Raw genomic sequence first — 112,335 nt, forward strand, 5'->3', positions numbered from 1 at the left:
GCGCGGCGGTCTTCGTCGGCTGAGCGGGCGTACGCCGTGACGCGGCGAGTCGGCCGGTGTGCGCGGGTGCGCCGGCCGGCCCGCCGCCGTGCGGTGGTGCGTTCCGTTCCGCGGGGGGCGAAGACCGGTCGCCGACCCGTGAGTTATCGTGTACTGGGGGTTAAGGCAGACGGCATGACCCGTCGAGTTCCAGCCCAGGAGAGTTCAGCCGATGGCGAGGCAGCTACGCGCCGAGCAGACCCGCGCGACCATCCTCCAGGCCGCCGCCGACCTGTTCGACCGTCACGGTTACGAAGCGACCAGCCTGGCCGAGATCGTCGAGCGCGCCGGCGTCACCAAAGGTGCCCTGTACTTCCACTTCGCGGCGAAGGAAGACCTGGCCCACGCCATCATGGAGCTCCAGTCCAGAACGTGGCGCCGGCTCGCGACGGAGCTGGAGGGCCGGGGCCACACCGCCCTGGAAGCCCTGATGCGCCTGACGTTCGTCATGGCCCGGCTGTCCGCCGAGGGGCCGGTCCTGCGGGCCGGACTGCGGCTGGCCACCGCGGGAGCGCCGGTACGGCCGCCGCTGCCGCACCCCTTCACCGAGTGGGTGGACATCGCCTCCTCCCGGCTCCTCGACGCGGTCGGGCAGGGAGACCTCCATCCGGAGATAGACGTCGAGTCGGTCGCCCACACCATCGTCTGCTCCTTCGTGGGGTCCCGTGTCGTGGGACTCACCCTCGAACCGGCCGCCCGGCAGCCCCGCCGGATGGCGGAGATGTGGCACGTCCTGATCCGCGGCATGGTGCCGGTGACCCGCCGCGCCCGCTACCTCAGCCTCGCCGCCCGCCTGGAACGCGAGGCGAGCGCGGCGTGACCCCACCGGGCGCCCGGCGTGTACGGCGCGGATCCGCCGGGCGGCCGGGGCGCCGGTGAGGGGCGAGGGGGGAGGGGGAGGCCGGGCGCCCGCGGCGCGACACCCCCGCGAGCCCGGTCCGCGTCCCGGTGGAGTCCTCCGGTCCGGGCGCTACGGTGAGGCGCATGCCCGACACCCCCTCCGAGTCCGCCCCCGTCATCGTCGGTGACGAGCCGGGGTCCTTCCCCCACGGAGTGCTGGCCGACCGGCACCCCGCCATCGTCCGGCAGGTCCGGGAGGCGTTCCCCTACGGCCCCGGCCGGCGCCGTGCCCTGGACGCGCTGCTGGCGAACTGCGCCGACGGCGTGATCGGACCCCTGCCCGCCGACGCCCACGACCGGGACCGCTGGGCGGCCTGGGGACTGGACGAGTACGTCGGCCGCTCCTGGTTCGACGTGCCCTGGCTGTGGGCCGAGAGCCACTTCTACCGCCGGCTCCTCGACGCCGTCGGCTACTTCGCCCCCGGGGCCTGGCAGGGCATCGACCCCTTCCGGCCCGCCAAGCTCGCCGAGCTCGACGCGCCGGAGACGGCCGAGGAACTCGCCGCGCTCGACGGCCTCGCCGCCCGGCCCGCCGACGAACAGCTCCGGGCCCTGCTGCACGGCTCCCTCTGGGGCAACCGCGCCGACCTAGGCTTCCGCCTCTCCACGGCCGGCGCCGGCGCCGGAGACGCCGTGCGGGCGCTGGTCGCCGACGACGGCGACGCGCTCCTGTCGCTGCTGCCGCCCACCGAAGGGAGCGCGGCCACCCTCTGCCTCGTCGCCGACAACGCCGGCCGCGAGCTCGTCCCCGACCTGCTCCTCGTCTCCCACCTCCTCGGACACGGCCGCATCGGCCGAGCCGTCCTGCACGTCAAGCCGTACCCGTACTACGTCTCCGACGCCACGACCGCCGACGTGCTCGACGCCCTGCGGCGGCTGATCGCGGCGGGCGGGGCGGCGGGGGAGTACGGCCGCACTCTGTGGTCCGCGCTGACCGACGGCCGTGTCACCGTCCGCGCCCACCCGTTCTCCAGCGCCCCGCTGCCCTACGCGGACATGCCCGACGACCTGCGCGCGGACTTCGCCGCGGCCACGGTCACCGTCCTCAAGGGCGACCTGAACTACCGCCGCCTGGTGGGCGACCGGTGGTGGCCCCCGACGACGCCCTTCGCGGACGTCACCGCGTACTTCCCCGGCCCGGTCGCCGCGCTGCGCACCCTGAAGTCCGACGTGGTCACCGGGCTGGACGCGGACACGGAGGCCGCCCTGGTGGCGAGCGAGGGGCAACGGTGGCGGACCGGCGGGACGCACGCGCTGATCCAGGTCAGCGGCTGAGCCGCCGGAAGGCGCCGGCGGGACACGCCGGCCACGGGAGGGGGCATCGGCGAAAGGTCCCCCGTTCCGTCCCGATTCACGCGATGGTGTGATCATGTCCCGGCCCGTGGATGCCTCCGAAGGCCCCTGGGTAGGGCCCGGCCATGACGCGACAGCCCTTCGAACTCCCGCACTTCTACATGCCGCATCCCGCGCGGCTCAATCCGCATCTCGACGAGGCCCGCGCCCACTCGACGGCGTGGGCGCGCGAGATGGGCATGCTGGAGGGCTCCGGGGTCTGGGAGCGGTCCGACCTCGACGCGCACGACTACGGCCTGCTCTGCGCCTACACCCACCCCGACTGCGACGGCCCCGCGCTCTCCCTCATCACCGACTGGTACGTGTGGGTCTTCTTCTTCGACGACCACTTCCTGGAGAAGTTCAAGCGCAGCCAGGACCGCGTCGCCGGCAAGGCCCATCTGGACCGGCTGCCCCTGTTCATGCCGCTCGACCCGGCCACCGGGACGCCCGAGCCGGAGAATCCGGTCGAGGCCGGTCTCGCCGACCTGTGGAGGCGCACGGTGCCCGCCATGTCGGCCGGCTGGCGCCGCCGCTTCGCCGTCGCCACCGAGCACCTCCTCAACGAGTCCCTGTGGGAGCTGTCCAACATCAACGAGGGGCGGATCGCCAACCCCGTCGAGTACATCGAGATGCGCCGCAAGGTGGGCGGCGCCCCCTGGTCCGCCGGGCTGGTGGAGTACGCGACCGCCGAGGTGCCCGCCGCCGTCGCCGGGACCAGGCCGCTGCGGGTCCTGATGGAGACGTTCTCCGACGCCGTGCACCTGCGCAACGACCTGTTCTCGTACCAGCGGGAGGTCGAGGACGAGGGCGAGCTCAGCAACGGCGTGCTCGTCCTGGAGACGTTCTTCGGCTGCACCACCCAGCAGGCCGCCGACATGGTCAACGACGTCCTCACCTCCCGGCTCCACCAGTTCGAGCACACCGCCTTCACCGAGGTGCCCGCGGTGGCCCTGGAGAACGGGCTCACCCCGGCCGAGGTCGCGGCCGTCGGGGCGTACGCGAAGGGCCTCCAGGACTGGCAGTCCGGCGGCCACGAGTGGCACCTGCGCTCCAGCCGCTACATGAACGAGGGCGCCCGGTCCACCGGCCCCTGGCAGACCCTCACCGGACCCGGCACCTCCGCCGCCGACGTCGGCGCGCTGCTGGCCGCGGCCGGCGCCGAGAGACTGCGCTCCTATACGCACGTGCCGTTCCGGAAGGTCGGTCCGTCGGTCATCCCCGACATCCGGATGCCGTTCCCGCTGGAGCTCAGCCCCCACCTCGACGCCGCGCGGCGGCACCTGTCCGAGTGGTCGCGGGCGATCGGCTTCCTCGGCGAGGGGGTCTGGGACGAGGACAAGCTCGCGAGCTGCGACCTGCCCCTGTGCGCCGCGGGACTCGACCCGGACGCCACCCCGGAGCAGCTCGACCTCGCCTCCGACTGGCTGGCCTTCGGCACCTACGGCGACGACTACTACCCGCTCGTCCACGGCCACCGGCGCGACCTGGCCGCAGCCCGGCTGACCACGGCGCGGCTGTCGGCCTGCATGCCGCTGGACGGCGAGCCGGTCCCCCCGCCGGCCAACGCCATGGAACGCGCCCTGATCGACCTGTGGGCGCGCACCACGGTCCACATGACGCCCCAGGAGCGCCTCCCCCTCAAGACGGCCGTCGACACGATGACCGAGGCCTGGGTCTGGGAGCTGTCCAACCAGATCCAGAACCGCGTCCCCGACCCGGTCGACTACCTGGAGATGCGCCGCGCCACCTTCGGCTCCGACCTCACCCTGGGACTGTGCCGCGCCGGACACGGCCCGGCCGTGCCGCCCGAGGTCTACCGCAGCGGCCCCGTCCGCTCCCTGGAGAACGCGGCGATCGACTACGCCTGCCTCCTCAACGACGTCTTCTCGTACCAGAAGGAGATCGAGTACGAGGGCGAGATCCACAACGCGGTCCTCGTCGTGCAGAACTTCTTCGGCATCGACTATCCGACCGCGCTCCCCGTCGTGCAGGACCTGATGAACCAGCGCATGCGCCAGTTCGAGCACGTCGTCGCGCACGAACTCCCCGTCGTCTACGACGACTTCCAGCTGTCGGACGAGGCACGGGCCGTCATGCGGGGTTACGTGAAGGACCTGCAGAACTGGATGGCCGGCATCCTCAACTGGCACCGGAACGTTCCGCGCTACAAGGCGGAGTACCTGGGCCGACGCACCCACGGCTTCCTCCCGGACCGGCCCCCGGCCGTACCCGTCCCGAGGGGAGCCGCGCTGCCCGCGCTCGGCTGACCCCGGCCGCAGGCGCCCCCGGGGCGGGCGGCTGCCGGCCGGCCTCACCCGTTCGTGACTCGTCACGGGCCGGGGCGCCGGGTAGAGCACTGCCGGAGGTGGACCATGGAACAGAGTGCGCTGCGACCCAAGCCGATGCCCGGCCGGGAACCCGGGGCCGGCACCGCACCCGACCCGGCCCGGTGCCCGCACGCCGCGCGCGGGCACCGGCGGCGGCTCACCACCCTGCTGTGCGCGCTGCTCGCCGCGACCGTCCTGCTCCTGGCGGGGGTCGGGCTCGGCACGGTGGGCGCCACCGTGATCGGCATGAGCAGACTCGCCGACCTGCAACGTCAGACCGGCGCGCCGGGCGCGGGAACACCGCCCGGCGGCCGGGCCGCCCCCGCGCACCCGGCGGCCACCCCCGGCCCGGCCCCGGCACGGGCGGGCGCGACCCTGGGCGTGGAGGCCGTGGACCACGAGAAGCCGGGCGCCCTGGTCGTCGGCGTCCACGTGCCCGGCCCCGGCCACACGGCGGGCCTGGTCAGGGGCGACGTGCTCCTGGCGTTCGACACCACCCGCGTCGACTCGGCCGCCGACCTCGCGCACGCCGTCGCCCGCGCCCGGCCCGGCAAGGAGGTCGAGCTGACCGTGCGCCACGAGAGCGGGAGCCACCAGCGGCTGACGGCCGTTCCGGGGGTCCTCACGTGACCGTCCGGAAGCGGCCGGAGCGGCGGCCGGCCGGCGCGCGGCGACCAGGGGGGTGCCGTTCGGACCGGGCCGGCTCCGGGCGACGGTGCGCAGCCCCGGCGACCGACGGCAGCGCCGCGGACGCGCGTGCCGGCCCCCGCGGCCCCGGCACGGTCCGAACGGCACCCCCTAGGATCGATGCCGGCGGGGGCGAGCCCGCCGGCCGGCTCGCGTCGCCCCCGTGCCCCGGGCAGGATGCTGCCCGTACCCTTCGTCCGTCCAGGAGGCCCGGATGACCGGCAGTACGCCCGCTGCTTCCTTCACCGCCGACGACTACAGGGCCCGCATGGAGCGCGCCGCGCGGACGGCCGCCGACGCCGGCCTGGCCGGGCTGCTGGTGGCGCCGGGTCCCGACCTCGTGTGGCTCACCGGCTACGCGCCCACCGCGGCCACCGAACGCCTCACCCTGCTCGTCCTCGCCGCGGGCCGGGACCCCGTCCTCGTCGTGCCGACGCTGGAGGCCCCCGACGCGGAGAAGGCCGTCGGCGCGCCCGCCCTGACCCTGCGCGACTGGACCGACGGCAAGGACCCCTACGCCGTCACCGCCGCACTCCTCGACGGCTCGGGGAGGTTCGGCGTCAGCGACAACGCCTGGGCGATGCACCTGCTCGGCCTCCAGCGGACGCTGCCCGGCACCTCGTACGCCTCCCTCACCGAGGCGCTGCCGATGCTGCGCGCCGTGAAGGACGCGGCGGAGCTGGAGCTGCTCGCGGCGGCCGGCGCGGCGGCGGACGCGGCGTTCGAGGAGATCCGGACGGCGCGCTTCGGCGGACGCCGGGAGTCCGACGTCGCCGCCGACCTCGCAGACCTGCTGCGGCGTTCCGGCCACTCCCAGGTCGACTTCACGATCGTCGCCTCCGGCCCGAACGGCGCCAACCCGCACCACGAGGTCGGCGACCGCGTCATCGAGGACGGCGACATGGTCGTCCTCGACTTCGGCGGGCTGAAGGACGGCTACGGGTCCGACACCTCCCGCACCGTCCACGTCGGCGAGCCCACCGACGAGGAGCGCCGGGTGCACGACCTGGTGCGCGAGGCGCAGGAGGCCGGTTTCCGGGCGGTGCGGCCCGGCGTGGCCTGCCAGGAGGTCGACCGGGCCGCGCGCTCCGTCATCGCCGACGCCGGGTACGGGGAGCACTTCATCCACCGCACCGGGCACGGCATCGGCGTCACCACGCACGAGCCGCCCTACATGATCGAGGGCGAGGAACAGCCCCTCGTGCCCGGCATGTGCTTCTCCGTCGAGCCCGGCGTCTACCTGCCCGGCCGGTTCGGGGTGCGCATCGAGGACATCGTCACGGTCACCGAGGACGGCGGCCGGCGCCTCAACGACACCACCAGGGAGATGGTCGTGGTGGAGTGAGCCGCCCCGCACGGCCCCGGACCCGCTGGAAGACCTGGAAAACCCGGAAGACGAAGACCCGGAAGACGACGGCGCGACCATGGCCCAGGCACCGACACCCACCGCGGACACGGTCCGCCGACTGGTCCGTACCCTGCTCAGCGAGGGCGCGGCGCCGGACGTCCGGCCCGTCGAGGAGAGCGCCGAGCCCGCCACCTGGTGGGTCGGCGCCCGCCACGTGCTGCGGCTGGCCCCCGACCGTGAGACCGCCGTGCGCCAGCGCCGCGAGCTGCGCCTGCGCGACCTGGTCCGTCCGTACCTCCCCGTCGCGGTGCCCACGAGCGTGGCGCACGGCGAGTGGGCGCCGGGACTGACCTACACGCTGGACGCCAAGGTGCCCGGCGGGTCGGGCGAGCGGCACGCCGTGTCCGCCGTCGGCGAGGCCGACCTGGCGGCGCTGCTCGCCGGGCTGCGCGAGGTGCCCCTCCGCCAGGCCGAGACCCTCGGCGTGCCGCGGACCGCCCCGCGGTCCCTGGAGACGCTGCGCCGGGCCGCCGAGCGCGCAGCCCGGCGTCTCGCCGAGGCCGACGAGTTCGACCCGGCCCGGCCGGAGCGGCTCACGGCGGCGGCGACGGCCCAGCTCGGCGCCCAGCCCGGTGCCGCCGTCCTCGTCCACCACGGCCTGGCGGGCGAGCACCTCGTGGTCGGCGCCGACGGACGGGTGCGCGGGGTGCTCGGCTGGGCCGACGCGGTCCTCGGCGACCCGGCCGAGGACATCGCCGGACTCGCGCTCTCCGTCGGCTCTCCCGCCGCCGTGCGCGCCGCCACCCTCGCCGGCTACGGCGCCCGGCCCTGCCTGCGCGGCCTGTGGCTGGCCCGCTGCGACACGGTCGTCCAGCTCACCGACGCCCTCGCCGGCCGGTCGGACACGTCCCTGCCGCTGCTGCGGACCCGGCTGCGCCGCGCCTGGGAGCCGATCCTGCTGGAACGGGTGACGGAGCTCCGCGAGGACGGCCCGGGCGGCACGGGCGACGCCACCTGAGGGCACCCGCCGGCGCGTCACTCCTGGACGAGCACCACACTCGACTCGCCCGGCACGCGCAGCACCCCGTCCTCGCCCGGCCCGCGGACGGGCTCCCACGCCGCGAGCACGCGCGCGGGGCGGGACCCCAGCGGGATCGCCGCCTCTTCGGAGCCCAGGTTGACGGCCACCCGGATGTCGCCGCGCCGGAAGGCCAGCCACCGCGCCTCGCGGTCGTAGGCCACCCTGGTGTCGCCGAGGTCGGGGTCGGTCAGGTCCGGCTGCTCGTGCCGCAGGGCGATCAGCCGGCGGTACCAGGCCAGCACGCGCGCGTGCGGCTCGCGCCCGGGCTCCGACCAGTCGAGGCAGGAACGGTCCCGCGTCGCCGGGTCCTGCGGATCGGGCACGTCCTCCTCCTTCCAGCCGTGCGCGGCGAACTCCCGACGCCTGCCGCGCCGTACGGCCTCGGCGAGCTCCGGGTCGGTGTGGTCGGTGAAGAACTGCCACGGCGTTCCCGCCGCCCACTCCTCGCCCATGAACAGCATCGGCGTGAACGGCGCCGTCAGCGTCAGCGTGGCCGCGCAGGCCGCGAGGCCCGGGGAGACCAGGGACGACAGCCGGTCCCCCCGGGCGCGGTTGCCGATCTGGTCGTGGGTCTGGCTGTAGCCGGTCAGCCGGTGCGCCGCCGTGCGCTGCCGGTCCAGGGGCCGGCCGTGGCCGCGGCCACGGAAGCTGGAGTAGGTGCCGTCGTGGAACCAGCCCCGCGTGAGCGTCTTGGCGAGCGCCGCCAGCGGGTCGCGCGCGAAGTCGGCGTAGTAGCCCTGCGACTCCCCGGTCAGCGCGGTGTGCACGGCGTGGTGGAAGTCGTCGTTCCACTGCGCGTGCACGCCGAGGCCGCCCTCCGCGCGCGGGGTGATGATCCGCGGGTCGTTCAGGTCGGACTCGGCGATCAGGAACAGCGGCCGGTCCAGGTCGGCGGCCAGGCCGTCCACGGCCGTCGACAACTGCTCCAGGAAGTGGCACGCGCGCGTGTCGGCCAGGGCGTGCACCGCGTCCAGGCGCAGGCCGTCGAGCCGGTAGTCGCGCAGCCACGCCAGCGCGCTGTCCACGAGGTACGCCCGCACCTCGTCGGAGCCGGGCGCGTCCAGGTTGACCGCGGCGCCCCAGGGCGTGTGGTGGGTGTCCGTGAAGTACGGGCCGAAGACGGGAAGGAAGTTGCCGGACGGGCCCAGGTGGTTGTGCACCACGTCCAGGACGACGCCCAGGCCGAGTTCGTGGGCCCGGTCGACGAACCGCTTCAGTGCGTCCGGCCCGCCGTACGGCTCGTGCACCGCCCACAGCGACACGCCCTCGTACCCCCAGCCGTGCCGGCCCGGGAAGGGGCACAACGGCATCAACTCGACGTGGGTGACGCCCAGTTCCGCCAAGTGGTCGAGCCGTTCGGCGGCGGCGTCGAGCGTGCCCTCGCGCGTGTACGTGCCCACGTGCAGCTCGTACAGCACCGCGCCGGGCAGCGGGCGTCCGGCCCACTCGGTGCGCCACGCGTGGCGCCCGTGGTCGACGACCGCGCTCAGCCCGTCCGGGCCGTCCGGCTGGCGCCGCGAGCGCGGATCCGGCCGCACCGGCCCGTCGTCCACCGCGAAGCCGTAGCGCGAGCCGTCCCGCGCCTCGGCCCGGCCGCACCACCACCCCCGCCGCTCCGGATCGCGCTCCATCGCGTGCGTGACGCCGTCGCACGTCAGCGTCACGCGGTCGGCCTGCGGTGCCCACACCTCGAACTGCACGGACGGTTCCCCTTCGTCTGCTCACCGTGACGTAGCCCGTCCATGGTCCTGCAAAAGCGATCAATCCGCTGGTGAACGCCGCCGTTCGCGGCGGGTGTCGTGCGACCCGCGCCCGCGCGGCGGCCGTTTCCCGGTTTTCTGGACACTCCGTCCCGGCTGACCGACAATCACCTGCGTGACGTCGTCCTTCGAGTTCCCCACACACCCCGCGCGGCTGTCCGACGCGGAGCGCGACAAGGCGCTGAAGGCGCTCCGGGACGGCGTCGCCCTGGGCCGTCTGTCGCACGACACCTTCGTGCGCCGCATGGAACTGGCGCTGACCGCCCACCATTCCCACGAACTCGCCGCGCTCACCGCCGATCTGCCTACCGAGGGCAGGGTCTCGCGCCTGGTGTTCGGCACCGTCGAGGCGGTGTCCGGTTTCGGCGTCCGGCTGCGTCGGGCCTGGCAGGCCGAGCGGCTGCCCAAGCTGCTGCTGCCGCACCCCGGCACCGGCCATCCGCTGCGCATAGGGCGCGACCCGGCGTGCGGGCTGCGGCTGTCCCACGAGACGGTCTCCCGCGTGCACGCCGAACTCGTCCGCCAGGGCGGCACGTGGGTGCTGCGCGACCTCGGCTCGACCAACGGCACCACGGTCAACGGACGTCGGGTCATCGGCGCGGCCCTGGTCCGCGAGGGCGACCAGATCGGCTTCGGGCAGATGTCGTTCCGCCTCGCCGCCCACTGAACCCCCGCACAGTCCTGGCCTGGGTTTCACACCGCGTGGCCTGCCATGATGCGGGTCAAACTCCTTTGCTCCTGCTGGTGTTGACGTACCCCTGAAGTCGTGACTGACTGTGCGTACACCGCGCACGCCAGGTGAACCGAGCCCCACCGAGGAGGTGTGCCCTGCCGCCCCTCCTGCGCTACCCGACCGTGGACGAACTGGGCGTCCGGGCCGCCGCGCTCGTCACCCGCCACCCCCGCAGCGCCCGGCTGCGCCGCGTCGGCACCTCCCGCGCGGGCGCCCCCCTGCTGCTGCTCTCCGTCGGCCACGGCACCCGGCAGGCCCTGGTCGTCGCCGGACCGCACGCCAACGAGCCCGTGGGCGGCGCCACCGTCCTGCGGCTGGCCGAGCGGGCCCTGGCCGACCCCCGGCTCACCGAGGGCGCCGACGCCACCTGGAACCTGCTGCTGTGCGCCGACCCCGACGGCCTGCGCCGCAACGAGGGCTGGCTGTCCGGCCCGTACACCCTCGGCCGCTACGCCCGGAACTTCTTCCGGCCCGGCTTCCTGGAACAGCCCGAGTGGCTCCCCGACGGCCCCGACCGCGCCGCACTGCCGGAGACCCGGGCCCTGCTCGCCCTCCAGGACGAGCTGCGGCCCTTCCTGCACTGCTCCCTGCACGGCGTCGACGTCGGCGGCGGCTTCGCCGAACTCACCCACGACCTGCCGGGCCTCGCCCAGCGCATGGCCCACGCCGCGGCCCGCCTCGGCATCCCCCGTGAACTCGGCTCCTACGACACCCTGTACTGGCCCGGCCTCGGCCCCGCCCTCTACCGGATACCGCCGCCCCACCACGGCGACCTCACCCAGGCCATCACCGAGGCCGCCGTCGACTCGACCTGGTGCCACCCGCGGCGGTACGGCACGGTCACCGCGGTCGTCGAGGCGCCCATGTGGGGCGTGGCGGCCGTCGCGGACGACTCGCCCCCGGCCGACCGGGACGCCGTGCTGCGCTCCGTGAGCCGGACCCTGCGCCACGACACCCGCCGGCTGCACCGCCTCCTCGCCCGGCTCCGGCCGCACGCGGCGGGCGGCCCGGACGCGGCCCGCCTGCTCGCGCCGGTCGACGACTACCTGCTGGTCTGCCCCAGACTCGCCGACGCGTGGGACCCCGACGCCGACGACGGAACGGGCCGTCCCCTGCCGCCCATGAGCACCGCCCACCTGGTCGCCCTGCGCATCGCCGGCCGGCGCCTCGCCCTGCGCACGGCGGGTCTGCTGCACCAGCTGGTGACCCGCGGCGGAAACGATCCGGCAGACGTGCTGCCGGAGCTGGACCGGCTCGTCGACGAGTGGTGCGCCGACTACCGCGACGGCTGCGGGGCCCGCTGGATACCGGTCGCACGCCAGGTGGAGTACCAGAGCCGCGTCGTGCTCGCCGCGTTCGAACTGGCCGGGCGGCGCACGAGCGCGGTCTCCCGTTCGGGTGAGCCGGGCTGGGGCACCGAGCCCGCCGTGCCGATGCACCGGGAATGACCCACATCATCACCGCCGCGGCGGCCCGGACGGGCCTCCTCCTGACCGCCGCCCTCCTCGCCGTCGGCACGGCCCCCGCACGGGCGGCCGCACAGCCGGAGCCCGCGGACGACTGGCTCCAGGTCACACTCACCCAGGGCGACGCCACCTCCGGCACCACCCGCCGCGCCATGCTCCGGTGCGACCCGCCCCGGGGCCATGCCCGCGCGGCCGAGGCGTGCGCGGAGCTGGCCGCGGCGGACGGGGACCCCGGCCGCGTCCCGTCGCGGGAGACGTACTGCCCGATGGTCCACGCACCGGTGACCGCGCAGGCCCACGGGCAGTGGCGGGGACGGGCCGTGGAGTACGCGCAGACCTTCCCCAACACCTGCGTCATGGCGGCGCGGACGGGGGCGGTGTTCGCCCTGGACGAGGCGCGGGGGTGAGCCCGGCGGGCCGGTGACCGGGCGCACCCGCCGTCACTGCTGGTGCAGCCCGCGGCCCGCCAGGGTCAAGAACGCCTCGCCGACCGCCTCCGACAGGGTGGGGTGGGCGTGGACGTGCCGGGCCACGTCGGCGGGTTCGGCGTCCCAGCCGACGATCAGCTGGCTCTCGGCGATCATCTCCGACACGTGCGGGCCCACCAGATGCACCCCGAGCACCCGGCCGCCCCCGGGCTCGGCGACGACCTTCACCATCCCGCCCTGTCCGTGCACCATCCCCTTGGCCACGGCCGTCAGCGGCATCACGTCGACGGCCGGCTCGTACCCGCGCGCACGCGCCTCCGCCTCGCTCAGTCCCACGGCGGCGGTCTGCGGCGCCGAGTACGTCACCCGGGGCACGGCCGCGTAGTCGACGGGCGCGGACGGCACGCCCGCCAGCGTCTCGGCCACCAGCAGGCCCTCCGCGAAGGACGCGTGGGCCAGTCCGAGCGACGGCGGCGGCAGCAGGTCGCCCACGACGTGGACGCCGGGCACGGCCGTCTCCAGCCGGTCCCAGTCCGCCGGTACGACGAAGCCGCGCCCGTCGGTGCCGAGGCCCGCCGCCTCCAGGCCGAGCCCGTCGGTGACCGGCGTCCGGCCGACGGCCACCAGCAGCCGCTCGGCCTCCACCACGAGGGTCTCGCCCCGCGCGGTGCGCACCCGCGCGCGGACGCCGTCGTCCAGCACCTCGGCGTCCAGCAGCCGCGCACCCGTCCGCACGTCGACGCCGCGCTTCTTCAGACCCCGCGTCAGATGGCGGCTCACGTCCGCGTCCTCCAGCGGCACGATCCGCTCCGCGGCCTCCACCAGGGTGACCTCGGCGCCCATCGAACGGTGGAACGAGGCGTACTCGACGCCGATCGCGCCGCCGCCCAGCACCAGGACGGCCGCCGGCAGTCCGGGCGCGAAGAGCGCGTCGTCGCTCGTCACCACGCGCCGTCCGTCCGGGTCGAGCCCCGGAAGCGTGCGCGGGCGCGAACCGGTGGCCAGCACGATCCCCCGGCGTGCGGTGAGGCCGGAGCCGTCGTCCACGTGCACGGAGCGCGGTCCCGTGAGCCGCGCGCTGCCCCGCACCACCGTCACGCCCGCGTGCGCGAGATGCGCCTGGACGCCCCGGTGGTTGCGCGCCACGATGTCGTCGCGGGTGGCGACCAGCGCGGGCCAGTCGACACCGTCCAGGCTCGCCTTCACCCCCCAGCGCTCACGCGCCTCGGCGACGCCGTCCACCAGTTCGGCGGCGTGCAGCATCGCCTTGCTCGGGATGCAGCCGCGGTGCAGACACGTCCCGCCGACCTTGTCGCGTTCGACCAGGGCGACGTCGAGACCCAGGGCCGCGGCGCGCAGCGCGGTGCTGTAGCCGCCGGTGCCACCGCCGATGACGATCACGTCGTGTGTGTTCATGGCCCCAGCCTCCGTCCGGCCCTTGCCATGAGTCCAAGGCAATGTTCTTGTGGGTTCGATGCAGGACGTTCATGGCGGCGTGGCGTGGGGACCGCGGCCGGGCCGGGGGAGGAGCGGGGATGAGTCTGCGCCAGATGGAGTACTTCATGGCCGTCGTCGACGAGGCGTCGTTCACCCGGGCGGCCGAGACCCTGCACGTCACGCAGTCCGCGCTCTCGCACCAGATCAAGGCCCTGGAGAGGTCGGTCGGCGGCGCCCTGCTGGAGCGCATGCCGCGCGGGGTGCGCCTGACGCCGATGGGCCGCGCCTTCCGTCCGCACGCCGAACTCGCCGTCCGCAGCGCCGCCCAGGCCCGCCGCGCGGCCCGCGCCGCCGCCGGGGCCGAGGGCGGGGAACTGCACGTCGCGGCCGTGCACTCGGTCGCCGTCGGGATCCTGCCCGACGTCTTCGCCCGCTGGCGGGCCGCGCACCCCGGGGTCCTGCTGCACCTGCACGAGTACGCGACGACCGAGGCGCTGGAGGAGGAGGTCGAGCGCGGCACCGCGGACCTCGCCGTCGGTCCGGCGCCCGGCGCCTGGCCCGGCACGGTCGTCCCGGTCGGCGAGGAGGAGATCGTCCTGGTGGTGCCCTTCGACGACCGGTTCGCGGGCCGTACGACGGTGACGCTGCCGGAGCTCGCGGACCGGCCCTGGGTGCGGTGCGCCATGGAACCCCTCGTCGAGGGCGAGCGCTTCCTCGACCGGGTGTGCGGACGGGCCGGCTTCCGGCCGCGCACCGCCGTCTTCACCGAGCACACGTCGACGGCCGTGCGGATGGCCGCCGCCGGCGTCGGGGTGTGCACGGCGCCCTCGTACATCGTGGGCGGGGCGGTCGGCGAGGACTGCGTGGTCCTGACGCCCGACCCGCCGTGGCGGCGCCCGCTGACGGTCTTCTCCCGCGTCCCCCCGACCGGCGCCGCCGAGGCCTTCGTCGACCTGCTCCGCACGGCGTGGCCGGTTCCGGGCGCCCCCGCACACCCGGCCGGCGCCCGCGCACCGGTGGGTGCGGCGACGGGCTGAGCCCCGGGCCACGCCGCCCCGCGGACCGGCCACGCCGGGCGCGGCCGCACCTGACGTCGCGCGGCCGGGGCCCCGGGCCGACGGCGCCGCCCCGCGGCGGGCGTGCGCCTCACCGGGCGCGGTACACCACGCCGCCGTGTCCGGCACCGGCACCGGCACCACAGGGCCGTGGCCCGGGCCGGGGGCGGCGCGGGCCGGTGGGGGTGCCCGCGGCGGCGCCGGGGCCGGCCGTCGTGAGCGGCGGCGTCCGGCACGTGGGCGGTGGCGTCCACGTGCCGGACGCCGGGCGCCGCGTCCGGGCCCCGTCAGCCGGTCTCCGCCGGTGTCCCCGTCCGCTCCAGCAGTGCCACCGGCAGGTCCGCGAACAGGTCCTCCACGCGCACGTGGCCCTCGAACTCCCGGCCGGCACCCAGCGCGTCGGTCCAGCGGCCCGGCGGCAGCGCGAGCGTCGTCCCGCGCCAGCCGCCCGACTCGGCCAGCCGCAGGGACAGCCGGGTCACGGCCGTCAGGACCTGGCCGGAGCGGACGAACGCCACGCAGTGCGCCGCCGCGGGGCCCTCGGCCCGCAGCGCCTCGTACGTCGCCGTGCCGCCGAACGCGCCGGGCCGCCGTGCCCGCAGCGCCAGCGCCGCCCGGGTCACCGCGTCCTTGTCCCCGGCGTCCCCGGCGCCGGCGGGCGGGAAGTCCACGGGACGCCGGTTGTCGGGGTCCACCAGCGCCCGGTACTCGCCCTCGGTGCCCTGGTAGAGGTCCGGCACGCCCGGCATCGTGAGGTGGGTCAGGGCCGTGCCGAGGACGTTGGCCCGGACATGGGGCTCCACAGAGGCCCGGAAGGCGGCCACCCGCTCGCCGGGCGGACCGCACGGCCCCTTCGCCACGAACCGGGCCACCGCCTCCTCGTACTCCGGCTCCTGCTCGGTCCAGCTGGTGCGCGTCTTCGCCTCGCGCACGTGCTTCAGCAGCGCCTGCCCCACGCGCTCCCCGTCCGCCGGTCCCAGCCCGAACACCGTCTGCCAGGCCGCCCACGCAAGCTGCGCGTCCGGCGCTTGCTCACCGGCGCCCGTGACCTCCGTCAGGACGTCCGCCCAGCGTTCCGGGCACTCGGTGAGCACCGCCAGCGCGGCGCGCACGTCGGCGCTGCGCTTGGTGTCGTGGGTCGACACGACCGTGCCGGTCACGGGCCAGTCGCGCTGCACGCGCGCGCAGTACGCGTGGAACAGCTCCGGCGACACCGCCGGAGCGCCCGGGTTCCCGCCCACCTCGGTCGCCGACAGCAGCGGCACGTAGCGGTAGAACGCCGTGTCCTCCACCGACTTGGCGCGCAGCGCCGACGCCGTCTGGGCGAACCGCGTCCGGAACTCCACGTGGTCCGGCCCGTCACCGAACCGCCCCAGCACCAGGTCCCGCACCACGTCCACCGCTCCGGCCTCCTCCGGCACCGTGAACGCGCGCCGCGCCTCGGCCGCCGCCTCCTCGGTGACGACCGACTCCGCGTCCACCGACGCGTAGGGCCGGTACACCTCCAGCCGGACCAGCAGCTCCCGCAGCGCGGTGCGCAGCGCCCACGGCGCCCGGTCGCGCAGCACGGCGTCCGGAGAGGCGACGCACAGCCGGTGGGCCACCCGGGTCAGCCGGTCCGTCTCGGTCGCCAGCTCGTGCGTGAGCACCTCGTACGCCGCCCGCCGCGCCGTGGCCGCCCAGTCCCCGCCCCGGTCCGGCCGCGGTCCGGCGAACGCGCGGTACCGCTCGAGGAGTTCCCCGTGCCCCACCGGGTCGGTGAAGAGCCCGTCGACGTGCCGCAGGGCGTCGTAGCCGGTCGTGCCCGCGACGGGCCAGGCCGCGGGCAGCCGCTCCCCGTCCGCCAGGATCTTCTCCACGACCGTCCACCGGCCGCCGCCGGCCTCGTGCAGGCGCGCCAGGTAGGTGTCGGGGTCGGCGAGGCCGTCGGGGTGGTCGACGCGCAGCCCGTCGACCACGCCCTCGCGCAGCAGCCGCAGGATCGTGGCGTGTGTCGCCTCGAACACCTCCGGGTCCTCCACCCGCACCCCGATCAGCTCGGAGATGCTGAAGAAGCGCCGGTAGTTCAGCTCGGTGCGGGCCAGCCGCCACCACACCGGCCGGTACCACTGCGCGTCCAGCAGCTGCGGCAGCGGCAGGTCCCCGGTGCCCTCCCGGAGGGGGAAGACGTGGTCGTGGTAGCGCAGCACGTCGCCGTCGGCCCGCAGGTCGTCCAGCACCTCGCCGACGGGTGCGCCGAGCACGGGCAGCAGCACCTGGCCGCCCTGCGCCTCCCAGTCGATGTCGAACCACCGCGCGTACGGTGACCTCGGCCCCTCCCGCAGCACCTCCCACAGGGCGCGGTTGTGACGGGGGGACATCGCCATGTGGTTCGGCACGATGTCCACCACCAGCCCGAGGCCGTGCTCCCGCGCGGTGCGCGCCAGGGCCCGCAGCCCCTCCTCGCCGCCCAGCTCCTCGCGCACCCGCTCGGGGTCGACCACGTCGTAGCCGTGCAGCGAGCCCGGGACCGCCTCCAGCACGGGGGACAGGTGCAGATGGGTCACACCGAGCGAGGACAGGTACGGCACGGCCGCCGCGGCGGCCGCGAACGGGAACCCGGGCTGCAGCTGCAGCCGGTACGTGGCGAGGGGAGCCGGGGGCGCGGACGGGGCCGGGGGGGACGGGGGCACCGGGTCGGGTCGCTCAGGTGTCATGGAAACCTACGTACCCGCCCCGCCGCCTTTCGTGTCATCGGCCCATCCCCGGGCGTACGCGCGCGTGGCTAGCTTCGAGCGATGGGCAGCACACGGAGCACGGCGGGCACGGAGCGGCGGAACCGCACGCTGCGGACGTACCGGGAGGTCATCGGGCTGTCCGGACCGCTGCTGCCCGTGGTGTCCTTCCTGGGGCGGCTGCCGACGGCCACCATCCAGTTCGGCAGTGTGCTGCTCGTCGCCCGCACCAGCGGCTCCCTGGCCGCCGCCGGGCTGACCGGCGGCGCGCTCGCCGTCGGCCAGGTGGCGTGCGGCCCGCTGGTGGGCCGGCTCGCGGACCGGCACGGCCAGCGCACGGTCGTCCTCGTCCTCAGCCTGGTCAACGCCGTGGCGATCGCCGCGCTCGTGGCCGGTGCGCTCGCCCGGCTGCCGACGCCCGCGCTGGCCGTCCTCGGCGCGGCGGCGGGCGCCACCGTGCCGCTGATCGGCCCGCTGGCCCGGGTCCGGCTGGTCGCCCTCGCCCGGGGCGCGGGCGCTTCCGAGCCGACCGTGGGCGCCGCCCTGTCCTTCGAGAGCACCCTCGACGAGATCTCCTTCGTGCTCGGCCCGGCCCTGGTGGGCCTGGCGGCGGTGCTGGCCCACCCCGCCCACGCCCTGGGCGCCGCGGCCCTGCTGGTGGTCCTGTGCGGCTCGGGCTTCGCGCTGCACCCGACCGCCCGGGCGCCGGGCACCGCCGTGCCGGCCGCGCCCGGCGCCCCACCCGCCGGCGCCCGCGTCCGCATGCCCCGTCCCGTGTACGCCCTCTACGCCGCCCTCGCCCTCCAGGGCGCGATGTTCGGGGCCTGCCAGGCGGGGATCACCGCGTTCACCGAACGGCTCGGCGAGGGCGAGCAGGCCGGGCTGGTGTACGCCGCCATGGGGGTGATGAGCGCGGGCGCGGGGCTCGCCATGGCCGCCGTACCCGCCCGGGTCGGCCTGCGGGCCCGCCGGCGGGCGGCCACCGCGGCGGCGTGCGTGCTCTCGCTGCCGCTGCTGTGGACGGACACCCTGCCCGCCCTGTACGCGGTCGTCACCGTCCTCGGCATCGCCTACGCCCCCCACCTGATCACCGTGCTGGCGCTCACCGAGCGGACGGTGCCGCGCGTCCGGCTCGCCGAGGCGATGGCCTACGCGACCAGCGCGATCGTCGGCGGTCAGGCCGTGGCGGTGGCCGTCACCGGCCGGCTCGCCGAGTCCCACGGCCCCGTGGCGGCCTTCGCGGTGGCGACCGCGGCCGCGGCCTTCGCGATCGCCGTGGCCGCACGCCCCGGGCCGTACGCCGCGGGCAGCCGGGCGGTCCTCCACGCGCGCGTGGAGGACCGCTTTGGCGACACGGCGTCCTAGACGGGCCGCTGCAGCACCGTCAGGCTCCGGTCCACCAGCGTCAGCCGGTCCCCGGCCTGGACCTTCGTCCCCGTCCGGGCCGGTACACCCTCGGTGCGGGCGGTGTCGACCACCACCTCCCACTGCCGGCCGTGGTCGAGCGGCACCACGAAGTCCAGCGTCTTCGGGGAGGCGTTGAACATCAGCAGGAACGAGTCGTCGGCGATGCGCTCCCCGCGCGGGCCCGGCTCGGAGATCGCGTTGCCGTTGAGGAACACCGTCAGGGCCGACGCCCGCGCCGAGTTCCAGTCCTGCTGGGTCATCTCCGTGCCCTCCGGGGTGAACCAGGCGATGTCCGACAGCTCGTCGTGGGTGCCCTCCACGGGCCGGCCGTGGAAGAAGCGCCGCCTGCGGAAGACCGGGTGGTCCCTGCGGAGCCACACCATCGCGCGCGTGAAGTCCAGCAGCCCGGTGTCGGCGTCCTCGCCCTCGGGCCAGGCCACCCACGCCAGTTCGTTGTCCTGGCAGTAGGCGTTGTTGTTGCCCCGCTGGGTGCGGGCGAACTCGTCGCCGTGGCTGATCATCGGCACGCCCTGGGAGAGCAGCAGCGTGGCGATGAAGTTCCGCATCTGCCGCGCCCGCAGCTCCCGCACCGCGGGGTCGTCGGTGTCCCCCTCGGCGCCGCAGTTCCAGGACCGGTTGTGGCTCTCGCCGTCCCGGTTGTCCTCGCCGTTGGCCTCGTTGTGCTTGTCGTTGTAGGAGACCAGGTCGTGCAGGGTGAAGCCGTCGTGGCAGGTGACGAAGTTGATGGAGGCCAGCGGGCGGCGGCCGTCGTCCTGGTAGAGGTCGGACGAACCGGTCAGCCGGGACGCGAACTCCGCCAGGGTGCGCTGCTCGCCGCGCCACAGGTCCCGCACCGTGTCCCGGTACTTGCCGTTCCACTCGGTCCACAGCGGCGGGAAGTTGCCCACCTGGTAGCCGCCCTCGCCCACGTCCCACGGCTCGGCGATCAGCTTCACCTGCGAGACCACCGGGTCCTGCTGCACCAGGTCGAAGAACGACGACAGCCGGTCCACCTCGTGGAACTGCCGCGCCAGGGTCGCCGCGAGGTCGAAGCGGAACCCGTCGACGTGCATCTCGGTGACCCAGTACCGCAGCGAGTCCATGATCATCTGCAGGACGTGCGGGGACCGCATGAGCAGCGAGTTCCCCGTGCCCGTGGTGTCCATGTAGTACCGGGGGTCGTCGGTCAGCCGGTAGTACGACGGGTTGTCGATGCCCTTGAAGGACAACGTCGGGCCCAGGTGGTTGCCCTCGGCGGTGTGGTTGTAGACCACGTCGAGGATGACCTCGATGCCCGCCTCGTGCAGCGCCTTCACCGCCGACTTGAACTCCAGCACCTGCTGGCCGCGGTCGCCCCAGGAGGCGTACGCGTTGTGCGGGGCGAAGAAGCCGATCGTGTTGTAGCCCCAGTAGTTGTTCAGCCCCATGTCGACCAGGCGGTGGTCGTTGACGAACTGGTGGACGGGCATCAGCTCCAGCGCCGTCACCCCCAGTTCGGTCAGGTGCTCGATGACCGCCGGGTGCGCGAGCCCCGCGTAGGTGCCGCGCAGCTCCTCGGGGAGGCCGGGGTGACGCATGGTGAGGCCCTTCACGTGGGCCTCGTAGATCACCGTGTGGTGGTACTCCGTCCGGGGGCGCCGGTCGTCGCCCCAGTCGAAGTACGGGTTGACCACGACCGACGACATCGTGTGCGGCGCCGAGTCCAGGTCGTTGCGCCGGCCGGGGTCGTCGAAGTGGTAGCCGTACACCTCCTCCCCCCACTGGACCGAGCCGCTGATCGCACGCGCGTACGGGTCGAGGAGCAGCTTCGCGGAGTTGCAGCGCAGCCCGCGCTCCGGCGCGTAGGGGCCGTGGACGCGGTAGCCGTACCGCTGCCCCGGCATCACGCCCGGCACGTACGCGTGCCGGACGAACGCGTCGCTCTCCCGCAGTTCCACCGCCGTCTCCGAGCCGTCGTCGTGCAGCAGACACAGCTCTACTCGGTCCGCGGCCTCCGTGAAGACCGCGAAGTTGGTGCCGGCGCCGTCGTACGTGGCGCCGAGCGGATACGCCTCTCCAGGCCAGACCTGCATGGACACGACTCTCTCAGGTGTGCGGCGCCGGTGCGGACGCCTGGGCTCCGAGTCTCCCCGAAAGTGAGGCGACCACCTAGCACTCACGTGCCTCTTACCCACCGCGCGCCGATCCGTTCCCGCCGGGTTCTCGGCCGTCGGCTTCGCGCCGTACCGCGTCACCGCTATGAAACGGCTCACTCGCCGGAGGGGGGAGGGGCGGAACGGCCCCGTGGCCCAAGGGTGTTGGCGGAACCAGCCTGCCCATCGGGCTGCACCGCGCACCACTCGCGGAGTACCCTTCCTTGATCGTTGGGACGGGGTCTCCCCGGTGATGCTCCGGGGGAGCGGAAGGCGGTGCGCGGGTGGGCTCGGGAGGGCTGGAGCTGCCCCCTGGTGACGAGGGTCACGAGGGGACCTCCACGGACGTCCCGCCCGGTGCGGTGTCCCTGGCGCGGCCCGTGAACGCGGGCGCGATCGGTCCGGAACTGGACTGGGACGCCGACGCCTGGCACGAGGTGCGCACGCGCGCGCAGCGGGCCGGCCGGGCCTACATCTGGCTGAACCTCGTCGAGCAGCGGCTGCGCGCCGTCGTCGCCGCCGTGCTGCGGCCGGTCTACGAGCCCGTCCACGGCGACGACTGGGTGGTCGCCGCGGCCGGCCCCGCCGGACAGGAGTGGGTGCAGCGCGCCGTCGCGGTCCGCGAGGTCAGCCGCCGCAAGGGCTACCTCCTCGACCCGGCCGACGACAACGTCCTCAGCTTCCTCACTCTGCCGCAGCTGCGCGAGCTCATGGTCCAGCACTGGCCCTGCTTCGAGCCCTACGTCGACGACCGCCGCGACGTGGAACTGGCCCTGGACGAGCTGGAGGTCACCCGCAACGTCGTCTCCCGCAACCGGGCGCTGTCCGAGGCGGTCCTGAACCAGGCCGAGCGTGCCTCGGCGCGGCTGCTGGAGGTCCTCGGCGCGGGCAGCGACCTGCCCTCCACGCGCCGGCTCCCGGTCGACGCGGTGGAGGACCTGGTCGGCGACCGGTACGCCGACGTGGTCGCCGTGCACCCGGACCGGGTCCGGCTGCTGCGCCAGTTCCCCGCGGAGGACATCTTCGGCAGCGCCCGCCGCGTGGACGCCCTCGGCATCGGCCTCAACCTGCTCGTGCAGAACTTCTCCGGCCGCCGCCTGCTGCGGCTGGCCGACTCCGGCAGCCGGGTGCGGCTGCTGTTCCTGAACCCCGCCTCCAGCGCGATCAAACGCCGCGAGCGCGAACTGGGCATCAAGCGCGGCGAGCTGAGCCGTGCCGTCGAGACGAACATCCTGCACATGCGCCGGGTGCGCTCCCGGCTGCGGGACCCGGGCGCCTTCGAGATCCAGGTCTTCGACGAGACCCCCCGCTTCACGGCCTACCTCGTGGACGGCGACGGCGCCGACGGCATCGCGGTCGTGCAGTCCTACCTGCGCCGGACGCGGGGGATGGAGGCGCCGGTGCTCGTCCTGCGCAACGGGCGCAACGGCGGCAAGGTCGTGAAGCCGGGCCAGTCGGACCAGGCGGAGGAAGGCGGACTCTTCCCCACCTATCGTGAGGAGTTCGAGCTGATGTGGGCGGATTCGCGGCCGGTGTCCTGAGCACCGCCGGGGGCCGGCACCGGCGCGGACGGAACGCGATCCCCTGATTGTCAGTGGCCCGTGCGAAGGTGGAGAGCACTGGGGGAACGCACCACCGAGGAGGGGACCGCCCATGGGCTGGCACCGGGAGCTGCTGATCGGCTTCGACCTGGAGACGACGGGCACCGATCCGCGCGAGGCGCGCATCGTCACCGGCGCCGTGATCGAGGTCAGGGGCGGGGTGCCGCTCGGCCGCCGCGAATGGCTGGCCGACCCCGGCGTGGAGATCCCGGCGGACGCGGTCGCGGTGCACGGCATCAGCAACGAGCGCGCGGCCGGCGAGGGCCGCCCCGCCGACCAGGTCGCCGACGCCATCGCCGACGTCCTCGCCGGCCACTGGAAGGCGGGTGTCCCCGTCGTCGCCTACAACGCGGCCTTCGACCTCACCCTGCTCAGTGCCGAACTGCGGCGCCACGGGCTGCCGTCCCTGCGGGAGCGCCTGGGCGGCCTGGACCCCGCGCCCGTCATAGACCCGTACACCATCGACCGCTCCGTGGAGCGCTACCGGCGCGGCAAGCGCAACCTGGAAGCGGTCTGCCGGGAGTACGGCGTCCCGCTCGACGCCGCCCACGACGCCTCGGCCGACGCCCTCGCCGCGGCCCGGCTGGCCTCCGCGATAGCCGGCCGCCACCCCGCGGTCGCCGCCCTCGGCCCGGCGGAGCTGCACCGCCGCCAGATCGAGTGGTACGCCGAGTGGGCGGCCGACTTCCAGAGCTTCCTGCGCCGCAAGGGCGACGCCACGGCGGTCGTCGACGGGACGTGGCCGGTCCGCGAACCGGCCGGCGAGCCGGTCTGACCCGGCCCCGCCGGGCCGGCCGTCAGAACGGATACCAGCGCACCGTCGGGTCCCCGTCCCGCAGCGACGCCACCCGGCGTCCGAACTCGGCCAGCGCCTTCGGGTTGCTCGGCGCGTGCTGGGCCACCCAGGCGCAGCTCGCCGTCTCACGGGCCCCGCGCAGCACCGCGCAGCCCTCCCACTCGCGCACGTCCCAGCCGTAGGTCGCGGTGAAGGCGTCGTACGCCTCGGCGGGCAGTCCGTAGCGGTCCCGGCTGAGCGCCATCACCACCAGGTCGTGCTCGCGCAGGTCGGCCGAGAAGGTCTCCAGGTCGACCAGGACCGGCCCGTCGGGGCCGACGTGCACATTGCGGGGGAGCGCGTCGCCGTGGATCGGGCCCGGCGGCAGATGGGGGGTGAGCGCGGCGGCGGCCGTCGCGAAGCCGTCCCGGCGCTCGCGCAGGTACGCCGCGTCCGCGGGGTCGATCGCGTCGCCGGCGAGCCGCAGCCAGCGTTCCACCCCGCCCAGCAGTTCGCGGGGCGGCAGCTCGAAGGAGGGGGAGGGCAGCGCGTGGACGAGCCGCAGCAGTGCGGCCACGTCCCGCGGCTCGGTGGGCCGCACCGCGTCGGGCAGCCGGTGCCACACGGTCACGGGATGCCCGTCGACCGTCAGCGCGTCCGGCCGGGCCGCCCGCACCGCCGGCACACCGGCCTCCTCCAGCCACACCGCGACGGCCAGTTCCCGGTCCGCCCGCCCGAGGAGCCCGGCGTCGCGGCCCACCTTGACCACCAGGTCGCCGGCGGCGAAGACCGCGTTCTCGCCGAGGGCGAGCAGCCGCGCCTCCCGCGCCGGGCCGGGCAGCACCTTTGCCGCGGCCAGCACCTCCCGCGCCCGTGCCTCGTCCATCGTCCGCCCTCCGTGTCCGTTCCGGTCCGTCGTCGCCGTCCCGCCGCCGCCCGGGCAGGTCCGATGCGCCTGAGCCGGTGCGTTCGCCGGGGACGGCCCGGGACCTCGCCGGGGGGCGCGGCACGCGTCAACCGCGCGCGCCCACCGCCGGGATCCCGCCATCCGTCGGCCAGTGTCGCATTCGCACAGGTGGGAGCGTGTGCGCGGCCCCTTGACGGGGCACAGCGCCTTCACGACCATGACCGGGCCCGTCCGATCCGCGCGAAGGGGCTGACCACGTGACACCGGTGACCGAGGCGAGGAGACCGGCGCGCCGCGCGCCCGGCGGGGACCGGCCCCGGCGCGGCCCCGACCACGGCGCCTGGTTCCTGGTGCTGCCCGCGCTGCTCCCCATCCTGGTGTTCAGCGTCGGGCCGCTGCTCCACGGCATCCTGCTGGCCTTCACCGACGCCCAGTCGGGCCGCACCGAACCCACCCGGTGGATCGGCACCCTGAACTTCCAGGACCTGCTGCACGACACGCTGTTCTGGGAGTCGTTCCGCATCGGGCTGGTGTGGGCGGTCGGCGTGACCGTGCCGCAGTTCCTGCTCGCGCTCGGCCTCGCCCTGCTGCTCGACCAGGACCTGCGGCTGCGCTGGCTGGCCCGCGCCCTGGCGATCATCCCCTGGGCGATGCCCGAGGTCGTCGTCGGCATCATGTGGCGGCTCGTCTACAACCCGGACGCCGGCATCCTCAACGAGACCCTGCGCGACCTCGGTCTCGGCGGCGGCCGCGACTGGCTCAGCGGCCTCGCCACCGCCCTGCCCGCCGTGATCGTCGTCGGCGTCTGGGCCGGCATGCCGCAGACCACGGTCGCCCTGCTCGCCGGGCTCCAGAACACCCCGCGCGAGCTGCACGAGGCCGCCGCGGTCGACGGCGCCGGAGCCTGGCGCCGCTTCCGCGCGGTCACCTGGCCCGCCCTGAAGCCGGTCGCGCTCGCCGTCACCGCGCTCAACCTCATCTGGAACCTCAACTCCTTCGCCCTGGTCTACGTGCTGACCAACGGCGGCCCCGGCGGCCGGACCCGGCTGCCCATGCTCTTCGCCTACGAGGAGGCCTTTCGCTACGGGCAGTTCGGCTACGCGGCGGCGATGGGCTGTGTCCTGGTCGCCGTGGTCTCGGTCCTGCTGGCCGTCTTCCTCGTCGGCCGGCTCAGGGGAGGTGACGAGGCGTGAGGACCTCGACCGGAGCCCGCGTCGGCCAGTACGCCGCGCTGCTCGCGTATCTCGCCTTCCTGGCCTTCCCGCTCCTGTGGCTGCTCTCCACCGCGTTCAAACCGCCGCGCGAGCTGGCGAGTCTCCACCCCACCTGGATCCCGGAGGATCCCACCCTCGACAACTTCCGGCAGGCCTTCGACGAGCAGCCGCTGCTGCACGCCGCGCTCAACTCCCTGCTGGCCGCCCTCGGCGCCGCGGTGATCGCGGTGCTGATCGCGACCCCGACGGCGTACGTCATGGCCCGGCGCCGCGGCCGGCTCGCCAAGGCGGTCACCGGGTGGGTCGTGGTCAGCCAGGCCTTCCCCTTCGTCCTGCTGATCATCCCGCTCTTCCTGGTCCTGAAGAACCTGCGGCTGATCAACTCCGTGCCCGGACTGGTGATGGTGTACGTCGTGTGGTCGCTGCCGTTCGCGCTGTGGATGCTCGCCGGGTACGTCCGGGCCGTGCCGGCCGAGCTGGAGGAGGCCGCGGCGGTCGACGGGGCCGGGCGGCTGCGCACCCTGGTCTCGGTGACCGCGCCGCTGCTCGCGCCGGGGATCGTGGCGACGGCGCTGTTCGCGTTCGTCACCGCCTGGAACGAGTTCTTCTTCGCGCTGGTGCTGCTGAAGACCCCGGAGAAACAGACCCTGCCGGTCGTGCTCACCCACTTCATCGGCGCCGAGGGCGTCGCGGACCTCGGCCCCCTGGCGGCGGCGGCCTTCCTCGCGACGCTGCCCTCGCTGGTCGTGTTCGCGCTCGTCCAGCGGCGGATCACGGGCGGCATGCTCGCCGGGGCGGTGAAGAGCTGATGCGCGCGAGAACCCCCGCCCCCCTGCTCGTCGCGCTCGTCCTGCTGCTCACGGCCTGCGCCGGCACGGGCGGCGACGCCGACGACGGCCGGATCACCCTGCGCTTCCAGTCCCTGGCCTGGCAGGAGGAGTCCGTGCAGGTCAACGAGGAACTGGTGGAGGAGTGGAACAAGGCCCATCCCGACGTGCGGGTCGAGTACGTCCAGGGCAGCTGGGACAGTGTCCACGACCAGCTCCTCACCTCCTTCGAGGGCGGTGAGGCGCCGGACGTCATCCACGACGCCTCCGACGACCTCGCGGACTTCGCCCACGGCGGCCACCTCGCCGACCTCACCGGCCTGCTGCCGCAGCGGCTGAAGGACGACATCCCGCGGCACGCCTGGGAGACGGTCACCTTCGGCGACCGCGTCTACGGCGTGCCGTTCCTCCAGGAACCCCGCGTGCTGATCGCCAACACGGCCCTGCTCGAGAAGTCCGGTGTCCGGATCCCGACGCCGGAACACCCCTGGACCTGGCCGGAGTTCCGGCAGGTGACCAAGCGGCTGAGCGGCGACGGCACGTACGGCGTGGCCTGGCCGCTCAAGGAACCCGTGTCCGCCACGCTCAACCTGTCGCTGTCCACCGGCGGCCGGCTGTTCCACCGCGACGGGGACGGCAGGGTGACCGTCCGGTTCGAGGACGCCGACCAGGTGGTGCCGCGCACCATCCGCGACCAGGTCGGCCGCGACCGCAGCGCCTCCGCGTCCACCCTGGGCAGCGGCGGTTCCGACACCCTGCCCGGCTTCTTCGCGGGCAGGTACGCGATGGTGCCGCTCGGGTTCTCCTACCGCCAGCAGATCGAGCAGCAGGCGCCCGAGGGCTTCGACTGGCAGGTCCTGCCCGCCCCGGCCGGCGCCGACGGGCTCGCCCAGGGCGTCAGCCCGCAGACGCTGTCCGTCGCCGAGGACAGCCCGCACAAGAAGGAGGCCGCAGCGTTCGTCGACTTCCTCCTCCAGCCGGACAACATGGTCCGCCTCGCCCTCGGCGACTGGATGCTGCCCACCGGCACCCGGGCCCTCGAGGACCCCGCCCTGCGCACCCCCGAGAACGGCTGGGCCACCGGCACCGCCCTCGCCGCCCATCTGCGCCCGGCGCCCGCGCAGTCCGTGCGCGGCTACGCCGAGTGGAAGGACAAGGTGGCCACCCCCGCGCTCCAGGAGTACTACAGCGGGGCGATCGGCACGGCCGAGCTCCGCGAGAGGCTGGAGGAGGACGGCAACCTCGTACTCGCCCGCTACCAGCGCTGATGCGGCGGACCGGTAAAAACTTGCACGAGACGTATCGTCTCGCGTACGGTCCTCGCATGACCAGTCGCGCCCACATCGCCATGTTCTCCATCGCCGCGCACGGCCACGTGAACCCCAGCCTGGAGGTGATCCGCGAACTCGTCGCACGGGGACACCGGGTGACCTACGCGATCCCGCCGCTCCTCGCGGAGAAGGTCGCCGGGACGGGCGCCGAACCCAAGCTGTGGAACAGCACGCTGCCCGGCCCCGACGCCGACCCGGAGGCGTGGGGCACCACCCTGCTCGACAACGTCGAGCCGTTCCTGGACGACGCGATCCAGGCGCTGCCCCAGCTCGTCGAGGCCTACGAGGGGGACGAGCCGGACCTGGTCCTGCACGACATCGCCTCCTACCCGGCCCGCGTCCTCGGCCACCGCTGGGGCGTGCCGGTGATCTCCCTGTCCCCGTGCATGGTCGCCTGGGAGGGGTACGAGCAGGAGGTCGCCGAGCCGATGTGGGAGGAGCCCCGGAAGACCGAGCGCGGTCAGGCGTACTACGCCCGTTTCCAGGCCTGGCTGGAGGAGAACGGGATCACGACGCACCCCGATCCGTTCACCGGCCGCCCCGGCCGCTCCCTGGTGCTGATCCCCAAGGCGCTCCAGCCCAACGCCGACCGGGTCGACGAGACGACGTACACCTTCGTCGGCGCCTGCCAGGGCGACCGCACCGCCGAAGGCGACTGGCAGCGTCCCCAGGGGGCCGAGAAGGTCGTCCTCGTCTCCCTCGGCTCCTCCTTCACCAAGCAGCCCGCGTTCTACCGGGAATGCGTCAGGGCCTTCGGCGACCTGCCCGGCTGGCACACGGTGCTCCAGATCGGTCGGCACGTCGATCCCGCCGAGCTGGGCGACGTGCCGGACAACGTCGAAGTACGCTCCTGGGTGCCGCAGTTGTCGGTCCTCCAGCAGGCCGACCTGTTCGTCACCCACGCGGGCGCCGGCGGCAGCCAGGAGGGCCTGGCCACCGCCACGCCGATGATCACCGTTCCGCAGGCCGCGGACCAGTTCGGCAACGCGGACATGCTCCAGGGGCTCGGCGTCGCCCGCCGCCTGCCCACCGAGGAGGCCACCGCCGAGGCGCTGCGCACCGCCGCCCTCGCCCTGGTCGACGACCCGGAGGTGGCCGCGCGCCTGAAGGAGATCCAGGCGCAGATGGCCCGGGAGGGCGGCACCCGGCGGGCCGCCGACCTGATCGAGGCGGAGCTGGCGGCGGCGCGGTCCTGACCGCGCGCCGGTGACGGCAGAGGGCCCGTCGGTTCCCCGGAACCGACGGGCCCCGCCCTCGTGGGGCCGCTCAGACCCCGACCCGCTCGCCCTCGTCGTCCCGGACCGGCGGAGCGACCGCCCCGGGCGTCTCGTCGTGGGTGAGATCGGGCAGCCGGTGCATCCACTTCGGCAGGTACCAGTTCCGCTCGCCGAGCAGGGCCATCACGGCCGGCAGCAGCACGCCCCGGATGATCGTCGCGTCGATCAGCACCGCCGCCGCCAGACCCACGCCCATCTGCTTCATGGACTGCATGGACAGGGTGCCGAAGATGGCGAACACGGCGACCATGATGACCGCGGCGCTGGTGACGACCCCGGCCGTGGTGACCACGCCGTGCTGGATCGCCTCCCTGGTCGTCCGGCCGCGCAGCCGCGCCTCACGGATCCGCGAGACCACGAACACGTGGTAGTCCATCGACAGGCCGAAGAGGATCACGAAGAGGAACAGCGGCAGCCAGGTGACGATGGCGCCGACCCCCTCCGCGCCCACCAGCGAGGCGCCCCAGCCGTGCTGGAAGACGGCGACGAGGATGCCGTACGCCGCACCCACCGACAGCAGGTTCAGCACGATCGAGGTGATCGCGACCGTCAGGGAGCGGAACGACAGCAGCATCAGCAGGAAGGCGAAGACCACGACGAACGCGAAGACCGGCACGACCGAGCCGACGAGCTGGTCGTTGAAGTCCTTGTTGCCGGCCACCTGACCGGTGATCGGGGCCTCGACGCCCTCGACCTTGCCGAGCGTGGCGGGCCGCACCTCGTCGCGCAGCTTGTCCAGGCTCTCGCCCGCCTCGTCCTGGTCGGAGCCGCCGACCAGCGGGACGTGGATCAGGGCGACGTTCTGCTCGTCGTGCACGGTGATGTCGACCGGACCGCGCGAGGCACCCGAACCGACCGCCCGCTCCCGGAAGTCGGCGAGCGCGGCCCGTACCTCGGGCGCGTTGATGTCGTCGGCCCTGACGACGACCTCGGCCGGGTCGGAGCCGCCGGGGAAGGCCTCGTTGACCCGGTTGTACGTCTGCACGACGGGCAGCGAGTCGCCGAACTCCTGGTCCAGGGTGAGGTTCTGCGTCTTCATGCCGACGGCGGGAGCGGCGACGGCCAGCAGGGCGCCGACCGCCACGGCCGCGGCGAGCACCGGCCTGGCGAGCACGCGCCGCAGCACCGCCGTCCAGAACCGGCTGCCCTCCTCGGTGCCCCGGCGCGGACGCCGGCGCAGGAACGGGACGCGCCCCTTCTCCACCCGCTCGCCCAGCAGTGACAGCAGCGCCGGCAGCACCGTCACGGAGCCGACCATGGCGACCGCGACCACCATCAGCGAGGCCAGGCCCATCGCCTCGAACTCGGCGATGCCGGTGAACAGCATGCCCGCCATCGCCACGCACACCGTCACGCCGGAGACGACGATCGCCCGGCCACTGGTGGCGGCGGCGATCCGCAGCGCGGTCTGCGCGTCCCGGCCCGCGGCGCGCTCCTCGCGCTCGCGGCGCAGGTAGAACAGGCAGTAGTCGACGCCGACGGCCAGACCGACCAGCAGCATCACGGAGTTGGCGGTGTCGCTCATCGGCTGGAAGTGGCTGACGAGGCCCATCAGGCCCATCGTCGCCATGATCGCGGTGATCGCCAGTGCCACCGGCACCAGCGCCGCCACCAGCGCCCCGAACGCGACGAGCAGGATGCCGAGGGCCACCGGCACCGCGGAGTACTCGGCCTTCTGGAAGTCGTCGCCGAACGCGTCGTCGAACGTCTTCATCATGCTGGCGCCGCCGATCTCCTCGATCCGCAGCGACCCGTGGTCCTTCTGGACGCCCTCGACGGCCTTCAGCACCGGCTCGATCCGCTCGCCCGCGGTCTCCGCCTCGCCGCGCATGTCGAACTGCACCAGCGCGCTGCGGCCGTCCCGCGAGATGGTCTTCGTCTCGTACGGCGAGGTCACGCCCGTGACCTCGCCGGTGCCCTCCACCGCCTCGACGACCGCGGTGACGGCGGCGCGGAACTCGGCGTCCGTGGCCGTCAGCTTCCCGTCCTTCGCCTGGACCAGGACGGTCTCGGCGGCCGGTTCGTCGATCCCGGCGTCCTCGACGATCCTGGCGGCGGTGCGCGTCTCGCCCCCCATCTGCTCGCTGTCCTTGACGTCGACCCGGCCGGCCGCCGAACCGAGCCCCATCGCCAGGACGACGAACAGTACCCAGATCCCGACGGCAGCCCATCGGTGCCGGGCGCTCCAGCCGCCAGCCCGGGCGGCGATGCCCCGCACCCGTGTGTCTCCGTTCCCCATGACGGGCTTGCCCCCTCGTCCGCGGTGGAGGCCCCCTGCCACCACCTTCCGTCCCGACGGTATGGCCCGGACGAGCCGGTCACGTCGTGCTGACCGGTGAAGCGGGACGGGTCCGGCTCATCCCCTCGGACGCCCGGTCTCACCGCTGGGGAGGACCGCGGTCCCTTACATCTACCCGGGCCTCTCGGGGACGGAGATCGGGGTGCGGTTGGAGGGCGGGATTCCGCCAGGTTTCCCCCGGGGGGCCGTCGAACGCGTCACAGGTGTGCGCAGCGGTTGAATCCCGTCCGTCGGATCGGCGAGAGTGGCGCGCACGTCCGCCCGGCGGACGCGGCCGTCGCGCCCGCCCCCACGGGGCGCGACGGCCGTCCTAGGGTGTGCGCATGACGACGACGTACGCGGCGCTGCTGCGCGGGATCAACGTGGGCGGCGCCAAGAAGGTCCCGATGGCCGAGCTGCGCAGCCTCCTGGAGGGTCTCGGTCACGACGCCGTGCGCACCCATCTCCGCAGCGGGCAGGCGGTGTTCACCTCCGGCCACGGCGACGAGGAGTCCCTGGCCGCCGAGTTGTCGCGGGCGATCGAGAAGCACTTCGGCTTCCCGGTGGACGTGATCGTGCGCGACCACGCCTACCTGCGGGCCGTCGCCGAGGCGTGCCCCTTCCCCGCCGCCGGCCTGGAGGCCAGACAGCTCCACGTCACCTACTTCTCCGCGCCCGTCGACGAGGAGCGCTTCGCACCGGTCGACCGGACGGCCTTCCTCCCCGAGGAGTTCCGCCTCGGCGACCGCGCCCTGTACCTGTACGCGCCGGACGGCCTCGGCCGCTCCAAGCTCGCCGAACGGCTGGCCGGGCCGCGCCTCACCCGGGGCCTGACCGCCACCACCCGCAACTGGAACACCGTCGTCAAGCTCGTCGAGCTGACCGCACCGGCGGACTGAGGGGACCCCGCGGCGCCCGCAGTCGTCACGACGGACAGGACCGAAGCACCGGACGGCGCGACGGAGGCGAGTGGTCATGCGGACGAGCGACTCGACGAAGGTACGGGCGACATGGGCCGACGGGCGGCGGATCACCCTGTCGCTCCCGTCCACGGACGTGCCCTGGGCCGCCGACGGCATCGGCGCCCTGCGCCCCGTCCCGCCCACCCACACCGGCCGCGGCGAGGAACCCCGCCCCCTCCCGTCCCGGCGCCCGCTGCCCCCGGACGTGGCCCTGCCCGGCCTGGGCGCCCAGCCGTACCGGCCCGGGGGGTCGTTCACGCGGCTGAGCGGCGGGCGGCGGTCCGGGCGTCAGGCCGCCCCGGCCGCCACCGGCACCGGTGTCCGCGCCGCGTCGTACCGCTCCAGCAGCAGCCGCGCCACCTCGGGCGCCGGGCCCAGCACCTCGGCCAGGAGGTCCGCCCCGGCCGCGCCCCGCGCGATGCGGTCCGGCAGGAAGCCGGGGGCCAGCACGTACGGGGCGACGGCGACGCGTGCGCAGCCGGCGGCGCGCAGGTCGCGGACCGCGTCCTCGGTGCGGGGAAGGGATGCGGAGGCGAACGCAGGCCGCACGGCGCACCAACCGGTGTGCCGCCACTCCCGCGCGATTTCTGCGATCACTGCGATCGCCTCCGGGTCGGAGGACCCCGCCGAGGCCAGCACGACCCCGGTCGAGGGCTTGTCGGCGGGCGTGAGGCCCGCCTCGTACAGGCGCCGTTCCAGCGCCGACAGCAGCAGCGGGGAGGGGCCGAGCACCTCCGCCTGCCGGATCCGCAGCCGGGCCGGCGCGTCCGCGAGGACGGCCGGGATGTCGGCCTTGGCGTGGAAGGCGCGGGTCAGCAGCAGCGGCAGCGCCACCACGTCCCGGATCCCCTCCGTCGCCAGCGACTCCAGCACGCCCTGCACGGAGGGCACGTTGAAGTCCAGGAAGCCGGTCTCCACCCGTACCTCCGGACGCAGCGCTCCGACCCGGCGGACCAGGGCGTGCACGGTCGCGGCGTGCCGCGGATCGCGGCTGCCGTGGGCGACGACCAGGAGGACGGGACGGGCGGGAGGGACCGGACGGTGCATGGTGTGCCTCAGCTCCTCACCAGCAGACCGCGGCTGCGCAGCACCCACCGCTCCAGCGGGCTGAAGATCAGCAGGTCGATGGCGATGCCGACGATCAGGATCAGCAGGATGGCCTCGAAGACCATGGCCATGTCGCTGGCGTTGCGGCCGTTCTCCAGCAACTGGCCGAGGCCCACGCCGAGGTCGGGGAAGGACGCGATGATCTCGGCGGCCATCAGCGACCGCCAGGAGAACGCCCAGCCCTGCTTCAGCCCCGCCACGTAGCCGGGCAGCGCGGCCGGCAGCACGATGTGCCAGGTGCCCTTCAGCCCCGTCGCGCCCAGCGTGCGGCCCGCGCGCAGGAACAGCGGGGGGACCTGGTCCACGCCCGAGACCAGACCGTTGGCGATGGACGGCACCGCGCCCAGCAGGATGACGGCGTACATCATCGAGTTGTTCAGGCCCAGCCAGATCACGGCCGGCGGCACCCAGGCCACCGACGGCAGCGACTGGAGGCCGGACAGGATCGGGCCGATCGCCGCCCGCACGAACTTCACCCGCGCCACCAGCAGCCCCAGCGGGGTGCCGATCAGCAGGGCGAGGCAGAAGCCGAGCAGGCCGCGCGAGACGCTGGTCCAGATGTAGCCGAGCAGTTCGCCCCGGAGCCACGCCTGGTGGACGACGTCCCACACGTCCGACGGGGCGGGCAGCTTGGTCGGGTCGTCGACGACGTCGAACGAGACCAGCCCCTGCCAGAGCGCCAGCACCAGGAGCACCGCGACGGTGGGCGGCAGGATCTTCTCGACGAAGGTCTGCCGGAAGGGCTTGCGGCCCTGCTGCACCGTCTCCAGTGCGTCGAGGCCCGCCTCCAGACCGGCGAGGTCGCCGGCGTCCTTCGCCGGGCTGGTCGTCTCAGTGCTGGCCATGGCGGCGGATCTCCCCACGCAGTTCTTCGGTGATCTCGACGGACAGTTCCGCCACGGCGGTGTCCTCGATGCGGCGCGGGTGCGGGATGCCCACCGTCCACTCGCGCGCGACGCGCCCGGGGCGGGAGGACAGCAGCACCACGCGCTCGGCGAGCCGCACGGCCTCGCGCACGTTGTGCGTGACGAACAGGACGGACAGCTTCGTCTCCCGCCAGATCCGGGTCAGCTCGTCGTGCAGCACGTCCCGCGTGATCGCGTCCAGCGCCGCGAACGGCTCGTCCATCAGCAGCAGCCTGCTCTCCTGCGCGAGGGCGCGCGCCAGCGCGACGCGCTGGCGCATGCCGCCCGACAGCTCGTGCACCCGCTTGCCGTACGCGCCCTTCAGCCGGACGAGTTCGAGCAGTTCCTCGGCCTTGTCACGGCGTTCGGACTTGGGCACGCCGCGCAGCTTGAGGGCGAGTTCGATGTTCTTGCCCGCGGTCAGCCACGGGAACAGGGCGTGCTCCTGGAACATCAGGGCCGGGCGCCCGTCCGTGGTGATGGCGCCGGCGCTGGGCCCGTCCAGGCCCGCCACCAGGTTCAGCAGCGTGGACTTGCCGCAGCCGGAGGCCCCCAGGAGGGTGACGAACTCGCCGGGCGCGACATCGAGGGTGATGTCGTCCAGCACGAGCTGCTGTCCGGCGGGGCCCGCGAACGACTTCGAGACGTGCTCGATCCGGGCGGCGTGCGTGGCCGCCTCGGTGCCGTCGGCGGCCTTGGCGAGTGTCGTGGCCATGGTCGTCACCTCCTGGGAATGGTCGGATCCGGGCTTACTTGACGCCGAGACCGGCGTCGTCGACCGCGGGCTCGCCCTTGGCCGCGAGGACCTTGTTGAGCAGCGTGAGGTCGTAGATGCCGTCGAGGTCGGGCTTCTTCAGCAGACCGGCCTTCACGGCGTGCTCCGCCTGGGCGTCGAGGGTGGCGGCCAGCGGGTCGTCGGTCACCTCGATCGACTTCCACGCCGGGTCCAGGACCTCGGCCGGCAGCGCCTTGCCGGTGTCCTTCTCCAGCTGCTTGTTGGCCGCGGCCTTCGCCTCGTCCGGGTGGGCCTCGATCCACGCGTTGGTGTCGACCGAGGCCTTCAGGACGGCCTCGACGGCCTTCGGGTGCTCCGCGAGGAACTTCTGCGACACGATGATGTTCGTGATCACGAACTTCTTGTCGGGCCACAGCGTCGACTCGTCCAGCAGCACCTTGCCGCCCTCGGCGACCAGCTTGGACGCGGTCGGCTCGGGCACCCACGCGCCGTCCAGGGAACCGGCCTTGTAGGCGTCCGGGGTGACCTTGTTGTCGCTGCGGACGACCGTGACGTCGCCCTTGCCGCTCTGGGCGTCGACCTTCCAGCCCTGGTCGGCGATCCAGTTGAGGAACGCCACGTCCTGCGTGTTGCCGAGCTGCGGGGTCGCGATGCGCTTGCCCTTGACGTCCTTCAGGGACTTGATCCTGTCCGGGTTCACCACCAGCTTCACGCCCCCGGAGGCCGAACCGCCGATGATGCGCAGGTTCTTGCCGTTCGACTTGGTGTAGCCGTTGATCGAGGGGGAGGGGCCGATCCAGCCGATGTCGATGGAGCCGGAGTTCAGCGCCTCGATCTCGGACGGGCCGGCGTTGAAGGTCGCGTACTTGGCCTCGGTGGCGCCCAGCGCCTTCTGGAAGAAGCCCTTCTGGTTCCCGACCAGGGCGGTGGCGTGGGTGACGTTGCCGAAGTAGCCGATGCGGACGGAGTCGAGACCGTCGGTCTTCTCGGCGCCCGCGGCGACCTCGGCGGTGTCGTCGTCCTTCGCCTCGGAGCCGTACCCGCAGGCGGCGAGGGTGAGGAGCGGCAGGGCGGCTGTGACCGCGAGGATGCGGCGCAGGGCGGTGGTGGCAGGCACGGGAGGCGTTCCTCTCGTTGGCCCGGCGGTCACGCCTGTCGGTTCGTCCGATGGGTCAGGTCGTGGCCGGGAGGTCGGCAGGTCTTCGGCTGTGCGGGTGGGGGGTCAGGGGGTGTCGTTCGGACCTTGCCGGGGTCGCGGGGTCCGGCACGAAGGCGCCGTCGCCCGGCGCCGGCCGGGTCCGAACCACACTCCTTCGGGCGCGCATGCGGTGCGCGTACGTCAGCGCGCACATCGCGCCACTCCGCCCTGCCCGCTGCCGAGAGCACCGCTGCCGACGCGGCCGCCCTCCTTGGCGAACGTGGAGTAGAAGTCGGATGAGTTCATGCTCAGAAGTCCCAGCCGCCCTCGTCGTCGGCGTCCTTGACCGGCTCCGGGGCGGCGAAGGACTCGCCCACCATCCCGGCGGTGAGCGTGGTGCCGTCGCTCGGGTCGATCAGGATGAACGAACCGGTGCGGCGGGAGTCCGCGTAGGAGTCGGCGGGCAGCGGCTCGGCGGTACGGATCTTCACGCGGCCGATGTCGTTGGCGACGAGCCGCCCGGGGTGCGGGTGCAGGGACAGGTCGTCCAGCGTGAGCCGGGCCGGGATGTCCTTGACGATCGCCTTGACCGTGCGGGTGCCGTGCTTGAGCAGCACGCGGTGGCCGACGGTGAGCGGCGCGTCGGCGACGTGGCAGACGGTGGCCTCGACGTCCTGGGTGGTGGCCGGCGCGTCCTTGCTGGGCACGATCAGGTCGCCGCGGGAGACGTCGATGTCGTCCTCCAGCAGCAGCGTCACCGACTGCGGCGTCCAGGCCGCGTCGACCGGCTCGCCGAGCAGGTCGATGCCGGACACCTTCGAGGTGCGGCCCGACGGCAGCACGGTGACCTCGTCGCCGACGCGGAAGGTGCCGGCGGCGATCTGGCCCGCGTAGCCCCGGTAGTCGGGGTGCTCGGCGGTCTGCGGCCGGATCACGTACTGCACGGGCAGCCGGGCGTGGCAGTGCGCCAGGTCGTGGCTGACCGGGACGGTCTCCAGGTGCTCCAGGACGGTCGGGCCGCCGTACCAGTCCATGACCGCCGACGGCTCCACCACGTTGTCGCCCGCGAGCGCCGAGATCGGGATCGCGGTGACCTCGGGGACGCCCAGCTCGGTCGCGTACGCCGTGAACTCCCCGGCGATGGCGGCGAACACGGACTCCTCGTACTCGACCAGGTCCATCTTGTTGACGGCGAGCACGACGTGCGGCACCCGCAGCAGCGCGGCGATCGCGGCGTGCCGGCGGGTCTGCTCGACGACCCCGTTGCGGGCGTCGACCAGGATCACCGTCAGCTCGGCCGTGGAGGCGCCGGTGACCATGTTCCGGGTGTACTGCACGTGCCCGGGGGTGTCGGCCAGGATGAACCGGCGCCGGGGGGTCGCGAAGTAGCGGTAGGCCACGTCGATGGTGATGCCCTGCTCGCGCTCGGCCCGCAGCCCGTCGGTGAGCAGCGCGAGGTCCGGGGCCTCCTGGCCGCGGCTCGCGGAGGCGCGCTCCACGGCCTCCAGCTGGTCCACCAGGACCGACTTGGAGTCGTGCAGCAGGCGGCCGACCAGGGTGGACTTGCCGTCGTCGACGGACCCCGCGGTGGCGAACCGCAGCAGGGTGGTCTCCGACAGCTGCGCGGCCGACAGCGGCTCGGTGGGCTCGGTGGTGCTGGTCATGTCTAGAAGTACCCCTCGCGCTTGCGGTCTTCCATCGCGGCCTCGGAGAGCTTGTCGTCGGCACGCGTCGCGCCGCGCTCGGTGAGCCGGGAGGCGGCGATCTCGGCGATCACCTTCTCGATGGTGTCGGCGTCGGAGTCGACCGCGCCGGTGCAGGACATGTCGCCGACGGTGCGGTAGCGGACCCGCCGCTTCTCCACCGTCTCGCCGTCCTTGGGACCGCCCCACTCGCCGGCGGTCAGCCACATGCCGGCGCGCGCGAAGACCTCGCGCTCGTGGGCGTAGTAGATCTCGGGCAGCTCGATGCCCTCGCGGGCGATGTACTGCCACACGTCCAGCTCGGTCCAGTTGGACAGCGGGAAGACCCGGACGTGCTCGCCGGGGGCGTGCCGGCCGTTGTACAGGTTCCACAGCTCGGGGCGCTGGCGGCGCGGGTCCCACTGGGAGAACTCGTCGCGCAGCGAGAACACCCGCTCCTTGGCGCGGGCCTTCTCCTCGTCGCGGCGCCCGCCGCCGAAGACGGCGTCGAACCTCTCCGCCTGGATCTTCTCGGTCAGCGGCAGCGTCTGCAGCGGGTTGCGCGTGCCGTCCGGGCGCTCCTTGAGCACCCCCCGGTCGATGTAGTCCTGCACGGAGGCGACGTGCAGGCGCAGCCCGTGCTTCTCCACCGTGCGGTCGCGGTAGTCCAGGACCTCGGGGAAGTTGTGCCCGGTGTCGACGTGCAGCAGGGAGAACGGCACGGCCGCGGGGGCGAACGCCTTCAGCGCCAGGTGCAGCATGAGGATGGAGTCCTTGCCGCCGGAGAACAGGATCACCGGCCGCTCGAACTCGCCCGCCACCTCGCGGAAGATGTGCACCGCCTCGGACTCGAGGGAGTCGAGGTGGGAGAGGGCGTACGGGCTGCTCGCGGCGCCCTCGCCCCCCTTGACCGTGGCGACGGTCGTCGTCATGCCAGTCCCCTTTCGCTGAGCAGGGCGTACACCGCCGCGGCGGACTCCTGGACGGTCTGGTCCTGCGACTCGATGCGCAGGTCGGGCGAGACGGGCTCCTCGTAGGGGTCGTCGACCCCGGTGAGCCCCGTCAGCTCGCCCGCGGCCTGCTTGGCGTACAGGCCCTTCACGTCGCGTACGGAGCACACCTCCACCGGGGTGGCCACGTGCACCTCCACGTACGCGGTGCCGTTCGCCTCGTGCCGCTTGCGCACGGCGTCCCGGCTGTCCGCGTACGGCGCGATCACCGGGACCAGCGCCGTGACGCCGTTGCGGGCGAGCAGTTCGGCGACGAAGCCGATGCGCTGCACGTTGGTGTGCCGGTCCTCGCGGCCGAAGCCGAGGCCCGCCGAGAGGAACTCGCGGATCTCGTCGCCGTCGAGCACCTCGACACGCCGGCCCTCCTGGCGCAGCCGGCCGGCCAGCTCGTGCGCGATGGTGGTCTTGCCGGCGCTCGGCAGACCCGTGAGCCAGACGGTGGCTCCGGTCGTCACGTGGTTCTCCTGGGTCTCGGTGGTCGTCGTCATGTCAGCCGTGCAGTCCGCACTCGGTCTTGGAGCGGCCCGCCCAGCGGCCGGCCCGCGCGTCCTCGCCCTCCAGCACGCGGCGGGTGCAGGGCGCGCAGCCCACGGAGGCGTAGCCGTCCGTCAGCAGCGGGTTGGTGAGGACCCCGTGCTCGGCGACGTACGTCTGCACGTCTTCCTGGGACCACTTCGCGATGGGGGAGATCTTCACCTTGCGGCGCTTCTCGTCCCAGCCGACCACGGGGGTGTTCGCCCGGGTCTCGGACTCGTCGCGGCGCAGGCCGGTCGCCCAGGCCTGGTAGCCCTTGAGGCCCTCCTCGAGCGGCTTCACCTTGCGCAGCGCGCAGCACAGGTCGGGATCGCGGTCGTGCAGCCTCGGGCCGTACTCGGCGTCCTGCTCGGCCACCGTCTGGCGCGGGGTGAGCGTGATGACGTTCACGTCCATCACGGCCTCCACCGCGTCCCGGGTGCCGATGGTCTCCGGGAAGTGGTAGCCGGTGTCGAGGAACACCACGTCCACGCCGGGCAGGGCGCGGGAGGCGAGGTGGGCGACGACCGCGTCCTCCATGGACGAGGTCACGCAGAAGCGGTCGCCGAAGGTCTCCGCGGCCCACCGGAGGATCTCCAGTGCCGAGGCGTCCTCCAGCTCGCGGCCCGCCCGCTCGGCCAGCGCCTTCAGCTCGTCGGTCGTCCGCTCTTCCTGAGTGGTCGTCATATCGCTTCCCCTCCCGTGGAGTTGGGTCGAAGTCCCCGGGCCATCAGCCCGAGGAACCTCAACTGGAATGCGCGGTTGCACCCCGCGCATTCCCAGGCGCCGTGACTCTCCTCGCCGGGGCGCAGGTCCTCGTCGCCGCAGTAGGGGCAGTAGAAGGGCGCGGCGCGCTCGCTCACGACAGTGCCTCCTCCGAGGCGCGGGCCGCCCAGGTGGCGAAGCGCTCGCCGTCCTCGCGCTCGGCCTGGTAGCGCTTCAGCACGCGCTCCACGTAGTCCGGCAGCTCGGCCGCCGTCACCTTCAGGCCGCGCACCTTGCGGCCGAAGCCGGCCTCCAGCCCCAGGGCCCCGCCGAGGTGCACCTGGTAGCCCTCGACCTGCTCGCCCCGGTCGTCCAGGACCAGCTGGCCCTTGAGACCGATGTCCGCGGTCTGGATGCGGGCGCAGGCGTTCGGGCAGCCGTTGAGGTTGATGCTGATCGGCTCGTCGAAGTCCGGGAGGCGGCGCTCCAGTTCGTCGATGAGCGAGGCGCCGCGCGCCTTGGTCTCGACGATGGCGAGCTTGCAGAACTCGATGCCGGTGCACGCCATGGTGCCGCGCCGGAACGAGGAGGGCCTGGCGCTGAGGTCCAGCGCCTCCAGGGACTCCACCAGGGAGTCGACCTGCCCCTCCTCGACGTCGAGGATGATCATCTTCTGCTCGACGGTGGTGCGGACCCGGCCCGAGCCGTGCGCCTCCGCGAGATCGGCGACCTTCGTCAGGGTGGTGCCGTCGACGCGGCCGACGCGCGGGGCGAAGCCGACGTAGTAGCGGCCGTCCTTCTGCCGGTGCACGCCGACGTGGTCGCGCCAGCGGCTCGCCGGCTCGGCGGGCGCCGGTCCGTCGGTCAGCTCGCGCTTCAGGTACTCGTCCTCCAGCACCTGGCGGAACTTCTCCGCGCCCCAGTCGGCGACCAGGAACTTCAGGCGGGCGCGGTTGCGCAGGCGCCGGTAGCCGTAGTCGCGGAAGATCGAGATGACGCCCTCGTAGACGTCCGGCACGTCCTCGATCGGCACCCAGGCGCCCAGGCGCACACCGAGCTTGGGGTTGGTGGACAGGCCGCCGCCGACCCACAGGTCGAAGCCCGGCCCGTGCTCGGGGTGTTCGACGCCGACGAACGCCACGTCGTTGATCTCGTGCACGACGTCCTGCACCGGCGAGCCGGAGATCGCGGTCTTGAACTTGCGCGGCAGGTTCGAGTACGCCGGGTTGTTCAGGACCCGGCGCTTCATCTCCTCCAGCGCCGGCGTGCCGTCGATGATCTCGTCCTCGGCGATGCCCGCGACCGGGGAGCCGATCATCACGCGGGGCGTGTCGCCGCAGGCGGTGACGGTGGACAGGCCGACGGCCTCCAGGCGGTTCCAGATCTCGGGCACGTCCTCGATCCGGATCCAGTGGTACTGGACGTTCTGCCGGTCGGTGATGTCGGCCGTGCCGCGCGCGAACTCCTGGGAGATCTCACCGATGACACGGAGCTGAGCGGTGGTCAGGGCGCCGCCGTCGATGCGCACGCGCAGCATGAAGTAGCTGTCGTCCAGCTCCTCGGGCTCGAGGATCGCGGTCTTGCCGCCGTCGATGCCCTGCCTGCGCTGGGTGTACAGGCCCCACCAGCGCATCCGTCCGCGCAGGTCGCCGGGGTCGATGGAGTCGAACCCCCGCTTGGAGTAGATCGTCTCAATACGTGTCCGTACGTTGAGACCGTCGTCATCCTTCTTGGTCTGCTCGTTGCCGTTGAGCGGGGTGAAGTGACCCATAGCCCACTGACCCTCGCCACGGTGACGGCCCGCCTTGCGGCGGGGAGTCGTGGCGGCAGGCTTCGGCGGGGTGGCGGCCATGGTGGACACGTCCTTCAATACAGGCGGAATGCGGCTCTGACCTGCGCTTACGGCGCATGGGCATGCGTGCGCTTCGTTGCGCGGGAGGAGGGAAACGCAGAAATCCGGTGGTGCTGGAGGGGACTCTCAGCGCGCCGGACAGATGGCGCTGGACATGCGGCCGAGGTCGACGTGCCGCCGACTCACCAAGGCAATTCCAGTTCCGGACATGACGGAAGCGTGGCATGGCGATCTGGACACAGTCCAGCTTCGTCCAAGATGCGGACGCCCCTGTCCCGTAGCGCGAGACAGGGGTGTCGTGGATCACACGGGCCGAAAACGGACGCTTCGGAGCAGGTCAGGACGGGAAGGCGCCGGGCCAGGGTCCCGGAGTGTCAACCTCCGGTTCTTCCTCGACCTTGGTGTCGAAGAGGCGGAAGCCGCGGCGCCGGTAGTTGTCCATGGCGAACTCGCCGTCCTTGCTGCACGTGTGCAGCCACACCCGCTTGGTCGTGGCCAGCCCCGGCCAGCGGTCCGCGAGGTCCCAGGCGCGTGCGGTCCCGTACGACAGCAGGTGACCGCCGATGCGCCGGCCGCGGAAGGTCGGGATCAGGCCGAAGTACTCGATCTCCACGACGCCGTCGTCCCCGGGCGTCAGCTCCACGTACCCGGCGGGCGTGCCGCGGTCGTAGGCCACCCAGGTCTCCACACCGGGCCGCCGGAGGTGCTCCTGCCACCGCGCGTAGGTCCAGCCCAGCCGGTCCGTCCAGCGGATGTCGCCGCCGACGGAGGCGTACAGGAAGCGGCTGAACTCGGGCGAGGGCACCTCGGCGCGGACGATCCGCACGTCCCCCTCCGGGGCGGCGGCCGGCAGCAGATCGGTCGGCGCGGTCTGCTCCAGGGACCAGGTGGTCACGACGATGTTGGTCATGCCGGTCAGGGAATCATCCGGCCGCGAGATCTGTCGATCCCGGCCCCGCGCCCACACGGCCCCGGCCGCGAAGCCGCCGCCGCGGGGCGCGGCCGTCAGCCGAGCGCCTCGTCCATCGAGGTCAGCGGCAGCGCGAAGAGCATGCGGCCCGACTGGGACCAGACCTCACCGGTCCCCGCCCAGTACGACAGGGAACCCGGCGGTCCGCTCCAGCACTGGCGCGACCCGTCGGCACCGCACTCCGCGGCCCGCGCGCCCTCCGCGTCCTGCCGCCACAGCGTCCCGTGCCCGCCCCCGTCGCCGGCCGGCCGGCCCAGGTACCAGTCGGCGTGTCCGGCGCCGGCCGGGCGGTGCGACAGCACGCCCGCGACCTCGGCCGCCTCGGTCTCGTACGCCTCCCGCGCCTCCACGTGCCCGGCGGAGTCGGTGACCGGCAGCCCGGTGCGGGCCGGGTCCGTGCCGAGCGCGTAGCGCCACAGGCGGGTGGGCCGGTCGGCGCCGGCGGGCACGTACTCGCTCGCCACCAGACCGGCGGGGACCGTGCCGCGGTCCAGGGAGAGCGCGGCGGGGCGCGCGGCGTCCGGCGTGTCGGCGAGGCGGTAGGAGGCGACGGCGGGCAGCACGTACCGGTGGCCGTGCGCCGCCCAGCCGCCGGGCACCCGGCCGACCGCGTCGGTGTCGGCGGTGGCGCGCTGGATGCGGTCCACGTCGTACACGTACAACGCGTTGCGGTCCCCGGCGCCCGTGGTGACCAGCAGCTTGTCCTGGTACCAGACCATGCCGGAGACAGGGGAGGCGAGCGCCCGGTAGTCGCGTCCGCCGTCCACCGGGACGGCGAGGAGCGCCGAGGCGTAGCCGAGACGGCCGGGATCGCCGGCGTCGACGAAGGAGACCCGGGCGAGCCCGTCCCCGGCCGCGCCGTCGTCGCGGCTCCAGGCGGACAGGACGACCCGGTGGGCGCCCCAGCGGCCGCCCGCGCCGGCGTCCCCCGAGGTGGTGACCGCCCCCGGCCGCCAGCCCCGCGTGTCCTCGGCGTCCCAGCAGTAGGCGCGCGTGGCCGCGGGGGAGACCGGCAGCGCCTCGCGCTCCTCGGCCGTGCAGTCGGCGGCGTCGCGCAGGGTGCGGTCGGCGGAGGCGAGGACGGTGTCGATGCCCACCCGGCCGCCCATCGCGGCGGAGAGCCGGTCGAGCCAGGGCTGTGGCACCCGGTGTTCCGTCAGCCGCAGCGCGTCGGTCGCGGCGAGCGGTTTCAGGGCGCCGGGGTCGCCGGCGACCGTGGCCTGCGAGGCGCTGATCATCGTGGCGGCGCCGGTCAGCGCGAGGGCCGCCCCGGTCAGGGCCGCGCGCAACGCCCTGCCCCGACTGCGCCGGCGGTGTCTGCCGCGCTGCTTCATAGCACCTCCACGGGCCCCGGTCCGACTGCGCCCGTCGTTCCGTGCGTCGACCGAGGAGCGGAGGGGGCGGTCCGGGGAGGATGCTACGACAGGCGGAGGGGCCCGTGGAGCCGGACCTTGCAAATATGCGGACACGGCCCCCCTTTCGGGGGGAGAAGCCGTGGGGCCGTCCGCCGCTCAGGGAGACGGTGCCGGGGCCTGTGCCGGCGGCCGGGCGGGGGCCCCGGCCCGGCGTTCGGCCACCGCCGGCGCGGTCGAGTGGGGCAGCAGGTCGCGGGGGTCGTCCGGGAGGACCACCTCGACCTCGGCGTCGTCACGGAAACGGTACGGCCGGTGTCGCAGGTAGGCCCCGAGGTACCGCCGGACCCGGGACATCTCGGCCCGCACCGTCACCGTGCGCGCCGGGTCGCCGAACAGGTCCTCCGCCAGCCCCGCGGCGCCGCGGCCGGCGCGCCGGACGGCCAGCAGGTACAGCAACTCGGCGTGCCGCGGGCTCAGCTCCCGCTCCCAGGAGCCCGCGCCGTCCAGCACCCGGACCGACCAGCGGCGCGGCTGCCCGAGGTCGAGCACGATCCGCGGGACGCCGTGGGGCACCGGCTCCGCGGCGACCCGCACCAGCCAGCCCTCGTCCAGCGGTTCCACCACGCACGCCCCGAACGCCGGGAGCCACCTCGGACCCGTCACCGGGGCCCCGGGCAGCACCACCCGCTCCAGGTACGGCATCCCCGTCACCGCGGCCGTCCAGCCGTCCCGGTCCACCACCAGCGCGCGCCCGTCGAGCCGGGCCAGCACCGGCGCCGCCACCGCCCGCAGCCGCTCCAGCGACCGGGCGTGCAGCTCGCGCAGCCGGGCCTCGGCGAGCTTGGCCACCGAGTCGACCCAGGCGAGCGTGGCCGGATGCATCGTCTCCAGCGGTCCGCTCACGTCGACCACGCCGAGCAGGCGGCCGCTGCGCGGATCGGTGATGGGCGCCCCGGCGCAGGTCCAGGTCGCCTGGGACCGCACGAAGTGCTCGGAGGCGAAGACCTGCACCGGCCGCCGGGTGACCGCCGGTGTGCCCACGCCGTTGGTGCCGACCACGTCCTCCCGCCAGTCCGCGCCGAGTTCGAAACCGAGCCCGTCGGCCCTGCGCAGCACCGGCGTGCTGCCCTCCCGCCACAGCACACGGCCCTCGTCGTCGGCGACCACCATGATGTGGTGGGCGACGTCCGCGACCGACAGCAGCCCCTCCCGCAGCACCGGCAGCACGTGCCGCAGCGGCGAGGCCGCCCGCCGGCGGCGCACCTCCTCCAAGGACAGCAGTCCGGAGCGGACGTCGCGGTCCGGGTCGACGCCGCTGCGCAGCATCCGCTCCCAGGACTGCTCGATCACCGGGCGCGGCGCCGCCGGAGCGCGCCCGCCCGAGAGCCTGGCGGAGCGGACCTCGCTGAGCAGCCGCGCCGCACGCGCCGTGTCGGCGGCGGCGAACCGCGTCACGTCCATCGGCGAGAGCGCCACTGGTCCTCGTCCTCCCGCAAGCAGGAACCGGGACGAGCGCCCGGCCGGCCGCCGGCGAGTCCGTGATCGTCCCGGATGTTCTGTCCCATCCTGGCTCCCTTCCCCTGGCGGACGGACACAGTCCGCACACAGACGGCAGCGAGTTGCAACCCCTTGCAACTCTGGTGGACGGCCGTGCCGGTGTCCGAAAATCGAAGCCACGCCGTCCCGAGCGGCGTACGCGGCCCGAACAGGCCCGTGTGGCGGGGGTGGTGCCGTGTCGGCGCAGCATCACCCCCGTGCCGCGCGGCCGTGTCCCGCGATGAGGCGGGACCACCGGGACCGGATCAGGCCACCGGACGGGCCCGCTCCACGACCGACGCCAGATCCAGGGTCGGCGGCAGCGTGCCGAAGGCCGCGCCCCCGTCGCCGCCCAGCCGCGAGGCGCAGAACGCGTCGGCGACCTCCGGCGGCGCGTACCGCACCAGCAGCGACCCCTGGAGCACCAGCGCCAGCCGCTCCACCAGCCGTCGTGCCCGCCCCTCGGCGGCCTCCAGGTCGGCGAGTTCCGTCAGCAGGCCCCTGATCGCCGCGTCCAGGCGGTGGTCGGCGCCCCGGGCGAGGCCCACCTCCGTCAGATACGCCTCCAGGGCCGACGGCTCCCGTCCGAGCGCGCGCAGCACGTCCAGCGCCTGCACGTTGCCGGCGCCCTCCCAGACGGAGTTCAGCGGCGACTCGCGCACCAGCCGCGGCAGCCCGGACTCCTCGACGTACCCGTCGCCGCCCAGGCACTCGGCGGCCTCCAACGCCACCGGCGCGCAGCGCTTGGTCACCCAGTACTTCGCCGCCGGCACCGCCAGCCCCAGCAGCGCCCGCTCCCGCTCGCCCCCGTCGTCGTACGCCGCCGCCAGCCGCAGCGCGAGCGTGGTCGCCGCCTCGGACTCGATCGCGAGATCGGCCAGGACGTTGCGCATCAACGGCTTGTCGACCAGCTTCCCGCCGGACGCCTCCCGGTGCGCGCAGTGGTGCACCGCCTGCGCCACGGCCTGCCGCATCAGCCCCGCCGACCCCAGTACGCGGTCCAGCCGGGCCGCCGCCACCGTGCCGACGACGGTGCGCACCCCGCGCCCCTCCTCGCCGACCCGGCGCGCCCAGGTCCCGGCGAACTCGACCTCGGCGGAGGCGTTGGACCGGTTGCCCAGCTTGTCCTTGAGCCGCTGGATCAGGAACACGTTGCGGGAGCCGTCCGCCAGCACGCGCGGCACCAGGAAGCAGGTCGGTCCTCCCGGGGCCCGCGCCAGCACCAGGAAGGCGTCGGACATGGGCGCCGAGCAGAACCACGTGTGCCCGGTCAGCTCGTACGTCCCGTCCTGAGCCAGCGGCCGCGCGGAGGTCGTGCCCGCCCGGACGCCGCTGCCGCCCTGCCTCTCCGTCATGCCCGTCCCGAACAGCACGCCCGCCTTGAGGTGCGCCGGCCGCAGCCCACGGTCGTACACCCGCGAGGTCAGCCGCGGCTCCCACTCGGCGGCGAGGTCCGGGTCGGCGCGCAGGGCGGGCACCGCGGCGTGGGTCGTCGACAGCGGACCGCCGATGCCCGCCTCGGCCTGCGTCCACAGCAGGAAGGCGGCGGCGCGCCGCACGTGCCCGCCCGGCCGGGTCCAGGCCGCGGTGAGGCCGGCCGAGACGCCCTTGCCCAGCAGCCGGTGCCAGGCCGGGTGGAAGTCGACCTCGTCGACGCGGTGGCCGTGGCGGTCGTGCGTGCGCAGGACCGGCGGGTTCGCCTCGGCCTGCGCGCCCCACTCCAGCACCTGGGCGGAACCGCAGCTGTTCCCGAGGCCGGACAGTTCGGCCAGCGCCTCCTCGCGCAGCTCCGGCGCCAGGTGACGTCCGACCGCCGCCACGAGGGCCCGGTCGGTGGTGAAGGCGTCGTAGCCGGCCAGCGGCGGGGGCTGGTTCGTCACGGTGTGGGTGCTGCCTGCCATGACGGCGAACCTACCGCGCCCGGGAACCGGACAGGGCCCCGTCCGCCTCCACGGCCGTCCGCGGATGAGTGCGGGTGCCCGCGACGGATACCTTTAGGTCGTGCAGCCAGCAAGTGAATCCTCCGAACGGCCCTCGGGCCGGCTCCACCGTGCCCGGGTCCTCTACCGGAACGTCTCCAAACGCAGGACCGCCTGGCTGCTGCTCAAGGACACCGTCAACTCGTGCATGGAGTACCGCATCCTCGGCCTCGCCGCCGAGGCCGCGTTCTTCACCCTGCTGTCGGTGCCGCCGCTGCTGCTGAGCGTCCTCGGACTGCTCGGCTACGTCGACCTGTGGATCGGCGCCGACACCACCGAGAGCCTGCGCACCAACATCCTGGACGCCTCCCGCACGGTGCTCTCGGAGCGGGGCGTCAAGCAGATCACCGAGCCGATCCTGGACGACGTGATGAAGGGCGGACGGCCCGACGTCATCTCCATCGGCTTCCTGTTCGCCCTGTGGTCGGGCTCCCGCGCGGTCAACGTCTTCATCGACACCATCACCGTGATGTACGGCCTCGACGGCGTCCGGGGGATCGTCAAGACCCGTCTGATGGCCTTCCTGCTGTTCATCGTGGCCCTGCTGATCGGATCGGTGGCGCTGCCGCTGATGGTGGCCGGGCCGGACGCCGTGGTGCGGGTCGTGCCGTGGTCGACGACCGTCGTGCAGGTCCTGTACTGGCCGGTCGTGATCATCCTGTCCATCGCCTTCCTGACCACGCTGTACCACGTGTCGGTGCCCGTGCGCTCGCCGTGGATCGAGGACGTGCCCGGCGCGCTGGTCGCCCTCGCCATGTGGGTGCTGGGCAGCTTCCTGCTGCGGATCTACCTCACCAGCACCGTCGAGGGCCCGACCATCTACGGCTCGCTCGCCGCGCCCGTGGCCGTGCTGCTGTGGATCGGTGTGTCCGCTTTCGCCGTGCTCGTCGGGGCCGCGGTCAACGCGGCCATCGACCGGGTCTGGCCGGCCGCCGCCACCGCCGCGGCCCGCGAGGCCAACGAGCGGCTGCGGCAGGCGCAGGTCGCCGAGTACGTCGCCCGGGCCGCCGCGAGCGGCGAGGCGGACCCCGACATGCCGTCCGAGTTCCCGGAACGCTGGTCCCGGTTCCTGCCCCCGGAGGACGTCACGGCCCGCCTCCGCTCCCACCCGAAGCACACGCCCCCCACGGACCACGACAAGCCGGAGGCCTCGTAGCCCCGGTCGGGTCTCCCGGGACGCCGCGCGCACCGTGAGACCTGGTGCGCGGCGAGATCGGCGGCCGGCTGCCGGACGTCCTGCCGCCGCTGCTCTCCCTCACCTCCGGGGAAGGGGAGTGCCCGCTGACGCCCGTGCTCGTGAACGGGGTCGCGCGGGACGGGCCCGGCCGGGAGGCCGTCCTCGGCCGTCTCCTCGGCCTGCTGGTCATCGCCGCGCCGCGGGCCTGGTCCGCCGGGCCGCGGGCCGAGGCGCCCGCCTGGTACCGGGCGCCGGGCGACCCGGTCGCGGGCCGGGCGCCGCGGCTGCTCCAGGACGACCCGGCCCGCCCCTGGACGGTCGCGTCCCCGCCGCCGGGGCCGGCGTCTCCCGCGCCGCGCTCGCCCGGCGCTTCACCGAACCGGAGGGCGGACCACCGATGACGTACCTCACCGGACGGCGCCCCGCCCTCGCCGCCGACCGGCCGCGCGACACCGGCGACACCCCGGCGCCGCAGCGCGCCAGGCCGGCCACGGCACCGCGTTCGCGCTGTCCACCGCCTTCGAGCGGGCGTACGGCGTCAGCCCGCGGGAGTCCCGGGCCCCGGCGGGGTAGCGTGGCCGGTGTGTACGCCGAACGCGCCTCCCGGCTGCCCGGCGCGGTGGTGTGGACCAGCACGCCCACCGGGGCCGGCCCGGGACGTGTCCTGCCCGACGGCTGCATGGACCTGCTGTGGCACGAGGGCCGGCTGCTGGTCGCGGGCCCCGACACCCGCGCGTACCTCACCGACGGCTCGCCCGGCCGCTGGGCGGGCGTCCGCCTCTTCCCCGGCACCGCGCCCGCCCTCCTCGGCGTCCCCGCGCACGAACTGCGCGACCGGCGCGTCGACCTGGCCGACCTCTGGCCGGCCGCCGAGGCGCGGCGCCTGACCGCGCGGGTGAACGCGGCCTCCGGCCCGGTGCGGGGCCTGGAGGAGGCGGTGCTGTCCCGGGCGGCCAGCGCCGAGGCCCCCGACCCGCTGCTGCGCCGGATCGTGGCCGCCCTCGACGCGGGCCGCCCGGTCGCCGCCACCGCCGACGAACTCGGCGTCGGGGCGCGCCGGCTGCACCGTCTCTCACTGGCCGCCTTCGGCTACGGCCCCAAGACGCTGGCCCGCGTACTGCGGCTGCAACGCGCCCTGGCCCTCGCCCGGGCCGGCACGCCCCTCGCGGAGACGGCCGCCCGGGCCGGGTACGCGGACCAGCCGCATCTGACGCGGGACGTACGGGAGCTGACCGGCCTGTCCCCGGCCGCGCTACTGGGACGCCAGCGGGGCGAACAGGTCGACGCCGTTGCCGTCCGGGTCGTGCACGACGGCGTACCGCTGCCCCCAGAAGGCGTCCCAGGGCCGCAGCTCACCGTGGTGTCCGGCGGCGGTCAGCTCCCCGTACAGCGCGTCCACCTCCTCGGGCGCGTCGCACAGCAGCGCGAGCGAGGCCCGTCCGCCGCCGGCCGGCGGCCGCCACCCGGGGTGGAAGGAGCGGACGGTCTCCTCGGTGTCGAGCAGCAGCCGGGTCCCGCCCGGCAGCACGGCCTCGGCGTGCGGCTGCTTCTCGGCCCCCTCGGGGAAGGCGAAACCGAGCCGGCGGTAGAAGGTCACGGAGGCGGCCATGTCGGAGACGACCAGGCCGATGGCGTCGAATCGTGCGGTCATGGCGCCACCGTAGGCCCGGCGGCGGGGGCCGTCTTGAAGGAAACGGACGCCCCGGCCGCCGGGCCGCGCAGCTCAGAAAGGCCTCAAGTCCCTTGATCTGCGCGGTGCGAGGCGCCGACCATGGCGCCATGTTCGGACGCGGAAGAGCGGAACTCGACATCCTGTTCCTGCGGGACGCGGAGGCGGTCACCGAGAGCCTTCGCGAGGCGCTCGCCGACGCGCCCCCGGAACAACGGCCCGGTCTGGAGCGCGCCGTCGCCCTGGCGGAACAGGCGGCCGCCGCCTCCGACGCCGACCTGCGCGCCCGCTGGGTCCGCGAGCGCCTCGCCGCCGCCGGGTACGAGGGCCCGGCCGACTCCGTCCACGCCGTCAAGGCCCTGCGCGAGGCGGCCCCCGGCATGAGCCTGCTGTCGGCCGTCCGGCTCTCCAGGGAGGCGGCGGCGCACGGGTCCGGTACGCCGAAGGGCTGAGCCCCGCGGGCGCGGGCGGCCGCGGCGACGCGTGGACGCGGCGGTCCGGGGCAGGCGAGCCGCGACGTCCGAGGAGCGGGAGGCCACGTGTTCGACGGTTTCGCACTGACGCGGTGCGAGGGGGACGGGGTCCGCCTGCGGGTGCGGCACGGCGGCAGCGGACCGGCGGTGCTGCTCCTGCACGGCCATCCGCGCACGCACGCGACCTGGCACCGCGTCGCCCCGCTGCTCGCCTCGGCCGGCCACACGGTGGTCTGCCCGGACCTGCGCGGCTACGGCGAGTCCGACAAGCCCCCGACCGACGAGCGGCACACCCCGTACTCCAAGCGCGCCATGGCCGGCGACTGCCTGGCGGTCATGCGCCGCCTCGGCCACGAACGGTTCGCCGTGGTCGGCCACGACCGGGGCGCGTACGTGGCCACCCGGCTCGCCCTGGACCACCCGCGGTCCGTGTCCGCGCTCAGCGTGCTGGACGCCGTCCCCCTCGGGGAGGCGCTGCGGCGCTGCGACGCCGGGTTCGCCGCGAGCTGGTGGCACTGGTTCTTCCTCGGGCAGACCGACAAGCCCGCCGAACGCGTCATCAACGCCGACCCCGACGCCTGGTACCGGGCCACCGCCGAGCAGATGGGCGCCGAGGCGTACGCCGACTACCGGCGCGCGATCCACGACCCGGACACCGTGCACGCCATGTGCGAGGACTACCGGGCCGGACTCGGCGTCGACCGGGAGCACGACGACGCCGACCGGCGGGCGGGCCGGCGCATCGGCTGCCCGGTCCAGGTGCTGTGGGCCACCCGTGACGACATGGCCGGCCTCTACGGCGACGTGCCGGCCGTCTGGCGCGACTGGACGGCCGGCCCGCCGCACGGCGGCCCGATCGACTCCGGCCACCACATCGCCGAAGAGGCGCCCGAGGCACTCGCCGAGGCCCTGTCGGGGTTCTGGCGGAGCACCGCACGGCACCTTCCGGACGACGGCCGGCCGGAGGGCACCCGTACGGCAGGATGACCGCATGATCCGTCATGTGCGCGTCCTGCCGCCGCTGTTGCTGACTCCGCTGCTGCTCACCGCCTGCGGTACGGAGAAGCCGGCCGGCGATCCGGTCGCCGCCTCCGCGACCGCGTCCGCCGGGGCGGCTTCCGCGACCGCGTCCGCCGGGGCGGCTTCCGCTGCTGCCTCCGCCGCTGCCTCCGCGTCCGCCGGGGCGGCCTCCGCCGCCGAGGAGGCACTCCTCACCCCGAACGAGCTGCGGAACCGGGCGGAGGCACTCGGGATCGACCCCGAACTGGTGTACGTCACCGGAACGCCCGACCTCACCCTGGCCCGGCAGTCCGTCGGCGTGCTCGGCGACGACGGCTTCTCCGCCACCTACGTCGTCGACGGCTCGGGCGCGCTGCTGCGTCTGTCCGTCGAGCGGGGATCGATGACCGGGGACACCTGCCGCGGCCTGCCGGTCGGAGACGGCACCGGCGGGCGGGCCGTGTGCGAGCGCGACGCCGAGGGCTGGTACCGCACCGGCGGCGGACAGCACGAGTACGCCCTGCCGAAGAACGGGCACGTGGTCCGGCTGTCCGCCGGGGAGGCCGTACCGCGCGAGGTCCTGGACAGGGCCGCCGGGGCCGTCCACCGGCCCGACGCCGCCGAGGCCGCGGCCACCCTGCCCTCGCCCCGGCCCGCCGCCACCGCCCCCGTGGAACGCGGCGACCTGCCCCCGTTCGGCGACGGGGCACCCGACAACAGCGTGGACGCGGGCGGCTGAACACCGAGCCGGAAGAAGTCCCGCCGGCGATGTCGAGAACCCGCGTCCGGCTCCGTCCCCGGGGCGAACGCGACCACAATGGGCCGCACAGCACCGAGGAGAGTCACCATGGCCAAGTACCTGATGCTCAAGCACTACCGGGGCGCCCCGGCCGCGGTCAACGACGTCCCCATGGACCGGTGGACGCCGGAGGAGATCTCGGCCCACGTGCGGTACATGAACGACTTCGCGGCCCGGCTCGAGAGGACCGGCGAGTTCGTCGACGGGCAGGCGCTCGCCCCCGAGGGGACGTGGGTCCGCTACGACGGCGAGGGACGCCCGCCGGTCACCGACGGGCCGTTCGCCGAGACCAAGGACCTCATCGCCGGCTGGATGGTGATCGACGTCGACAGCTACGAGCGCGCCGTCGAGCTGGCCGGGGAGCTGTCGGCGGCGCCCGGAGCAGGCGGGAAGCCGATCCACGAGTGGCTCGAACTGCGCCCGTTCCTGGCGGCGCCGCCCACCGTCCCGGAATGTCCTCACGGATGAACGAGGCCCTGCTCCGGAGCCTCACGCCGAGCGTCCTCGGCATCCTCGTCCGCCGCGGAGCCGACTTCGCGGCGGCCGAGGACGCCGTGCAGGACGCGCTGCTCGAGGCGGTCCGCGTCTGGCCGGCCGACCCACCGCGCGACGCGAAGGGCTGGCTGGTCACCGTCGCCTGGCGCCGGTTCCTCGACGCGGCCCGCTCGGACGCCGCCCGCCGCCGGCGCGAGGACCTCGTCGACGAGGAGCCGCCGCCCGGGCCCGCGTCCGCGGTGGACGACACGCTCCGGCTCTACTTCCTGTGCGCCCACCCGTCGCTGACGCCGGCGTCAGCGGTCGCGCTCACCCTGCGCGCCGTCGGCGGGCTCACCACCCGCCAGATCGCCGAGGCCTACCTGGTGCCCGAGGCGACCATGGCGCAGCGGATCAGCAGGGCCAAGCGCACCGTCTCCGGAGTGCGGTTCGACCGGCCCGGCGACGTCGCCACCGTGCTGCGCGTCCTCTACCTGGTCTTCAACGAGGGCTACTCCGGCGACGTCGACCTCGCCGCCGAGGCCATCCGGCTCACCCGGCAGCTCGCGGCCCACGTCGACCACCCCGAGGTGGCGGGACTGCTCGCCCTCATGCTGCTCCACCACGCCCGGCGCGCCACCCGGACCGGGCCCGACGGCGGCCTGGTGCCGCTCGCCGAGCAGGACCGGACCCGGTGGGACACCGCGTCGATCGCCGAGGGCGTCCGCATCCTGCAGGCGGCCCTCGCCCGCGACCGCCTCGGCGAGTTCCAGGCACAGGCCGCCGTCGCGGCCCTCCACGCCGACGCGCCCACCGCCGAGGAGACCGACTGGGTGCAGATCGTCGAGTGGTACGACGAACTCGTCCGCCTGACCGACAGCCCGGTCGTCCGGCTCAACCGCGCGGTGGCCGTCGGCGAGGCCGACGGACCGCGCGCCGGCCTGGCGGCGCTCGCGGCGCTGGACGACTCACTGCCCCGCCACACCGCCGTGGCCGCGTACCTCCACGAGCGCGACGGCGACCGGGCGACGGCGGCACGGCTGTACGCCGAGGCGGCCCACAAGGCCCGCGACCTCGCCGAGCGCGACCACCTGACACGGCGGGCCGCCCGGCTAAACGCCGGCCGGTGACGCCCCGCGGGCGGCGCCTCGCCCACCGTGGCCCCGAAGGACCCGGCGGGCGACGGCACCCGGGTGACGGGATCGTGGGGGGAGGGCGGAATACGTCCGGGCGGTGCGGTGCTCTGATGTGAGCGGTGCGCAGTGCGGCGGTACAACGGTGCGTCAGCGCGGCGAAGGACTGGTGAGCGCATGTCGGCAGGCCGGACGGACCCCGTGGTCAGCACGCCTCACGGGGCGGTGCGCGGCAGACACGAGGACGGGATCGCCGTGTTCCGGGGCATCCCCTACGCGGCGCCCCCCTTCGGTCCCCGCCGGTTCCGGCCCCCCGTGCCGCCCGAGCCCTGGGACGGAGTGCGCGACGTCGGCGCCTTCGGGCCCACGGCACCGAAACCGCCGTACTCCGAGGCGTTCGCCCGTTATCTGTCCGACCCGTCGATCCCCGGCGACGACTGCCTCAACCTCAACGTCTGGACGCCGCAGCCGGGCCCCGGAGCTCGCCTGCCGGTGCTGGTGTGGCTGCACGGCGGCGCCCTGACCAGGGGTTCCTCCGCGGTGCCCGTCTACGACGGCCGCACCTTCGCCCGCGACGGCGTGGTCTGCGTGTCGGTCAACTACCGACTGGGCGTCGAGGGCTACGGGCTGTTCCCGGACGCCCCCGCCAACGCCGGGCTGCGCGACCAGATCGCCGCGCTGGAGTGGGTGCGGGACGCGATCGCGGCCTTCGGCGGCGACCCCGACCGGGTCACCGTCGCCGGTCAGTCGGCCGGGGCGATCAGCACCGGAGTCCTCCTCGCCGCGCCGCGGGCCCGCGGCCTGATGCGGCGCGCGGTGCTGCAGAGCGGGGCACCGGAGGCGTCCGACCGCGACAAGGTGCGCCGCATGGTGCGCCGCATGGCCGCCCGGCTGAGGATCCCGGCGACCGCGGAGGCCTTCGCCGCCGCCGACCGCGAGCAGCTGCTGCGCGTGCAGGCCGAGGTGGGCAGGCTCGGCAGCCCCGTGCTCGGCGGCCCCGCCTTCGGCATCGTCGTCGACGGCGACGTGGTGCCGGGCGACCCCCTGGAGGCGCTCGTCGACGGCGAGGCGGCCCGCGACGTCGACCTGATGATGGGCTGGACCCGTGACGAGTACCGGCTCTGGCTGGTCCCCGGCGGCCTGGTCGAACGTGTCGACCGGCTCGGCGCCGTCGCCCTGGCGGGCGCGCGGGCCCGCTGCCACTGCGGCAACGAGGTGGTGCGCGGCTACCGCGCCCTGCACCCCGACGCCGGCACCGCCGAGACCGTCGGCCAGCTCGTCACCGACCACCTGCTGCGCGTACCGGTGCACCGCCTGGCCGACGCGCGGCCGGGACCGTCCCACGTCTACGAGTTCGCCTGGCCGTCCGGCCTGCCCGGCCTCGGCGCCTGCCATGCCCTGGAGCTGGGCTTCGTCTTCGACTCCGGGGACGGGCCGGACGCGCGCAGGCTCGCGGGCGAGGGTGCTCCGCGGGAACTGGCCGACGCGATGCACGGGGCGTGGGTCCGGTTCGCCGAGTCCGGGGACCCGGGCTGGGAGGCGTGGGACGCCACGCATCCCGTGCGGGTCTTCGGCGACGGCGCCCCGCACACGGTGCACGGCCCGCGCGACGCCGAGTACGACCTGTGGAAGGCCGACGCCGCCACGCGGGGGACACGGGTCGGGCGTCCGGTACGACGGTGAGGGCGGGCGGCCTGCGGTACCGCGTCAGGACCGGCCCGGTGCCGCCGCGACCGACGCGATCGCCTCCGGGCCCACCCGGCAGCAACCGCCGATCAGCCGGGCCCCGGCGGCCCGCCAGCTCTCCACCTCCTCGGGGGTGAAGGCGGAGCGGCCGGTCCAGCGGCGGGCGGCGGCGTCCCAGGACTCGCCGCTGTTGGGGTAGACGACGACCGGCTTGCCGGTGACCCGGGAGGCGATCTCGACCGCGCCCGCCACGTCCTGGGGCGCGCAGCAGTTCACGCCGACCGCGATCACCTCCTCCGCCTCCGCCGCCGGCCCGAACGCCTCCTCCAGCGGCTGGCCGGCGCGGGTGCGGCCGCCCGCGACGGTGTACGACAGCCAGGCCGGCACGCCCAGTCCGCGCACCGCCCGCAGCAGCGCCGCGGCCTCGTCGGCGTCGGGGACGGTCTCCAGCGCGAGCACGTCGGGGCGGGCGGCGGCCAGCACCTCCAGGCGGGGACGGTGGAAGCGCTCCAGCTCGGCGACGGTGAGCCCGTACCGGCCCCGGTACTCGGAGCCGTCCGCGAGCATCGCCCCGTACGGTCCGGCCGACGCCGCCACCCACAGCGGCCGGGCGGCGCCGCACCGGCGGGCGGCCTCGCGCGCCAGGTCCACGCCGAGCGCCATCAGCCCGGCGGCCCGCTCCCGGCCGATGCCGCGTGCCGCGAACCCCTCGAAGGTCGCCTGGTAACTCGCCGTGATCGCCACGTCCGCGCCCGCCTCGAAGTAGGCGAGGTGCGCCTCGGTGACCGCCTCCGGCCGTTCGGCCAGCAGCCGCGCCGACCACAGGGCGTCGCTCAGGTCGTGACCCGCCGACTCCAGCTGGTTGGACATGCCGCCGTCGAGCACGAGGGGCCGGCCACGGACGAGGGCGTCGGCGAAGTCAGGGGTCATGGGACGAGGTTAGCCAGTGCTCACGGGCGTCCCCGGGGAGCTTGTCCCCCGTGCGAGCTACGGCCAGGTGTCCCCTGTGAGGTGACGACCTCCGGCCGCCGGATCCGTAGCGTCCGGTGCAGCGCGCGGCACTCGGCCGCGGGCCCGAGGAAGGGGTTCCCGTGAGGTTCGTCCTGCAGTTCCTGGTCGTCCTGGCGATGTACGCCGTCACCGGCAACGCCGTCAACGCGGTGAAGGACGATGACGGGCTCACGCTGGTCCTCGGCTTCGTGACGGCCGCGCTGGCGGTGCTGGTGTACGCGTGGGTGGTCCGGCGGACCGAGCACCGGCCCGCCCGGGACGTGGCGCGGGAAGGCGCCGTGTCCAGGACCGCCTGGGGCGTCCTGATCGGCGCCGGGATGTTCAGCGCCGTCATCACGAACCTCCTCGCCGCCGGGTACACCGAGGTCGACGGCCTCGGCTCGGTGACGGGCGCGCTGGGGCTGGCCGGCTTCATGGCCGGCGCCGCCGCGACGGAGGAGGTGGTGTACCGCGGGGTGCTGTTCCGGATCGTCGAGGAGCACATCGGCACCTACCTCGCGCTGGGCGCGACCGGCCTCCTGTTCGGCCTCTCCCACCTGTTCAACGAACACGCGACCCTGTGGGGCGCCCTGGCCATCGCCGTCGAGGCCGGCTTCATGCTCGCCGCCGCGTACGCCGCCACCCGCAGCCTGTGGCTGACGATCGGCGTGCACTTCGGCTGGAACTTCTCCGTGGCCGGCATCTTCAGCTCGGAGGTCTCCGGCAACGGCACCGACCAGGGGCTGCTGGACACCACGACGTCGGGCCCAAAGCTGCTCACCGGCGGCGGGTTCGGCCCGGAGGGCAGCGTGTACTCGGTGGGCTTCGGGGCGCTGCTGACCCTCGTGTTCCTGTGGCTGGCCCACCGGCGCGGGAACATCGTGCCGTTCGGCGCCCGGCGTGCCTCCAAGATCGACTCCGCCGCTACACTGCCCCGGTGATCGATCGTCGACGGTTCCCGGAGTCGTGGCACCGCCTCGATGTCACGGTCCGGGACCTGCCGCTCGGGGTGCTGCTCCTCGTCGCGTCGGTCATGCCCGTATTCCACGGCGACGGCACGCAGGTCGGCGGCCTGCCGACCCGGCCCGCCGACGCGTGGGCGGGCCTCGCGGCCGCCCTGCAGTGCCTTCCGCTCGCCGTGCGCCGGCGGTGGCCGCTCGTCTGCCTCGCCCTGGTGTCGCTCGGCTTCGCCCTCGACCAGCTGCGCGGTTACCACCTCGTCGCGGGCACCGCGCTGCCCGTCGCCCTGCTGAGCGCGGGGTCCTGGCAGGAGCGCTACCGGCGCACCGCCCTCGTCGCTTCCTCCGCGGCGTTCGCGGCCCTGGCGGTGGCGCTCCACGAGCGCGGGCCGGGCGAACCGGCGGTCGAGTTCGTGACGTTCTACCTGGTGCTGGCCCTCGTGTGGGGCATCGGCGCGTGGATGCGCTCCGCCCGTGCCGCGGAGGCCGAACGCCGCCGCCGCGTCGCCGAGGACGCCCGCAGCGCCGAACGCACCCGGATCGCCCGCGAGCTCCACGACGTCGTGACCCACCACGTGACGGCGATGGTCGTGCAGTCCGAGGCGGCCCGGTACCTGACCGCCGCCCCCGACCGCCTCGACGAGGCCCTGACCGCCGTCAGCGACACCGGCCGGCGGGCCATCACCGACCTGCGGCACCTGCTGGACCTGCTCAACCCCGACCACGGCACCGGCCGGGGCGGCGAGGACCGGACACCGCCCGTCGGCAGGGTGCTCACGCTCGTCGAGCAGACGCGGCGGGCCGGACAGCCGGTGGAGTTCACCGAGGAGGGCACCCCGCCGGCCTCGACCGGCAGCGCCGACCTCGTGGCCTACCGGGTCGTGCAGGAGGCCCTGACGAACGCGCTCAAGCACGACCACGGCAGCCGGACCTCGGTCCTGGTGCGCCATGACGAGAGGGAGATCGCCGTGGAGGTCGGCACGGACGGTTCCGGGGCGCGGGACGCCTCCCCCGGCGGCGGCGGGCGGGGCCTGGAGGGCCTGCGCGAACGCGTCGGCGTCCTGGGCGGCGACTTCAGCGCGGGCCCCCGCACGGGCGGGGGCTTCCTGGTCCGGGCGCGGATACCCACGGGGAGCCCGGTGTGAGCGCGCCGGTCCGGGTCCTGGTCTGCGACGACCAGGCGCTGATCCGCACCGGGCTGTCGACGATCATCGGCGCGCAGCCCGACATGGAGGTGGCGGGCGAGTGCGGGGACGGGCGGACCGCGGTCGAACTGGCCGGGCGGCTGCGCCCGGACGTCGTGGTGATGGACGTGCGCATGCCGGTGCTCGACGGCATCGAGGCCACCCGTCTGCTGGCCGGAGCCGGGGTGGAGCACCCCGTGAAGGTGCTCGTGGTGACGACCTTCAACCTGGACGAGTACGTCTACGAGGCGCTGCGGGCCGGAGCGAGCGGGTTCCTGCTCAAGGACGCGCCGCCGGACCGGCTGCTGCACGGCATCCGGACCGTGGCCCTGGGCGCGGCGCTGCTGGACCCCGAGGTGACGCGCCGGCTCGTGGGCCGGTACGCCGCCCGCATCCGGCCCGCGCCGGGAAGCGCGCGGGACATCCCGCTGACGCCCCGTGAACTGGAGGTCCTGCGCCTCATCGCGGACGGCCTGTCCAACAGCGAGATCGCCGCGGCCCTCGTGATCAGCCACGAGACCGTCAAGACCTTCGTGTCCCGCATCCTCACCAAGCTCGGCCTGCGCGACCGCGTCCAGGCCGTCGTCTACGCCTACCGGCACGGCCTGGTCGTCTGAGACCCCGCGCGAGCTCCCGGCGTCGGACCCGTTGACCTTCCCCCGCCCCACCCTTACCTTTTCGGCGTTCGTCATCACAGATGGCGTTCGGCATGCCGAACCACCGGTACGTGCCGAACCCCCGTCGAGAGGCAGCCCGCATGAGCCGCGCCGACGATGCGCCCGTCCAGCCCGCCCCCGGCCGACGCCTGCTGTTGAAGGGCGCCGCCGCCGCGGGCGCCCTGACGGCCGTCCCCGGCACCGCCTCCGCCGTCCCGCGGAAGGCCGCCCCGTACGTGAACCCGCTCGTCCGCAACCGCGCCGACCCGCACATCCACCGTCACACCGACGGCCACTACTACTTCACGGCGACCGTCCCCGAGTACGACCGGATCGTCCTGCGCCGCTCCCGCACGATCAACGGCCTGGCGACCGCCGACGAGTCCGTCGTCTGGCGCAAGCACGCCACCGGCGCGATGGGCGCGCACATCTGGGCCCCGGAGCTCCACCGCATCGACGGCAAGTGGTACGTCTACTTCGCCGCCGCGCCCGCCGAGAGCGTCTGGGACATCCGCATCTGGGTGCTGGAGAACTCCCACCCGAACCCCCTGCGGGGCACCTGGGTGGAGCGCGGCCAGGTGAGGACGGCGTGGGAGACCTTCTCGCTGGACGCCACCACCTTCACCCACCGGGGCACCCGCTACCTCGCCTGGGCACAGCACGAGCCCGGCATGGACAACAACACCGCCCTGTGGCTGTCGCGGATGGCGAACCCGTGGACCCTGACGGGCCCTCAGGTGCGGTTGTCCACCCCGGAGTACGACTGGGAGTGCGTCGGCTTCAAGGTCAACGAGGGCGCGTCGGTCATCGCCCGCAACGGCCGGCTGTTCATGACGTACTCGGCCGCCGCGACCGACGCCCACTACTGCATGGGCCTGCTGACGGCCGACGCGGACGCCGACCTCATGAACCCCGCCAGCTGGTCGAAGTCGCCGACGCCCGTCTTCACCAGCAGCGACGCCACCGGGCAGTACGGCCCCGGCCACAACAGCTTCACCGTCGCCGAGGACGGCCGCACCGACGTCCTCGTCTACCACGCCCGCCAGTACCGGGAGATCACCGGCGACCCGCTCGACGACCCCAACCGCCACACCCGCGTCCAGGAACTCGGCTGGAGGCCGGACGGCACCCCGGACTTCGGCGTCCCGGTCGCCGACACGGCGAAGGCGGGCGCCTGAGACGGGGCGATGCGTGCACGCGGCCGGTGCCGCCCTCCGCCCGGCCGTCCCGGTGCCGTCGCCACCGCCCGGGCGGCACGGGCGGCGCCCCGCCTCCCGGGGAACCGCACCGCCACCGCCTGCCGCTTCGGCGTCCCGCCGGGCACGAAGGCGGCCGTGGAGTCCCTCGGCGTGGAGGGCTCCAAGGCGCTCCGCCCCTACGACGAGGAGCGGGACGGCACCCACACCTGCGCGTACGGCGCCACCGTCCACGCGGGCCCGGTGCGGGACGGGCTCGTCGCCGGCGGCTGGTGCCCACGGGCAGCGTGGGGCGAGGCGCGCGGCTCAGTCCTGGAGGCGGCGGCGCATCTGCGACAGGCGGCGGTCGTAGCGGAAGTGGTGCCGGACCATCCACGTCATGAAGACGACCGCGACCGCCAGCAGCCAGCCGCCCGTGACCACCGAGCCGGAGGCGAACCACAGGCCCGCGGTGCCGAAGGAGATCACGGCGAGGAGGGGGAGCGCCCACCAGCGGTGGCGCCGCAGCCGCTGTTGGCGGGAGTCGACCAGCGCCGCCATCGCCCGCCGCCGGCCGGGTTCCCCGGGCGGCGGCGCGCCCTGGAGGATCTGCCGCTCCATGGCGGGTACGTCGTCCGGTTCGGCGCCGGTGGTCCGCGCGTCGTGCCGCCGGCGGCGGCGCACCAGCCACACGGTGTAGAGGCTCGTCAGCGCGGCGCCCACCAGGGCCGGCAACACCCCCGTCGTCCCGGGGAAGGCCAGGCGGGTCAGGAGCCCGACGGCCAGGACGAACAACCCGATCACCCACAACCTGTCCTGCCACCGCCGCTCGGGACGGCCGTCGCGTCGCCCGGTGCTCACCATGTCCGCCTTCCGGTCGGTCGAAGAGGCCCGAGGGCCCGGGGTGTTCGTCCGGATACCCGTCCCAGGGGCCGGAACACTTCGGCGACGGCCGAAGCAACCCGCGCCTAGCGTCGGGGACATGAGCGACACGCACATCACCACCGCCACCGGCCCCACGCCCGCCGACGCCGTCACCGGCATGGTCGACCACGTCCTCGCCCTGGCCGCCACCTGGACCGCCTGGGACGGGGAACCCGCCCACGTGGACGGCCGGGTCTACACCCCGCACAAAGCCGTCCGGCGCGTCGCCGACCACCTGATCGACCACCTCGCGGAACTGGAGGCGCGGCTGGCGGGGGAGCGGCCGCAGCCCGACCACTGGCACGCCTCCGCGATCACGACGGACGCGGACCGCGCGCCGTTCACCCAGGAGGACCTCGACGAGGCCCGCAGCCGCCTCACCCGGCTCGCCCGGATCTGGGCGGTCCGCCTCGGCTCCCTCACCGGCGAACAGCTCGACCACTCGCCCGGGGAGGGCTGGAGCTTCCGCGAACTCGCCCGGCACGTCACGGAGTCCGCGTACTACGCCGATGCCGTGGGGGACCTGTCGTGACCGCCTTCGCCGACCTGCACCGCGCGGGGGAGCCCCTGCTGCTGCCGTGCGCCTGGGACCACGCCTCCGCGCTCCTCCTCGCCGGCCGGGGCTTCGCCGCGATCGGCACGACCAGCCTGGGCGTCGCGGCCGCGGCCGGGCTGCCCGACGGGGCGTCGGCGACCCGCGACGAGACGCTCCGGCTGGCCCTCGCGCTGGGCCCGCGGCCCTTCCTCCTCTCCGTCGACGCGGAGGGCGGCTTCAGCGACGACCCCGACGAGGTCGCGGAGTTCGCGCGGCAGCTCGCGGCGGCCGGAGCCGTCGGCATCAACCTGGAGGACGGACTCGGCCCCGTCGACCTGCACGCCGCGAAGATCGCCGCGGTGAGATCGGCGGCCCCCGGCCTCTTCGTCAACGCCCGCACCGACACGTACTGGCTGGGCGACGGCGAGGGAACGTCACGGCGCCTCGACGCCTACCGGGAGGCGGGCGCCCACGGCGTCTTCGTCCCCGGCCTGGACGACCCCCGCGTGATCGCCTCCCTGGTCCGGCAGTTGGACGACACCCCCCTCAACATCCTGTACACACCGGCCGGTCCCACCCCGGACCACCTCGCCGACCTGGGTGTGCGCCGGGTGAGCCTCGGCTCCCTGCTGTACCGGCGCGCGCTGGGCGCCGCGCTGGAGGCCGCGGCCGGCATCCGGTCCGGGCGGGCCCCCGGAGGGACGGTGCCGGCCTACGACGACGTACGGGAACTGGGTAGTTGACCCCTTGAAGTATCGCTCTGTGTGAAGCTACCCCCATGGATCACCCGCGTGATGAAGTCAGGGCCCGGCTGCAGACCGACCGCCCGCACTCCGCCCGTGTCTGGAACTACCTGCTGGGCGGCAAGGACAACTACCCCGTCGACAGTCAGGTCGGCGACGTCATCCTGTCCACCTTCCCGGAGTTCGCGGAGGTCGCGCGGCTGCAACGGAAGTTCCTGGCGCGCGCCGTGCGCTTCCTGGCCGGGGAGGCGGGCATCCGCCAGTTCCTCGACATCGGCACCGGTCTGCCCACCGCGGACAACACGCACGAGCTGGCCCAGCGCATCGCGCCGGAGAGCCGCATCGTCTACGTCGACAACGACCCCCTGGTCCTGACGCACGCCGAGGCGCTGCTCACCAGCAGCGAGGAGGGGGCCTGCGCCTACATCGACGCCGACGTGCGCGACCCCGACCGGATCCTCGCCGAGGCCGCCGCGACCCTGGACCTCGACCGGCCGGTCGCGCTGACCATGCTGGGCATCATGGGGCAGGTCTCCGACGAGGACCGGCCCGCGGACCTGGTCGCCCGGCTGGTGTCGGCACTGCCGCCGGGCAGCTACCTCGCCCTGAGCGACGGCACGAACAGCAACGCCGCCCTCAACACGGCCGTCGAGACCTACAACGGGCAGTCGGCCAACACCTACCACCTCCGGTCCCCGCAGGAGATCGCCGGCTGGTTCGCCGGGCTCGACCTCGTCGAACCCGGCGTGGTGGCGACCGCCGCCTGGCGCCCGGACGGCACCGTGCCCCCGGAGTCCACGGCCGAGGTCTCCGTCTGCGGGGTCGCGCGCAAGGCCTGAGCGCAACGGCGCGGGGCGCGGAGCAGCCGCCGGCCGGCCGGTGCTCCAGCGCGACGTACAGCGCGTCCACGGCCCTGTCCCACGACGCCTGGACGTCCCGTGGGGCGCCGAAGGCCCCGGCGGCCTCCAGGGCGCAGCAGCCGTGGACGCGCTGCGCAACAGGCGTACGGCATCGATGAGTAGGGCTCGACGAGGCCGTACGCGCGCAGCATCCCGTAGGTGATCTGCGCGGTGCGGCGCAGCGCGGGGAGCCGGCGAGGAGGGAGCGGTCGACACGGACCCGGGTCGCGGCGTACCGGCCGGGACGGCGCAGCGCGTACGCCCGGCAGGCGTCGGCGAAGGCGGCCGGCGCCGCCTTCCCGGCCCGTCCGGCGACCGCCGCCTCGATCCGCCCGGTCGACTCGCCGCCCGCCGGCAGCGCCATCCGCACGCGCAGGTCGCGCAGGCCGCGGACGTGCGTGTACAGGCTCGCGTCCTTCACCCCCAGCCACCGGGCCGGCGCGGAGACAGTGACGCTCTCGGACCCCGCCTCGTCGGCGAGGTCCGCGGCGGCCGCGACGACGCGCTCGGTCGTGGGACCGGCTCGGGGCACGGGTCCACCTCTTCGGCGGGTGCGCTCGCATGCGCGGGATCTCCGGCGCGCATCCTGGGACGGGTGCGGGCCCGCGCCCTCCGGCCCGGCCGGCCGCCCGCCCGCCTCAGCCGGCCAGTACCCCGCGCACGAACGCGTTGGTGAACGTGCCCCGCGGATCCAGCGACCTCACCAGCGCCCCGAAGTCGTCGAGCCGCGGGTACCGGGCGCGCAGGACCGCCGCCGGAGTGGTGAACACCTTCCCCCAGTGCGGCCGCGCGTCGAAGGCGTCCAGCGCCTCCTCCAGCCGCCGCACCACCGGCAGCACCGCAGCGGTGTCCTCGACCCAGGTGAAGTGCACCGCCACCGTGTCCCGCCCGTAGGAGGGGCTCAGCCACTGCTCGTCCGCGGCGACCGTGCGCACCTCGCAGGTCTGCAGCACCGGCGCGACGACGTCCCGTACCGCGTCCAGCGCGCGCAGCGCGTCCGCGGCGTGCTCGCGCGGCATCAGGTACTCGGACTGGAGCTCGGCGCCGCTGCTGGGCATGAAATCGGCGCGGAAGTGCGGCAGCCGCTCGTGCCACGGCCCCGGCACCCCGAACTGTTCGGTGCAGTTCACCGCCGGCATGCCCGGCACCGGGTGCATCTTCTCCGTGGCCGGGGCGGCGTACGGGAAGCCGGGCAGCGGCCGGTCCGTGCGCCGCTTGAGCCACACCTGCCGGAAACCGGGTGCTCGCCAGTCGGTGAACAGGCTCACGCTGTACGCCGCCGCCATCACCTTCTCGAACGTCGCCGCGTCCAGCCCGTCCGACGGCAGCTCGGTGAAGACGTGCTGCTCGACCTCGTAGGCGGGCTCCAGGTCGAGGGTGAGCGCGGTCACGACGCCGAGCGCGCCGAGCGAGGTGACCGCGCCGCCGAACCGTTTCTCCCCGCGTGCGACGGTCACCGTCGAGCCGTCCGCCGTGACCAGCTCCACCTCGCGCACCGCCGACGCCAGCGAGCCGTTGCCCACGCCCGAGCCGTGCGTGCCGGTCGCCACCGACCCGGCGACCGAGATGTGCGGCAGCGACGCCATGTTCGACAGTGCCAGCCCCCGCGCGTGCACCAGCCGGGCCAGCTCCGCGTACCGGACGCCGCCGCCCACCCGCACCGTGCGGGCGGCCGTGTCCACGTCCACCTCGGCCGGCAGCGAGGCCAGCGACAGCAGGACGCCCCCGGGGCCGGGCTCGGCGATCTCGTTGAAGGAGTGACCGCTGCCCAGCACCCGCACCGCCCGGCTCCGCGCCACGGCGGCCCGCAGCGCGTCCAGCGAGTGCGGCCGCAGCACCTCCCCGGCCGTGTAGGTGATGTTGCCGGCCCAATTGGTCACGGTGGCGTCGCCCATGCCGCAGCCCCTCCTCGATGTCCGTGAGGACCAGGAGTCCTCCGCCGGAGAACCTACCTGGCACGCCGGGAGGGGACCCGGGCGGGAAGCCGCGAGGGCGGGGGCATACCGTGAGAAGTCGAACGCCTGAGCCGGGAGGAGACAACGGGATGGACAGCCGTACCGCGCTGGTCGAGGATCTGATGGAGCGGTTCCCGCACGTGCCGCGCGAGGCCGTCTTCAAGGAGGACCTCCTGCGGGGCGGTGTGGCCTTCGACCCCTCCGCGCTGAGCGACAACGAGGACGGCGAGGTCAAGCCGAAGTCGTACTTCATCTTCTCCTTCGACCACGGCACCCTGCCCGAGCTGGGCGAGGCCGCGCTGCGCCGCCCGCCCGAGGAGATCATCCTCACCGGCGGCCCCTACGACCTGCGCCGCACCGTCGTCTCGGTGCGCGTGAACCCGTCCTCCCCCTACCGCGTCGCCGCGAACGAGGACGGCGTGCTCGGCCTCTACCTGGACGGCAGGCGCATCGCCGACGTCGGTGTCCCCCCGATGCCCGAGTACTACCGGCACACCCTCTCCAACGGGAAGTCGGTCATGGAGGTGGCCCCGACCATCCAGTGGGGCTACCTGATCTACCTGACCGTCTTCCGGGTCTGCCAGTACTTCGGCGCCAAGGAGGAGTGCCAGTACTGCGACATCAACCACAACTGGCGCCAGCACAAGGCGGCCGGCCGCCCCTACACGGGCGTGAAGGACGTCGAGGAGGTGCTGGAGGCCCTGGAGATCATCGACCGCTACGACACCCAGAAGGCCTCCACCGCCTACACCCTCACCGGCGGCGCCATCACCAAGACGGTCTCCGGACGCGACGAGGCCGACTTCTACGGCCACTACGCCAAGGCCATCGAGGAGCGCTTCCCCGGCCGCTGGATCGGCAAGGTCGTCGCCCAGGCGCTGCCCAAGGACGACGTGCAGCGCTTCAAGGACTACGGCGTGCAGATCTACCACCCCAACTTCGAGGTGTGGGACGAGTACCTGTTCAAGATGTACTGCCCCGGCAAGGAGCGCTACGTCGGCCGCGACGAGTGGCACAGGCGCATCCTGGACTCCGCCGAGATCTTCGGCGCGCGCAACGTGATCCCCAACTTCGTCGCCGGCGTCGAGATGGCCGAGCCCTTCGGCTTCAAGACGGTCGACGAGGCCATCGCCTCCACCACCGAGGGCCTGCGCTTCTTCATGTCGCACGGCATCACGCCCCGCTTCACCACCTGGTGCCCCGAGCCCACCACCCCGCTCGGCAAGGCCAACCCGCAGGGCGCGCCGCTGGAGTACCACATCCGACTGCTCCAGGCGTACCGGCAGACCATGGAGGACTTCGGCCTGTCCTCGCCCCCCGGCTACGGCCCGCCCGGCGCCGGCAACGCGGTCTTCTCCGTCAGCTCCTTCATGGACAGCCTGCCGGCGGACGAGCCCGTCCAGGCGTGAGCGCGGCCGCCGGGATCCGCGCCGGGCGGCCCGCCGCGTGCCTCTCGCCCGGCGCGGAACCGCCGGCCGCCATGGGTCACGGCCTCACCGCGACACGCCCGCGCGGCCGCGTACATGTTCTGTGTGCGGCACCGGTCGGAGCAGGGCCGGGGGCGACGGGGCCGGGGAGTCCGTGCAGCCCTCGGGACCGACGAACATGACGTAGTTCACGCCGTTGTTCTGGGCGGAGTGGAAACGAATGCCGTCGGTCCGCAGGGGTGACAGGTGGCGGAAGTACTCGGTGATGCTCCGCCAATGCTCGTAAAATTTCCCTGTGCAGTGCCGATACGAGCCTGCCGTCGGCTTTCGGCTTGATGACGGAGAAATGGTCTCCCGGAAGGACCGCGCCGTGGGGGAAGATGCTCAGTGCGGATGCCGGAATCACCACGTTGTCTGAATCTCCGGCATAGGAGACGATGGGGATCGGGCACTTGTTGTCGGAGAGTTCCGTGGCCTGGACGACTCCGGTGAGGATCCTCCGCTGGGCGTCGACCACGGAGATGTGCAGCGGCCGGAGCTCACGCTCCTGGGTGTTCCGCGTGAAAGGGATCAGAACCCTTCGCATGAGCAGCATGAGTTCCGACCCGCTGTTCGGGCAGGCGAACATGACGATGCGCCGGATCTTCGCCAGTTCTCTTGCCCTGCCGTCGGAGATCACCCTGGAGAGGAAGCGCTGGGCGATCAGTCCCCCTGACTGTGGGTCACCAGGACGATGCGCTCGTGCTTCTCGGACAGTTCGGTCACGAGGCTGCGCAGATTCTCGGCCAGCGTGTCGAAGTCGGGAGTCCGTCGAAGCGGGTTCCACGATATGCGCGAGGTGGGATAAGTGAACCTTTCCATGCCGCATCGGCTTTTGATGTCGGAGATATGACCCAACTGTTCGATCAGTTTGTCCCATGTGGCGCCGGAGGAGAAGAGTCCGTGAATGAAAACGATGACGGTTCGCCGCATCGGGTCCCTCCCGTTCGAGCGTCGGCGTCGTGGGTCGCGTCATGAGACGTTAGCCGCGGCCCGCATCCTGGTGAACGCTTTTCGCCCCACTGCGTCACTCGTGAGCGGCCGGCGTGCGCTCCCCGACCCGCCGCCGGAAGGGCCGAAGGGCAGGGAAGGAAAAAACCGGTGGTGCCCGCGGCCGTGCCGCTCTAGGGTCGTCGAGTGACCCGGCAGTGGCCTTCGCCGTGCTGTCGGCCGAGCCGAAGAGGAGGTGTGACCGATGACCGTCTTTGTGAGGGGTGCTGTCCGCATCCAGACGACGTCCGTTCATCCCACCTCCGTGGCCGCCGGCTGACACCTCTTCCTCGCATTCCTCGCACGCGTCCGTGAACGCGTGCCGCCGGGGCCGCCCTTGTGAAGGGTCATACCGTTGACTTCCAGCTCCGTCTTCACCGCTCACTCCGCCCTCGCTCCCTACGGCTGGGACGAGGACTGGGCCGACGCGTTCGCCCCCCACGACGCCGAAGGGCTGTTGCCGGGCCGCGTCGTCCGCGTCGACCGCGGCCAGTGCGGCGTCGTCACCGCCGACGGCGTCCTGCGCGCCGACACCGCGTTCGTCACCCCGCACGACCCGCTGCGCGTCGTCTGCACCGGTGACTGGGTCGCCGTCGAACCGGACGGCAATCCGCGCTACGTGCGCACGTACCTGCCGCGCCGCACCGCCTTCGTGCGCTCCACCTCCTCCAAGCGTTCCGAGGGGCAGATCCTCGCCGCCAACGTCGACCACGCCGTCGTCGCCGTGTCCCTGGCCGCCGAGCTCGACCTCGCCCGGATCGAACGCTTCCTCGCGCTCGCCTGGGAGTCCGGGGCGCAGCCCGTGGTCGTGCTCACCAAGGCCGACCTGGTCCCCGACCCGGTGACCCTGTCCCACCTCGTCCGGGACGTGGAGACGGCCGCGCCCGGCGTGCCGGTGCTGTCCGTCAGCGCCGCGCGCGGCGAGGGACTCGACGTCCTCGCCGCCGTCGTCGGCGGCGGTACGACGGTGCTGCTCGGACAGTCCGGCGCCGGCAAGTCCACCCTCGCCAACGCGCTGCTCGGCGAGGACGTCATGGACGTACGGGCCGTCCGCGACGTCGACGGCAAGGGCCGCCACACCACCACCACCCGCAACCTCCTCGTCCTGCCCGGCGGGGGAGTGCTGATCGACACCCCGGGACTGCGCGGCGTCGGGCTCTTCGACGCGGGCGACGGGGTCGGGCAGGTCTTCGCCGAGATCGAGGAGCTGGCGCGGCGGTGCCGGTTCCACGACTGCGCCCACGAGAGCGAGCCGGGCTGCGCCGTCCTCGCCGCCATCGACGACGGCGAGCTGCCCGAGCGGCGGCTGGAGAGCTACCGCAAGCTCATGCGGGAGAACCAGCGCATCGTCGCCAAGACCGACGCCAGGCTGCGCGCCGAGATCCGCAAGGAGTGGAAGCGCCGGGGCGCCATCGGCAAGGCGGCGATGGAGGCGAAGCGGGGCCGCGCGCGGTAGCGGCACCCGCGCGGCCACCGTCACGGTCTCCGACGTGATGTCCGATTTCCGCCAGCCCGGCCCGCCGGGCCGGCGGAGACTGGACGGCGTGATGGAGAACGTGAGGCAGACCGCCGAGCACGAGGACAGCAGGTACGAGGCCGTCCGCAGCCGGGACGCCCGGTTCGACGGGGTGTTCTTCTTCGCCGTCGAGACCACCGGCATCTACTGCCGGCCCAGCTGCCCGGCCGTCACGCCGAAGCGGCGCAACGTGCGGTTCTTCGCGACGGCCGCCGCCGCGCAGGGCTCGGGCTTCCGGGCCTGCCGGCGGTGCCGCCCGGACGCCGTGCCCGGCTCGGCCGACTGGAACGCGCGCGCCGACGTCGTCGGCCGGGCCGTGCGGCTCATCGGCGACGGCGTCGTCGACCGCGAGGGCGTCGCCGGGCTCGCCGGCCGGCTCGGCTACAGCGCCCGCCAGGTGCAGCGACAGCTCACCGCCGAGCTCGGCGCCGGACCCGTGGCCCTCGCCCGCGCCCAGCGGGCGCACACCGCGCGCATCCTGCTGCAGACCACGGGCCTGCCGGTCACCGAGATCGCGTTCGCGTCGGGCTTCGCCAGCGTCCGGCAGTTCAACGACACGATCAAGGCCGTGTACGCGGCCACCCCGAGCGAGGTGCGCGCCGCCGCACCGGCCCGCGACCGGGCCTCCCGGCGGACGGCGGCCCCGTCCGCCGGCATCCCGCTGCGGCTCGCCCACCGCGGCCCCTACCTGGCCGGACCCGTCTTCGACCTGCTCCGGCGGGAGGCGGTCGCCGGGGTCGAGGAGGTGAGCGGCCCGCCCGGCCGCCGCGTCTACCGGCGCACCCTGCGCCTGCCGTACGGCACCGGCATCGTCGCCGTCGAGGAACGGCCGGGCCGGCCGAGGACCGGCAGCGGCGGCTGGCTCGACGCCCGCCTGCACCTCACCGACCTGCGCGACCTGACCACCTCCGTGCAGCGGCTGCGGCGCCTGTTCGACCTGGACGCCGACCCGTACGCCGTCGACGAGCGGCTCGGCGCCGACCCCCGGCTCGCCCCGCTGGTCGCCGCCCGCCCCGGGCTGCGCTCACCGGGCGCCGCCGATCCCGACGAACTCGCCGTGCGCGCCCTCGTGGGGCGGACGGAGGCCGAGCGGCTGGTCCAGCGGTACGGCAAGGCCCTCGACGCGCCCTGCGGCACCCTGACCCACCTCTTCCCCGAACCGGCCGTCCTCGCCGGGGCCGAGCCGCACGGCACCCTCGGCGCCCTCGCCGCCGCCCTCGCCGACGGCGCCGTGCGCCTGGACCCGGGCGCCGACCGGGACGACGCCGAGCGCGCGCTGCTCGCCCTGCCCGGACTGGACGCCCGTACGGCCGCCGTCGTCCGCGCCCGCGCCCTCGGCGACCCCGACGTCGCCCCGCCCGGCCCCGCCGTGCCCGACACCTGGCGCCCCTGGCGCTCGTACGCTTTGAACCACCTGCGCGCAGCAGGAGAGTGGGAGCAGCACCGATGACCACCACGACCACCACCTCCGTGACGTACTGGAGCGAGATCGACAGCCCCGTCGGCACGCTCCTGCTCACCGCCGGCCACGACGGGGCGCTCACCTCCCTGTCCGTGCCCGGGCAGAAGGGCGGCCGCGGCGTCCAGGACGGCTGGCGGCACGACGCCGGACCGTTCCGGGAGGCCGAGGCGCAGCTCGCCGCCTACTTCGCCGGGGAGCTGACGGAGTTCCGGCTGCCGTTGCGCGCCGAGGGCACCGCCTTCCGGGAGCGCGTGTGGGCCGCCCTGGACGCCGTGCCCTACGGGGCGACCACGACGTACGGCGAGATCGCCGCGCGCATCGGCGCCTCCCGCCCGGCGGTACGCGCCGTCGGCGGCGCGATCGGCGCCAACCCGCTGCTCATCCTGCGTCCCTGCCACCGCGTGATCGGCGCCGACGGCTCCCTGACCGGGTACGCGGGCGGCCTGGAACGCAAGACGCGGCTGCTCGGCCTGGAGGGCGTCCGGCTCTAGGCCGCTCACGGCCGGCGCATCAGACGGCCGGCACCCCCGAGCCACACCCCGCTCACCAGCAGGCAGGCGAACAGCTCCGTCAGCACGCTCGAGTCGCCCGAGCGCATCGCGGTCCGCCACCGCCTCGCCGTGCCGGCCGAGCCGCAGCCGTTCGGCCAGGTGGATCCCGCCCATGAAGCCCGGGACGGCCCCGACCACCGGGACCACCCCGAAGCCGAGGAAGGCCCCGGCGCCCGCGTACGCCGCCATCCGGTGGGTGACCTCGTCCGAGCGCGGCCACCGGGGCGGCAGCGTCCGGCGCACCGCCCCGGCCACGAGCCGCACGGCCGTCGAGCCCACCAGGACGAACCAGGAGAGCGGCCGCGGGTCCTTCAGCGACCACCACGGCACCCCGGCCCGCACCGGCCACGACCCCGGCACGCCGGGCAGCAGGACGCCGCACGGCCCGAGCAGGACGACCGGGCCGGACAGCAGGAGGTCCCACGCTCCCGTCCGTCCAGGGTGCGGAGGCCGTCGTGGTCCGCAGAACTCCGCGAGGAGCGCGGCCGGCCCGTCAGCGGGTCCGGGACACCCAGCCCCGCTCGTACGCGTGCCAGCCCAGTTGCAGCCGGGTCGTCACCCCGGTCAGCTCCATCAGCCGCTTGACCCGGCGCTGCACGGTCCGCAGACCCAGGTCGAGCTGCTTGGCGACGCTCGCGTCGGTCAGGCCGGCCAGCAGCAGGGAGAGGATCTCCAGATCGGTGCCGTCGGGCCCGTCCGGGCCCTGCTCCGTCACACCCGACACGCCCAGCCGCAACGGCAGCGCATCCCGCCACACCGCGTCGAACAGGCCCGACAGCAGCTCCAGCAGCCCGCTGGCGTGCACGACCAGCGCGGCCGGTTCCGCGGAGTGCGCGGTGAGCGGCACCAGGGCGAGCGACCGGTCGGCGATCACCAGCTTGGTCGGCACCCGGTCCGTCACCCGCACCTGCTCGTCACGGCCCAGCGCGGCGGTCAGCTCGGTGATGCCGGTCGGCAGGTCCAGCACCGACCGCTCGACCACCACCCGGTAGCGGACCCCGCGTTCGGCGGCCTGTTCCTCCGCGTCGTTCTCCATGCCGGTGACGGCGACCGGGTTGCCGGTGACCAGCGCGCACACCTCCTCGCTCGCGCCCAGCTGGAGCTGCAGGAAACGCCGCGCCACCGCCGCCGCGCCGATCACCACCTCCACCAGGTCGTGCACCGCCGGTTCGCCCGCCGTCGCCCGGTACTCCTCGGCCAGCATCGCCGCCGCCAGCTCCGCCTTCTCCAGCTCGTGCCGCTGCTGGGTGAGCAGCGCGCCCAGCGCCACGCCCGGCGGCGCGGCGACCCAGCGGCCGGGCCGGGCCGAGGACTGGGCCGCCAGACCGTTGTGTTCCAGCCGCCGCAGCGCGCGCTCCGTCTCCTGTTCGCCGAGCGCCAGCCTCCGCGCCAGGTCCGGGACGTCGGCCGCCCCCACGGACACCAGCGCCCGGTAGGCCGACTCGTGCGTGTCCTCCAGCCCCAGCACTCCCAGCATCAGGCGCCGTCCCTCCCCGAAGATCACCGGTTTCCGCGCGGTCCGCGCCGTGGCGGAAAACGGCCACGGCACAAACCCGCCTCGGGACATCATCGCCGTACCGTCGGTCACTCTGCCAAGGTGGCGTCACCGGGCGGTTCTCCCGTGGGGGGTGGGACCGCCCGGCCACCCCGTCCGCACCACCGTTCGATCCTGTCACCCGGCACACCGTCCGGCGCGCGGCGGTCCGGCGGATTTCCCGGATGCCCCGTTCCCATCCGGCCCCCGCGGTGGACAATCAGGAACATGAGTCAGCAGGGGGGAAGGCCCACCGGTCCCGAGGACGACTGGTGGGGGCAGTTGTACGACGACTCCACCGGCGACACCGGCCCCACGGCCGCGCCCGATTCCCTGGACGACCGGTTCGCCTCGGCGGCGGGGGCGGTGGGCGGCCCGGACGGCGCCCCACCCGACGAACGGTCCCCCCGGTGGACGTCACCGGAGCCGCAGGCCTTCCCGGGGCGACGCGGCGCCCGCGGGCAACGGGGCGTCCCCGGCCCCCGCACCGGCGACGTCGCCGCGAGGACACCGCAGGACCCGCCCGAACCGCCCGGCGTGGGGGACCGGCCCGGCGTGGAGGGACCGCCCGACATGGAGGCCCGGCCGGATCCGCAGGCCCCGACGGGCGCGCAGGCCCCGCCCGACGCACAGGCCCCGCGAGAGGTGCGGCGCCCGCCGGCCCCGGAGCGGTCCGGAACACCCTTGCCGCGTGCCCCCTGGGAGCCGCCGTCCGGCGCCCCCGCCGGGCCGGCGGCCTTCCCGCCCGGCGGGACCCGGCGGACCGCGGGGACCGGACAGCGGGCCCGCACGGAACCGCCCGCCCGACGGACGGCCCCCGCCCCCGCCCCCGCCCCGCCCGCGTCCCCGCCCTCCGCCTCGCCTCCGTCCCCGCCGCCGGCCGGCGCCTCCGCCCCGCCTCCGCCCCCGCCGCCGTTCCTCCCCTCGTCGCCGCCCCGGCCGCAGTCCCCGTCACCGCGGCCCCCCGACGACGGGCCGCCGCGGGCCGGCGGCCCCCGGCCCGCCGCGGACCCGCCCGCCCCCACCCGCGGCCACGTCGGCTCGGGACCGCCCACCTACGACGCCGAACCCACCGCGCTGCCGCCCGCCGACCCCGACGCGCTGGACGGCCTGGTGGCGGACACCGTGCTGGAGGGGGCCCGGTACGGGGCCTGCACCCTGCGGGCCGTCTCGACGCGGGGCGACTCCGCGCGCTACCGGGGCGAACCGCGCCGTGACGCGCTGCTCGTCGCCCGGTTCGGCGCGGGGGAGCAGGCGCTGGTCCTGGTGGCGACGGCGACCGGCGCCCGCGGGACGGCCGGGACGCACCGCGCCGCCGCCCAGGCCTGCCGGTGGATCGGCCGGGCCGTGGGCCGCAGCCACGCCCGGCTCGCCGAGGACCTGCGCGCCGCCCGGCGCGGCGACCTGAAGTCCGGTCTGCACCGTCTCACCGGCCGCAGCCTCGGCCGGCTCCGGGCCGAGGCCGCCGAACAGGGCCTCGCCCCGCACGAGTACGCGGCCACCCTGCGCTGCCTGCTGCTGCCCGCCGACCCCGGGTGCCGCACCCGCGTGTTCTTCGGCGTCGGCGCCGGCGGACTGTTCCGGCTGCGGGACGGCGCCTGGCAGGACCTCGAACCGCGCCCGGGCGACGTCACCGGCGAGCCCGTCGTCGGCTTCGGCTCCGCGCCGGGCGGGACGCCCGAGGGCGACCGGCTCCCCGTGGACCCGGGCGCCACCGCGCCGGCCGGCCCGTACGCCGGGCCGCCCGGCGAGCCGTCCCGCGAACCCTTCCGCTTCCGCGCCTCCGTAGCCCGCCCGGGTGATGTGCTGCTGATGTGCAGCGCGGGCCTGGCCGAGCCGCTGCTCGGCGAGCCCGAGCTGGGCGGACTCCTCGCGCGGCGATGGGCCCACGCCGGGCCGCCCGGCCTCGCCGCGTTCCTCGCCGACAGCGGGGTCCGGGTCAAGGGTTACGCCGACGACCGTACGGCCGCCGCCGTTTGGGAGGCGTGACGCCGCGCGCTGTGCCTCCATGGACCCATGGCCAAACAGAACGTCGCGGAACAGTTCGTCGACATCCTCACCCGTGCCGGAGTGAAACGCCTCTACGGAGTCGTGGGCGACAGCCTCAACCCGATCGTGGACGCGGTGCGCCGCCACGCCGGCATCGACTGGGTGCACGTGCGGCACGAGGAGACCGCCGCCTTCGCCGCCGGCGCGGAGGCCCAGATCACCGGGAAGCTGACCGCCTGCGCCGGCTCCTGCGGCCCCGGCAACCTCCACCTCATCAACGGTCTGTACGACGCCCACCGCTCCATGGCGCCGGTCCTCGCCCTCGCCTCGCAGATCCCCTCCAGCGAGATCGGCCTCGGCTACTTCCAGGAGACCCACCCCGAACAGCTGTTCCGCGAGTGCAGTCACTACTGCGAGCTGATCTCCAGCCCCCGGCAGATGCCCCGGCTGCTCGACACCGCCATCCAGAACGCGATCGGCCGCTCCGGTGTCAGCGTGGTCGTGCTGCCCGGCGACATCGCCGGCGAGCCCGCCCCGGAGAAGGCCGTCGAGACCGCCCTGGTCACCTCCCGGCCGACCGTCCGCCCCGGCGACGAGGAGATCGACCGGCTGGTGCGGCTGATCGACGACGCCGACAAGGTCACCCTGTTCTGCGGCAGCGGCACGGCGGGCGCGCACGCCGAGGTCATGGAGTTCGCCGGGAAGATCAAGTCCCCGGTGGGGCACGCGCTGCGCGGCAAGGAGTGGATCCAGTACGACAACCCGTACGACGTCGGCATGAGCGGACTGCTCGGCTACGGCGCCGTCTACGAGGCCACCCACGAGTGCGACCTGCTGATCCTGCTCGGCACGGACTTCCCGTACAACGCCTTCCTGCCCGACGACGTGCGGATCGCCCAGGTCGACGTCCGTCCCGAGAACCTCGGCCGGCGGTCCAAGCTGGACCTCGCGGTGTGGGGCGACGCCAGGGAGACCCTGCGCTGCCTGATCCCCCGGGTGAAGGAGAAGAAGAACCGCCGCTTCCTCGACCGCATGCTGAAGAAGCACGCGGACGCGCTGGAGGGCGTCGTCAAGGCGTACACCCGCAAGGTCGACAAGCACGTGCCGATCCATCCGGAGTACGTCGCCGCCGTGCTCGACGAGGTCGCCGACGACGACGCGGTGTTCACCGTCGACACCGGCATGTGCAACGTCTGGGCGGCCCGTTACATCACGCCCAACGGCCGCCGCCGCATCATCGGTTCCTTCTCGCACGGCTCGATGGCCAACGCGCTGCCGATGGCGATCGGCGCCCAGCTCCCCGACCGGCGCCGGCAGGTCGTCTCCATGTCCGGCGACGGTGGCTTCACCATGCTCATGGGCGACTTCCTCACCCTCGTCCAGCAGGACCTGCCGGTGAAGGTCGTCCTGTTCAACAACTCCTCCCTCGGCATGGTCGAGCTGGAGATGCTGGTCGCGGGCCTGCCCTCCCACGGCGTGGCCAACCGCAACCCCGACTTCGCCGCCGTCGCCGAGGCGTGCGGTGCCTTCGGGGTGCGGGTGGAGAAGCCGAAGGAGCTGGCCGGGGCGCTGAAGGCGGCCTTCAAGCACAAGGGGCCGGCCCTGGTCGACGTCGTCACCGACCCCAACGCCCTGTCCATCCCGCCGAAGATCAGCGCCGACATGGTCACCGGCTTCGCCCTGTCCGCCTCGAAGATCGTCCTGGACGGCGGCGTGGGCCGGATGCTCCAGATGGCCCGTTCGAACCTGCGCAACGTGCCGCGGCCGTAGGCGCGGTCCCGGCCGGGGAGCGGCGGAATCCGGCCGTTCCGGCCGCTGTCGTGGCCGGACGGGCACCGGCAGGCCGTCCGGCATGACTGGCTGGGTCCTCGCCGGGCAAGAATCCCCCCGTGAACGTGTTCGAGGAGTAGAAGGAGAAGGGGACCGACATCGCCACGCGGACGGGGGACAGGGAGAGGCAGGCGGTGCCACAGCTCAGACGCAGACTGGGCCGGGCGGATCTGCGGGCGGTGCCCGAGGCCCGCCGGGCGCTGCGCGAGCTGCTGCGGCACTGGGGCGGACCGGGACGGTCGGAGATCGCGGAGCTGCTCACCAGCGAGCTCGTCACCAACGCGCTCGTCCACACCGACGACGACGCGGTGCTGACCGCCACGGTCTCGGAGCGCGGACTGCGGGTGGAGGTGCGGGACCGCGTCGCCCGGCTGCCCCGGCAGCGTGCCCCGGAACCGGACGAGAGCACCCACGGCAGGGGCCTGCTCCTGGTGCGTTCCCTGGCGGACGCGTGGGGCGTGCGGTCGCACGACGTGGGCAAGTCGGTCTGGTTCGAGCTGGGGGACGAGGCCGCGTGAACGCGGGAGGGGCGTGACGCGCGGTCACGCCCCTCCCGCGGTACGCGGGTCCGTCCCGGTGGTACGCAGGTCCGGGCCGGTCGTCCTAGCCGAACTGCTGCTCCAGGTCCTTGAGCTTGCGCTCCAGGGAGTCCAGGCGCGGCAGGGCCTGGGTGTCGTCCTCCGCGGTGAGGTCGACGGTGACCTGGTCAGCTCCGCCGCGCACGGGCTGCAGCGAGGGAAGCCGGCGTACGGGCAGCTGCTCCGGTGCGGATATGGCAGGCTCCGCGGCCGCCCGGTCCGAACCGCGTTCCACCTGCTGCACGTCCACCTCGGCCTGCTGGTCGCCGCCGGAGAACCCCCGGTGGCCGTGGCCCCGGCTGATCGCCTTCAACCGGGCCCGCTCCAGGCGCTCCTGCTCGCGCCGGTGCCGGCGGTTCTCCTCCTTCCGGCGCTTGTCGTCGCGCACCTCCTCGACCGCCTCGTCGAGGCTGCGCACACCCTCCAGGAGCATCAGCGACCAGGCGCGGTAGGTCTCCCGGGGGGCCCGCAGCCAGCGGACCGTGCGGATCTGCGGCAGCGGACGCGGCACCAGGCCCTGCTCGCGCAGCGCGGCCCGGCGGGTCTGCTTCAGGGCCCGGTCGAACAGCACCGCCGCCGACAGGGACATGCCCGCGAAGAAGTGCGGGGCGCCCGCGTGGCCGATGCCCCGCGGCGCGTGCACCCAGTTGAACCAGGCGGCCGCGAACGCGAAGGCCCACACGAGTATCCGGGAACCGAGCGCCGCGTCACCGTGGCTGGCCTCGCGCACCGCGAGCACGGAGCAGAACATCGCCGCCCCGTCGAGCCCGAACGGGACCAGGTACTGCCAGCCGTCGCTCAGACCGAGGTTCTGCTCGCCGAAGCCGACCAGCCCGTGGAAGGAGAGGGCCGCGGCGACCGCGGCACAGCAGAACAGCAGCACGTAGGAGAAGGTGCCGTAGAGGGCCTCCTTGCGCCTGCGGCGCTCCTCGGCACGCTCCCAGGAGTCGTCCGCGCCCGCGTCCTTCCCCGGGGAACGCCTGCCGCGCGCGAGCACCGCCACCGCCGCCAGCATGCCCAGGAGCAGCACGGCGCCCGGAAGCAGCCAGTTCAGCGATATGTCGGTCAGTCTCATCTGGGATCCCTTGTCTTGGGATGGGGCGTGACGCCCGCCATGGTGGCCCAGACCCGGTGGTCCTCTGGGGGTTTCGGGGCAAGAGCCCGCCAGGGGGTGAGGGGAGACGCCCGGGGGTGGCGATCCGCTCGAACGCACGCTCGGGGCGAGCGAATCGAGTTCGAACGAGAAGGACCGTACGGGGGCTCCGCGGAGAATTCCCGTGGGGTGAGGGGGAGGTGTGCGGCGGCGGGCGGGCGCCGCGCGGTCCCGGCGGGCGGCGCCGGACGGTCGTACCCGCGGGTGGCTCAGCCGGCGGTGGCGAGCAGCTTGCCGACGCGGTCCGTGTCGCAGGTGCGCGGGCAGGTGGCGCACGTGTCCTCGGGGCGCAGCGTGTAGAACATGCAGCAGCTCGCCCGGTCCCGGGTGTGCAGCGGTTCGCCGTCGGGTCCGGTCAGCTCCCGGAACGCGGCCCTGCCGACGTACGGCTCGGTCGCCCCCGGCAGCAGCAGCTCCAGTTCCCGCCGCGCCCGCTCCTGTTCGCCGAACAGATGGGCGACGTACCACAGCCCTTCGACGACCTCGTCGGTCGCCATGCCCCACAGGGCCCGCCCGCGCCGCCGCATGCGCGGTCCGAAGCCGGCCAGCACCGGCTCCAGGTGCTCGGCGACCGCGGCCCGCACCTCGGCCCGCAGGGCCTCCTCGTCGGCGACCACCAGCGCGCCGGGCAGCGCGGCGGCGGGATCGCCGGGCAGGCAGGCGAAGCCGGCGGGCCGGGCGGCCATGCGGCCCAGCGGCAGTCCCGCGGCGGTGCGGTCGTAGGCGACGTGCGCGGCCGGGTAGCGGGGCACCCTGCGGTGCAGGAACCACGGCACCGTGATCAGCAGGCAGGCCGGCCAGGCGTACCGGTGCAGACCGAAGCTCGCGATCACGTCAGGCCGGGCCCGCTGCCCGTAGTCCCGCACCACCTGGGCGTCGTCCCAGGCGAGGAAGGCGTCCAGCTCCGCCCCGCCCGCCGCGAGCGAGGAGGCGGCGACCCAGCCGCCCCCGCGGGGCAGCGCCTCCCCGGCCTCCGGCACGGTGACGCCCAGGCCCGGCAGTACCTCGGACAGGCGCGCGTAGGAATCCGCGACGGCCGGGTGGGAGACAGGCATGCGGGACCACCGATCCACGTCAGGGCGACGGATTGCTTATAGGTAAGCCTTACCTTACCGAAGATCCCTGATATGGGAACCGGCGGGTTGTGCCCTTAGGGTGCTTGACGGACCGGACGGCACCCCGCCGTACGGCCCCGAAACGCCCTCACGCACCGATGACGTCCTGGAGGAGGACCCCGTGGAGCAGAGCACGCAGGGCCCCGCCGGGACGGACGGCCCGCGCCCGGGCGCCGCCGGGCGGGTCCGGGTGCCGGCCCAGCCCGGCGCCGCGGACCGGGACCGCCTCCGGGACCGGGACGGCGCCCCGGACGCGGCCGGGACCGCGCGCGGCGAACCCCCGCACGGCGGACGGCCCCTCGGTGATCCCCGCGCCCTCGTGCGGCGTTCCTCCGTGCGCGGGCAGGTCCTCGACGCCCTGCGCACCGCACTGGTCGCCGGAGAGCTGCGTCCCGGCGAGGTCCACTCGGCTCCCGCGCTCGGCGAACGGTTCGGCGTCTCCGCCACCCCCGTGCGCGAGGCGATGCAGCAGCTCGCCCTGGAGGGCGCCGTCGAGGTCGTCCCCAACCGCGGGTTCCGCGTCGTCGAGCGGGACGCCCGGGAACTGGCCGAGCTCGCCGAGGTCCGCGCCCTGCTCGAGGTCCCGGTGCTGCTGCGGCTGGCCCGCACGGTGCCCGCCGAGCGCTGGGCCCGGCTGCGCCCCGTCGCCGAGGCCACCGTCCGGGCCGCGTCCGCGGGCTGCCCGGCCGCCTACGCCGAGGCCGACCGGGCCTTCCACCGCGAGCTGCTCGCGCTCGCCGGCAACGACCAGCTCGTGCGTGTCGCCGGCGACCTGCACCGCCGCGCGCAGTGGCCGCCGGCCGGCGCCCCCGCGACGCGGGGACGGGCCGACCTGATCGCCGACGCGCACGAGCACACGGCACTGCTGGACGCGCTGATCGCCGGCGACCAGGACGTGGTGCGGACCCTGGTGGCGGAGCACTTCGCCGCGACGCCCTGAGCGGACCCGGCGCATCGCCGCGCCGGACGCCCCGGCACGTCGCGGCGCGCGGCCCGCCCGGTCCGCTACGGGACTTCCTGCGACACCTCCCGCGGCTCGCTCTCCCGCGTGCGCTGCCGCGCCGCCGGTTTCCCGCCGGTCCGGCCCGGGCGGCGCCGGGCGCGGGGACCGCTCCCGCGGTCGTGCAGCTCGACGGCGAGCGGGGCGGCGGTGAACACCGAGGAGTAGGTGCCGACCACCACGCCGATCAGCAGGGCGACGGCGAAGTCGGTGAGCGAGTCCTGGGCGAGCACCGCCAGCGAGGCGAGGATCAGCACCGCGCCCATGCCGGTGTTGACCGTGCGCGGCAGCGTCTGCAGGATCGCCCGGTTGGTGAGCCGGGCGAACGGCGTCCCGCGGTCCTTCCCGAGCAGCTCCCGGATGCGGTCGAACAGGACCACCGAGTCGTTGACCGAGTAGCCGATGACGGTCAGCAGCGCCGCCAGGAAGACCCCGTCGACGGGCTTGCCGAGCCAGGCGAACGCCCCGACCAGGATGACCACGTCGTGCGCGAGCGCGCCGACCGCGGCGGCGCCGAACAGCAGGCGGAAGCGGGCGGCGAGGTAGAGCAGCTGGGCGCCGAGGGCCAGGCCGAGGGCGATGAGGGCGTTCCGGCGCAGCTCCTCGCCGAGGCTGGGGCCGATCAGCTCGTCGCGGACCTTCTTCGTCTCGCCGCCGAGCTCGCCGACGGTCCTGGTGACCGTGGCCGCCTCCGCGTCGGTCAGCTCCTCGGTGCGCACCGTCAGGTCGTTGTCGCCGGAGGACTGCACGACCGCGCGCGGGAAGCCCGCGTCGGCGAGCGCGGTGCGGGCCCGGTCGGGGTCGACCTCGGTCGCGGTGGAGTACTCGATGAGCCGGCCGCCGGTGAACTCGATGCCGAAGTCGAGGCCGCGGACGGCGATGCCCGAGCCGGCCAGCACCAGGACGATGCCGGAGGCGGCCAGCCAGCGGCGCGGCCGGCGCATCAGGAAGGGGTCGCGGCGCAGCAGTGCGTCGCGGACCGGGCCGGTGGTGGAGATGCCGGTGATGTGCGGCCGGCGGTGGACCGACGGGCGGCTCGCGGCGAACTCGGCGAGCACCCGGGTGATCACCAGGGCGCTGACCATGGAGGCGAGGACGCCGATGCCGAGGGTGACGCCGAAGCCCTTCACCGGGCCGGAGGCCAGGAAGAACAGCAGGGCGGCGGCGATCAGCGTGGTGATGTTGGAGTCGGCGATCGCGCTGAAGGCGCTGCGGAAACCGGTCGTCAGCGCCGAACGCGTACTGGGCCGGGTGCGCAGGGCCTGTTCCTCCCGCGCCCGTTCGAACACCAGGACGTTGGCGTCCACCGCCATGCCGATCGCCAGGACGAATCCGGCCAGGCCCGGCAGGGTCAGCGTCGCGCCGATCGCGGCCAGGGCGGCGTAGGAGATGAGGCCGTAGCAGAGCAGGGCGACCGTGGAGAGGGCGCCCATGAGCCGGTAGACGACGATGATGAACAGCGCGGTCAGCGCGGTGCCGATGACGGCGGCCCAGGCGCCGGCCGAGATGGCCTCGTCGCCCAGGGTGGCGCCGATGGTGCGCTGCTCCACGGTCTCCACCGGCACGGGCAGGGCGCCGCCCTTGATGAGCAGGGCCAGTTCGCGGGCCTCGGCGTCGTCGAAAGAGCCGGTGATCTGCGTGGAACCGCCCGCGATGCCCGTGCCGCAGGCCACCGAGGGGTCGACCTGCGGCGCCGAGATGATCTTGTTGTCGAGGACGATGGCGACCCGGCGCTTGGGGTCTCCGGCCGGGTTGCAGGCGGCCTCGCCGGTCACCTCGGCCCAGCGGTCGCTGCCCTTGTCCTTGAAGTCGACGGTGACGTGCCAGCCGGCGCCGTTCTGCTGGTCGAACCGGGCGTCGGCGCCCTTGACGTCCTGACCGGTCAGACCGGCCGCCGCCAGCCGCAGCGACTGGCCGGACTCGTCCGGCAGGACGCGCTCCTTCGACGGGTCGGCCGGCTGCTCGGCGGGGCCGGCCGGCGTCTCGGCGGCGCCGAGCACCGCGTGGACGGTGAGCTGCGCGGTGCGGCCCAGCACGTCGGCCGCCTTCTTCGGGTCCTGCACGCCCGGCAGCTCGACGACGATGCGGTCGTCGCCGGAGCGGACGATGGTCGGCTCGGCGACGCCGAGCGCGTCGATCCGGCCGCGCAGCACCTCCACGGTGCGGTCGGTGGCCTCGCGGCCGGCCTTGGTGGTGGACGTGGACCTGGTCTCCAGCACGATCTGGGTGCCGCCGCGCAGATCGAGTCCGAGGCGGACCGGCATGGTCGCGGCGATGGCCACCGACACGGCGATCACGGCCAGGGCGACCAACGCGCGTACGCGGAGCGCTTGCGCCTGCGCACGGGAACGGGAGCGGGGACGGGAACGTTTCACACGGGCCTCCGGCGGGCACGCCGCGGCGGCGGCCTGCGCGGCCGCGGCGGAAGAAGGAAGGGGAAGGACGGATCGTCAGGTGCCGGAAGGTGCGGGAGGCGCCCGCCCGCGGTCGTGGTGCGCGCGGCCGGGGGAGACGGACGGGGAGCCGGGCGTCGCCGGGGACCGCCGTCCGCGGGCGGACGGGACGGCGCCGGCCCCGTGCGCGGTGACGGCGAGGTGGTCCGGTGCCGAGGGACGTTCGCCGAGGTGGTCGTGGCGGGGCCTGGCCTGGGCGGCGCAGGTGCCCGGACAGCCGTCGTCGGCGTGGAGGCCTGCGTCCGGGCGGGGGACGGCGGTGACCGAGTGGGCCGGGAGCGGCCCCTCGGGCGCGACGCGTGCGCCCGGCGCGGGCCGGGCCGGGAGCAGGACCAGCAGGACGGCCAGCAGTGCGGTGAGCGTCACCGGAAGGCCTCGCCCGCCGGCGCGGGCGCCCGGCCGCGGGGCGGCGCACGGCGTGCCGGCCGCCCGCCCGCGCGGCCCGGGGGAGCGCACGCCGGACCCCGCGGCCCCGGAATCGTCCGGGTGACGGGCCCAGGGCGCGGGGCACATGCGCCGTCCCCTTTCGTGGTGGGTGCGCGGGCGGGGTGCGGGCGGGCCCGGGGCCCCGGCCGGGGAGTGGCGGCCGGGACCCCGGGCGGTTCGGGGAGGCGTCAGGGTTCGATGAGACCGGCGCGGATGGCGTACCGGGTCAGCTCCAGCCGGTCGCGCAGGCCGAGCTTCTGCAGCAGGTTCGCCCGGTGCCGCTGCACGGTCTTGACGCTGATGAAGAGGATCTCGGCGATCTCCTTCGACGAGTGGCCCTCGGCGACGAGCTTGAGGACCTCCTCCTCGCGGGGGGTGAGGATGTGGTCGGCGGTCTCCTCGCCGTGCCGGACCCGGTCGAGGTAGTTGCGGATCAGGGCGGTGACCGCGCCCGGGTAGAGGAACGGCTCGTCGCGCATCGCGGCCCGGCAGGCGGCGACCAGGTCGCGGTCGGCGACGGACTTCAGGACGTATCCGCAGGCGCCCGACTTCAGCGCCTGGAACAGGTACTGCTCGTTGTCGTGCATCGTCAGCATCAGGATGCGCAGACCCGGTGCGAGCGCGGACAGCTCCCGGGCCGCCTGGAGACCGGTCAGCCGGGGCATCGCGATGTCCAGCACGGCGAGGTCCACGGCGTGCGCGCGGGCCATGTCGATGGCCTCGGCACCGTCCCCGGCCTCGGCGACCACTTCGAGGTCCGGCTCCCGGTCGAGGATGAGGCGCACACCGCGGCGTACCAGCGCGTGGTCGTCGGCGAGCAGGATGCGGATCCGGGACGGGTCACGGGCGGGCGGCCCGGACGCGGCCGGCGCGGACGCGGTCGCCTCGGGAGCGGACGGGGCGGGCAGGGACGGGTCGGACATGGTCAGGGCTGCTTCTTCCTGGGTGCGGGAACGGGTGCGGTGAGCCGGATCCGGGTGCCGGTCCCGGGCGCCGAGGTGATGTCGAGGGCGGCCCCGATCAGCAGGGCCCGTTCGCGCATGCCGCGGATCCCCGCGCCCTCGCACGCCGCCTCGATGCCGCGGCCGTCGTCGGTGATCGTGAGCACCACCGCGCCCTCGGCCCGGCCGAGGCCCACCTCCAGGCGTTCGGCGTCCGCGTGGCGGGCGGCGTTGGTCAGGCTCTCCTGCGCGACGCGGTAGAGGACCAGCTCCGTCTCGTGGTCCAGGGCCGGCAGATCGGTGTCGAAGCGGCGGACGACCCGCAGGCCGGTGTGGGTGGCGAAGTCGTGCGTGAGCGAGGTCAGCGCGCTGATCAGGCCGAGGTCGTCGAGGACCCCGGGCCGCAGCCGGCGCACCAGGCGGCGGACCTCGTCCAGGCTCTCCCGGGTGATCTCCTGCGCCTGGTGCAGTTCGCCGCGCAGCGGCTCGTCGGCGTCGTCCGCCGCGCGTCCCAGCACCAGCAGGATGGCGGTCATGCTCTGTCCGACCTCGTCGTGCAGCTCCTGCGCGATACGGCGCCGCTCCGCCTCCTGGGCGAGCAGGACGCGGGCGCTGCTGGTGGCGCGTTCGTGCTCCAGGCGGTCGAGCATGGCGTTGAAGGTGCGGATCAGCTCGGGCACCTCACCACCGCCGGACACCGGGAGCCGCTGGCCGGGGCGCAGGAGGTCGACCGTGGTCATCAGCTTCGTGAGCCGGTCCAGCGGCGACAGACCCCAGCGCAGCAGGGCGCCGTTGGCGACCAGCATGACGGCCATGCCGCCCACCAGGACGACGGCCTCGGTCAACAGGACCGGTACGGAGACGGTCACCGGAGCCCACAGCAGCAGTGCCGTGGCAAAGCCCAGCACCACCGCGTTGAGCCCGAAGATCCGCCAGAACAGGGACACCGGGGGTACGCCTCCTTCTGCGACGTGGCAAGCCTCTACTTTCGGTCATCGCCCACCCCGTCGGAGCTGCGGCCCTTGATCACGACCGAGCCTGCGCCCAGCCTGCCCCTTCCGTCCCGCCGGGTCGATGGGGTCCGACCCCCATTTCCCCGGCGTGCCGCACCCATACGGCCGTCCCGGGACACGGCGGAGTGGATGCTCCGCCCCCGGCCAAATGGGGTCTGCGCCCGATGGGAAACCGCCGCCGGTCCGGCCAGGGTTGAGGGTGACCAGGACTTCCCCGTACTCCCGGCGGCCGGCCCACGGCGCCCGCAGTACTCCTGGGAACACCAGAGAACCCAGAGAACCCTGAGAACCCAGAGAACCCAGAGAAAAGGACTCACCGTGTCGCTCGACGCCTCCCGCATCGAACCCCGCCCCGAGCGGCTGACCGCGCACGAGGCCCGTCAGCGCCTCGAACACGCGCGCAACACCCGGATGACCCAGCTCCAGGCCCTCGGCGAGAGCAGCCAGGACGACCAGCTGATGTCCGCGCAGAAGACGGCCATCGAGCGGGTGCTCAAGGAGATCGAGGAGGCCTTCGGGCGCGTCGAGAACGGCACCTACGGCACCTGCCTGGGCTGCGGCAAGTCCGTCCCGGGCGAGCGCCTGGAGATCCTTCCCTACACGCGGTACTGCGTCGCCTGCCAGCGCCGCGCCGCCGCCTGAGCACCGTCCGTCCAGCCTTCCTCTCCCGCCCTGCTAAGGGGTGAATGGTGAATCACCAGATCGTCGGCGACCACGAAACGCGTCTGTCGCCCGAGGACCTCGCCGCGCTCCGGGACAGCCTCCTGGAGCAGCGGCTGTTCCGCGAGGAGCAGCTGCGGCAGATCGCGACCGTCCCGTCCCGCGCCGACGACCGGCTCCGACGGCACTCGGCCGGGCAGACCGAGGTCCGCGTCCAGCTCGCGGCCTCCGCGCGCATGGTCCTCGCCGACGTGGAGGCGGCCCTCGACCGCATGGCCGAGGGCCGCTACGGCCCCTGTCACCTGTGCCGGCGCCCCATCGCCCGCGAGCGCCTGATGATCGTGCCGCAGGCCCGCTACTGCGCCCGCTGCCAGCAGGTGCGGGAGGCCGGACGATGACCGTGGTCCGGCGGCCCCGTGCCGCCCTGTCCCGGCACCGGCCGTGGCCCCTGTGCCGGCAGTGCAGCGGAGTCGCCCTCGACATGGGCAGCGCCCGCACCCGCGCCTGGGTCGCCGGGCGGGGCATGATCCTCGACGTGCCGACGGTGACCTTCCCCGGCGCCGGCGCGGTGTACCCCATCCAGCGCGGCTCCATCGTCGACACCCAGGGCACGGCCCGGATGCTCGAGCGGCTGCTCGGCCACCGCCTGCCCCGCTTCTCCCGCCCGCTGGTCGTGGTGACCGCACCCGTCCTGGACGGGTTCGCCTACCGCACGAAGGCCCGTACGGCGGTGGAGGTGCTGCGTCCGCGCAGCGTGCTGACCCTTCCCAGCGCGCGGGCCGTCGCCCTGGCGGCCGGGGCGGACCTGTCCCTGCCGCTGCTGGTGGTGGACCTCGGCGCCCGTCTCACCGAGGTGGTGCTGCTGGTGGACGGCGCCGTCTTCGACGCGCGCCGCGCCGCGCTGGGCACGGGCGACCTGGACGCCGCCACCCCGGCGACGCGGATAGCGGAGGCGGTGGTCGACATGGTGACGTCGATGCTGCGCCAGGATCGTACGTCCCTGACCGTCGACGCCCTGGGCAGGGGACCGCTGCTGGCCGGCGGCGGCGCCCTGCGTCCCGAGATCACCTGCCACCTCACCGCCAGGCTGCACGCACCCCTGCGGGCCGTGCCGGCGCCGCACACGGCCGCCGTCCGCGGGGCCGCCAGGCTCCTGGAGGCCGCCCACGCCCACCCGTCGACCACGGGCCCCGGCGCGGACGCGGATCCGCCGGACCGGTGCCCCCACTGACCACGGCCACGGCCCCACCCCCGGAGTCGGCCGCGGCGACGCCCCCGTCCCCCGTCGCCGCGGCCGGCACCGGCTCCGCCCGTCCCCACGACCGGCCCGAGAGGGCGGCGTACGACCTGATCGGGGACCGACGCCGCGCGCCCGCACCGCGCCCGGCACACGGGCGCCCGGGCCGCACCGGCCGCCCGGACCCTGGAAGGAGGCACACCGTGGCCGGCGACGTACCGCGAGCGCAGCCACCTCCGGCTCCCGCGCCCCGGCACCCGTACGTCCTGCTGTGGCGGTGGCGCCGCAACCCCCTGCGGCGCCCCACCGACCGGCTGCAGGCGTGGATCGCCCTCGGGCTGCTGCTCGCCGTGCTGGCGGCGGCCCCGGCGGCGATGTTCGCGGTCGGCGACGCGGCGTACCGGCACTACCGCGACACCGCCGCGCACCAGGAACGCACCCGGGACCACGTCCGGGCCGTCCTCGTCCACGACGCCCCGCGCCACCCGGAACCCGGGTCGGACGAGGCGCGCAGGACCCGCTATCCCGTCGAGGTCCGCTTCACCGCGCCGGACGGCGCGACGAGGACCGGGAGGACCGACGTGGCGCCCGGGCTGCCGGCGGACAGCACCGTCCTGGTGTGGGTGGACCCGGCGGGAGGGATCACCGAACCGCCGCTGGACGCCGGCCAGATCCGCAGCCGCACCATGGGCTGGGCGATCCTCGCCTTCCTCGGCGTCGCCCTCGCCGGCCTCGCGGCGCACGCGATCACCGGCCTGGTCCTGCACCGGCGCAACCTCGCCGGGTGGGACACGGCGTGGGCGGCGACGTCACCGCGCTGGAGCAGGTCCCCCTGACCGGCGCGACGGCCGTACCGACCCGGGGGGCCGCCGTGGTCCGGGTGGGCCCGGCTCGCGGTCCGGCCGTCGCCGCACCCGTCCTCCGGCCCTCGCCCGCCGGTGCCGGGCCACCGGTCCCGCCGTCAGGCCGTCGCCGCCGCGCCCGTGGCCGGCGGGGTCAGCCGGCGGGCCAGCCAGGTCGGTACGCCGCCCAGCAGGCGCAGGAGCCGTCGCGCCTCCTCCCGCAGCCGTGAGGCCTCCGGCTCCGACTCCGCGTCCGCGAGCGACACCAGCGCCGGGGCCGTACCGACGAGGTATCCCAGCTCCTCGCGGATGCGGAGCGACTCGGTGAACCCGTGCCGTGCTTCCGCCAGCTCGCCCTCCCTGAGGGCCAGACCGGCCAGGTGCCGCCAGGTGGACGACTGGAGCAGCGGATCCCCCTGCGCCGTCGCCCCGGCGTGCGCCCGCCGGTACGCCGCGCGGGCGGCCTGCGGCGAGCGGGTCAGGTTCTCCGCGACCAGTCCGCGCCGGAAGTCCAGCAGCGCCCGCCCCGGCGCCCCCGGCGCGATCAGCGCCGCCGCCCGCCCCAGCGCGGCCCGCGCCTCGTCGGCCCGGTCGCGCACCCCGTGCACGGTGGCGGCGTAGGCGAGCTGACCGCGTTCACAGGCGGCGGCCCCGCGCTCGTCGTCGGTGTGGGCCAGCGCCTCGGCCGTGCGCAGCGCGTCCTCCGCCTCCGCCCAGCCCTGCTCGGCGTACAGGCACCGCTCCACCAGCAGCGCGGCCCGCTGCAGCGCGGCGGCCGCGGTGACCGGCTGCAGCAGGGCCACCGCGTCGGCCCAGCAGGCGCGCGAGCGCAGCCGCCACACCGCGGTCTGGAGCGGATCGTCACCCTCGGTCGTTCCCCAACCAGAACCAGCCATGGCGGAATGCGCCACGTCGCCCTCCTCAAGCACGCCGTCGAGCCGTCGAGTGGTGGCGGCATCTCAGCACGGATCGGGGGGCCCGGCCAAGAGGGTGGGTGAAAGTTTTCACAAAGTCGTGGGGCATTCGGCCGCCGGGGTCCGGGGCGCTTCGCGCCCCGCGCCTCAGCTCATGCGCAGTGCCAGGAAGAAGTCGAGCTTGTCCTCGAGGCGCGACAGGTCACGCCCCGTCAACTGCTCGATCCGTCCGACGCGGTAGCGCAGCGTGTTGACGTGCAGGTGGAGCCGGGTCGCGCAGCGCGTCCAGGAGCCGTCGCAGTCGAGGAAGGCCTCCAGGGTCGGGATCAGCTCGGCGCGGTGGCGGCGGTCGTAGTCCCGCAGCGGGTCCAGCAGCCGGGCCGTGAAGGCGCGGCGCACGTCGTCCGGGACGAAGGGGAGCAGCAGCACGTGCGAGGCCAGTTCCTGGTGGCCGGCCGCGCACACCCGGCCGGGCCGGGCCGCGGCCACCCGGCGCGCGTGCCGGGCCTCCTCCAGCGCGCCGCGCAGCCCCTCCGCCGAGTGCACGGCCGCGCTGACGCCGAGCGTGAGCCGCCCGTCGCCGTCCAGTCCGGCCGACAGCGGGTCCCGTACGGACGCCAGCAGCGCGTCGGCGAGGATCCCGGCCTCGGAGCCGTCGTGCTCGCTGGCGACCGCCGGCAGCGGCACCAGCGCGATGGCCTCCTCGCCGGTGTGCGCCACGGCGATGCGGTCGGAGGGTTCGGGGCCCGCCACCAGCGGGTCGACGAGGACCTCCTCCAGGAGCCGCTGGGCGACCGGTCCGGACTCGACGTCGCCGTCCTCCCACTCAACGCGGGCCACGACGACCTGCCAGTGCGGGGCCGCGCCGAGGCCCGGCAGCAGCACCGGTGCCGCGACCCGCAGCCGGGCCGCGATCTCGGCGGGCGCGGCGCCCGTCTGCACCAGCTCCAGCACCTCCTGCGCGAGCCGCCGCCGCACCGTGCGCGCCGCGTCCCGCCGGTCCCGCTCGACCGCTATCAGCTGGGTGACGCCGTACAGCAGGTCGAGCCGCTCCTCGGCCCACTCCCCGGCGTCCGCCTCCACGGCCAGCAGCCAGTCGGACAGCACGCTCTCGCGCACGTCCCCCGCGGTCTGGGGGGCGCGCCCGGCGCTGCGCACGGGGAAGAGGCTGTACGTCGCCGCGCCCAGCGTCACCCGGTGCGGGGCCCGGCGGCCCGCGCGGGTCGCCGCCAGGTGCTCCGCCGCCAGCCGTGCGCACACCTCGGCGGGCAGCGCCGCCCCCGAGTCCTTGGGGTGGGCGACCGGCCGCCCGGTCGGGGACAGCACCCAGGCCCGCAGGTCGAGGTCGGAGCCGAGCAGGTCCAGGACCACGTCGGGGCCGCCGCCCGCCGGTCCGGAGGTCATCATCCGCCGGTGCCGGTCCACCACGGCCGCCAGGTCCCCGGCCCGCTCGCCGGACACCTGACGCACGACGTGTTCGGTGACGGTGGCGAAGGCCACCGACTCGTTCACCGCGAACAACGGCAGCCGGTGCCGCGCGCACGCCACCACCAGGTCCTCCGGCACGCTCCCCAGCTCCGCCTCACCGGCGGCGAGGGCCGTCACCCCGGCCTGCACCAGGATCCGGACGAACGGTTCGGAGTCGGCGGCGTCCCGGCGCCAGGCCAGGCCGGTGAGGACCAGCTCCCCGCCCGAGAGGTAACGGCTGGGGTCCCGCAGGTCGGTGGTCATCACGCCCCGGACGGAGCGGTCCAGTTCGTCCTCGCCGCCGAGCAGCTTGAGGCCCAGCGCGTCGGTGTCCAGCAGTGCGCGCAGCCGCATTCTCGTCGCCGCCGTTCTTTTGTCTCGACATGTTCGTTCGGTCGTGGTGGGTCCGGGTCAAGGGACCGGTCGGCGGGCCGACGAGCGCCGCTCGTCCGCTTCCGAGCCGTGTTCCAGGTCACGCGGCTGTTTCGCGCGTTTCCAGAGGAAGACGAGGAGGTTACTGGGGACCTCCGTTCATACGAATCTACAAGATGCCTGCCGTGGCCAGCCAACTCCTTCATGGTTTCTGCGACTGACCCAGGTGGAGCACCGGGCGGTGTACTGAGCCCACTCCACGTGAACAGCACATGAACGAACCGGGCCCGCCGCATCCGGATTGGCTCGATCTGTACGCCCCACCGGACGTACGCCCCACAAGACGATGAAGAGAGCCGGCCATGGACTTCCTTCGCCCCGCCAGCTGGGAGGAGGCGCTCGCCGCGAAGGCGGAGCACCCCACCGCTGTGCCGCTTGCGGGTGGCACCGACGTGATGGTCGAGATCAACTTCGACCACCGGCGGCCCGAGTACCTCATGGACCTGAACCGCATCGGCGAGCTGACCGAGTGGGAGGTCCGGGAGGGGTCCGTACGGCTCGGCGCCTCCGTGCCCTACACGAAGATCATGGAGAACCTGAGCGCCGAGCTGCCGGGTCTCGCCCTCGCCTCGCACACGGTCGCCTCCCCGCAGATCCGCAACCGCGGCGGCGTGGGCGGGAACCTCGGCACCGCCTCCCCGGCCGGCGACGCCCACCCCGCGCTGCTCGCCGCCGGCGCCGAGGTGGAGGCCGAGTCGGTGCGCGGCGCCCGCCGCATCCCGATCGACGCGTTCTACACCGGCGTGAAGCGCAACGCGCTGGAGCCCGACGAGCTGATCCGCGCCGTGCACATCGAGAAGGCCGACGGCCCGCAGCAGTTCTCCAAGGTCGGCACCCGCAACGCCATGGTCATCGCCGTGTGCGCGTTCGGCCTGGCCCTGCACCCCGGGACCCGCACGGTCCGCACCGGCATCGGCTCGGCCGCGCCCACCCCCGTGCGCGCCACGGCCGCCGAGGACTTCCTGAACGCGGCGCTCGAAGAGGGCGGCTTCTGGGACAACGGAAAGATCATCACGCCGTCGGCCGTCAAGCGGTTCGCGGACCTGTGCTCCGCCGCCTGCAACCCGATCGACGACGTACGGGGCACCGCGAGCTACCGCCGCCACGCGGTCGGCGTCATGGCCCGCCGGACGCTCACCTGGACCTGGGAGGCGTACCGCGGCGCCGGCCGCGCCACGGAGGGAGCAGCGTGATGCGGGTCAACTTCACCGTCAACGGACGCCCGCAGGAAGCCGACGACGTGTGGGAGGGCGAGTCCCTGCTCTACGTGCTGCGCGAGCGGCTCGGCCTGCCCGGCTCCAAGAACGCCTGCGAGCAGGGCGAGTGCGGCTCCTGCACGGTCCGCCTGGACGGAGTCCCGGTGTGCGCCTGTCTGGTCGCGGCCGGTCAGGCGGAGGGCCGCGAGGTCGTCACCGTCGAAGGGCTGGCGGACTTCGCCGAGGAGCGCGCCGGAAAACGCGCCGCCGACGCCGGGGGCGGCCGGGGCACCACGCTCGACGAGGCCGGGCGGTGGCGGGCCCGGGGCGCCGACCCGCACGCCGGCGAGGGCGCCGGACTGGCCCCGGTCCAGCAGGCGTTCATCGACGCCGGCGCCGTCCAGTGCGGTTTCTGCACGCCCGGCCTGCTGGTCGCCGCCGACGAGATGCTGGAGCGCAACCCCGACCCGACCGACGCGGACATCCGCGAGGCGCTGTCGGGCAACCTGTGCCGCTGCACGGGCTACGAGAAGATCATGGACGCCGTCCGCCTGGCGGCCGCCCGCCAGTCCGAGGGGGCGTGAGCATGACTGTCGACGGCGTACCGACCGAGATCACCCAGGGTTCGCGGACCAGGGGCGGCATCGGCGAGTCCACGCTCCGCCCGGACGGCGTCCTCAAGGTCACCGGCGAGTTCGCGTACTCGTCCGACATGTGGCACGAGGACATGCTCTGGGGCCAGATCCTGCGCTCCACGGTCGCGCACGCCGAGATCGTCTCCATCGACACGAGCGAGGCCCTCGCCCAGGCCGGCGTGTACGCGGTCATGACGTACGACGACCTGCCCACCGGCGTACGGCACTACGGCCTGGAGATCCGGGACACCCCGGTCCTCGCCCACGGCAAGGTGCGCCACCACGGCGAGCCGGTCGCGATCGTCGCCGCCGACCACCCCGAGACCGCGCGCCGCGCCGCCGCCAGGATCAAGGTCGAGTACCGGGAGCTGCCCGTCGTCACCGACGAGGCCTCCGCCACCGCCCCGGACGCGGTCCTCGTCCACGAGAACCGCGACGACCGCCACCTCGCCCACGTCCCGCACCCCAACGTCCTGCACCGTCAGCCGATCGTCCGCGGCGACGCCGACGCCGCCGCCGAGCGGGCCGACGTGATCGTCAAGGGCGACTACTGGTTCGGCATGCAGGACCAGGCCTTCCTCGGCCCGGAGTCCGGCCTCGCGGTGCCCGCCGAGGACGGCGGCGTCGACCTGTACGTCGCCACCCAGTGGCTCCACTCCGACCTGCGCCAGATCGCGCCCGTGCTCGGCCTGCCCGAGGACAAGGTGCGCATGACGCTGTCCGGCGTCGGCGGCGCGTTCGGCGGGCGCGAGGACCTGTCGATGCAGATCCACGCCTGCCTGCTGGCCCTGCGCACCGGCAAACCCGTCAAGATCGTCTACAACCGCTTCGAGTCCTTCTTCGGGCACGTGCACCGCCACCCGGCGAAGCTCCACTACGAGCACGGGGCCACGCGCGACGGCAGGCTGACCCACATGAAGTGCCGGATCGTCCTGGACGGCGGCGCCTACGCCTCCGCCTCCCCGGCCGTCGTCGGCAACGCCTCCTCGCTGTCCGCGGGCCCGTACGTGATCGACGACGTCGACATCGAGGCCCTCGCGCTCTACACCAACAACCCGCCCTGCGGCGCCATGCGCGGCTTCGGCGCGGTCCAGGCGTGCTTCGCCTACGAGGCGCAGATGGACAAGGTGGCCGCGGAACTCGGCATGGACCCGGTGGAGTTCCGCCGGATCAACGCCATGGAGCAGGGCACTGTCATGCCCACCGGCCAGCCGGTCGACTCCCCGGCGCCGGTCGCCGAACTCCTGCGCCGCGTCAAGGCGATGCCGATGCCGCCGGAGCGCCAGTGGGAGTCCAGCGAGGGCGCCGACGTGCGCCAGCTGCCCGGAGGTCTGTCCAACACCACGCACGGCGAGGGCGTCGTGCGGGGCGTCGGCTACGCGGTCGGCATCAAGAACGTCGGCTTCTCCGAGGGTTTCGACGACTACTCCACCGCCCGGGTCCGCATGGAGGTCGTCGGCGGCCGGCCGGTCGCCACCGTGCACACGGCGATGGCGGAGGTCGGCCAGGGCGGCGTCACCGTCCACGCGCAGATCGCCCGTACCGAGCTGGGCGTCGCCCAGGTCACCATCCACCCCGCCGACACGCAGGTGGGCTCCGCGGGCTCCACCTCGGCCTCCCGGCAGACGTACGTCACCGGCGGCGCCGTGAAGAACGCCTGCGAGCTGGTCCGCGAGAAGGTCCTGGAGATCGGCCGCCGCAAGTTCGGCACGTACCACCCCGCCTGGGCCACCGCCGAACTCCTGCTGGAGGGCGGCAAGGTCGTCACCGATGGCGGCGAGGTCCTCGCCGGCCTGGCGGACGTGCTGGGGGACGAGGCCGTGGAGGTCGAGGAGGAGTGGCGGCACCGGCCGACCGAGCCCTTCGACCTGCGCACCGGCCAGGGCGACGGCCACGTCCAGTACTCCTTCGCCGCGCACCGCGCCGTCGTCGAGGTCGACACCGAGCTCGGCCTGGTCAAGGTCATCGAACTGGCCTGCGCGCAGGACGTCGGGAAGGCGCTCAACCCGCTCTCCGTCGTCGGCCAGATCCAGGGCGGCACCGTCCAGGGCCTGGGCATCGCGGTGATGGAGGAGATCGTCGTCGACCCGAAGACGGCCAAGGTCAGGAACCCGTCCTTCACGGACTACCTGCTCCCCACGATCCTCGACACGCCGACCATCCCCGTCGACGTGCTCGAACTCGCCGATGACCACGCCCCGTACGGGCTGCGCGGCGTCGGCGAGGCACCCACCCTGTCGTCCACACCGGCGGTCCTCGCGGCCATCCGGAACGCGACGGGGCTGGCGCTGGACCGCACGCCGGTACGGCCGGAACACCTCACCGGCACGGCGTGACACGACCCTCCGGGCGGCGCACGGAACGTCACACACTCCGCGCCGCCCGGAGCACACCCGGGCCCCGCGGGCCCGGAGCACCACCACCCATGCGTTCGTCTCGGGCCGTCCCCCGGGTCGTGCACGTCCCACATCCCGCAGCCGCCCCAGCGGTTGACGGGTGCCCCTATGAACCTTGGGAGACGACCCCATGACCCAGCAGTCAGTCGAACCCAGGACCACAGCCGAGGACGCGGGCGCGGGCTCCCGCGTTCCCGCCGGCCGGTCCTGGCTCGACCGCTACTTCCACATAACCCACCGCGGCTCCACGGTGGCGCGTGAGGTGCGCGGCGGCATCACCACCTTCATGGCGATGGCGTACATCGTTCTGCTCAACCCCGTGATCCTGTCCGGCAAGGACGCCGCGGGGGACACCCTGGGCCAGAAGGCCCTGATCACCGCGACGGCGCTCGCCGCGGCGGTCACCACGCTCCTCATGGGCTTCGTCGGCAAGGTGCCGCTCGCCCTGGCCGCCGGGCTCTCGGTGTCCGGCGTGATCGCCGGCCAGGTCGCTCCCCAGATGACCTGGCCGCAGGCCATGGGCATGTGTGTCATGTACGGCGTGGTGATCATGCTGCTCGTGGTCACCGGGCTCCGCGAGATGATCATGAACGCGATCCCGCTCGCCCTCAAGCACGGCATCACCATGGGCATCGGCCTGTTCATCGCCATCATCGGCCTGGTGAAGGGCGGGTTCGTCCACAAGGGCGAGTCCACGCCGCTCACCCTCGGCCCCGCCGGTGAACTCGCGGGCTGGCCCGTCCTCCTCTTCGCGTGCACGCTGCTCCTGATCTTCATGCTCCAGGCGCGCAACACCCCCGGCGCGATCCTGATCGGCATCGTCACCGGCACCGTCGTCGCCGCCGTGCTGAACGCCGTCGGGGTCATCGACCCGAAGCAGTGGGCCAACGGCGCTCCGGAACTGCACGGCAGCGCGGTGTCCATGCCCGACTTCTCGCTCTTCGGCAGCCTGGAGTTCGGCGGCTGGGGCGAGGTCGGCGCGATGACCGTCGGCATGATCGTCTTCACGCTGGTGCTGGCCGGGTTCTTCGACGCGATGGCCACCATCATCGGCGTCGGCACCGAGGCCAAGCTCGCCGACGACAAGGGCCGTATGCCGGGTCTGTCGAAGGCGCTGTTCATCGACGGCGCCGGCGGCGCCATCGGCGGTGTGGCGGGCGGCTCCGGCCAGACCGTCTTCGTCGAGTCCGCGACCGGCGTCGGCGAAGGCGCCCGCACCGGACTCGCCTCGGTCGTCACCGGCGCGTTCTTCGCGGCCTGCCTCTTCTTCACGCCGATCACCGCGATCGTGCCGCAGGAGGTCGCCTCGGCCGCGCTGGTGGTCATCGGCGCGATGATGATGATGAACGCCCGGCACGTGGACTGGGCCGACCGGGCCACCGCGATCCCGGTCTTCCTGACCGTCGTCCTGATGCCGTTCACGTACTCCATCACGGCGGGTGTCGCCGCCGGCGTCATCTCCTACGTCGCCATCAAGGTCGCGCAGGGCAGGGCCCGGGAGATCGGCGCGTTCATGTGGGCACTGACGGTGATCTTCGTCGTCTACTTCGCCCTCAACCCCATCGAGAGCTGGATGGGCGTGCACTAGCCCCTTCCCGGGGGAACCCCTTCCGTACCACCGCGGGCAAGGAGACCGATCATGCTGGACATCGCCGAAGAGCTGCACCGGTGGGTCGAGCAGGGACGCGACGTCGCCGTGGCCACCGTCGTGGCCGTCGGCGGCAGCGCCCCCCGTCCGCCCGGCGCCGCCCTCGCGGTGGACGCCGGGGGCGCGGTGATCGGCTCGGTCTCCGGCGGCTGTGTGGAGGGGGCCGTCTACGAGCTGTGCCGGCAGGCGCTCCGGGACGGCCGGGTCGTCCGGGAGCGCTTCGGCCACAGCGACGAGGACGCCTTCGCCGTGGGTCTGACCTGCGGCGGAGTCATCGACGTCCTCGTCACGCCGGTACGGGCGGACGACCCCGCCCGCCCGGCCGTCGCCGCCGCTCTCGCCTCCGCCGCGCGGGGCGGGGCGACGGCGCTGGCGCGGATCGTGAGCGGCCCGGCGGAGCTGGTGGGCCGTGCTCTGGCCGTCGGCCCGGACGGCTCCCGCACCGGCGGCTTCGGTGCCGGCCCCGGACTGGACCGCACGGTGGCCGCCGAGGCGGGCGCCTTCCTGGACGCGGGCCGCACGGGCACGATGGAGGTCGGAGAGCGGGGCTCGCGGTGCGGAGCACCGCTGACGCTGCTGGTCGAGACCTCCGCCCCGGCCCCCCGCATGATCGTCTTCGGTGCGATCGACTTCGCCGCGGCACTGGCGCGCGCCGGCAAGTTCCTCGGCTACCACGTGACGGTGTGCGACGCGCGCCCCGTCTTCGCGACGCGGGCCCGCTTCCCGGAGGCCGACGAGGTCGTGGCCGAGTGGCCCCACGCGTACCTGGAGCGCACGGACGTCGACGCCCGCACGGTGCTGTGCGTCCTGACCCACGAGGCCAAGTTCGACGTGCCGCTCCTCGAACTGGCCCTGCGCCTGCCCGTCGCGTACGTCGGCGCGATGGGCTCCCGCCGCACCCACCTGGACCGCAACGAGCGCCTGCGCGAGGCCGGCGTCACGGATCCGGAGCTGGCCCGGCTCAGGTCGCCCATCGGCCTGGACCTCGGCGCCCGTACGCCCGAGGAGACGGCCCTGTCGATCGCGGCGGAGATCGTCGCCGCCCGGCGCGGCGGCAGCGGCGCCCCGCTGACCGGCGCGCACACCCCGATCCACCACGACGGCACCCCGGCCCCCGGCGGACGGATCGGCTCCGTGGCCTGAGCGTCCCGCCCCCGGGGGCCGGCACGGTCACCGTCGTCCGCCGAACTCCCAGTCGTGGACCTCGACGGCGGCGTAACGGCCCGGGGTCAGGACCGCGCGTGCCGCGTCCGGGTCCGCAGCCCGCAGCAGTGCCGCCGTGCCCAGCCAGGCGGTGCCGTCGTCGGACAGCAGGGGGCCGTAGGCGACGAGCTCGTCCCGGCCGGCCGGATCGAGGTCGGCCGGCTCTCCCGAGCCCAGGCCGAGCACCAGGTGGAGGTCGCCGCCGCCACGGCCGCCGGGGAAGTCCCACATCGTGCGTCCGAGCACGTTGCGCCACCGGCGCAGCAGCACGTCCCGGTAGACGCCCGCCCGGTGGTTGGGCTCGTCGAAGGCGAACGCGCGGGCGGCCGCGGGACCCGGCAGGTCGACGATGTGCACGCTGCCGGTGGGCGTCTTCCCGTCGTCCGCGAAGGTGGGCCCCCGGGCGATCAGCTGCGCGGCGAATCCGTCCATGTACGCCCAGTGGGCCTCCGTCAGCTCCTCACGCAGAGCGAGGGAGCCGGGGCGATCGCGGTGGTAGCAGAAGAACTCCATGGTCACCGACCCTCGCCGACACGCGGCGGTGCCTCAAGGGCTTTTCCGGCGACGACCGCGCCGTGCGGGGCACGACCGGTCCGCCACGCCGGGGCCCGCGTCCCGACGGGGACGCGGGCCACGCCATGCCGGACCCGGCTCAGGCGGCGGTCCGCGCCCCCGTCCCCGCGTCCCGGCCGGCCTCCTCCTCGAAACGGGCGTGGAAGCGCCGGGTGTGGTCCAGCCGGCGCTCCGGGCCGGTCAGGGTGACCGTCGCCGTCAGGCGCACGTCGGCGCTCGAGGCCGCCAGCCGCAGCCGCAGCTCGCCCGGTTCGACCACCCGCCGCCCGTCGCGGCCGGTGAACGAGGCGACGTCGGCCGGGACGCTCACGCGCAGACGGCGGGACTCGCCCGCCTCCAGCGCGACCCTGGTGTAGCCGACGAGGCGCTGCACCGGCTGGACGACGGAGGCGACGGGGTCGTGCAGGTAGAGCTGGACCACCTCGGTGCCGTGCCGTTCCCCGGTGTTGCGCACGGTGAAGGCGAGGGAGCACTCGCCCGCGGTGTCCGTCTCGGGCCTGTCCACCACGAGGTCGCTCCACTCGAAGGACGTGTACGACAGGCCGTGCCCGAACGGGAACGCCGCGGTGGGGTCGATGCTGGAGACGTCGCTGGCCTGCGCGAGCCGGGCGGCCAGGTACGTGGCGGGCTGGGCGCCCGGGCCGCGCGGCACGCTGACGGGCAGCCGCCCGGACGGGCCGGTACGGCCGCTGAGCACACCGGCGACGGCACCGGTCCCCTCGGAGCCGGGGAAGAAGGACTGCACGATCGCGGCGGCCTCGTCCACGGCCCGGCCGAGCGCGTAGGGCCGGCCGGCGAGCATGACCACCACCACCGGCCTGCCCGTGTCGAGCAGCGCGTCGAGCAGCTCCTGCTGGGCCCCCGGCAGGGCCAGCGACTCGGTGTCGCAGCCCTCACCGCTGGTGCCGCGCCCGAACAGGCCCGCCCGGTCGCCGAGGGCCACCACGACGACGTCGGCCTCCCGCGCGGTGGAGACGGCCTCCGCCAGGCCGCTCACGTCACCGTCGTCGACGCCCGTGCCGCGTGCCGTGGTCAGCTCCGCGTCGGGGAACTCGGCCCGCAGCGCGTCGTGCAGCGTGGGCAGGTCGATGCCCACGGGCGTCTGCGGATGAAGCACGCCGACGTGCTGGGGGAAGGAGTAGCAGCCGAGCACGGCCGTCGGCTCGGCGGCGTTCGGGCCGATCAGCGCGATGCGGCGCGGCCCGTCCAGCGGCAGCGTGCCGTCGTTGGTGAGCAGCACGACCGCCTCGTCGGCGACGGCCCGGGCCAGCTCCCGGTTGGCGGGGGAGTCCAGGTCCACGGTGCCGCGCAGCGCGTCCGGATCGTCCAGGTCGGCCCCCCGCAGCGCGTCCGGGACCGGGTCCCAGCCGGGGTCGAGCAGGCCGAGGCGCACCTTCTGGGTGAGCACGCGGCGCAGGGCGCGGTCGATCAGCGCCTCGGGCGTCCGGCCCGCGGCGACGGCGTCGGCGAGGGGCGCCCCGAACGTCTTGACGGTGGGCAGCTCCACGTCGACCCCCGCGCGCAGGGCCGCGTCCGCCGCCCCGGCCCAGTCCCCGGCGATCCCGTGCAGGACCTTGAGGAAGGCGATGCCGAAGTAGTCGGCGACGACCGTGCCGTCGAAGCCCCACGTGTCGCGCAGCAGCCCGGTGAGGAGCTCCTCGTCGGCCGCCGAGGGAACCCCGTCGGTGTCGGTGTAGGCGTGCATGACGGAGCCCGCACCGCCCTCGCGCAGGGCCATCTCGAACGGCGGCAGGAGCACGTCCGCCCGCTCGCGCGGGCCCATGCCGACGGGCGCCAGGTTGCGGCCGGCGCGGGAGGCGGAGTAACCGGCGAAGTGCTTGAGGGTGGCGACGACGCCCGCGGACTGCAGGCCCTGCACGTAGGCGGTGCCGATGCTGCCGACGAGGTAGGGGTCCTCGCCGATGGTCTCCTCGACGCGGCCCCAGCGGGCGTCGCGCACCACGTCCAGGACGGGCGCGAGGCCCTGGTGGACGCCGACGGAGCGCATGTCGCGGCCGATGGCGGCGGCCATCCGGCGGATCAGGGCGGGATCGAAGGTGGCGCCCCAGGACAGGGGCACCGGGTAGGCGGTGGCGCCCCAGGCGGCGAATCCGGCCAGGCACTCCTCGTGCGCCAGCGCGGGGATCCCGAAGCGGTTCGCCGCGGTGATCCGGGTCTGCGTGCGCAGCAGGGACAGCGCGCCGAGCGCGGGATCGACGGGGGCCGTGCCGAAGGGACGGGTCAGCTGCCCCAGACCGGCCGGCAGGAGGGCGTCGAGGTCGACCTTCTCCTCCATGTCGTGCTGGTGCGGGGCGACCTCGCCGCCCTCGTCGGAGGCGCCGACCCACACGCCGTACAGTTGGGCGATCTTCTCCTCGAGGCTCATCGCGTCGACGAGCGCGGAGACACGGGTGCCGGTGTCCTGGGCGGGGTCGTTCCACAGGGGCAGGTCGCGGTTGGGCTCTTCGGCCACGTTGACGGTCACTTTCCTCCCACGCCCATCAGGCCCTGGACCAGGGCCCGGCGTGCGAACAGGTAGACGAGCAGCACGGGCACCATCGACAGCGTCACGGCCCCCAGCAGGCCGGGGATGTCGATGCCGTGCTCGGTCTGGAAGTCGTACAGACCCAGGGTGACGACCTTGGTCGAGTCGGACTGGGTCAGGACCAGCGGGAACAGGAAGCCGTTCCAGGCCTGGAGCGCGGAGAACACCACGATGGTGGACAGACCCCCGCGCGAGAGCGGAACGACGAGCTGGAAGAACATCCGCCTCGGGCTCGCCCCGTCCATCGTCATCGCCTCGAACAGCTCCGGGGAGATGTCGCGCATGGCCCCGGAGAGGATGAGCGCCGACATCGGCAGGCAGAACGCCGCCGTGGGCAGGACGACGCCGAGGAGGTTGTCGTACAGGCCGGCCTCGCTGATCAGGTAGAACATCGGGACGATGACGGCCTGGGCGGGGATGGCGAGGCCCAGCAGGAACAGCCGGAAGATCTGCGAGGTGACCCGGCTGCGGTTGCGGACGATCGCGTAGGCCAGCGGCGGCACCAGCAGCAGCACCACGCCGACGACGCAGACGGTGACGACGACGGTGTTGAGGAAGTACTGGCCGAAGCCCGAGTCGAAGGCGTTCGTGTAGTTGTCGAGGGTGAGGGCGTCGGGGAAGGACAGCGGGCCGTTCTTCGCGTAGTCCTGCCGGGTGCGCAGGGTCGCCGCGAGCATGACGTACAGCGGCAGGCCCACCAGGACCAGCCAGACGATCGAGCCCGCTCCGGCCAGGTAGTTGGGGCGCCGCCTCATGAGACCCCCTCCATGGTGCTGCGCATCTTGTCGTAGCCGGAGACGCGGACCACGATCAGCGAGACGACCGTGGCCGCGACGACCAGGCACAGGGCGACGGCCGAGCCGGCGCCGAAGTCGAAGCCCTTGAAGGCCTTCTGGTACATGTAGTAGGCGCTGATCGTGGTGTCGGTGCCCGGTCCGCCCTGGGTGAGGATGAGCACCGTCTCGAAGGTGGTGAGCCCTCCGACGATCATCAGGATCATCGAGGTGATCACCGAGGTGCGCAGCTGCGGCAGGGTGATGTGGAAGAACTGGCGGTAGCGCCCCGCCCCGTCGATGGCCGCCGCCTGGTACAGCACCTGCGGGACGGCCCGCGCGGCACCCTGGTAGATCAGCGTGTGGAACGGGGTGAACTGCCAGGTGCTCACGAAGGCCAGCACGCCGATGGCCGTGGCCTGTTCACCGAACAGGTTGCCGTCCCCGAACAGCCAGGTCAGCCGGGCGGGAATGCCGAAGTTCGGGTCGAGCAGCGCCCGCCAGAGCACCGACACGGCGGTGGCGGACAGCAGCAGCGGCACGAAGTAGATCACCGACAGCACGGCGCGGTTGCGCTGCGGTCCGGCGGCCCACACGCCGAGCACGATGCTCAGCGGCGTCTGGAGCGCCACGCCCAGCGCGGTGAGCAGCAGGGTGAGCCAGATGCTCTTGACCATCACCGGGTCGTCGAGGATGCGGTTCCAGTTGTCCAGCCCGACGAACTCGGGTGAGCCCAGGCCGTTCCAGCTCATGAAGGACAGCACCGCCACCATGATCAGCGGGGCGATGGCGAAGAGGGCGAAGAACACGGTGGCGGGCAGCGCCCAGAGGAAACTCGGGCGCGTGCCGTGGGCGGTGTAGGGGCCTTCCGGCCGCCGCCGGACCTTTGCGGGGGTCGGGGCGGCGGCCGGAACGCTCGTGGTCTCAGTGGTCATGAGCCGTTCACTCGGTCGGGAGGGCCTGCATGGCCTTGATGAAGCCGTCCTCGTCGAGCTGTCCGTTGAAGAACTGCTGGACGGCCTGGTAGATGGGCGTCATGGCGGCCGGTGTGTAGGCCTGGTCCCACGAGAGCTGGAAGTTCTCGGCCCCGGCCACGAGGTCGTACTGGAAACGCGCGTACTCGGGGCTGGTCGACGTGTCGAGGAACTGCGGGGTGTTGGTGGTGGTCGGCAGGTTGCCGATGGCGAGCTGCGCCTTGACGAACTCGTCGGAGTACATGAGCTTCAGGAACTCGGCGACGGCCTCGGGGTGCTTGGTCTTCTTCAGCACCGAGTAGAAGTTGTTGGTGTTGCCGACGACGTCGGAGGGGTCGCCCTTGCCGCCCGCGACGGTGGGGAACGGGCCGTAGCCCAGGCCGTCGGCGGCGAACTCCTTCGCGTCGTTCAGCTGCTGCGCGTAGTACCAGGAGCCCATCAGCTCGAAGCCGGCCTTGCCCGAGGCGATCAGCGCCGGGGTGCCGCCGTTGGTGTACTTCACCGAGTCGTAGTTGCTGCCGAAGGCACCGGCGTCGACGAGTTCGCGGAGCATACCGAGCGCCTTCCTGCTGTCCGCGCTCGCCCAGGCGTCCTTGTCGCCGGCGAGGGCCTTCTTGAACAGATCCGGCCCGGCGACGCGGTCGTAGAGGTACTCGAACCACATCATCGTCGTCCACTGGTCGCCGCCGCCGAGGGCGATGGGGGTGACGCCGTCGGACTTGAGCTTCTTCACGGCGTCGAGCAGCTGGTCCCAGGTGCCGGGCGGCTTCACGCCCGCCTCGTCGAGCACGTTCTTGTTGTGGAACAGCAGGACCGGCTGGGTGCCGCGCATCGGAACGCCGTACGTCTTGCCGTCGATCACCGCGCTGTCGACGACGTTGGGCAGGAACTTGTCCTTGAGGTTCCGGTCCTTGGCGACGAAGTCGTCCAGCGGCATCAGCAGGTCCGCCTCGACGAACGGCCGGATGCTGCCGCCGCCCCAGTTGAAGAAGACGTCCGGTGCCTGCGGCGTGTTGATGATCGTCTGCAGCTTCTGCTGGTAGTCGGCGCCGGGGATGGTGTCGAGGACGACCTTGACGTCCGACGTCTTGTTGAAGGTGTCGACGATCTGCTTCTCGACCTTGTTGGTGGCGTCGCCGTAGACCAGCACATGGATGCTGCCGTCGTCCGAGGACCCCCCACCGCCGCCGTTCCCGCAGGCGGCGAGGCTTGCCGCCAGGACGAGCGTCGCGCCGCAGGCGATCGCCCGGGCCAACCGTGTACGCATGCTCATCAGCCTTCCGAAAGTTTCGGTGAAAGCACCGAAAGTCCTGCGGCTGGACAGTAGGCGCAAAGGGAAGAGCCGGTCAACGGTCGTGCACGCACGCGGTCAAACCGTTACGGCCCCGGTGTGGCCTATGCTGCGGCCATGCACGAAGAAGACGGGGTGGGGCCCAGGGTGACCCTGGCGGCCGTGGCCCGAGAGGTCGGTGTTTCGCTTCCGACAGTTTCGAAGGTGCTCAACGGTCGTTCGGATGTCTCCCGTGCCACCCGGGCCAAGGTCGAGCACCTTCTCGAGGTCCACGGCTACCGCCGCCGTACGCAGGGCCCGCCCAGGGCGCCCCTCATCGAGATCGTCTTCCACGAACTGGAGAGCGTCTGGGCGATGGAGCTCATCCGCGGTGTGGAGAACGTCGCGAAGCAGAGCAACGCGACCGTCGCGGTCACCGAGAGCGGGACCCGGCACGCACCCGGACCCGAGTGGATCGAGGGCGTGCTGCGCCGCCGTCCGCTGGGCGTGCTGCTGGTCTTCTCCACCCTGCCCGAGGAGGTGAAGCGGCGACTGGCGTCGCGGGCCGTCCCGTTCGTCATCGTGGACCCGGCCGGCGACCCCGACCCCGACGTCCCGTCCGTCGGATCCGCCAACTGGGCCGGCGGACTGGCCGCCACCCGCCACCTCGTCGGCCTGGGGCACCGGCGCATCGCGATCGTCACCGGCCCCGAGGACATGATGTGCTCGCTGGCCCGACTGGACGGGTACCGCTCGGCGCTGGCGACGGCGGACCTCGACGCGGGCCCCGGCCTGGTCCGGTTCGGCGACTTCCACGTGCAGGGCGGCTTCGAGCACGCCATGGACCTGCTGCGGCGGCCGGACCGGCCGACGGCGGTCTTCGCCGGCAGCGACCTGCAGGCACTGGGCGTCCTGGAGGCGGCACGGGTGCTCGGCATCAGCGTCCCCGGCGAGCTGTCGGTGGTGGGTTACGACGACGTGCCGCTCGCCCAGTGGTCCAGCCCCCCGCTGACGACCGTTCAGCAGCCGCTCCAGCGCATGGCGGAGGAGGCGGCCCGGATGCTGCTGCGCCCCGGGGGCCCGGCGAGGAGCGCCCCGCGCATCGAACTCGCCACCCACCTGGTGGTCCGCCAGAGCACCGCACCACCGGCGCGGGGCTGACGACGGGTGCGCGGGGTGCGGGGCGCCCTCACGCGCCCCGTGTCCCGCGTGCCTCTCCCGGCGGCGGCTGCGTGCTCCGCCGGGCGGGCGGGCGCGGGTCCTCCTCCCGTACCCAGCACCGCAGCTTCTCCGGGTTGCGGACCACCCAGATCCGGCTGACGTGCCCGTCGCGGACGTCGAACGCGGCCACGGTCACGACGACGCCGGCCCGCAGGGCCACCAGACCGGGCGCACCGCTGACCGACCGCTCCAGGAGCTCGAGATCCGGCGCCCTGTCGGCGATGGCGGCCATGTACCGGGCGATGCGCGCGGCGCCCTGGACCGGACGCAGGGCGGTGCTGACCACGCCGCCGCCGTCGGCGGCCATCACGGCGGCCGGGTCCAGGAGACCGACGAGCGCCGCGATGTCCTGGGTCCGCCACGCCTCCTTGACGTGCCGCACCACGTCGGCCCGGCCGGTCGCCGTCGCCGGGGCGCGCGCGGCGCCCGCCCGCCGGCGGGCGGAGGCCGCCAGCTGCTTGCAGGCCGCGGGGGTCCGGCCGAGGACGTCGGCGATCTCGGCGAACGGGTACCGGAAGACGTCGTGCAGGACGAACGCCACCCGCTCGGCCGGCGTCATCGACTCCAGGACGACGAGGAAGGCCATGGTCACCGACTCGTCCACGACGATCTGGTCGGCGGGATCGGCACGGTCCGGGGAGCCGGCGCCGACCGCGCGGCCCCACTCGGTGCGGTCGGGCAGCGGCTCGGGCAGCCAGGCGCCGACGTAGCGCTCCCGGCGGGCCCGGGCCGAGCCGAGCCGGTCCAGGCAGATGCGGCTGGTCACCGTCGTCAGCCAGGCGCCGGGGGAGAGGACCTCCTCCCGCCGGCCCGGTGGCAGCCCGTACCAGCGCGCGTAGGCGTCCTGCACGGCGTCCTCGGCCTCGGTCACCGAACCGAGCAGCCGGTAGGCGACGTTGATCAGCCGACGCCGCTCGCCCGCCGTCCCGTCCGCGCCGGTCCCGACAGTCCCCATGATTCCGGCCGCCCCCCTCGCCTTACCTTTCGCGGGCCCGCGTCGTCGGACTGACGAGACCTTACCGATCCACTGCCCGAGGGCGGGAAAAGAGGAGTGCCACATGACCACTCAGGTGACGGCGACGACGACGGCGAACACGCGGCGCACCGCCTCGTTCCTGCGGGCCGCGATCGCCCTGCAGACCCTGACCGTCTTCCTCCAGGCGGTCTCCGCGGGCCTGTTGCTGACCTCGTCCTACGGGGAGACGCTGCACGGTGCCGGGGCCCGGGTGATGTACGGGGCGTCGATGCTGTACGTGCTCGCGGCGGTGCTGGCGTGGAAGCCGGGCGGCGGCCCGGTACGCCCCCTCTGGCACGCCTCGGGCTTCCTCGTCCTCGCCTCGGTCCAGGTCGTGCTCGGCATCGCGCACGTCCCGTCGGTCCACCTCCCCCTGGGCGTCCTGATGTTCGGCCTGAGCCTGCTGGACCTGGCCCGGCCCGGGATCCGGCGCTGAGGTCCGGCGGGGCCGCTCAGGGGCGCCGCAGCAGCCGGTTCACCGCCCGTCCGAACACGTAGCGGCCCGACCGTTCCAGCGCGCCGTCGAAGAGGGACGGCAGCGGGCGGACGCGCAGCTCCTCGCGCCAGACGACACGCGCCCGGCCGCCGGGGCCCGGCCGGACCTCGATCTCGGCCCACCCGCCGACCAGCCGGCCCCGCTTGTCCAGCCGGCACCGGCCGGGCGCGCCGTCCTCCGGCGGCTCCCAGACGGTCACCTCCATGGTGTCGTCGAAGGCGAGGGGGCCGACTCCCGTGCGGGCGACGACCAGGGTGCCCACGGCCGTGGGCGGGGGAGTGGGCACGGTGACCCGGGTCAGCGGTACCGCGTCGCCGTGCCGGTGCCAGGCGGTGAGCCGCCGCCATGCCTCGTCCGGGGAGAGGGGGGCGGTGCGTTCGAGCGAGAAGGTGGCCACGTCACGATCGTAGGCGGGCGGAGCGGTGACGAGGGCCGGGGCCCGGCACGCCGAGGGCGCGTGCCCGACGCCGCGAGGCCCGCCCTCCGGGCGGACGGCGGGGGTTCGGCGACGGTGCCTAGCGGTACACCTCGCCCGGCTCCGCCTTCCCCGGTGCCAGCAGCTGCGGCACCGTCACGAAGACGTAGCCCCGCTGCTTGAGCGCGTCGATGATGCCGGGGACGGCGGGGACGGTGCCGTCGTAGATGTCGTGCAGCAGGATGATGCCGTCCCGCGACGACTGCTCCAGGACGCGCTTCGTGATCAGGTCGGAGTCGTCCGTCGTGTAGTCCTTGGCGGTCACGGTCCACAGCACCTCCGCCAGGCCCAGCTCGCGGGAGATGTCGTGCACCGTGTCGTCGGTGCGGCCCTGCGGCGGACGCATCAGCGTGGGGCGCTGCCCGGTCAGGCGCTCTATCTCCTTGTTCGGGCGCTCCAGCTCCTCGCGTATCTCGTCCGGACCGGCGTCCGTGAGGATCTTGTGCGTCCAGGTGTGGTTGGCCACCTCGTGCCCCTCGGCGGCCATGCGCTCGACCAGGTCCGGATACGTGTCGATGTGCCGCTTGCCGAGCAGGAAGAAGGTCGCTGGGACCTGCTTGTCCTTGAGTATGTCGAGCAGCCGGGCGGAGTGCTCGCTCGGCCCGGCGTCGAAGGTCAGGGCGATGCACTTGGCCCTGCGGCAGTCGACGGTGCCGAACCCGGCCGCCCGTGCCTGGGCGCCGGCCGCGCCCCGGACGGAGCTGGGCGAGCTCGTCTCGAGCTTCGTGCAGCCGCTCAGCGCCAGTGTCAGCGAGGCGGCCGCCGCGAGAATCGCGGCTCCGCGCAACCTGTTCCCCGTTTTCGTCATCTTGCTGGTCAGCGAAGGCATGCGAGGACTATACACAGCGAGTATATATGCAGTGTATAGTGCTCCCTCGTCCGTTTGTTCGAGGTAGTGGGCGCTTTGTCCGGGTTACTCAGCCGGCACGTATGTGTCGGCGAGAGTGAGGAGAGACCCGTGAGCGAGAGTCCCGTGGGCGGACGCGTCTGGCGCCGGGCCCTGGTGACCGGCGGAGCCGGGTTCGTGGGATCCCACCTGTGCGGCCGGCTGCTGGAGGCCGGCGCCGACGTCGTCTGCCTCGACAACCTGGCCACCGGCTCCCGGAGCAACGTGGCCGACCTGGAACGGCACCGCGGCTTCCGGTTCGTCCGGGCCGACGCGACCGACCCGGCGGCCCTGCGCGGCCTGCCCGGCCGCTTCGACCTCGTCCTGCACTTCGCCTGCCCGGCCTCGCCCGCCGACTACCTCAGGCTGCCCCTCCAGACCCTCGACGTCGGCAGCACCGGCACCCGCAACGCCCTGGAACGGGCCCGCGCCGACGGCGCCCGCTTCCTGCTCGCCTCCACCTCCGAGGTCTACGGCGACCCCCTCGAGCACCCGCAGCGCGAGAGCTACTGGGGCAACGTCAACCCGATCGGCCCGCGCAGCGTCTACGACGAGTCCAAGCGCTTCGCCGAGGCCCTGGTCACCGCCCACCGCCAGGTGCACGGCACCGACACCGCCATCGTCCGCATCTTCAACACGTACGGCCCCCGGATGCGCACCGGTGACGGCCGCGCCGTGCCGACCTTCATCGCGCAGGCCCTGGACGGCGTGCCCCTCACCGTCGCCGGCGACGGCGGCCAGACCCGCTCCCTGTGCTACGTCGACGACACCGTCGACGGCGTCCTCGCCCTGGCCGCCTCCGGCGAGAGCGGCCCCGTGAACATCGGCGGCTCCGACGAGATCACCGTGCTGGAACTGGCCCGGCGCATCGTCGGCCTCACCGGCTCCGGCTCCCGCATCCGCTTCGTCGAACGGCCCGTCGACGACCCGGGCCGGCGCAGGCCCGACACCACCCTGGCCCGGGAGCGACTCGGCTGGTGGCCACGGGTCGGCTGGAGCGAGGGACTGGAACGGACCATCGGCTGGTTCGCGCACTCCGCCGCCGCGTAGGCCTCCGGCGGGGTGACCGCACGGCATCACAAAACGTGACAAGTCGACTCATTTCCGGAATTGAGTTGTCTTTAAGTGTTTGAGTCGACAGCACCGCGGCACCCGCGAGCCCAGACAGCCCCAGCAGTCCCCCGGGACGGAGCACACCCCATGCGCATCCTCGGTATCAACGCCCTGTTCCACGACCCGGCCGCCGCGCTCGTCGTCGACGGCCGGACCGTTGCGGCCGCCGAGGAAGAGCGCTTCAGCCGCCGCAAGCACGGCAAGCGGCCCGTCCCGTTCTCCGCGTGGGAGGTCCCGGAGCTGTCGGCGCGGTGGTGCCTGGAACACGCGGGGGTGCGGCCCGAGGAACTCGACGCCGTCGCGTACTCCTTCGACCCCCGGCTCGCCCGGCCCGCCCGCGACATGGGCCTGGACGACCCCTGGGACCCGCTGCGCCTGGAATACGCCCGCCGCGCCCCCCGGTTCCTCGCCGACGCGCTGCCCGGGCTCGACCCCGACCAGGTCGTCTTCGTCCCGCACCACGTGGCGCACGCCGCCTCCGCCGGACCGGCCTCACCGCACCCCGACAACGACGTCCTCGTCCTCGACGGACGCGGCGAGTGCGCCTCCCACCTGGCCGGCCGCTACCGCGACGGCAAGCTCGACACCCTCGCCACCCAGGCGCTCCCGCACTCGCTGGGCCTGGTCTACGAGGAACTGACCGAGCACCTCGGCTTCCTGCGCAGCAGCGACGAGTACAAGGTGATGGCCCTCGCCTCCTACGGCACCCCCCGCCACCTGGACCGGCTGCGCGAGCACGTCCACGCCACCGGCGACGGCGGCTTCCGCGCCCACGGCGTCGACTGGGCGGCCCTCGCCCCCGCCCGCGCCGAGGGCGAGGACTGGACGAAGGACCACGCGGACCTCGCCGCGAGCACCCAGGCCGTGCTGGAGGAACTGCTCCTCGACCTCGTCCACTGGCTGCACCGCGAGGCCGGGGGAGAGGCCCTGACGATGGCGGGCGGCGTCGCCCTCAACTGCGTCGCCAACTCGAAGATCGCCGCCCGCGGCCCGTACCGGCACGTGTGGGTGCAGCCCGCCGCCGGCGACGCGGGCACCGCCCTCGGCGGCGCCCTGCACGTGGCCGCCGCCCGGGAGGGCGCCGCCCCCGAGCCGATGCCGGGAGCCGACCTCGGCCGCGGCTGGAGCGACGAGGAGATCCGCGTCTGGCTGGAGACCGCCGCGATCCCCTACGAGGAACCGGACGACATCGCCGAGACGGTCGCCGAGGAACTCGCCCGGGACGGGATCGTCGCCTGGTTCCAGGGCCGCAGCGAGTTCGGTCCGCGCGCCCTCGGCCACCGCTCCCTGCTGGCCCACCCGGGCCGCGCGGAGAACCTGGAACGCCTCAACCACGTCAAGGGCCGCGAGGAGTTCCGCCCCGTCGCGCCCATGGTGCTGGCCGACCGCGCCGCCGGCATCTTCACCGGGCCGGTCCCGAGCCCGTACATGCTCTTCGTGCACGACGTCGCCCCCGCCTGGCGCGACCGCATCCCGGCCGTCGTCCACGTCGACGGCACCGCCCGCATCCAGACCGTCGAGGAACGCCGCGAGCCGCTCGTCGCACGGATGCTGGCGTCCTTCGAGAAGCGCACCGGACTGCCCGTCGTCGTCAACACCAGCCTCAACACCGCCGGGCGGCCCATGGTCGACGACCCGCGCGACGCGCTGGAGTGCTTCGGCTCCGCACCCGTGGACCTGCTGGCCATCGGCCCGTTCGCGGTGCGCCGGGGGAAGGCGTTCGCATGACCGGCGCCCCCATGACCGGCTACGCCGTCGTCATCCCCACGCTCGTCCGCGGCACGCTGGCCGACTGCCTGGCCGCGCTGGCCGCCGCGACCGGCCCCGGGCCCGACGAGATCGTCCTCGTCGACGACCGGCCCGACCCCGACGCCGACCCGGCGGCCCTGGAACACCCGCTGAGCGTCCTCGGCGACCTGCGCGCCCGCACCGTCGTGCTGCGCAGCGGAGGCCGGGGGCCCGCCGCCGCCCGCAACACCGGCATCCGCGCGGTCACCTCGCCGTGGACCGCCTTCCTCGACGACGACGTCCAGGTGGGCCCGCACTGGTGCGACCAGCTGGTCCAGGACCTCGCCGAGGCCGCCCCCGACACCGGCGCCGTCCAGGGCGTCATCGCCGTCCCCCTGCCCGGCGAACGCCGCCCCACCGACTGGGAGCGCGGCACCGCCGGGCTCGCGCAGGCCCGCTGGATCACCGCCGACATGGCCTACCGCACCGACGTGCTCAAGCGGGTCCACGGCTTCGACGAACGCTTCCCGCGCGCCTTCCGCGAGGACGCCGACCTCGCGCTGCGCGTCCTCGACGCCGGCTGGCGCATCCAGCGGGGCCGCCGCACCACCCGCCACCCCGTACGCCCCGCCTCCCGCTGGGCGTCGCTCGAGCAGCAGCGCGGCAACGCCGACGACGCC

General features: G+C 74.2%; 98 protein-coding genes and 4 pseudogenes (2 of these 102 only partly in view). 57 read left to right on the forward strand and 45 right to left on the reverse strand.

The genetic code is table 11. The features are described from left to right. From ACZ4V6_RS20415 to ACZ4V6_RS20445, 7 genes are all read left to right on the forward strand, one after another. On the forward strand, positions 1-23 hold the end of the coding sequence (locus ACZ4V6_RS20415; RefSeq protein WP_467829226.1) for a hypothetical protein. The gene continues 148 nt to the left of window position 1, outside the view; only the last 23 of its 171 coding nucleotides appear in the window; its start codon lies off the left edge, out of view; the stop codon is at positions 21-23. Between the two features lie 188 nt (positions 24-211). Beyond that, complete coding sequence (locus tag ACZ4V6_RS20420; RefSeq protein ID WP_467829228.1) at positions 212-859, forward strand: ScbR family autoregulator-binding transcription factor; 648 nt, start codon at positions 212-214, stop codon at positions 857-859. A gap of 164 nt (positions 860-1,023) precedes the next feature. Next, positions 1,024-2,214: a damage-control phosphatase ARMT1 family protein gene (locus ACZ4V6_RS20425; RefSeq protein WP_467829230.1), complete on the forward strand. Its 1,191-nt coding sequence runs from the start codon at positions 1,024-1,026 to the stop codon at positions 2,212-2,214. 143 nt (positions 2,215-2,357) lie between these two features. Then, a complete protein-coding gene (gene cyc2, locus ACZ4V6_RS20430) occupies positions 2,358-4,541 on the forward strand; it encodes a germacradienol/geosmin synthase Cyc2 (RefSeq protein WP_467829233.1) in 2,184 nt (727 codons plus the stop codon). 105 nt (positions 4,542-4,646) lie between these two features. Beyond that, the gene (locus ACZ4V6_RS20435) at positions 4,647-5,231 is read left to right on the forward strand and encodes a PDZ domain-containing protein (RefSeq protein ID WP_467829236.1); all 585 of its coding nucleotides are present in this window, start codon (positions 4,647-4,649) and stop codon (positions 5,229-5,231) included. Between the two features lie 271 nt (positions 5,232-5,502). Continuing rightward, positions 5,503-6,633 carry an aminopeptidase P family protein gene (locus ACZ4V6_RS20440; protein ID WP_467829238.1) on the forward strand — a complete coding sequence of 377 codons (1,131 nt, stop codon included), beginning with the start codon at positions 5,503-5,505 and terminating at the stop codon, positions 6,631-6,633. 79 nt (positions 6,634-6,712) lie between these two features. Continuing rightward, positions 6,713-7,654, forward strand: coding sequence for an aminoglycoside phosphotransferase family protein (locus ACZ4V6_RS20445; RefSeq protein WP_467829241.1), 942 nt, complete (start codon positions 6,713-6,715; stop codon positions 7,652-7,654). Positions 7,655-7,671: 17 nt separating this feature from the next. Here the strand turns inward: ACZ4V6_RS20445 and treZ are convergent, their stop codons facing one another. After that, positions 7,672-9,417 (reverse strand): malto-oligosyltrehalose trehalohydrolase, encoded by a 1,746-nt coding sequence (treZ, locus tag ACZ4V6_RS20450; protein ID WP_467829243.1) that lies wholly within the window; start codon positions 9,415-9,417, stop codon positions 7,672-7,674. A 175-nt stretch (positions 9,418-9,592) separates the two neighbouring features. Here treZ and ACZ4V6_RS20455 point away from each other — a divergent pair, with 175 nt between their 5' ends. The 3 genes from ACZ4V6_RS20455 to ACZ4V6_RS20465 all read left to right on the forward strand — a co-directional run bounded on the left by ACZ4V6_RS20455 (position 9,593) and on the right by ACZ4V6_RS20465 (position 12,083). Beyond that, complete coding sequence (locus ACZ4V6_RS20455) at positions 9,593-10,144, forward strand: FHA domain-containing protein (protein WP_467829246.1); 552 nt, start codon at positions 9,593-9,595, stop codon at positions 10,142-10,144. Between the two features lie 188 nt (positions 10,145-10,332). Then, complete coding sequence (locus tag ACZ4V6_RS20460) at positions 10,333-11,658, forward strand: M14 family zinc carboxypeptidase (RefSeq protein ID WP_467829249.1); 1,326 nt, start codon at positions 10,333-10,335, stop codon at positions 11,656-11,658. After that, complete coding sequence (locus tag ACZ4V6_RS20465) at positions 11,655-12,083, forward strand: SSI family serine proteinase inhibitor (RefSeq protein WP_467829252.1); 429 nt, start codon at positions 11,655-11,657, stop codon at positions 12,081-12,083. The genes ACZ4V6_RS20460 and ACZ4V6_RS20465 overlap by 4 nt, the downstream gene beginning before the upstream one ends. 33 nt (positions 12,084-12,116) lie before the next feature. On the opposite strand, the gene lpdA is transcribed toward ACZ4V6_RS20465, so the two are convergent. Continuing rightward, positions 12,117-13,520 (reverse strand): dihydrolipoyl dehydrogenase, encoded by a 1,404-nt coding sequence (gene lpdA, locus ACZ4V6_RS20470; RefSeq protein ID WP_467829254.1) that lies wholly within the window; start codon positions 13,518-13,520, stop codon positions 12,117-12,119. A 119-nt stretch (positions 13,521-13,639) separates the two neighbouring features. On the opposite strand from lpdA, the gene ACZ4V6_RS20475 reads away from it, so the two are divergent. Further along, complete coding sequence (locus ACZ4V6_RS20475; RefSeq protein ID WP_467829257.1) at positions 13,640-14,578, forward strand: LysR family transcriptional regulator; 939 nt, start codon at positions 13,640-13,642, stop codon at positions 14,576-14,578. A gap of 305 nt (positions 14,579-14,883) precedes the next feature. Here the strand turns inward: ACZ4V6_RS20475 and treY are convergent, their stop codons facing one another. Continuing rightward, positions 14,884-17,292: a malto-oligosyltrehalose synthase gene (treY, locus tag ACZ4V6_RS20480; protein WP_467829259.1), complete on the reverse strand. Its 2,409-nt coding sequence runs from the start codon at positions 17,290-17,292 to the stop codon at positions 14,884-14,886. A gap of 81 nt (positions 17,293-17,373) precedes the next feature. Between treY and ACZ4V6_RS20485 the strand changes: the two genes are divergently transcribed. Next, positions 17,374-18,675 carry an MFS transporter gene (locus ACZ4V6_RS20485; RefSeq protein WP_467829261.1) on the forward strand — a complete coding sequence of 434 codons (1,302 nt, stop codon included), beginning with the start codon at positions 17,374-17,376 and terminating at the stop codon, positions 18,673-18,675. Here ACZ4V6_RS20485 and glgX read toward each other — a convergent pair. Beyond that, the gene (gene glgX / locus ACZ4V6_RS20490) at positions 18,672-20,789 is read right to left on the reverse strand and encodes a glycogen debranching protein GlgX (protein ID WP_467829263.1); all 2,118 of its coding nucleotides are present in this window, start codon (positions 20,787-20,789) and stop codon (positions 18,672-18,674) included. The genes ACZ4V6_RS20485 and glgX overlap by 4 nt on opposite strands. A 344-nt stretch (positions 20,790-21,133) precedes the next feature. On the opposite strand from glgX, the gene ACZ4V6_RS20495 reads away from it, so the two are divergent. Together ACZ4V6_RS20495 and ACZ4V6_RS20500 are read left to right on the forward strand one after the other, a co-directional pair. Further along, the gene (locus ACZ4V6_RS20495) at positions 21,134-22,390 is read left to right on the forward strand and encodes an SAV2148 family HEPN domain-containing protein (protein ID WP_467829265.1); all 1,257 of its coding nucleotides are present in this window, start codon (positions 21,134-21,136) and stop codon (positions 22,388-22,390) included. A gap of 112 nt (positions 22,391-22,502) precedes the next feature. Next, on the forward strand, positions 22,503-23,225 hold the full coding sequence (locus tag ACZ4V6_RS20500) for an exonuclease domain-containing protein (protein ID WP_467829268.1): 723 nt from the start codon (positions 22,503-22,505) through the stop codon (positions 23,223-23,225). 22 nt (positions 23,226-23,247) lie between these two features. Here the strand turns inward: ACZ4V6_RS20500 and ACZ4V6_RS20505 are convergent, their stop codons facing one another. Continuing rightward, positions 23,248-24,111: a phosphotransferase enzyme family protein gene (locus ACZ4V6_RS20505; RefSeq protein WP_467829270.1), complete on the reverse strand. Its 864-nt coding sequence runs from the start codon at positions 24,109-24,111 to the stop codon at positions 23,248-23,250. Between the two features lie 278 nt (positions 24,112-24,389). Here ACZ4V6_RS20505 and ACZ4V6_RS20510 point away from each other — a divergent pair, with 278 nt between their 5' ends. The 4 genes from ACZ4V6_RS20510 to ACZ4V6_RS20525 are packed head-to-tail and all read left to right on the forward strand — an operon-like array spanning position 24,390 to position 28,700. Beyond that, positions 24,390-25,325 (forward strand): carbohydrate ABC transporter permease, encoded by a 936-nt coding sequence (locus ACZ4V6_RS20510; RefSeq protein WP_467829272.1) that lies wholly within the window; start codon positions 24,390-24,392, stop codon positions 25,323-25,325. Beyond that, positions 25,322-26,155 (forward strand): carbohydrate ABC transporter permease, encoded by an 834-nt coding sequence (locus tag ACZ4V6_RS20515; protein WP_467829274.1) that lies wholly within the window; start codon positions 25,322-25,324, stop codon positions 26,153-26,155. The genes ACZ4V6_RS20510 and ACZ4V6_RS20515 overlap by 4 nt, the downstream gene beginning before the upstream one ends. Then, a complete protein-coding gene (locus tag ACZ4V6_RS20520; protein WP_467829276.1) occupies positions 26,155-27,441 on the forward strand; it encodes an ABC transporter substrate-binding protein in 1,287 nt (428 codons plus the stop codon). The genes ACZ4V6_RS20515 and ACZ4V6_RS20520 overlap by 1 nt, the downstream gene beginning before the upstream one ends. Next, positions 27,441-28,700, forward strand: coding sequence for a glycosyltransferase (locus ACZ4V6_RS20525; RefSeq protein ID WP_467829278.1), 1,260 nt, complete (start codon positions 27,441-27,443; stop codon positions 28,698-28,700). Before ACZ4V6_RS20520 ends, ACZ4V6_RS20525 begins: the two co-directional genes overlap by 1 nt. 70 nt (positions 28,701-28,770) lie before the next feature. Here the strand turns inward: ACZ4V6_RS20525 and ACZ4V6_RS20530 are convergent, their stop codons facing one another. Continuing rightward, positions 28,771-31,020, reverse strand: coding sequence for an MMPL family transporter (locus ACZ4V6_RS20530; protein WP_467829280.1), 2,250 nt, complete (start codon positions 31,018-31,020; stop codon positions 28,771-28,773). A 383-nt stretch (positions 31,021-31,403) separates the two neighbouring features. Between ACZ4V6_RS20530 and ACZ4V6_RS20535 the strand changes: the two genes are divergently transcribed. Beyond that, entirely contained in the window at positions 31,404-31,958 is a 555-nt protein-coding gene (locus ACZ4V6_RS20535) for a DUF1697 domain-containing protein (RefSeq protein WP_467829282.1), read from the forward strand. A 351-nt stretch (positions 31,959-32,309) separates the two neighbouring features. On the opposite strand, the gene ACZ4V6_RS20540 is transcribed toward ACZ4V6_RS20535, so the two are convergent. From ACZ4V6_RS20540 to ACZ4V6_RS20610, 15 genes are all read right to left on the reverse strand, one after another. Continuing rightward, on the reverse strand, positions 32,310-33,068 hold the full coding sequence (locus ACZ4V6_RS20540) for a sirohydrochlorin chelatase (RefSeq protein WP_467829284.1): 759 nt from the start codon (positions 33,066-33,068) through the stop codon (positions 32,310-32,312). Positions 33,069-33,076: 8 nt separating this feature from the next. Next, complete coding sequence (locus ACZ4V6_RS20545; protein ID WP_467829286.1) at positions 33,077-33,973, reverse strand: ABC transporter permease; 897 nt, start codon at positions 33,971-33,973, stop codon at positions 33,077-33,079. Next, the gene (locus tag ACZ4V6_RS20550) at positions 33,960-34,748 is read right to left on the reverse strand and encodes an ABC transporter ATP-binding protein (protein ID WP_467829289.1); all 789 of its coding nucleotides are present in this window, start codon (positions 34,746-34,748) and stop codon (positions 33,960-33,962) included. The genes ACZ4V6_RS20545 and ACZ4V6_RS20550 overlap by 14 nt, the downstream gene beginning before the upstream one ends. A gap of 34 nt (positions 34,749-34,782) precedes the next feature. Then, positions 34,783-35,886, reverse strand: coding sequence for an aliphatic sulfonate ABC transporter substrate-binding protein (locus ACZ4V6_RS20555; RefSeq protein ID WP_467829291.1), 1,104 nt, complete (start codon positions 35,884-35,886; stop codon positions 34,783-34,785). A 329-nt stretch (positions 35,887-36,215) separates the two neighbouring features. Further along, positions 36,216-37,571, reverse strand: coding sequence for a sulfate adenylyltransferase subunit 1 (locus ACZ4V6_RS20560; protein ID WP_467829293.1), 1,356 nt, complete (start codon positions 37,569-37,571; stop codon positions 36,216-36,218). 2 nt (positions 37,572-37,573) lie between these two features. Next, entirely contained in the window at positions 37,574-38,521 is a 948-nt protein-coding gene (gene cysD, locus ACZ4V6_RS20565; RefSeq protein WP_467829295.1) for a sulfate adenylyltransferase subunit CysD, read from the reverse strand. Then, a complete protein-coding gene (gene cysC, locus ACZ4V6_RS20570) occupies positions 38,518-39,087 on the reverse strand; it encodes an adenylyl-sulfate kinase (protein ID WP_467829298.1) in 570 nt (189 codons plus the stop codon). The genes cysD and cysC overlap by 4 nt, the downstream gene beginning before the upstream one ends. Position 39,088: 1 nt before the next feature. Next, the gene (locus ACZ4V6_RS20575; protein ID WP_467829300.1) at positions 39,089-39,799 is read right to left on the reverse strand and encodes a phosphoadenylyl-sulfate reductase; all 711 of its coding nucleotides are present in this window, start codon (positions 39,797-39,799) and stop codon (positions 39,089-39,091) included. After that, positions 39,796-39,975 carry a hypothetical protein gene (locus ACZ4V6_RS20580; RefSeq protein WP_467829303.1) on the reverse strand — a complete coding sequence of 60 codons (180 nt, stop codon included), beginning with the start codon at positions 39,973-39,975 and terminating at the stop codon, positions 39,796-39,798. The genes ACZ4V6_RS20575 and ACZ4V6_RS20580 overlap by 4 nt, the downstream gene beginning before the upstream one ends. Then, on the reverse strand, positions 39,972-41,669 hold the full coding sequence (sirA, locus tag ACZ4V6_RS20585) for a sulfite reductase SirA (protein WP_467829305.1): 1,698 nt from the start codon (positions 41,667-41,669) through the stop codon (positions 39,972-39,974). Before sirA ends, ACZ4V6_RS20580 begins: the two co-directional genes overlap by 4 nt. A gap of 126 nt (positions 41,670-41,795) precedes the next feature. After that, positions 41,796-41,879, reverse strand: a complete 84-nt coding sequence (locus tag ACZ4V6_RS20590) for a putative leader peptide (RefSeq protein ID WP_310591794.1) — start codon at positions 41,877-41,879, stop codon at positions 41,796-41,798. 127 nt (positions 41,880-42,006) lie between these two features. Then, positions 42,007-42,579 (reverse strand): GNAT family N-acetyltransferase, encoded by a 573-nt coding sequence (locus tag ACZ4V6_RS20595; protein WP_467829308.1) that lies wholly within the window; start codon positions 42,577-42,579, stop codon positions 42,007-42,009. A gap of 95 nt (positions 42,580-42,674) precedes the next feature. Then, a complete protein-coding gene (locus ACZ4V6_RS20600; RefSeq protein WP_467829310.1) occupies positions 42,675-43,973 on the reverse strand; it encodes a hypothetical protein in 1,299 nt (432 codons plus the stop codon). Between the two features lie 177 nt (positions 43,974-44,150). Beyond that, positions 44,151-45,470 (reverse strand): GAF domain-containing protein, encoded by a 1,320-nt coding sequence (locus ACZ4V6_RS20605; protein ID WP_467829312.1) that lies wholly within the window; start codon positions 45,468-45,470, stop codon positions 44,151-44,153. Positions 45,471-45,796: 326 nt separating this feature from the next. Next, on the reverse strand, positions 45,797-47,431 hold the full coding sequence (locus ACZ4V6_RS20610; RefSeq protein WP_467829313.1) for an acyl-CoA dehydrogenase family protein: 1,635 nt from the start codon (positions 47,429-47,431) through the stop codon (positions 45,797-45,799). A 100-nt stretch (positions 47,432-47,531) separates the two neighbouring features. Between ACZ4V6_RS20610 and ACZ4V6_RS20615 the strand changes: the two genes are divergently transcribed. The 3 genes and pseudogenes from ACZ4V6_RS20615 to ACZ4V6_RS20625 form a co-directional block, all read left to right on the forward strand. Then, complete coding sequence (locus ACZ4V6_RS20615; protein ID WP_467829316.1) at positions 47,532-48,665, forward strand: YihY/virulence factor BrkB family protein; 1,134 nt, start codon at positions 47,532-47,534, stop codon at positions 48,663-48,665. Between the two features lie 41 nt (positions 48,666-48,706). Beyond that, positions 48,707-49,259 (forward strand): annotated as a pseudogene (locus ACZ4V6_RS20620) (helix-turn-helix transcriptional regulator); the annotation flags it as partial. A 10-nt stretch (positions 49,260-49,269) separates the two neighbouring features. Next, positions 49,270-49,947: pseudogene (locus ACZ4V6_RS20625) on the forward strand (helix-turn-helix domain-containing protein); the annotation flags it as partial. Here ACZ4V6_RS20625 and ACZ4V6_RS20630 read toward each other — a convergent pair. Then, positions 49,939-50,337: a VOC family protein gene (locus ACZ4V6_RS20630; protein ID WP_467829648.1), complete on the reverse strand. Its 399-nt coding sequence runs from the start codon at positions 50,335-50,337 to the stop codon at positions 49,939-49,941. The pseudogene ACZ4V6_RS20625 and the gene ACZ4V6_RS20630 sit on opposite strands and share 9 nt — an antisense overlap. Positions 50,338-50,465: 128 nt before the next feature. Between ACZ4V6_RS20630 and ACZ4V6_RS20635 the strand changes: the two genes are divergently transcribed. From ACZ4V6_RS20635 to ACZ4V6_RS20660, 6 genes are all read left to right on the forward strand, one after another. Then, positions 50,466-50,807 carry a hypothetical protein gene (locus tag ACZ4V6_RS20635; RefSeq protein WP_467829319.1) on the forward strand — a complete coding sequence of 114 codons (342 nt, stop codon included), beginning with the start codon at positions 50,466-50,468 and terminating at the stop codon, positions 50,805-50,807. Positions 50,808-50,894: 87 nt separating this feature from the next. Continuing rightward, on the forward strand, positions 50,895-51,815 hold the full coding sequence (locus tag ACZ4V6_RS20640; protein ID WP_467829321.1) for an alpha/beta hydrolase: 921 nt from the start codon (positions 50,895-50,897) through the stop codon (positions 51,813-51,815). A 4-nt stretch (positions 51,816-51,819) separates the two neighbouring features. Then, positions 51,820-52,566, forward strand: coding sequence for a hypothetical protein (locus tag ACZ4V6_RS20645; protein ID WP_467829324.1), 747 nt, complete (start codon positions 51,820-51,822; stop codon positions 52,564-52,566). Between the two features lie 108 nt (positions 52,567-52,674). Further along, a complete protein-coding gene (locus ACZ4V6_RS20650) occupies positions 52,675-53,094 on the forward strand; it encodes a YciI family protein (protein WP_467829327.1) in 420 nt (139 codons plus the stop codon). Further along, complete coding sequence (locus tag ACZ4V6_RS20655) at positions 53,091-54,230, forward strand: RNA polymerase sigma factor (protein WP_467829650.1); 1,140 nt, start codon at positions 53,091-53,093, stop codon at positions 54,228-54,230. Before ACZ4V6_RS20650 ends, ACZ4V6_RS20655 begins: the two co-directional genes overlap by 4 nt. Before the next feature lie 180 nt (positions 54,231-54,410). Next, positions 54,411-55,916, forward strand: a complete 1,506-nt coding sequence (locus tag ACZ4V6_RS20660) for a carboxylesterase/lipase family protein (RefSeq protein WP_467829329.1) — start codon at positions 54,411-54,413, stop codon at positions 55,914-55,916. A gap of 24 nt (positions 55,917-55,940) precedes the next feature. On the opposite strand, the gene mmuM is transcribed toward ACZ4V6_RS20660, so the two are convergent. Continuing rightward, positions 55,941-56,849, reverse strand: coding sequence for a homocysteine S-methyltransferase (gene mmuM / locus ACZ4V6_RS20665; RefSeq protein ID WP_467829332.1), 909 nt, complete (start codon positions 56,847-56,849; stop codon positions 55,941-55,943). A gap of 161 nt (positions 56,850-57,010) precedes the next feature. Between mmuM and ACZ4V6_RS20670 the strand changes: the two genes are divergently transcribed. The 4 genes from ACZ4V6_RS20670 to ACZ4V6_RS20685 all read left to right on the forward strand — a co-directional run bounded on the left by ACZ4V6_RS20670 (position 57,011) and on the right by ACZ4V6_RS20685 (position 60,886). Then, positions 57,011-57,850, forward strand: coding sequence for a lysostaphin resistance A-like protein (locus tag ACZ4V6_RS20670; protein WP_467829334.1), 840 nt, complete (start codon positions 57,011-57,013; stop codon positions 57,848-57,850). Beyond that, positions 57,847-59,013 carry a sensor histidine kinase gene (locus tag ACZ4V6_RS20675; protein WP_467829336.1) on the forward strand — a complete coding sequence of 389 codons (1,167 nt, stop codon included), beginning with the start codon at positions 57,847-57,849 and terminating at the stop codon, positions 59,011-59,013. Before ACZ4V6_RS20670 ends, ACZ4V6_RS20675 begins: the two co-directional genes overlap by 4 nt. Beyond that, positions 59,010-59,669 carry a response regulator gene (locus tag ACZ4V6_RS20680; protein WP_467829338.1) on the forward strand — a complete coding sequence of 220 codons (660 nt, stop codon included), beginning with the start codon at positions 59,010-59,012 and terminating at the stop codon, positions 59,667-59,669. The genes ACZ4V6_RS20675 and ACZ4V6_RS20680 overlap by 4 nt, the downstream gene beginning before the upstream one ends. Before the next feature lie 140 nt (positions 59,670-59,809). Then, the gene (locus ACZ4V6_RS20685) at positions 59,810-60,886 is read left to right on the forward strand and encodes a glycoside hydrolase family 43 protein (protein ID WP_467829341.1); all 1,077 of its coding nucleotides are present in this window, start codon (positions 59,810-59,812) and stop codon (positions 60,884-60,886) included. A 324-nt stretch (positions 60,887-61,210) separates the two neighbouring features. Here ACZ4V6_RS20685 and ACZ4V6_RS20690 read toward each other — a convergent pair whose 3' ends face one another. After that, a complete protein-coding gene (locus ACZ4V6_RS20690; protein WP_467829343.1) occupies positions 61,211-61,747 on the reverse strand; it encodes a hypothetical protein in 537 nt (178 codons plus the stop codon). Positions 61,748-61,865: 118 nt separating this feature from the next. On the opposite strand from ACZ4V6_RS20690, the gene ACZ4V6_RS20695 reads away from it, so the two are divergent. From ACZ4V6_RS20695 to ACZ4V6_RS20705, 3 genes are read left to right on the forward strand one after another with little or no spacing between them, the layout of a single operon-like run. Then, positions 61,866-62,339, forward strand: coding sequence for a hypothetical protein (locus ACZ4V6_RS20695; protein WP_467829345.1), 474 nt, complete (start codon positions 61,866-61,868; stop codon positions 62,337-62,339). Next, a complete protein-coding gene (locus ACZ4V6_RS20700; protein WP_467829348.1) occupies positions 62,336-63,085 on the forward strand; it encodes an isocitrate lyase/PEP mutase family protein in 750 nt (249 codons plus the stop codon). The genes ACZ4V6_RS20695 and ACZ4V6_RS20700 overlap by 4 nt, the downstream gene beginning before the upstream one ends. 35 nt (positions 63,086-63,120) lie before the next feature. Beyond that, complete coding sequence (locus ACZ4V6_RS20705; protein WP_467829350.1) at positions 63,121-63,924, forward strand: SAM-dependent methyltransferase; 804 nt, start codon at positions 63,121-63,123, stop codon at positions 63,922-63,924. Positions 63,925-63,994: 70 nt separating this feature from the next. On the opposite strand, the pseudogene ACZ4V6_RS20710 reads toward ACZ4V6_RS20705, so the two are convergent. Then, positions 63,995-64,348, reverse strand: a pseudogene (locus tag ACZ4V6_RS20710) (TetR-like C-terminal domain-containing protein); the annotation flags it as partial. A 274-nt stretch (positions 64,349-64,622) separates the two neighbouring features. Then, entirely contained in the window at positions 64,623-65,879 is a 1,257-nt protein-coding gene (locus ACZ4V6_RS20715) for a D-arabinono-1,4-lactone oxidase (RefSeq protein WP_467829353.1), read from the reverse strand. A 149-nt stretch (positions 65,880-66,028) separates the two neighbouring features. On the opposite strand from ACZ4V6_RS20715, the gene ACZ4V6_RS20720 reads away from it, so the two are divergent. Beyond that, positions 66,029-67,348 (forward strand): radical SAM protein, encoded by a 1,320-nt coding sequence (locus ACZ4V6_RS20720; protein WP_467829356.1) that lies wholly within the window; start codon positions 66,029-66,031, stop codon positions 67,346-67,348. Positions 67,349-68,068: 720 nt separating this feature from the next. Here ACZ4V6_RS20720 and ACZ4V6_RS20725 read toward each other — a convergent pair. Then, on the reverse strand, positions 68,069-68,338 hold the full coding sequence (locus tag ACZ4V6_RS20725; protein WP_467829358.1) for an esterase/lipase family protein: 270 nt from the start codon (positions 68,336-68,338) through the stop codon (positions 68,069-68,071). Between the two features lie 412 nt (positions 68,339-68,750). Here ACZ4V6_RS20725 and rsgA point away from each other — a divergent pair, with 412 nt between their 5' ends. From rsgA to ACZ4V6_RS20740, 3 genes are all read left to right on the forward strand, one after another. Continuing rightward, entirely contained in the window at positions 68,751-69,851 is a 1,101-nt protein-coding gene (gene rsgA / locus ACZ4V6_RS20730; RefSeq protein ID WP_467829360.1) for a ribosome small subunit-dependent GTPase A, read from the forward strand. 91 nt (positions 69,852-69,942) lie between these two features. Beyond that, positions 69,943-71,361, forward strand: coding sequence for a bifunctional transcriptional activator/DNA repair enzyme AdaA (locus tag ACZ4V6_RS20735; protein WP_467829653.1), 1,419 nt, complete (start codon positions 69,943-69,945; stop codon positions 71,359-71,361). Next, positions 71,358-71,864: a methylated-DNA--[protein]-cysteine S-methyltransferase gene (locus tag ACZ4V6_RS20740; protein WP_467829362.1), complete on the forward strand. Its 507-nt coding sequence runs from the start codon at positions 71,358-71,360 to the stop codon at positions 71,862-71,864. The genes ACZ4V6_RS20735 and ACZ4V6_RS20740 overlap by 4 nt, the downstream gene beginning before the upstream one ends. Before the next feature lie 5 nt (positions 71,865-71,869). Here the strand turns inward: ACZ4V6_RS20740 and ACZ4V6_RS20745 are convergent. After that, a pseudogene (locus tag ACZ4V6_RS20745) lies at positions 71,870-72,338 on the reverse strand (DUF456 domain-containing protein). 79 nt (positions 72,339-72,417) lie between these two features. Next, positions 72,418-73,401, reverse strand: a complete 984-nt coding sequence (locus ACZ4V6_RS20750; protein WP_467829365.1) for a helix-turn-helix domain-containing protein — start codon at positions 73,399-73,401, stop codon at positions 72,418-72,420. Positions 73,402-73,686: 285 nt separating this feature from the next. Here ACZ4V6_RS20750 and ACZ4V6_RS20755 point away from each other — a divergent pair, with 285 nt between their 5' ends. From ACZ4V6_RS20755 to ACZ4V6_RS20765, 3 genes are all read left to right on the forward strand, one after another. Further along, a complete protein-coding gene (locus tag ACZ4V6_RS20755; protein WP_467829367.1) occupies positions 73,687-75,447 on the forward strand; it encodes a protein phosphatase 2C domain-containing protein in 1,761 nt (586 codons plus the stop codon). Between the two features lie 27 nt (positions 75,448-75,474). Then, positions 75,475-77,217 (forward strand): pyruvate dehydrogenase, encoded by a 1,743-nt coding sequence (locus tag ACZ4V6_RS20760; protein WP_467829369.1) that lies wholly within the window; start codon positions 75,475-75,477, stop codon positions 77,215-77,217. A gap of 194 nt (positions 77,218-77,411) precedes the next feature. Then, positions 77,412-77,795 (forward strand): ATP-binding protein, encoded by a 384-nt coding sequence (locus ACZ4V6_RS20765; RefSeq protein ID WP_467829371.1) that lies wholly within the window; start codon positions 77,412-77,414, stop codon positions 77,793-77,795. Between the two features lie 85 nt (positions 77,796-77,880). Here ACZ4V6_RS20765 and ACZ4V6_RS20770 read toward each other — a convergent pair whose 3' ends face one another. Together ACZ4V6_RS20770 and ACZ4V6_RS20775 are read right to left on the reverse strand one after the other, a co-directional pair. Next, positions 77,881-78,930 (reverse strand): DUF2637 domain-containing protein, encoded by a 1,050-nt coding sequence (locus ACZ4V6_RS20770; protein ID WP_467829373.1) that lies wholly within the window; start codon positions 78,928-78,930, stop codon positions 77,881-77,883. Positions 78,931-79,217: 287 nt separating this feature from the next. Beyond that, a complete protein-coding gene (locus ACZ4V6_RS20775) occupies positions 79,218-80,063 on the reverse strand; it encodes a (2Fe-2S)-binding protein (protein WP_467829376.1) in 846 nt (281 codons plus the stop codon). A gap of 181 nt (positions 80,064-80,244) precedes the next feature. Here ACZ4V6_RS20775 and ACZ4V6_RS20780 point away from each other — a divergent pair, with 181 nt between their 5' ends. After that, positions 80,245-81,063, forward strand: coding sequence for a GntR family transcriptional regulator (locus tag ACZ4V6_RS20780; RefSeq protein ID WP_467829378.1), 819 nt, complete (start codon positions 80,245-80,247; stop codon positions 81,061-81,063). A gap of 65 nt (positions 81,064-81,128) precedes the next feature. Here ACZ4V6_RS20780 and secD read toward each other — a convergent pair whose 3' ends face one another. The 4 genes from secD to ACZ4V6_RS20800 all read right to left on the reverse strand — a co-directional run bounded on the left by secD (position 81,129) and on the right by ACZ4V6_RS20800 (position 85,890). Next, positions 81,129-83,498 carry a protein translocase subunit SecD gene (secD, locus tag ACZ4V6_RS20785; protein ID WP_467829380.1) on the reverse strand — a complete coding sequence of 790 codons (2,370 nt, stop codon included), beginning with the start codon at positions 83,496-83,498 and terminating at the stop codon, positions 81,129-81,131. A gap of 75 nt (positions 83,499-83,573) precedes the next feature. Then, a complete protein-coding gene (locus tag ACZ4V6_RS20790; RefSeq protein ID WP_467829383.1) occupies positions 83,574-83,942 on the reverse strand; it encodes a hypothetical protein in 369 nt (122 codons plus the stop codon). A gap of 248 nt (positions 83,943-84,190) precedes the next feature. Then, positions 84,191-84,925, reverse strand: a complete 735-nt coding sequence (locus tag ACZ4V6_RS20795) for a response regulator (RefSeq protein WP_077801542.1) — start codon at positions 84,923-84,925, stop codon at positions 84,191-84,193. 2 nt (positions 84,926-84,927) lie between these two features. After that, positions 84,928-85,890 (reverse strand): HAMP domain-containing sensor histidine kinase, encoded by a 963-nt coding sequence (locus ACZ4V6_RS20800; protein ID WP_467829385.1) that lies wholly within the window; start codon positions 85,888-85,890, stop codon positions 84,928-84,930. 384 nt (positions 85,891-86,274) lie between these two features. On the opposite strand from ACZ4V6_RS20800, the gene ACZ4V6_RS20805 reads away from it, so the two are divergent. The 4 genes from ACZ4V6_RS20805 to ACZ4V6_RS20820 all read left to right on the forward strand — a co-directional run bounded on the left by ACZ4V6_RS20805 (position 86,275) and on the right by ACZ4V6_RS20820 (position 88,689). Beyond that, entirely contained in the window at positions 86,275-86,598 is a 324-nt protein-coding gene (locus tag ACZ4V6_RS20805; protein ID WP_467829387.1) for a TraR/DksA C4-type zinc finger protein, read from the forward strand. A gap of 44 nt (positions 86,599-86,642) precedes the next feature. Beyond that, positions 86,643-87,014, forward strand: a complete 372-nt coding sequence (locus ACZ4V6_RS20810) for a TraR/DksA family transcriptional regulator (protein WP_467829389.1) — start codon at positions 86,643-86,645, stop codon at positions 87,012-87,014. After that, positions 87,011-87,847 carry a hypothetical protein gene (locus ACZ4V6_RS20815; protein ID WP_467829392.1) on the forward strand — a complete coding sequence of 279 codons (837 nt, stop codon included), beginning with the start codon at positions 87,011-87,013 and terminating at the stop codon, positions 87,845-87,847. The genes ACZ4V6_RS20810 and ACZ4V6_RS20815 overlap by 4 nt, the downstream gene beginning before the upstream one ends. A gap of 209 nt (positions 87,848-88,056) precedes the next feature. Further along, entirely contained in the window at positions 88,057-88,689 is a 633-nt protein-coding gene (locus ACZ4V6_RS20820; protein WP_467829394.1) for an Rv1733c family protein, read from the forward strand. A gap of 125 nt (positions 88,690-88,814) precedes the next feature. Here the strand turns inward: ACZ4V6_RS20820 and ACZ4V6_RS20825 are convergent, their stop codons facing one another. Together ACZ4V6_RS20825 and ACZ4V6_RS20830 are read right to left on the reverse strand one after the other, a co-directional pair. Continuing rightward, entirely contained in the window at positions 88,815-89,606 is a 792-nt protein-coding gene (locus tag ACZ4V6_RS20825) for a hypothetical protein (RefSeq protein ID WP_467829397.1), read from the reverse strand. Between the two features lie 150 nt (positions 89,607-89,756). Then, positions 89,757-91,430, reverse strand: a complete 1,674-nt coding sequence (locus ACZ4V6_RS20830) for a PucR family transcriptional regulator (protein ID WP_467829399.1) — start codon at positions 91,428-91,430, stop codon at positions 89,757-89,759. 380 nt (positions 91,431-91,810) lie between these two features. On the opposite strand from ACZ4V6_RS20830, the gene ACZ4V6_RS20835 reads away from it, so the two are divergent. From ACZ4V6_RS20835 to ACZ4V6_RS20855, 5 genes are all read left to right on the forward strand, one after another. Beyond that, positions 91,811-92,701, forward strand: a complete 891-nt coding sequence (locus ACZ4V6_RS20835; protein ID WP_467829401.1) for an FAD binding domain-containing protein — start codon at positions 91,811-91,813, stop codon at positions 92,699-92,701. Next, a complete protein-coding gene (locus ACZ4V6_RS20840) occupies positions 92,701-93,288 on the forward strand; it encodes a (2Fe-2S)-binding protein (RefSeq protein WP_467829402.1) in 588 nt (195 codons plus the stop codon). The genes ACZ4V6_RS20835 and ACZ4V6_RS20840 overlap by 1 nt, the downstream gene beginning before the upstream one ends. 2 nt (positions 93,289-93,290) lie before the next feature. Further along, the gene (locus tag ACZ4V6_RS20845; RefSeq protein WP_467829404.1) at positions 93,291-95,675 is read left to right on the forward strand and encodes a xanthine dehydrogenase family protein molybdopterin-binding subunit; all 2,385 of its coding nucleotides are present in this window, start codon (positions 93,291-93,293) and stop codon (positions 95,673-95,675) included. A 190-nt stretch (positions 95,676-95,865) separates the two neighbouring features. Then, positions 95,866-97,323, forward strand: coding sequence for an NCS2 family permease (locus tag ACZ4V6_RS20850; RefSeq protein WP_467829407.1), 1,458 nt, complete (start codon positions 95,866-95,868; stop codon positions 97,321-97,323). 51 nt (positions 97,324-97,374) lie between these two features. Next, positions 97,375-98,526, forward strand: coding sequence for an XdhC family protein (locus tag ACZ4V6_RS20855; RefSeq protein WP_467829408.1), 1,152 nt, complete (start codon positions 97,375-97,377; stop codon positions 98,524-98,526). A 27-nt stretch (positions 98,527-98,553) separates the two neighbouring features. Here the strand turns inward: ACZ4V6_RS20855 and ACZ4V6_RS20860 are convergent, their stop codons facing one another. The 5 genes from ACZ4V6_RS20860 to ACZ4V6_RS20880 all read right to left on the reverse strand — a co-directional run bounded on the left by ACZ4V6_RS20860 (position 98,554) and on the right by ACZ4V6_RS20880 (position 104,724). Continuing rightward, positions 98,554-99,099, reverse strand: a complete 546-nt coding sequence (locus ACZ4V6_RS20860) for a YciI family protein (protein WP_467829655.1) — start codon at positions 99,097-99,099, stop codon at positions 98,554-98,556. A 139-nt stretch (positions 99,100-99,238) separates the two neighbouring features. Next, the gene (locus ACZ4V6_RS20865) at positions 99,239-101,644 is read right to left on the reverse strand and encodes a beta-xylosidase/alpha-l-arabinosidase (RefSeq protein WP_467829411.1); all 2,406 of its coding nucleotides are present in this window, start codon (positions 101,642-101,644) and stop codon (positions 99,239-99,241) included. Beyond that, on the reverse strand, positions 101,641-102,459 hold the full coding sequence (locus tag ACZ4V6_RS20870) for a carbohydrate ABC transporter permease (RefSeq protein WP_467829413.1): 819 nt from the start codon (positions 102,457-102,459) through the stop codon (positions 101,641-101,643). The genes ACZ4V6_RS20865 and ACZ4V6_RS20870 overlap by 4 nt, the downstream gene beginning before the upstream one ends. Continuing rightward, positions 102,456-103,412 (reverse strand): carbohydrate ABC transporter permease, encoded by a 957-nt coding sequence (locus ACZ4V6_RS20875; RefSeq protein WP_467829415.1) that lies wholly within the window; start codon positions 103,410-103,412, stop codon positions 102,456-102,458. Before ACZ4V6_RS20875 ends, ACZ4V6_RS20870 begins: the two co-directional genes overlap by 4 nt. A gap of 7 nt (positions 103,413-103,419) precedes the next feature. Next, positions 103,420-104,724 (reverse strand): ABC transporter substrate-binding protein, encoded by a 1,305-nt coding sequence (locus tag ACZ4V6_RS20880; RefSeq protein WP_467829418.1) that lies wholly within the window; start codon positions 104,722-104,724, stop codon positions 103,420-103,422. Between the two features lie 135 nt (positions 104,725-104,859). Here ACZ4V6_RS20880 and ACZ4V6_RS20885 point away from each other — a divergent pair, with 135 nt between their 5' ends. Continuing rightward, complete coding sequence (locus ACZ4V6_RS20885) at positions 104,860-105,882, forward strand: LacI family DNA-binding transcriptional regulator (RefSeq protein ID WP_467829420.1); 1,023 nt, start codon at positions 104,860-104,862, stop codon at positions 105,880-105,882. A gap of 28 nt (positions 105,883-105,910) precedes the next feature. On the opposite strand, the gene sigJ is transcribed toward ACZ4V6_RS20885, so the two are convergent. After that, entirely contained in the window at positions 105,911-106,897 is a 987-nt protein-coding gene (sigJ, locus tag ACZ4V6_RS20890) for an RNA polymerase sigma factor SigJ (protein ID WP_467829423.1), read from the reverse strand. A gap of 103 nt (positions 106,898-107,000) precedes the next feature. Here sigJ and ACZ4V6_RS20895 point away from each other — a divergent pair, with 103 nt between their 5' ends. After that, the gene (locus tag ACZ4V6_RS20895) at positions 107,001-107,393 is read left to right on the forward strand and encodes a hypothetical protein (RefSeq protein WP_467829425.1); all 393 of its coding nucleotides are present in this window, start codon (positions 107,001-107,003) and stop codon (positions 107,391-107,393) included. Positions 107,394-107,409: 16 nt separating this feature from the next. Here the strand turns inward: ACZ4V6_RS20895 and ACZ4V6_RS20900 are convergent, their stop codons facing one another. Next, positions 107,410-107,850 (reverse strand): SRPBCC family protein, encoded by a 441-nt coding sequence (locus tag ACZ4V6_RS20900; protein ID WP_467829426.1) that lies wholly within the window; start codon positions 107,848-107,850, stop codon positions 107,410-107,412. A 118-nt stretch (positions 107,851-107,968) separates the two neighbouring features. After that, positions 107,969-108,757 (reverse strand): polysaccharide deacetylase family protein, encoded by a 789-nt coding sequence (locus ACZ4V6_RS20905; protein ID WP_467829428.1) that lies wholly within the window; start codon positions 108,755-108,757, stop codon positions 107,969-107,971. A gap of 129 nt (positions 108,758-108,886) precedes the next feature. Between ACZ4V6_RS20905 and ACZ4V6_RS20910 the strand changes: the two genes are divergently transcribed. The 3 genes from ACZ4V6_RS20910 to ACZ4V6_RS20920 form a co-directional block, all read left to right on the forward strand. Beyond that, positions 108,887-109,864, forward strand: a complete 978-nt coding sequence (locus tag ACZ4V6_RS20910; RefSeq protein ID WP_467829431.1) for a UDP-glucuronic acid decarboxylase family protein — start codon at positions 108,887-108,889, stop codon at positions 109,862-109,864. 150 nt (positions 109,865-110,014) lie between these two features. Further along, positions 110,015-111,655, forward strand: coding sequence for a carbamoyltransferase family protein (locus tag ACZ4V6_RS20915; RefSeq protein ID WP_467829433.1), 1,641 nt, complete (start codon positions 110,015-110,017; stop codon positions 111,653-111,655). Next, positions 111,652-112,335 carry the 5' portion of a glycosyltransferase gene (locus tag ACZ4V6_RS20920; RefSeq protein WP_467829435.1) on the forward strand. 336 nt of this gene lie beyond the right edge of the window, so 684 of the gene's 1,020 nt are visible here — the first part of the coding sequence; its start codon is at positions 111,652-111,654; the stop codon falls past the right edge of the window. The genes ACZ4V6_RS20915 and ACZ4V6_RS20920 overlap by 4 nt, the downstream gene beginning before the upstream one ends.

Source organism: Streptomyces sp. NPDC029152 (genome assembly GCF_055564355.1).

Excerpts from the sequence above, each read along its gene's own strand:
- ACZ4V6_RS20840 (WP_467829402.1), top strand. The coding sequence starts at position 92,701 with ATGCGGGTCAACTTCACCGTCAACGGACGCCCGCAGGAAGCCGACGAC.
- ACZ4V6_RS20915 (WP_467829433.1), top strand. The coding sequence starts at position 110,015 with ATGCGCATCCTCGGTATCAACGCCCTGTTCCACGACCCGGCCGCCGCG.
- ACZ4V6_RS20505 (WP_467829270.1), bottom strand. The coding sequence starts at position 24,111 with ATGGACGAGGCACGGGCGCGGGAGGTGCTGGCCGCGGCAAAGGTGCTG.
- sigJ (WP_467829423.1), bottom strand. The coding sequence starts at position 106,897 with ATGGGGACTGTCGGGACCGGCGCGGACGGGACGGCGGGCGAGCGGCGT.
- ACZ4V6_RS20720 (WP_467829356.1), top strand. The coding sequence starts at position 66,029 with ATGGACAGCCGTACCGCGCTGGTCGAGGATCTGATGGAGCGGTTCCCG.
- ACZ4V6_RS20435 (WP_467829236.1), top strand. The coding sequence starts at position 4,647 with ATGGAACAGAGTGCGCTGCGACCCAAGCCGATGCCCGGCCGGGAACCC.
- ACZ4V6_RS20635 (WP_467829319.1), top strand. The coding sequence starts at position 50,466 with ATGTTCGGACGCGGAAGAGCGGAACTCGACATCCTGTTCCTGCGGGAC.
- glgX (WP_467829263.1), bottom strand. The coding sequence starts at position 20,789 with ATGCAGGTCTGGCCTGGAGAGGCGTATCCGCTCGGCGCCACGTACGAC.
- ACZ4V6_RS20610 (WP_467829313.1), bottom strand. The coding sequence starts at position 47,431 with ATGGCAGGCAGCACCCACACCGTGACGAACCAGCCCCCGCCGCTGGCC.
- ACZ4V6_RS20485 (WP_467829261.1), top strand. The coding sequence starts at position 17,374 with ATGGGCAGCACACGGAGCACGGCGGGCACGGAGCGGCGGAACCGCACG.
- ACZ4V6_RS20760 (WP_467829369.1), top strand. The coding sequence starts at position 75,475 with ATGGCCAAACAGAACGTCGCGGAACAGTTCGTCGACATCCTCACCCGT.
- ACZ4V6_RS20465 (WP_467829252.1), top strand. The coding sequence starts at position 11,655 with ATGACCCACATCATCACCGCCGCGGCGGCCCGGACGGGCCTCCTCCTG.
- ACZ4V6_RS20440 (WP_467829238.1), top strand. The coding sequence starts at position 5,503 with ATGACCGGCAGTACGCCCGCTGCTTCCTTCACCGCCGACGACTACAGG.
- ACZ4V6_RS20770 (WP_467829373.1), bottom strand. The coding sequence starts at position 78,930 with ATGAGACTGACCGACATATCGCTGAACTGGCTGCTTCCGGGCGCCGTG.
- ACZ4V6_RS20650 (WP_467829327.1), top strand. The coding sequence starts at position 52,675 with ATGGCCAAGTACCTGATGCTCAAGCACTACCGGGGCGCCCCGGCCGCG.
- ACZ4V6_RS20685 (WP_467829341.1), top strand. The coding sequence starts at position 59,810 with ATGAGCCGCGCCGACGATGCGCCCGTCCAGCCCGCCCCCGGCCGACGC.
- ACZ4V6_RS20595 (WP_467829308.1), bottom strand. The coding sequence starts at position 42,579 with ATGACCAACATCGTCGTGACCACCTGGTCCCTGGAGCAGACCGCGCCG.
- ACZ4V6_RS20850 (WP_467829407.1), top strand. The coding sequence starts at position 95,866 with ATGACCCAGCAGTCAGTCGAACCCAGGACCACAGCCGAGGACGCGGGC.
- ACZ4V6_RS20740 (WP_467829362.1), top strand. The coding sequence starts at position 71,358 with ATGACCACCACGACCACCACCTCCGTGACGTACTGGAGCGAGATCGAC.
- ACZ4V6_RS20550 (WP_467829289.1), bottom strand. The coding sequence starts at position 34,748 with ATGGCCACGACACTCGCCAAGGCCGCCGACGGCACCGAGGCGGCCACG.
- ACZ4V6_RS20445 (WP_467829241.1), top strand. The coding sequence starts at position 6,713 with ATGGCCCAGGCACCGACACCCACCGCGGACACGGTCCGCCGACTGGTC.
- ACZ4V6_RS20540 (WP_467829284.1), bottom strand. The coding sequence starts at position 33,068 with ATGCACCGTCCGGTCCCTCCCGCCCGTCCCGTCCTCCTGGTCGTCGCC.
- ACZ4V6_RS20590 (WP_310591794.1), bottom strand. The coding sequence starts at position 41,879 with ATGTCCGGAACTGGAATTGCCTTGGTGAGTCGGCGGCACGTCGACCTC.
- ACZ4V6_RS20645 (WP_467829324.1), top strand. The coding sequence starts at position 51,820 with ATGATCCGTCATGTGCGCGTCCTGCCGCCGCTGTTGCTGACTCCGCTG.
- ACZ4V6_RS20855 (WP_467829408.1), top strand. The coding sequence starts at position 97,375 with ATGCTGGACATCGCCGAAGAGCTGCACCGGTGGGTCGAGCAGGGACGC.
- ACZ4V6_RS20545 (WP_467829286.1), bottom strand. The coding sequence starts at position 33,973 with ATGGCCAGCACTGAGACGACCAGCCCGGCGAAGGACGCCGGCGACCTC.
- ACZ4V6_RS20535 (WP_467829282.1), top strand. The coding sequence starts at position 31,404 with ATGACGACGACGTACGCGGCGCTGCTGCGCGGGATCAACGTGGGCGGC.
- ACZ4V6_RS20735 (WP_467829653.1), top strand. The coding sequence starts at position 69,943 with ATGGAGAACGTGAGGCAGACCGCCGAGCACGAGGACAGCAGGTACGAG.
- ACZ4V6_RS20715 (WP_467829353.1), bottom strand. The coding sequence starts at position 65,879 with ATGGGCGACGCCACCGTGACCAATTGGGCCGGCAACATCACCTACACG.
- mmuM (WP_467829332.1), bottom strand. The coding sequence starts at position 56,849 with ATGACCCCTGACTTCGCCGACGCCCTCGTCCGTGGCCGGCCCCTCGTG.
- ACZ4V6_RS20860 (WP_467829655.1), bottom strand. The coding sequence starts at position 99,099 with ATGGAGTTCTTCTGCTACCACCGCGATCGCCCCGGCTCCCTCGCTCTG.
- cyc2 (WP_467829233.1), top strand. The coding sequence starts at position 2,358 with ATGACGCGACAGCCCTTCGAACTCCCGCACTTCTACATGCCGCATCCC.
- ACZ4V6_RS20660 (WP_467829329.1), top strand. The coding sequence starts at position 54,411 with ATGTCGGCAGGCCGGACGGACCCCGTGGTCAGCACGCCTCACGGGGCG.
- ACZ4V6_RS20420 (WP_467829228.1), top strand. The coding sequence starts at position 212 with ATGGCGAGGCAGCTACGCGCCGAGCAGACCCGCGCGACCATCCTCCAG.
- ACZ4V6_RS20520 (WP_467829276.1), top strand. The coding sequence starts at position 26,155 with ATGCGCGCGAGAACCCCCGCCCCCCTGCTCGTCGCGCTCGTCCTGCTG.
- ACZ4V6_RS20880 (WP_467829418.1), bottom strand. The coding sequence starts at position 104,724 with ATGAGCATGCGTACACGGTTGGCCCGGGCGATCGCCTGCGGCGCGACG.
- sirA (WP_467829305.1), bottom strand. The coding sequence starts at position 41,669 with ATGGCCGCCACCCCGCCGAAGCCTGCCGCCACGACTCCCCGCCGCAAG.
- ACZ4V6_RS20530 (WP_467829280.1), bottom strand. The coding sequence starts at position 31,020 with ATGGGGAACGGAGACACACGGGTGCGGGGCATCGCCGCCCGGGCTGGC.
- ACZ4V6_RS20755 (WP_467829367.1), top strand. The coding sequence starts at position 73,687 with ATGAGTCAGCAGGGGGGAAGGCCCACCGGTCCCGAGGACGACTGGTGG.
- lpdA (WP_467829254.1), bottom strand. The coding sequence starts at position 13,520 with ATGAACACACACGACGTGATCGTCATCGGCGGTGGCACCGGCGGCTAC.
- ACZ4V6_RS20835 (WP_467829401.1), top strand. The coding sequence starts at position 91,811 with ATGGACTTCCTTCGCCCCGCCAGCTGGGAGGAGGCGCTCGCCGCGAAG.
- ACZ4V6_RS20630 (WP_467829648.1), bottom strand. The coding sequence starts at position 50,337 with ATGACCGCACGATTCGACGCCATCGGCCTGGTCGTCTCCGACATGGCC.
- ACZ4V6_RS20600 (WP_467829310.1), bottom strand. The coding sequence starts at position 43,973 with ATGAAGCAGCGCGGCAGACACCGCCGGCGCAGTCGGGGCAGGGCGTTG.
- ACZ4V6_RS20690 (WP_467829343.1), bottom strand. The coding sequence starts at position 61,747 with ATGGTGAGCACCGGGCGACGCGACGGCCGTCCCGAGCGGCGGTGGCAG.
- ACZ4V6_RS20655 (WP_467829650.1), top strand. The coding sequence starts at position 53,091 with ATGAACGAGGCCCTGCTCCGGAGCCTCACGCCGAGCGTCCTCGGCATC.
- ACZ4V6_RS20750 (WP_467829365.1), bottom strand. The coding sequence starts at position 73,401 with ATGCTGGGAGTGCTGGGGCTGGAGGACACGCACGAGTCGGCCTACCGG.
- ACZ4V6_RS20895 (WP_467829425.1), top strand. The coding sequence starts at position 107,001 with ATGACCACTCAGGTGACGGCGACGACGACGGCGAACACGCGGCGCACC.
- ACZ4V6_RS20815 (WP_467829392.1), top strand. The coding sequence starts at position 87,011 with ATGACCGTGGTCCGGCGGCCCCGTGCCGCCCTGTCCCGGCACCGGCCG.
- ACZ4V6_RS20500 (WP_467829268.1), top strand. The coding sequence starts at position 22,503 with ATGGGCTGGCACCGGGAGCTGCTGATCGGCTTCGACCTGGAGACGACG.
- ACZ4V6_RS20810 (WP_467829389.1), top strand. The coding sequence starts at position 86,643 with ATGGTGAATCACCAGATCGTCGGCGACCACGAAACGCGTCTGTCGCCC.
- ACZ4V6_RS20830 (WP_467829399.1), bottom strand. The coding sequence starts at position 91,430 with ATGCGGCTGCGCGCACTGCTGGACACCGACGCGCTGGGCCTCAAGCTG.
- ACZ4V6_RS20560 (WP_467829293.1), bottom strand. The coding sequence starts at position 37,571 with ATGACCAGCACCACCGAGCCCACCGAGCCGCTGTCGGCCGCGCAGCTG.
- ACZ4V6_RS20795 (WP_077801542.1), bottom strand. The coding sequence starts at position 84,925 with ATGTCCGACCCGTCCCTGCCCGCCCCGTCCGCTCCCGAGGCGACCGCG.
- ACZ4V6_RS20525 (WP_467829278.1), top strand. The coding sequence starts at position 27,441 with ATGCGGCGGACCGGTAAAAACTTGCACGAGACGTATCGTCTCGCGTAC.
- ACZ4V6_RS20725 (WP_467829358.1), bottom strand. The coding sequence starts at position 68,338 with ATGCGGCGAACCGTCATCGTTTTCATTCACGGACTCTTCTCCTCCGGC.
- cysD (WP_467829295.1), bottom strand. The coding sequence starts at position 38,521 with ATGACGACGACCGTCGCCACGGTCAAGGGGGGCGAGGGCGCCGCGAGC.
- ACZ4V6_RS20905 (WP_467829428.1), bottom strand. The coding sequence starts at position 108,757 with ATGCCTTCGCTGACCAGCAAGATGACGAAAACGGGGAACAGGTTGCGC.
- treY (WP_467829259.1), bottom strand. The coding sequence starts at position 17,292 with ATGACACCTGAGCGACCCGACCCGGTGCCCCCGTCCCCCCCGGCCCCG.
- ACZ4V6_RS20695 (WP_467829345.1), top strand. The coding sequence starts at position 61,866 with ATGAGCGACACGCACATCACCACCGCCACCGGCCCCACGCCCGCCGAC.
- ACZ4V6_RS20885 (WP_467829420.1), top strand. The coding sequence starts at position 104,860 with ATGCACGAAGAAGACGGGGTGGGGCCCAGGGTGACCCTGGCGGCCGTG.
- ACZ4V6_RS20870 (WP_467829413.1), bottom strand. The coding sequence starts at position 102,459 with ATGAGGCGGCGCCCCAACTACCTGGCCGGAGCGGGCTCGATCGTCTGG.
- ACZ4V6_RS20575 (WP_467829300.1), bottom strand. The coding sequence starts at position 39,799 with ATGACGACCACTCAGGAAGAGCGGACGACCGACGAGCTGAAGGCGCTG.
- ACZ4V6_RS20705 (WP_467829350.1), top strand. The coding sequence starts at position 63,121 with ATGGATCACCCGCGTGATGAAGTCAGGGCCCGGCTGCAGACCGACCGC.
- cysC (WP_467829298.1), bottom strand. The coding sequence starts at position 39,087 with ATGACGACGACCACCGAGACCCAGGAGAACCACGTGACGACCGGAGCC.
- ACZ4V6_RS20875 (WP_467829415.1), bottom strand. The coding sequence starts at position 103,412 with ATGACCACTGAGACCACGAGCGTTCCGGCCGCCGCCCCGACCCCCGCA.
- ACZ4V6_RS20425 (WP_467829230.1), top strand. The coding sequence starts at position 1,024 with ATGCCCGACACCCCCTCCGAGTCCGCCCCCGTCATCGTCGGTGACGAG.
- ACZ4V6_RS20845 (WP_467829404.1), top strand. The coding sequence starts at position 93,291 with ATGACTGTCGACGGCGTACCGACCGAGATCACCCAGGGTTCGCGGACC.
- ACZ4V6_RS20775 (WP_467829376.1), bottom strand. The coding sequence starts at position 80,063 with ATGCCTGTCTCCCACCCGGCCGTCGCGGATTCCTACGCGCGCCTGTCC.
- ACZ4V6_RS20475 (WP_467829257.1), top strand. The coding sequence starts at position 13,640 with ATGAGTCTGCGCCAGATGGAGTACTTCATGGCCGTCGTCGACGAGGCG.